General features: G+C 59.9%; 130 protein-coding genes, 2 tRNA genes and 1 pseudogene (2 of these 133 only partly in view). 52 read left to right on the top strand and 81 right to left on the bottom strand.

The genetic code is table 11. The annotated features are described in order from the left end of the window. The 3 genes in view from AKG12_RS03590 to AKG12_RS03580 are tightly spaced (at most 3 nt apart) and all read right to left on the bottom strand, a layout consistent with a single transcriptional unit that may run on beyond the window. A protein-coding gene (locus AKG12_RS03590) for a phage portal protein (protein WP_052817765.1) crosses the window boundary here: on the bottom strand, nucleotides 1–461 show its beginning. The gene continues 1,408 nt to the left of window position 1, outside the view; the window shows 461 of its 1,869 coding nt (coding positions 1–461); the start codon lies at nucleotides 459–461; the stop codon falls past the left edge of the window. After that, nucleotides 461–1,795 carry a phage terminase large subunit gene (locus tag AKG12_RS03585; RefSeq protein WP_052817763.1) on the bottom strand — a complete coding sequence of 445 codons (1,335 nt, stop codon included), beginning with the start codon at nucleotides 1,793–1,795 and terminating at the stop codon, nucleotides 461–463. The genes AKG12_RS03590 and AKG12_RS03585 overlap by 1 nt, the downstream gene beginning before the upstream one ends. A 3-nt stretch (nucleotides 1,796–1,798) precedes the next feature. After that, nucleotides 1,799–2,095: a hypothetical protein gene (locus tag AKG12_RS03580; protein WP_052817761.1), complete on the bottom strand. Its 297-nt coding sequence runs from the start codon at nucleotides 2,093–2,095 to the stop codon at nucleotides 1,799–1,801. A 717-nt stretch (nucleotides 2,096–2,812) separates the two neighbouring features. Here AKG12_RS03580 and AKG12_RS30645 point away from each other — a divergent pair. Beyond that, nucleotides 2,813–3,064, top strand: a complete 252-nt coding sequence (locus AKG12_RS30645) for a type II toxin-antitoxin system HicB family antitoxin (protein WP_052817759.1) — start codon at nucleotides 2,813–2,815, stop codon at nucleotides 3,062–3,064. A 315-nt stretch (nucleotides 3,065–3,379) separates the two neighbouring features. Here the strand turns inward: AKG12_RS30645 and AKG12_RS30120 are convergent. The 15 genes from AKG12_RS30120 to AKG12_RS03505 form a co-directional block, all read right to left on the bottom strand. Next, nucleotides 3,380–3,457: transfer RNA gene (locus tag AKG12_RS30120), tRNA-OTHER, on the bottom strand. Nucleotides 3,458–3,693: 236 nt separating this feature from the next. Further along, nucleotides 3,694–4,338, bottom strand: a complete 645-nt coding sequence (locus AKG12_RS03570; protein ID WP_052817756.1) for a hypothetical protein — start codon at nucleotides 4,336–4,338, stop codon at nucleotides 3,694–3,696. Next, complete coding sequence (locus tag AKG12_RS03565; protein ID WP_052817754.1) at nucleotides 4,335–4,793, bottom strand: hypothetical protein; 459 nt, start codon at nucleotides 4,791–4,793, stop codon at nucleotides 4,335–4,337. The genes AKG12_RS03570 and AKG12_RS03565 overlap by 4 nt, the downstream gene beginning before the upstream one ends. After that, the gene (locus tag AKG12_RS03560) at nucleotides 4,790–5,254 is read right to left on the bottom strand and encodes a helix-turn-helix domain-containing protein (RefSeq protein WP_052817753.1); all 465 of its coding nucleotides are present in this window, start codon (nucleotides 5,252–5,254) and stop codon (nucleotides 4,790–4,792) included. Before AKG12_RS03560 ends, AKG12_RS03565 begins: the two co-directional genes overlap by 4 nt. Next, nucleotides 5,251–5,739, bottom strand: a complete 489-nt coding sequence (locus AKG12_RS03555) for a 5' nucleotidase, NT5C type (RefSeq protein WP_156316024.1) — start codon at nucleotides 5,737–5,739, stop codon at nucleotides 5,251–5,253. The genes AKG12_RS03560 and AKG12_RS03555 overlap by 4 nt, the downstream gene beginning before the upstream one ends. Beyond that, nucleotides 5,736–6,041, bottom strand: coding sequence for a hypothetical protein (locus tag AKG12_RS03550; protein ID WP_052817751.1), 306 nt, complete (start codon nucleotides 6,039–6,041; stop codon nucleotides 5,736–5,738). Before AKG12_RS03550 ends, AKG12_RS03555 begins: the two co-directional genes overlap by 4 nt. After that, nucleotides 6,038–6,625, bottom strand: coding sequence for an HNH endonuclease (locus AKG12_RS03545; protein ID WP_052817749.1), 588 nt, complete (start codon nucleotides 6,623–6,625; stop codon nucleotides 6,038–6,040). Before AKG12_RS03545 ends, AKG12_RS03550 begins: the two co-directional genes overlap by 4 nt. Nucleotides 6,626–6,707: 82 nt before the next feature. After that, a complete protein-coding gene (locus AKG12_RS03540; protein ID WP_052817747.1) occupies nucleotides 6,708–6,980 on the bottom strand; it encodes a hypothetical protein in 273 nt (90 codons plus the stop codon). Beyond that, nucleotides 6,977–7,180 carry a helix-turn-helix domain-containing protein gene (locus tag AKG12_RS03535; RefSeq protein ID WP_052817745.1) on the bottom strand — a complete coding sequence of 68 codons (204 nt, stop codon included), beginning with the start codon at nucleotides 7,178–7,180 and terminating at the stop codon, nucleotides 6,977–6,979. Before AKG12_RS03535 ends, AKG12_RS03540 begins: the two co-directional genes overlap by 4 nt. Continuing rightward, nucleotides 7,177–7,380: a helix-turn-helix transcriptional regulator gene (locus AKG12_RS03530; protein ID WP_052817744.1), complete on the bottom strand. Its 204-nt coding sequence runs from the start codon at nucleotides 7,378–7,380 to the stop codon at nucleotides 7,177–7,179. Before AKG12_RS03530 ends, AKG12_RS03535 begins: the two co-directional genes overlap by 4 nt. Continuing rightward, the gene (locus AKG12_RS30115; RefSeq protein WP_156316023.1) at nucleotides 7,373–7,864 is read right to left on the bottom strand and encodes a hypothetical protein; all 492 of its coding nucleotides are present in this window, start codon (nucleotides 7,862–7,864) and stop codon (nucleotides 7,373–7,375) included. The genes AKG12_RS03530 and AKG12_RS30115 overlap by 8 nt, the downstream gene beginning before the upstream one ends. Further along, nucleotides 7,827–8,159: an LvrA C-terminal domain-related protein gene (locus tag AKG12_RS03520; RefSeq protein ID WP_052817741.1), complete on the bottom strand. Its 333-nt coding sequence runs from the start codon at nucleotides 8,157–8,159 to the stop codon at nucleotides 7,827–7,829. The genes AKG12_RS30115 and AKG12_RS03520 overlap by 38 nt, the downstream gene beginning before the upstream one ends. Next, nucleotides 8,156–8,533, bottom strand: a complete 378-nt coding sequence (locus AKG12_RS03515) for a RusA family crossover junction endodeoxyribonuclease (protein WP_052817739.1) — start codon at nucleotides 8,531–8,533, stop codon at nucleotides 8,156–8,158. Before AKG12_RS03515 ends, AKG12_RS03520 begins: the two co-directional genes overlap by 4 nt. Further along, nucleotides 8,530–8,802 carry a DUF2312 domain-containing protein gene (locus AKG12_RS03510; RefSeq protein WP_052817728.1) on the bottom strand — a complete coding sequence of 91 codons (273 nt, stop codon included), beginning with the start codon at nucleotides 8,800–8,802 and terminating at the stop codon, nucleotides 8,530–8,532. Before AKG12_RS03510 ends, AKG12_RS03515 begins: the two co-directional genes overlap by 4 nt. An 87-nt stretch (nucleotides 8,803–8,889) precedes the next feature. Continuing rightward, on the bottom strand, nucleotides 8,890–9,228 hold the full coding sequence (locus AKG12_RS03505; protein WP_156316022.1) for a hypothetical protein: 339 nt from the start codon (nucleotides 9,226–9,228) through the stop codon (nucleotides 8,890–8,892). 44 nt (nucleotides 9,229–9,272) lie between these two features. On the opposite strand from AKG12_RS03505, the gene AKG12_RS03500 reads away from it, so the two are divergent. Then, a complete protein-coding gene (locus AKG12_RS03500; RefSeq protein WP_156316021.1) occupies nucleotides 9,273–9,467 on the top strand; it encodes a hypothetical protein in 195 nt (64 codons plus the stop codon). A gap of 234 nt (nucleotides 9,468–9,701) precedes the next feature. Here the strand turns inward: AKG12_RS03500 and AKG12_RS30110 are convergent, their stop codons facing one another. From AKG12_RS30110 to AKG12_RS03475, 6 genes are read right to left on the bottom strand one after another with little or no spacing between them, the layout of a single operon-like run. Then, nucleotides 9,702–9,872 carry a hypothetical protein gene (locus AKG12_RS30110; RefSeq protein WP_156316020.1) on the bottom strand — a complete coding sequence of 57 codons (171 nt, stop codon included), beginning with the start codon at nucleotides 9,870–9,872 and terminating at the stop codon, nucleotides 9,702–9,704. Next, nucleotides 9,869–10,297, bottom strand: coding sequence for a hypothetical protein (locus AKG12_RS03495; protein ID WP_052817725.1), 429 nt, complete (start codon nucleotides 10,295–10,297; stop codon nucleotides 9,869–9,871). Before AKG12_RS03495 ends, AKG12_RS30110 begins: the two co-directional genes overlap by 4 nt. Next, nucleotides 10,298–10,618 (bottom strand): hypothetical protein, encoded by a 321-nt coding sequence (locus tag AKG12_RS03490; protein ID WP_052817723.1) that lies wholly within the window; start codon nucleotides 10,616–10,618, stop codon nucleotides 10,298–10,300. Continuing rightward, nucleotides 10,615–11,046: a hypothetical protein gene (locus AKG12_RS03485; RefSeq protein WP_156316019.1), complete on the bottom strand. Its 432-nt coding sequence runs from the start codon at nucleotides 11,044–11,046 to the stop codon at nucleotides 10,615–10,617. Before AKG12_RS03485 ends, AKG12_RS03490 begins: the two co-directional genes overlap by 4 nt. Nucleotides 11,047–11,049: 3 nt before the next feature. Continuing rightward, nucleotides 11,050–11,706, bottom strand: a complete 657-nt coding sequence (locus AKG12_RS03480; RefSeq protein WP_052817719.1) for a hypothetical protein — start codon at nucleotides 11,704–11,706, stop codon at nucleotides 11,050–11,052. Next, entirely contained in the window at nucleotides 11,703–11,924 is a 222-nt protein-coding gene (locus AKG12_RS03475) for a helix-turn-helix domain-containing protein (RefSeq protein WP_052817718.1), read from the bottom strand. The genes AKG12_RS03480 and AKG12_RS03475 overlap by 4 nt, the downstream gene beginning before the upstream one ends. An 11-nt stretch (nucleotides 11,925–11,935) precedes the next feature. Here AKG12_RS03475 and AKG12_RS30640 point away from each other — a divergent pair, with 11 nt between their 5' ends. The 3 genes from AKG12_RS30640 (at nucleotide 11,936) to AKG12_RS03460 (ending at nucleotide 13,737) form a co-directional block, all read left to right on the top strand. Beyond that, nucleotides 11,936–12,706, top strand: coding sequence for a LexA family protein (locus AKG12_RS30640; RefSeq protein ID WP_197283294.1), 771 nt, complete (start codon nucleotides 11,936–11,938; stop codon nucleotides 12,704–12,706). Continuing rightward, complete coding sequence (locus AKG12_RS03465; protein WP_052817716.1) at nucleotides 12,703–12,897, top strand: hypothetical protein; 195 nt, start codon at nucleotides 12,703–12,705, stop codon at nucleotides 12,895–12,897. The genes AKG12_RS30640 and AKG12_RS03465 overlap by 4 nt, the downstream gene beginning before the upstream one ends. A gap of 342 nt (nucleotides 12,898–13,239) precedes the next feature. Then, entirely contained in the window at nucleotides 13,240–13,737 is a 498-nt protein-coding gene (locus AKG12_RS03460) for a hypothetical protein (RefSeq protein WP_156316018.1), read from the top strand. Nucleotides 13,738–13,880: 143 nt separating this feature from the next. Here the strand turns inward: AKG12_RS03460 and AKG12_RS03455 are convergent, their stop codons facing one another. Beyond that, nucleotides 13,881–14,318 carry a hypothetical protein gene (locus AKG12_RS03455; RefSeq protein WP_052817713.1) on the bottom strand — a complete coding sequence of 146 codons (438 nt, stop codon included), beginning with the start codon at nucleotides 14,316–14,318 and terminating at the stop codon, nucleotides 13,881–13,883. A 649-nt stretch (nucleotides 14,319–14,967) separates the two neighbouring features. Here AKG12_RS03455 and AKG12_RS03450 point away from each other — a divergent pair. The 20 genes from AKG12_RS03450 to AKG12_RS03355 all read left to right on the top strand — a co-directional run bounded on the left by AKG12_RS03450 (nucleotide 14,968) and on the right by AKG12_RS03355 (nucleotide 26,309). Continuing rightward, nucleotides 14,968–15,207 carry a hypothetical protein gene (locus AKG12_RS03450; RefSeq protein WP_052817711.1) on the top strand — a complete coding sequence of 80 codons (240 nt, stop codon included), beginning with the start codon at nucleotides 14,968–14,970 and terminating at the stop codon, nucleotides 15,205–15,207. Continuing rightward, nucleotides 15,183–15,602 (top strand): hypothetical protein, encoded by a 420-nt coding sequence (locus AKG12_RS03445; RefSeq protein WP_156316017.1) that lies wholly within the window; start codon nucleotides 15,183–15,185, stop codon nucleotides 15,600–15,602. Before AKG12_RS03450 ends, AKG12_RS03445 begins: the two co-directional genes overlap by 25 nt. Continuing rightward, nucleotides 15,599–15,847, top strand: coding sequence for a hypothetical protein (locus AKG12_RS03440; protein ID WP_052817708.1), 249 nt, complete (start codon nucleotides 15,599–15,601; stop codon nucleotides 15,845–15,847). Before AKG12_RS03445 ends, AKG12_RS03440 begins: the two co-directional genes overlap by 4 nt. Before the next feature lie 4 nt (nucleotides 15,848–15,851). Beyond that, a complete protein-coding gene (locus tag AKG12_RS03435) occupies nucleotides 15,852–16,184 on the top strand; it encodes a hypothetical protein (RefSeq protein WP_052817707.1) in 333 nt (110 codons plus the stop codon). After that, nucleotides 16,181–16,612: a hypothetical protein gene (locus tag AKG12_RS03430; protein WP_052817705.1), complete on the top strand. Its 432-nt coding sequence runs from the start codon at nucleotides 16,181–16,183 to the stop codon at nucleotides 16,610–16,612. The genes AKG12_RS03435 and AKG12_RS03430 overlap by 4 nt, the downstream gene beginning before the upstream one ends. A 42-nt stretch (nucleotides 16,613–16,654) precedes the next feature. Then, nucleotides 16,655–18,304, top strand: coding sequence for a DUF6745 domain-containing protein (locus AKG12_RS30105; RefSeq protein ID WP_052817703.1), 1,650 nt, complete (start codon nucleotides 16,655–16,657; stop codon nucleotides 18,302–18,304). 21 nt (nucleotides 18,305–18,325) lie between these two features. Continuing rightward, entirely contained in the window at nucleotides 18,326–18,673 is a 348-nt protein-coding gene (locus AKG12_RS03420) for a DUF8820 family protein (protein ID WP_052817701.1), read from the top strand. Nucleotides 18,674–18,765: 92 nt separating this feature from the next. Continuing rightward, nucleotides 18,766–19,092, top strand: coding sequence for a hypothetical protein (locus tag AKG12_RS03415; RefSeq protein WP_052817700.1), 327 nt, complete (start codon nucleotides 18,766–18,768; stop codon nucleotides 19,090–19,092). After that, nucleotides 19,092–19,358 (top strand): hypothetical protein, encoded by a 267-nt coding sequence (locus AKG12_RS03410; RefSeq protein WP_052817698.1) that lies wholly within the window; start codon nucleotides 19,092–19,094, stop codon nucleotides 19,356–19,358. Before AKG12_RS03415 ends, AKG12_RS03410 begins: the two co-directional genes overlap by 1 nt. Then, complete coding sequence (locus AKG12_RS03405) at nucleotides 19,349–20,335, top strand: PD-(D/E)XK nuclease-like domain-containing protein (RefSeq protein ID WP_052817697.1); 987 nt, start codon at nucleotides 19,349–19,351, stop codon at nucleotides 20,333–20,335. Before AKG12_RS03410 ends, AKG12_RS03405 begins: the two co-directional genes overlap by 10 nt. Before the next feature lie 157 nt (nucleotides 20,336–20,492). Beyond that, the gene (locus AKG12_RS03400) at nucleotides 20,493–21,626 is read left to right on the top strand and encodes a hypothetical protein (RefSeq protein ID WP_156316016.1); all 1,134 of its coding nucleotides are present in this window, start codon (nucleotides 20,493–20,495) and stop codon (nucleotides 21,624–21,626) included. Then, complete coding sequence (locus AKG12_RS03395; RefSeq protein ID WP_052817693.1) at nucleotides 21,619–21,816, top strand: hypothetical protein; 198 nt, start codon at nucleotides 21,619–21,621, stop codon at nucleotides 21,814–21,816. The genes AKG12_RS03400 and AKG12_RS03395 overlap by 8 nt, the downstream gene beginning before the upstream one ends. Further along, a complete protein-coding gene (locus AKG12_RS03390; RefSeq protein ID WP_052817691.1) occupies nucleotides 21,813–22,310 on the top strand; it encodes a hypothetical protein in 498 nt (165 codons plus the stop codon). The genes AKG12_RS03395 and AKG12_RS03390 overlap by 4 nt, the downstream gene beginning before the upstream one ends. After that, nucleotides 22,307–22,759, top strand: a complete 453-nt coding sequence (locus AKG12_RS03385; protein ID WP_052817689.1) for a hypothetical protein — start codon at nucleotides 22,307–22,309, stop codon at nucleotides 22,757–22,759. Before AKG12_RS03390 ends, AKG12_RS03385 begins: the two co-directional genes overlap by 4 nt. Continuing rightward, nucleotides 22,759–23,154 carry an HNH endonuclease gene (locus tag AKG12_RS03380; RefSeq protein ID WP_052817687.1) on the top strand — a complete coding sequence of 132 codons (396 nt, stop codon included), beginning with the start codon at nucleotides 22,759–22,761 and terminating at the stop codon, nucleotides 23,152–23,154. Before AKG12_RS03385 ends, AKG12_RS03380 begins: the two co-directional genes overlap by 1 nt. Then, nucleotides 23,151–23,822, top strand: coding sequence for an ead/Ea22-like family protein (locus AKG12_RS03375; protein ID WP_052817685.1), 672 nt, complete (start codon nucleotides 23,151–23,153; stop codon nucleotides 23,820–23,822). The genes AKG12_RS03380 and AKG12_RS03375 overlap by 4 nt, the downstream gene beginning before the upstream one ends. Next, a complete protein-coding gene (locus tag AKG12_RS03370) occupies nucleotides 23,812–24,483 on the top strand; it encodes a hypothetical protein (RefSeq protein ID WP_052817683.1) in 672 nt (223 codons plus the stop codon). The genes AKG12_RS03375 and AKG12_RS03370 overlap by 11 nt, the downstream gene beginning before the upstream one ends. Then, entirely contained in the window at nucleotides 24,480–24,773 is a 294-nt protein-coding gene (locus tag AKG12_RS03365; protein WP_052817681.1) for a hypothetical protein, read from the top strand. The genes AKG12_RS03370 and AKG12_RS03365 overlap by 4 nt, the downstream gene beginning before the upstream one ends. Beyond that, nucleotides 24,770–25,144 carry a hypothetical protein gene (locus AKG12_RS03360; protein WP_156316015.1) on the top strand — a complete coding sequence of 125 codons (375 nt, stop codon included), beginning with the start codon at nucleotides 24,770–24,772 and terminating at the stop codon, nucleotides 25,142–25,144. Before AKG12_RS03365 ends, AKG12_RS03360 begins: the two co-directional genes overlap by 4 nt. Nucleotides 25,145–25,340: 196 nt before the next feature. Beyond that, on the top strand, nucleotides 25,341–26,309 hold the full coding sequence (locus tag AKG12_RS03355) for a tyrosine-type recombinase/integrase (protein ID WP_052817678.1): 969 nt from the start codon (nucleotides 25,341–25,343) through the stop codon (nucleotides 26,307–26,309). An 80-nt stretch (nucleotides 26,310–26,389) separates the two neighbouring features. Here the strand turns inward: AKG12_RS03355 and AKG12_RS30100 are convergent. Further along, nucleotides 26,390–26,449: transfer RNA gene (locus AKG12_RS30100), tRNA-Ser, on the bottom strand. 163 nt (nucleotides 26,450–26,612) lie between these two features. Here AKG12_RS30100 and AKG12_RS03350 point away from each other — a divergent pair. Together AKG12_RS03350 and AKG12_RS30635 are read left to right on the top strand one after the other, a co-directional pair. Continuing rightward, nucleotides 26,613–26,954 carry a hypothetical protein gene (locus tag AKG12_RS03350; RefSeq protein WP_046798710.1) on the top strand — a complete coding sequence of 114 codons (342 nt, stop codon included), beginning with the start codon at nucleotides 26,613–26,615 and terminating at the stop codon, nucleotides 26,952–26,954. Nucleotides 26,955–27,049: 95 nt separating this feature from the next. Further along, nucleotides 27,050–27,226, top strand: a complete 177-nt coding sequence (locus AKG12_RS30635; RefSeq protein ID WP_167666306.1) for a hypothetical protein — start codon at nucleotides 27,050–27,052, stop codon at nucleotides 27,224–27,226. 3 nt (nucleotides 27,227–27,229) lie between these two features. Here the strand turns inward: AKG12_RS30635 and AKG12_RS03340 are convergent, their stop codons facing one another. Then, nucleotides 27,230–28,030, bottom strand: a complete 801-nt coding sequence (locus AKG12_RS03340; RefSeq protein WP_046798709.1) for an aldolase/citrate lyase family protein — start codon at nucleotides 28,028–28,030, stop codon at nucleotides 27,230–27,232. 7 nt (nucleotides 28,031–28,037) lie between these two features. Then, nucleotides 28,038–29,255 (bottom strand): NAD(P)/FAD-dependent oxidoreductase, encoded by a 1,218-nt coding sequence (locus AKG12_RS03335; protein WP_052817675.1) that lies wholly within the window; start codon nucleotides 29,253–29,255, stop codon nucleotides 28,038–28,040. 328 nt (nucleotides 29,256–29,583) lie between these two features. Between AKG12_RS03335 and AKG12_RS03330 the strand changes: the two genes are divergently transcribed. Both AKG12_RS03330 and AKG12_RS03325 read left to right on the top strand, forming a co-directional pair. Then, complete coding sequence (locus tag AKG12_RS03330; RefSeq protein ID WP_046798708.1) at nucleotides 29,584–29,931, top strand: hypothetical protein; 348 nt, start codon at nucleotides 29,584–29,586, stop codon at nucleotides 29,929–29,931. Nucleotides 29,932–30,057: 126 nt separating this feature from the next. After that, nucleotides 30,058–31,170 (top strand): pyridoxal phosphate-dependent aminotransferase, encoded by a 1,113-nt coding sequence (locus tag AKG12_RS03325; RefSeq protein ID WP_052817673.1) that lies wholly within the window; start codon nucleotides 30,058–30,060, stop codon nucleotides 31,168–31,170. Between the two features lie 392 nt (nucleotides 31,171–31,562). Here AKG12_RS03325 and AKG12_RS03320 read toward each other — a convergent pair whose 3' ends face one another. Continuing rightward, complete coding sequence (locus AKG12_RS03320; protein WP_046798706.1) at nucleotides 31,563–31,829, bottom strand: SEL1-like repeat protein; 267 nt, start codon at nucleotides 31,827–31,829, stop codon at nucleotides 31,563–31,565. A 588-nt stretch (nucleotides 31,830–32,417) separates the two neighbouring features. Here AKG12_RS03320 and AKG12_RS03315 point away from each other — a divergent pair. From AKG12_RS03315 to AKG12_RS03295, 6 genes are all read left to right on the top strand, one after another. Next, a complete protein-coding gene (locus tag AKG12_RS03315; protein WP_052817917.1) occupies nucleotides 32,418–32,756 on the top strand; it encodes a DUF2147 domain-containing protein in 339 nt (112 codons plus the stop codon). Nucleotides 32,757–32,909: 153 nt separating this feature from the next. After that, nucleotides 32,910–33,506 (top strand): AAA family ATPase, encoded by a 597-nt coding sequence (locus AKG12_RS03310; RefSeq protein ID WP_052817671.1) that lies wholly within the window; start codon nucleotides 32,910–32,912, stop codon nucleotides 33,504–33,506. 159 nt (nucleotides 33,507–33,665) lie between these two features. Next, on the top strand, nucleotides 33,666–33,848 hold the full coding sequence (locus AKG12_RS30630; RefSeq protein ID WP_046798704.1) for a hypothetical protein: 183 nt from the start codon (nucleotides 33,666–33,668) through the stop codon (nucleotides 33,846–33,848). A 10-nt stretch (nucleotides 33,849–33,858) separates the two neighbouring features. After that, nucleotides 33,859–34,032, top strand: coding sequence for a hypothetical protein (locus tag AKG12_RS30625; RefSeq protein ID WP_197283293.1), 174 nt, complete (start codon nucleotides 33,859–33,861; stop codon nucleotides 34,030–34,032). Nucleotides 34,033–34,135: 103 nt separating this feature from the next. After that, nucleotides 34,136–35,641, top strand: coding sequence for an AMP nucleosidase (amn, locus tag AKG12_RS03300; protein ID WP_046798703.1), 1,506 nt, complete (start codon nucleotides 34,136–34,138; stop codon nucleotides 35,639–35,641). Nucleotides 35,642–35,700: 59 nt separating this feature from the next. Further along, nucleotides 35,701–35,892: a type II toxin-antitoxin system VapB family antitoxin gene (locus tag AKG12_RS03295; RefSeq protein ID WP_052817670.1), complete on the top strand. Its 192-nt coding sequence runs from the start codon at nucleotides 35,701–35,703 to the stop codon at nucleotides 35,890–35,892. A 375-nt stretch (nucleotides 35,893–36,267) separates the two neighbouring features. Here AKG12_RS03295 and AKG12_RS03290 read toward each other — a convergent pair whose 3' ends face one another. From AKG12_RS03290 to AKG12_RS03280, 3 genes are all read right to left on the bottom strand, one after another. Next, nucleotides 36,268–36,738: an OsmC family protein gene (locus AKG12_RS03290; protein WP_052817915.1), complete on the bottom strand. Its 471-nt coding sequence runs from the start codon at nucleotides 36,736–36,738 to the stop codon at nucleotides 36,268–36,270. A gap of 62 nt (nucleotides 36,739–36,800) precedes the next feature. Continuing rightward, entirely contained in the window at nucleotides 36,801–38,174 is a 1,374-nt protein-coding gene (locus AKG12_RS03285; RefSeq protein ID WP_052817913.1) for an aspartate aminotransferase family protein, read from the bottom strand. A gap of 289 nt (nucleotides 38,175–38,463) precedes the next feature. Continuing rightward, the gene (locus tag AKG12_RS03280; RefSeq protein WP_052817668.1) at nucleotides 38,464–39,372 is read right to left on the bottom strand and encodes a diacylglycerol/lipid kinase family protein; all 909 of its coding nucleotides are present in this window, start codon (nucleotides 39,370–39,372) and stop codon (nucleotides 38,464–38,466) included. A 237-nt stretch (nucleotides 39,373–39,609) separates the two neighbouring features. Between AKG12_RS03280 and AKG12_RS03275 the strand changes: the two genes are divergently transcribed. After that, complete coding sequence (locus AKG12_RS03275) at nucleotides 39,610–40,854, top strand: MFS transporter (RefSeq protein WP_046798700.1); 1,245 nt, start codon at nucleotides 39,610–39,612, stop codon at nucleotides 40,852–40,854. A 248-nt stretch (nucleotides 40,855–41,102) separates the two neighbouring features. Continuing rightward, on the top strand, nucleotides 41,103–42,476 hold the full coding sequence (gene mgtE, locus AKG12_RS03270; RefSeq protein ID WP_052817666.1) for a magnesium transporter: 1,374 nt from the start codon (nucleotides 41,103–41,105) through the stop codon (nucleotides 42,474–42,476). Nucleotides 42,477–42,544: 68 nt separating this feature from the next. On the opposite strand, the gene AKG12_RS03265 is transcribed toward mgtE, so the two are convergent. Both AKG12_RS03265 and AKG12_RS03260 read right to left on the bottom strand, forming a co-directional pair. Next, on the bottom strand, nucleotides 42,545–43,384 hold the full coding sequence (locus tag AKG12_RS03265) for an undecaprenyl-diphosphate phosphatase (protein WP_046798698.1): 840 nt from the start codon (nucleotides 43,382–43,384) through the stop codon (nucleotides 42,545–42,547). A gap of 120 nt (nucleotides 43,385–43,504) precedes the next feature. Continuing rightward, nucleotides 43,505–43,894, bottom strand: coding sequence for a winged helix-turn-helix transcriptional regulator (locus tag AKG12_RS03260; protein ID WP_046798697.1), 390 nt, complete (start codon nucleotides 43,892–43,894; stop codon nucleotides 43,505–43,507). 103 nt (nucleotides 43,895–43,997) lie between these two features. Between AKG12_RS03260 and AKG12_RS03255 the strand changes: the two genes are divergently transcribed. Further along, nucleotides 43,998–45,014, top strand: coding sequence for a zinc-binding alcohol dehydrogenase family protein (locus AKG12_RS03255; RefSeq protein ID WP_052817664.1), 1,017 nt, complete (start codon nucleotides 43,998–44,000; stop codon nucleotides 45,012–45,014). A 90-nt stretch (nucleotides 45,015–45,104) separates the two neighbouring features. Here AKG12_RS03255 and AKG12_RS03250 read toward each other — a convergent pair whose 3' ends face one another. Together AKG12_RS03250 and AKG12_RS03245 are read right to left on the bottom strand one after the other, a co-directional pair. Next, on the bottom strand, nucleotides 45,105–45,845 hold the full coding sequence (locus AKG12_RS03250; RefSeq protein WP_046798695.1) for a pentapeptide repeat-containing protein: 741 nt from the start codon (nucleotides 45,843–45,845) through the stop codon (nucleotides 45,105–45,107). A gap of 346 nt (nucleotides 45,846–46,191) precedes the next feature. Then, a complete protein-coding gene (locus AKG12_RS03245) occupies nucleotides 46,192–47,856 on the bottom strand; it encodes an electron transfer flavoprotein-ubiquinone oxidoreductase (protein ID WP_052817662.1) in 1,665 nt (554 codons plus the stop codon). Between the two features lie 387 nt (nucleotides 47,857–48,243). Between AKG12_RS03245 and AKG12_RS03240 the strand changes: the two genes are divergently transcribed. Beyond that, complete coding sequence (locus AKG12_RS03240) at nucleotides 48,244–48,855, top strand: 3'-5' exonuclease (RefSeq protein ID WP_046798693.1); 612 nt, start codon at nucleotides 48,244–48,246, stop codon at nucleotides 48,853–48,855. Between the two features lie 36 nt (nucleotides 48,856–48,891). Here the strand turns inward: AKG12_RS03240 and AKG12_RS03235 are convergent, their stop codons facing one another. From AKG12_RS03235 to AKG12_RS03220, 4 genes are all read right to left on the bottom strand, one after another. Then, on the bottom strand, nucleotides 48,892–49,467 hold the full coding sequence (locus AKG12_RS03235) for a GNAT family N-acetyltransferase (protein ID WP_052817660.1): 576 nt from the start codon (nucleotides 49,465–49,467) through the stop codon (nucleotides 48,892–48,894). Between the two features lie 70 nt (nucleotides 49,468–49,537). Then, entirely contained in the window at nucleotides 49,538–49,726 is a 189-nt protein-coding gene (locus AKG12_RS31270) for a PLP-dependent transferase (RefSeq protein WP_052817659.1), read from the bottom strand. A 10-nt stretch (nucleotides 49,727–49,736) separates the two neighbouring features. After that, nucleotides 49,737–50,501 (bottom strand): isocitrate lyase/PEP mutase family protein, encoded by a 765-nt coding sequence (locus tag AKG12_RS03225; RefSeq protein ID WP_052817657.1) that lies wholly within the window; start codon nucleotides 50,499–50,501, stop codon nucleotides 49,737–49,739. A 180-nt stretch (nucleotides 50,502–50,681) separates the two neighbouring features. Beyond that, on the bottom strand, nucleotides 50,682–51,602 hold the full coding sequence (locus tag AKG12_RS03220; protein ID WP_046798690.1) for a cation diffusion facilitator family transporter: 921 nt from the start codon (nucleotides 51,600–51,602) through the stop codon (nucleotides 50,682–50,684). Nucleotides 51,603–51,682: 80 nt separating this feature from the next. Here AKG12_RS03220 and AKG12_RS03215 point away from each other — a divergent pair, with 80 nt between their 5' ends. Next, the gene (locus AKG12_RS03215) at nucleotides 51,683–52,471 is read left to right on the top strand and encodes an SDR family oxidoreductase (RefSeq protein ID WP_052817655.1); all 789 of its coding nucleotides are present in this window, start codon (nucleotides 51,683–51,685) and stop codon (nucleotides 52,469–52,471) included. Between the two features lie 20 nt (nucleotides 52,472–52,491). Here the strand turns inward: AKG12_RS03215 and AKG12_RS03210 are convergent, their stop codons facing one another. After that, entirely contained in the window at nucleotides 52,492–53,469 is a 978-nt protein-coding gene (locus AKG12_RS03210; protein WP_052817653.1) for a GGDEF domain-containing protein, read from the bottom strand. A 301-nt stretch (nucleotides 53,470–53,770) separates the two neighbouring features. Between AKG12_RS03210 and AKG12_RS03205 the strand changes: the two genes are divergently transcribed. The 3 genes from AKG12_RS03205 (at nucleotide 53,771) to AKG12_RS03195 (ending at nucleotide 56,370) form a co-directional block, all read left to right on the top strand. Further along, a complete protein-coding gene (locus AKG12_RS03205) occupies nucleotides 53,771–55,069 on the top strand; it encodes an Hsp70 family protein (RefSeq protein ID WP_052817912.1) in 1,299 nt (432 codons plus the stop codon). A gap of 43 nt (nucleotides 55,070–55,112) precedes the next feature. Beyond that, a complete protein-coding gene (locus tag AKG12_RS03200; RefSeq protein WP_052817651.1) occupies nucleotides 55,113–56,027 on the top strand; it encodes a uracil-DNA glycosylase in 915 nt (304 codons plus the stop codon). A 151-nt stretch (nucleotides 56,028–56,178) separates the two neighbouring features. After that, nucleotides 56,179–56,370 carry a hypothetical protein gene (locus AKG12_RS03195; protein ID WP_003509784.1) on the top strand — a complete coding sequence of 64 codons (192 nt, stop codon included), beginning with the start codon at nucleotides 56,179–56,181 and terminating at the stop codon, nucleotides 56,368–56,370. A 414-nt stretch (nucleotides 56,371–56,784) separates the two neighbouring features. On the opposite strand, the gene AKG12_RS03190 is transcribed toward AKG12_RS03195, so the two are convergent. Together AKG12_RS03190 and AKG12_RS03185 are read right to left on the bottom strand one after the other, a co-directional pair. Further along, on the bottom strand, nucleotides 56,785–57,723 hold the full coding sequence (locus tag AKG12_RS03190; RefSeq protein ID WP_046798686.1) for a DMT family transporter: 939 nt from the start codon (nucleotides 57,721–57,723) through the stop codon (nucleotides 56,785–56,787). 185 nt (nucleotides 57,724–57,908) lie between these two features. Then, nucleotides 57,909–58,313 (bottom strand): energy transducer TonB, encoded by a 405-nt coding sequence (locus tag AKG12_RS03185; RefSeq protein WP_052817650.1) that lies wholly within the window; start codon nucleotides 58,311–58,313, stop codon nucleotides 57,909–57,911. A 349-nt stretch (nucleotides 58,314–58,662) separates the two neighbouring features. On the opposite strand from AKG12_RS03185, the gene pepN reads away from it, so the two are divergent. The 3 genes from pepN to AKG12_RS03170 all read left to right on the top strand — a co-directional run bounded on the left by pepN (nucleotide 58,663) and on the right by AKG12_RS03170 (nucleotide 64,341). Then, nucleotides 58,663–61,311: an aminopeptidase N gene (gene pepN / locus AKG12_RS03180; RefSeq protein ID WP_052817648.1), complete on the top strand. Its 2,649-nt coding sequence runs from the start codon at nucleotides 58,663–58,665 to the stop codon at nucleotides 61,309–61,311. Between the two features lie 134 nt (nucleotides 61,312–61,445). Continuing rightward, nucleotides 61,446–61,766 carry a carboxymuconolactone decarboxylase family protein gene (locus AKG12_RS03175; RefSeq protein ID WP_046798684.1) on the top strand — a complete coding sequence of 107 codons (321 nt, stop codon included), beginning with the start codon at nucleotides 61,446–61,448 and terminating at the stop codon, nucleotides 61,764–61,766. Nucleotides 61,767–62,004: 238 nt separating this feature from the next. Beyond that, nucleotides 62,005–64,341, top strand: coding sequence for a PAS domain-containing sensor histidine kinase (locus tag AKG12_RS03170; protein ID WP_052817646.1), 2,337 nt, complete (start codon nucleotides 62,005–62,007; stop codon nucleotides 64,339–64,341). A 192-nt stretch (nucleotides 64,342–64,533) separates the two neighbouring features. Here AKG12_RS03170 and AKG12_RS03165 read toward each other — a convergent pair whose 3' ends face one another. Then, nucleotides 64,534–67,503, bottom strand: a complete 2,970-nt coding sequence (locus AKG12_RS03165) for a bifunctional [glutamine synthetase] adenylyltransferase/[glutamine synthetase]-adenylyl-L-tyrosine phosphorylase (RefSeq protein ID WP_052817644.1) — start codon at nucleotides 67,501–67,503, stop codon at nucleotides 64,534–64,536. A 321-nt stretch (nucleotides 67,504–67,824) separates the two neighbouring features. On the opposite strand from AKG12_RS03165, the gene AKG12_RS03160 reads away from it, so the two are divergent. Next, the gene (locus AKG12_RS03160) at nucleotides 67,825–68,688 is read left to right on the top strand and encodes a MipA/OmpV family protein (RefSeq protein WP_052817642.1); all 864 of its coding nucleotides are present in this window, start codon (nucleotides 67,825–67,827) and stop codon (nucleotides 68,686–68,688) included. 61 nt (nucleotides 68,689–68,749) lie between these two features. Here AKG12_RS03160 and AKG12_RS03155 read toward each other — a convergent pair whose 3' ends face one another. From AKG12_RS03155 to AKG12_RS03050, 22 genes are all read right to left on the bottom strand, one after another. Then, nucleotides 68,750–70,471, bottom strand: a complete 1,722-nt coding sequence (locus AKG12_RS03155) for a saccharopine dehydrogenase family protein (protein ID WP_052817641.1) — start codon at nucleotides 70,469–70,471, stop codon at nucleotides 68,750–68,752. A gap of 70 nt (nucleotides 70,472–70,541) precedes the next feature. Beyond that, nucleotides 70,542–70,967 (bottom strand): thiol-disulfide oxidoreductase DCC family protein, encoded by a 426-nt coding sequence (locus AKG12_RS03150; protein WP_052817639.1) that lies wholly within the window; start codon nucleotides 70,965–70,967, stop codon nucleotides 70,542–70,544. A gap of 226 nt (nucleotides 70,968–71,193) precedes the next feature. Beyond that, nucleotides 71,194–72,603: a sensor histidine kinase gene (locus tag AKG12_RS03145; protein ID WP_052817637.1), complete on the bottom strand. Its 1,410-nt coding sequence runs from the start codon at nucleotides 72,601–72,603 to the stop codon at nucleotides 71,194–71,196. A 9-nt stretch (nucleotides 72,604–72,612) separates the two neighbouring features. After that, nucleotides 72,613–73,371 (bottom strand): response regulator transcription factor, encoded by a 759-nt coding sequence (locus AKG12_RS03140; protein WP_035218197.1) that lies wholly within the window; start codon nucleotides 73,369–73,371, stop codon nucleotides 72,613–72,615. Between the two features lie 270 nt (nucleotides 73,372–73,641). Then, nucleotides 73,642–75,195 carry a Do family serine endopeptidase gene (locus tag AKG12_RS03135; protein WP_046798679.1) on the bottom strand — a complete coding sequence of 518 codons (1,554 nt, stop codon included), beginning with the start codon at nucleotides 75,193–75,195 and terminating at the stop codon, nucleotides 73,642–73,644. A 155-nt stretch (nucleotides 75,196–75,350) separates the two neighbouring features. After that, entirely contained in the window at nucleotides 75,351–75,818 is a 468-nt protein-coding gene (locus AKG12_RS03130) for a cytochrome c-type biogenesis protein (protein ID WP_046798678.1), read from the bottom strand. A 125-nt stretch (nucleotides 75,819–75,943) separates the two neighbouring features. Continuing rightward, nucleotides 75,944–77,935 (bottom strand): heme lyase CcmF/NrfE family subunit, encoded by a 1,992-nt coding sequence (locus AKG12_RS03125; RefSeq protein ID WP_052817636.1) that lies wholly within the window; start codon nucleotides 77,933–77,935, stop codon nucleotides 75,944–75,946. Continuing rightward, nucleotides 77,932–78,444 carry a cytochrome c maturation protein CcmE gene (gene ccmE / locus AKG12_RS03120; protein ID WP_052817634.1) on the bottom strand — a complete coding sequence of 171 codons (513 nt, stop codon included), beginning with the start codon at nucleotides 78,442–78,444 and terminating at the stop codon, nucleotides 77,932–77,934. Before ccmE ends, AKG12_RS03125 begins: the two co-directional genes overlap by 4 nt. Next, nucleotides 78,441–79,604 carry a c-type cytochrome biogenesis protein CcmI gene (gene ccmI, locus AKG12_RS03115; protein WP_052817632.1) on the bottom strand — a complete coding sequence of 388 codons (1,164 nt, stop codon included), beginning with the start codon at nucleotides 79,602–79,604 and terminating at the stop codon, nucleotides 78,441–78,443. Before ccmI ends, ccmE begins: the two co-directional genes overlap by 4 nt. 160 nt (nucleotides 79,605–79,764) lie before the next feature. Beyond that, a complete protein-coding gene (locus AKG12_RS03110; protein WP_046798949.1) occupies nucleotides 79,765–80,193 on the bottom strand; it encodes an RT0821/Lpp0805 family surface protein in 429 nt (142 codons plus the stop codon). A 163-nt stretch (nucleotides 80,194–80,356) separates the two neighbouring features. Further along, nucleotides 80,357–81,757, bottom strand: a complete 1,401-nt coding sequence (locus tag AKG12_RS03105; protein ID WP_046798674.1) for an ATP-binding protein — start codon at nucleotides 81,755–81,757, stop codon at nucleotides 80,357–80,359. Next, nucleotides 81,747–82,418, bottom strand: coding sequence for a response regulator transcription factor (locus AKG12_RS03100; protein ID WP_003509815.1), 672 nt, complete (start codon nucleotides 82,416–82,418; stop codon nucleotides 81,747–81,749). The genes AKG12_RS03105 and AKG12_RS03100 overlap by 11 nt, the downstream gene beginning before the upstream one ends. 91 nt (nucleotides 82,419–82,509) lie before the next feature. Then, nucleotides 82,510–82,764: a hypothetical protein gene (locus tag AKG12_RS03095; protein WP_003497070.1), complete on the bottom strand. Its 255-nt coding sequence runs from the start codon at nucleotides 82,762–82,764 to the stop codon at nucleotides 82,510–82,512. Between the two features lie 136 nt (nucleotides 82,765–82,900). Continuing rightward, on the bottom strand, nucleotides 82,901–83,107 hold the full coding sequence (locus tag AKG12_RS03090; RefSeq protein ID WP_046798673.1) for a hypothetical protein: 207 nt from the start codon (nucleotides 83,105–83,107) through the stop codon (nucleotides 82,901–82,903). Between the two features lie 34 nt (nucleotides 83,108–83,141). Beyond that, on the bottom strand, nucleotides 83,142–86,942 hold the full coding sequence (locus AKG12_RS03085) for a baseplate multidomain protein megatron (protein WP_052817630.1): 3,801 nt from the start codon (nucleotides 86,940–86,942) through the stop codon (nucleotides 83,142–83,144). Nucleotides 86,943–86,959: 17 nt separating this feature from the next. After that, entirely contained in the window at nucleotides 86,960–87,394 is a 435-nt protein-coding gene (locus AKG12_RS03080; protein WP_052817629.1) for a C40 family peptidase, read from the bottom strand. Next, nucleotides 87,391–88,275, bottom strand: a complete 885-nt coding sequence (locus AKG12_RS03075; protein ID WP_052817627.1) for a phage/gene transfer agent baseplate hub protein — start codon at nucleotides 88,273–88,275, stop codon at nucleotides 87,391–87,393. The genes AKG12_RS03080 and AKG12_RS03075 overlap by 4 nt, the downstream gene beginning before the upstream one ends. Next, nucleotides 88,272–88,910 carry a TIGR02217 family protein gene (locus AKG12_RS03070; RefSeq protein WP_052817625.1) on the bottom strand — a complete coding sequence of 213 codons (639 nt, stop codon included), beginning with the start codon at nucleotides 88,908–88,910 and terminating at the stop codon, nucleotides 88,272–88,274. Before AKG12_RS03070 ends, AKG12_RS03075 begins: the two co-directional genes overlap by 4 nt. 44 nt (nucleotides 88,911–88,954) lie before the next feature. After that, nucleotides 88,955–89,536 carry a phage tail tape measure protein gene (locus AKG12_RS03065; protein WP_052817623.1) on the bottom strand — a complete coding sequence of 194 codons (582 nt, stop codon included), beginning with the start codon at nucleotides 89,534–89,536 and terminating at the stop codon, nucleotides 88,955–88,957. A gap of 100 nt (nucleotides 89,537–89,636) precedes the next feature. Beyond that, entirely contained in the window at nucleotides 89,637–89,849 is a 213-nt protein-coding gene (locus AKG12_RS03060; RefSeq protein ID WP_046798666.1) for a rcc01693 family protein, read from the bottom strand. After that, the gene (locus AKG12_RS03055; RefSeq protein WP_052817621.1) at nucleotides 89,846–90,205 is read right to left on the bottom strand and encodes a gene transfer agent family protein; all 360 of its coding nucleotides are present in this window, start codon (nucleotides 90,203–90,205) and stop codon (nucleotides 89,846–89,848) included. The genes AKG12_RS03060 and AKG12_RS03055 overlap by 4 nt, the downstream gene beginning before the upstream one ends. Next, nucleotides 90,205–90,612 (bottom strand): phage major tail protein, TP901-1 family, encoded by a 408-nt coding sequence (locus AKG12_RS03050; protein WP_052817619.1) that lies wholly within the window; start codon nucleotides 90,610–90,612, stop codon nucleotides 90,205–90,207. Before AKG12_RS03050 ends, AKG12_RS03055 begins: the two co-directional genes overlap by 1 nt. A 94-nt stretch (nucleotides 90,613–90,706) precedes the next feature. Here AKG12_RS03050 and AKG12_RS03045 point away from each other — a divergent pair, with 94 nt between their 5' ends. Beyond that, nucleotides 90,707–91,906, top strand: a complete 1,200-nt coding sequence (locus tag AKG12_RS03045) for an MFS transporter (protein ID WP_052817617.1) — start codon at nucleotides 90,707–90,709, stop codon at nucleotides 91,904–91,906. A gap of 7 nt (nucleotides 91,907–91,913) precedes the next feature. On the opposite strand, the gene AKG12_RS03040 is transcribed toward AKG12_RS03045, so the two are convergent. The 12 genes and pseudogenes from AKG12_RS03040 to AKG12_RS31265 all read right to left on the bottom strand — a co-directional run bounded on the left by AKG12_RS03040 (nucleotide 91,914) and on the right by AKG12_RS31265 (nucleotide 100,528). Beyond that, nucleotides 91,914–92,309 (bottom strand): DUF3168 domain-containing protein, encoded by a 396-nt coding sequence (locus AKG12_RS03040; protein WP_052817615.1) that lies wholly within the window; start codon nucleotides 92,307–92,309, stop codon nucleotides 91,914–91,916. Then, nucleotides 92,306–92,641, bottom strand: coding sequence for a phage head closure protein (locus AKG12_RS03035; protein ID WP_052817614.1), 336 nt, complete (start codon nucleotides 92,639–92,641; stop codon nucleotides 92,306–92,308). Before AKG12_RS03035 ends, AKG12_RS03040 begins: the two co-directional genes overlap by 4 nt. 3 nt (nucleotides 92,642–92,644) lie before the next feature. After that, complete coding sequence (locus AKG12_RS03030) at nucleotides 92,645–93,214, bottom strand: head-tail connector protein (RefSeq protein ID WP_052817612.1); 570 nt, start codon at nucleotides 93,212–93,214, stop codon at nucleotides 92,645–92,647. Nucleotides 93,215–93,314: 100 nt separating this feature from the next. Then, on the bottom strand, nucleotides 93,315–94,583 hold the full coding sequence (locus AKG12_RS03025) for a phage major capsid protein (protein ID WP_052817610.1): 1,269 nt from the start codon (nucleotides 94,581–94,583) through the stop codon (nucleotides 93,315–93,317). 36 nt (nucleotides 94,584–94,619) lie between these two features. Beyond that, nucleotides 94,620–95,192, bottom strand: coding sequence for an HK97 family phage prohead protease (locus tag AKG12_RS03020; protein WP_052817609.1), 573 nt, complete (start codon nucleotides 95,190–95,192; stop codon nucleotides 94,620–94,622). Between the two features lie 29 nt (nucleotides 95,193–95,221). Continuing rightward, a complete protein-coding gene (locus AKG12_RS03015) occupies nucleotides 95,222–95,542 on the bottom strand; it encodes a DUF6107 family protein (RefSeq protein ID WP_052817607.1) in 321 nt (106 codons plus the stop codon). A gap of 195 nt (nucleotides 95,543–95,737) precedes the next feature. Continuing rightward, nucleotides 95,738–96,904: a phage portal protein gene (locus AKG12_RS03010; RefSeq protein ID WP_052817605.1), complete on the bottom strand. Its 1,167-nt coding sequence runs from the start codon at nucleotides 96,902–96,904 to the stop codon at nucleotides 95,738–95,740. A gap of 267 nt (nucleotides 96,905–97,171) precedes the next feature. Further along, the gene (locus tag AKG12_RS03005; RefSeq protein WP_052817911.1) at nucleotides 97,172–97,480 is read right to left on the bottom strand and encodes a Dabb family protein; all 309 of its coding nucleotides are present in this window, start codon (nucleotides 97,478–97,480) and stop codon (nucleotides 97,172–97,174) included. Nucleotides 97,481–97,537: 57 nt separating this feature from the next. Next, nucleotides 97,538–97,859 (bottom strand): annotated as a pseudogene (locus AKG12_RS03000) (hypothetical protein). A gap of 538 nt (nucleotides 97,860–98,397) precedes the next feature. Further along, nucleotides 98,398–99,657 carry a DNA-packaging protein gene (locus AKG12_RS02995; protein WP_052817602.1) on the bottom strand — a complete coding sequence of 420 codons (1,260 nt, stop codon included), beginning with the start codon at nucleotides 99,655–99,657 and terminating at the stop codon, nucleotides 98,398–98,400. Beyond that, a complete protein-coding gene (locus AKG12_RS02990) occupies nucleotides 99,654–100,181 on the bottom strand; it encodes a hypothetical protein (RefSeq protein ID WP_052817910.1) in 528 nt (175 codons plus the stop codon). The genes AKG12_RS02995 and AKG12_RS02990 overlap by 4 nt, the downstream gene beginning before the upstream one ends. A 257-nt stretch (nucleotides 100,182–100,438) precedes the next feature. Beyond that, nucleotides 100,439–100,528, bottom strand: a complete 90-nt coding sequence (locus tag AKG12_RS31265; RefSeq protein WP_502688803.1) for a hypothetical protein — start codon at nucleotides 100,526–100,528, stop codon at nucleotides 100,439–100,441. A gap of 65 nt (nucleotides 100,529–100,593) precedes the next feature. Between AKG12_RS31265 and AKG12_RS02985 the strand changes: the two genes are divergently transcribed. After that, the gene (locus AKG12_RS02985) at nucleotides 100,594–102,234 is read left to right on the top strand and encodes an alpha/beta hydrolase (RefSeq protein WP_052817908.1); all 1,641 of its coding nucleotides are present in this window, start codon (nucleotides 100,594–100,596) and stop codon (nucleotides 102,232–102,234) included. A gap of 27 nt (nucleotides 102,235–102,261) precedes the next feature. On the opposite strand, the gene AKG12_RS02980 is transcribed toward AKG12_RS02985, so the two are convergent. Then, the gene (locus tag AKG12_RS02980; RefSeq protein WP_052817600.1) at nucleotides 102,262–103,101 is read right to left on the bottom strand and encodes an SDR family oxidoreductase; all 840 of its coding nucleotides are present in this window, start codon (nucleotides 103,099–103,101) and stop codon (nucleotides 102,262–102,264) included. 142 nt (nucleotides 103,102–103,243) lie between these two features. Between AKG12_RS02980 and AKG12_RS02975 the strand changes: the two genes are divergently transcribed. Further along, the gene (locus tag AKG12_RS02975; RefSeq protein WP_052817898.1) at nucleotides 103,244–103,612 is read left to right on the top strand and encodes a winged helix-turn-helix transcriptional regulator; all 369 of its coding nucleotides are present in this window, start codon (nucleotides 103,244–103,246) and stop codon (nucleotides 103,610–103,612) included. A 232-nt stretch (nucleotides 103,613–103,844) separates the two neighbouring features. On the opposite strand, the gene AKG12_RS02970 is transcribed toward AKG12_RS02975, so the two are convergent. Beyond that, entirely contained in the window at nucleotides 103,845–104,276 is a 432-nt protein-coding gene (locus AKG12_RS02970; protein WP_052817598.1) for an Lrp/AsnC family transcriptional regulator, read from the bottom strand. A 147-nt stretch (nucleotides 104,277–104,423) separates the two neighbouring features. Between AKG12_RS02970 and AKG12_RS02965 the strand changes: the two genes are divergently transcribed. Both AKG12_RS02965 and AKG12_RS02960 read left to right on the top strand, forming a co-directional pair. Continuing rightward, on the top strand, nucleotides 104,424–105,524 hold the full coding sequence (locus AKG12_RS02965; RefSeq protein ID WP_046798649.1) for a saccharopine dehydrogenase family protein: 1,101 nt from the start codon (nucleotides 104,424–104,426) through the stop codon (nucleotides 105,522–105,524). A 156-nt stretch (nucleotides 105,525–105,680) separates the two neighbouring features. After that, on the top strand, nucleotides 105,681–105,992 hold the full coding sequence (locus AKG12_RS02960) for a GIY-YIG nuclease family protein (RefSeq protein ID WP_082178666.1): 312 nt from the start codon (nucleotides 105,681–105,683) through the stop codon (nucleotides 105,990–105,992). Between the two features lie 61 nt (nucleotides 105,993–106,053). Here the strand turns inward: AKG12_RS02960 and AKG12_RS02955 are convergent, their stop codons facing one another. Continuing rightward, nucleotides 106,054–106,610, bottom strand: the final stretch of a protein-coding gene (locus tag AKG12_RS02955) for a protein adenylyltransferase SelO (RefSeq protein ID WP_052817894.1). The gene runs 904 nt beyond the window's last position; the window shows 557 of its 1,461 coding nt (coding positions 905–1,461); its start codon lies off the right edge, out of view; the stop codon is at nucleotides 106,054–106,056.

The following is a 106,610-nucleotide window of genomic DNA, read 5'->3' as shown; positions in this document are numbered from 1 at the left end:
CCATAGAACGGCGACGTGATGTCCCGGTTGATGTCGGTGTAGCTGACCTGATCCCGACCTAGAACGTGAACGTATTTCAGCGACCCGATCTTGACGCGGTCAAAGGCGAGTTCTTCATTCGGCAGCCCAGCGCCTTCAATGCCCAGCACAAGCACAGCGCCGCCACGAAGGCGGGCAAGCTGCATGGCCTCATTGACTTTGGCCTGGATGTTGATCTGCGGCGCGCGCTCTGTCCGCTCGATTGCCTCGACAACGGATTCGTCAGCCTGCCACTCGCGCCATTCTCGGGTCATGTCATCTGGGATGATGTCCACGACCTTACGCGCCATCCAGTCAGACCGGTGCATCGCGTTAAGCTGCTGTGCGTCAATGAGATTAAACCCATAGACGTTGGCAGACTTCTTGTCCTTCGAGGTGCCAAGGCCGCTCACGAAGTTCGATAGGCGGTCAAGTAGCATCATCAGACAACATCCAACATTCCATAGTGATAACCGCCAAGCATCAGCTCAGTGATGGCCCATACGAGGGCGTCTGCACGGTCCGGCGAACCTTCGCCGACGTAACCGGACGACGTGAAATTGCACATCTGGTCTTCGAGATCGGGGAACTCCCCAACGTGATGAACGCGGCCTTGTTCATAAAGGGCACTGATCGGCTCTGCTCGGACCGCTTTGCCGCGGCTGGCAACCACCTCTTTGAACGATGCTCGGTTATCTGCAGTCGATACCGTGAACCGGACCATGTCACCGCCGAAGTTGCGTTCGCCGATTATCCGATCGGCTTGATGCCTGTGGTACAGATCAACTGCCCGTCTGCCCCAACCTTCCGGTGACATCTGGCAAGTACCGTCTTCAAGAATGTACCCATGGCCATCAACGCCAAGACCAGCAACGATGATACCGATGTCATCGCCTGTCCCGTCGCCTCGTGTGCCGGATGGGTCAACCGAAACCACTATGCGCTGCATCTCTGGGGCTTCTGTGACGCGCAGGCTATCGATCCCCGGCATCACCTTGCCATCAGGTGCCTTGCGGTCTTCCTGCGCCCACAGAGCACCGTTGACTTCGCTTGCCCACTCGCCAGCTTCGAACCTGAGCCGCTTGGCCGCAGACATTGATGCGAGAACGTCGAAGTATTCCGCCGGCAGGTTGTCTGCGTTGTCGGCAGGGTTCACCTGCATCTCAACGTAGTCTTCTGGCTTCGCCAGTTTCTCTTTCGTGCCGGGCTTCATCTTCGCGCGGAATAGCTGATAGCTCCAATGCAGCTTTGATGGCGGGTTGCAGTCGAAGTACGCCTTGAGCGGCAGATTTTTCCGACCAGTCGCCGCGTATATCTCGGGGCTCACTTCACAGAGCTGCGCGAGACGCGACATGGCAGTTTCGACCGACGCCCACGGTATCTGACTGCTCTCGTTGAAATAGAGCGTCACATACTCTTGCCCGAGGATCTTCTCGACCCGCTCCTTGTCATCTAGGCCCGCGATCCAGACCTGAGAGCCGTTCGGCAGTTCGATATAGAAGTCCGTCTTGTCCGTCTTCACCCGAAGCGCGGGGAAGCATAGCGAGAGAACCTTGGGGATCGTGTCCGACCATACCGATGTCTTGGCGTGGTTGAACCGGAACCTGAATATGACATGCCGAGAACCAGGAGCGTTGATAGCCCGCTGGATGACGGCTCTGACGAGCAAGAACGTCTTTCCGGATCGAGACCCGCCGCGCAGCATGATATTGCGCGCAGGGCTGGCCAATAGCCGATTAGCCTGCCTTTGTTTCTCCGTCAGCGTTGCTATTGCCATGCGTCACAGTTCGGCGTCCTCTGGAGCGATCACGATACGAACGGCGCCACCGCCCTCGCCGGAAATCTGCATGGGCAGAACCTTTCCCAGCAATTGCGCGAACGCCTTGGGTTCTTCCTTCGCAAGGAAGGTGCAGTAGCCGATCAGCCCGTTTTTGCCGTTCTGGTCTTCGCCGGCAGCTTCTGCGGCGCGAATGATTGCGTCTTTCAGCAGCGCAGTCGTCTTGTTTGGCGTGCCTTTCACCCTGCCCTTACCGGCGGCAGGTGGTTTTTCAGCACTTTTCACTTGTTTGCTGGTCATGATGAGCGCCTTTCGGCAAAATTATTCCTTCCGCCCGGTGGCGACTTGGCATTTCGCGATAATGGTTTTCTACGCCGGCAGGTAATACTGCCACCAGAAATCAGATCCGCCGTGCAGATACTGATGCTTTTGGATGCACCGGCGTCTTACCCACCGAAGCCATGCAAAGCGCTGATCGTATGTGCGGACCGGGAACCATGCGAAATGATCGTGCCAGCCACTTACCGGATCGCCAAACATCATCTGCGGGTTTGGCTCCCGCTCTTGCTCGGTGGTGGTCATGGGGTGGAGACACTGATCAGTTGATGAGAACCGTCGGGTTCATGGCGCAAGAGAGTTTCAACGCTGTAATCGCCTGTCCCGTAATCCATGCCTATGATCCGCGGCTTCATTCGAGAGCGGCCTTTGTGCGCCGACATGCAATCTGGCGAGCAATATCGCCCGGTCAGCTCACGGCCTCGGGCTGTCGTTTCCGAACCGCAGTTCTCACAGCGCTTCATCGCTCTCTCCATGTGGGCGGGGGAATGGGGCAAACGGTCGCATCCGGCGCAAAATCGGAACAATACCGCGCTCCGACGGTTCTCCAGCTCTGGACAAGCAAGAAAAACTACTATTTTGCTTACCCAAAGTTAATACGAACGGCGGATTGTCAAAGAGTACGATGATCGCTACGTTTAAAGCGGACTTAACCCGTCCACTAATAAGGAGTACGAACTCATGGCTGAGCAAATCCGCGTAATCGTTCTCAAGGACGAAGACGTGTACGTCGCGCAGTGCCTTGAGATTGACATCGCCGCTCAAGGCAAAACTGCAGACGAAGCAATGGCACGTCTGAGAGTAGCTTTCAGAGCTGAACTCGCTGACGCTATGGAATGCGGTCGGTCTATCAAAGACATTGGCCCAGCACCAGACGCGTTCGCGATGATGTACGATTCCGATGTTGTTGAACGAACCGCATTGGTAGCCTGACACACATATGACCACCCTCGGACATTACAGACATTGGCTCAATAGCGTGGGTGGTCACTGTTCCAGCGGGATCCAATCGGATCCCGTTATTGGTATGGTGCCGGTCACTAAGCTGATTTCCCCAGAGGGAAAACGCGTCATTTTTCCAGGCGACCAAAGTGAAGTCCTGTCTCCCATGTCGATTGATTACCTCGACCGACGCTTGGGCGTCCTTTCCCCATTCAAGTCTCAACCACACTCTTAAATGCCCCACCTTGTTACGGGCGGGGCTGGTGAACGGCCTTGAAGCCGGAGTTTGTATATGCCCCAGAGGCAGGCTCCCGACGGGATTTGAACCCGCGACCTGTGAACCGCATCGCGGCCCAGCGCTCTATCCAGCTGAGCTACGGGAGCCTGTCTATCCTCTGAGGTCTTGAGGACCAAGCCGAAGCTGGTCAACTTAATTACGGGATTTTCCCGTAATTGGCGTCAGGAAGGCCGCTGGCTGGGCGGCGGGCGATGGACGCCAAGTCAGGCCGGAGGCTTGCCGATTGCCGAAGCACAAGGCGAAGCGCAACGCTGCTGCCGTTTCTCCCTGATTTGCTGCGAGAGGCCGAGGCCTCGCACGCATACGCGCTCCCGAGTGTTGGTTATGCCGCCTCGCGCTTTCGAGCATCACGCTGGCGACGGATTTCGTTTCTGCGATCTGCCCAAGAAAAATCCCTGAGTTCGTTGTCAAAGTCACACGCCATCGGTCTTGCGTTTTTATCCATCCAACTCGTCGGCGCGTCTTCTGCGATGTTGATGCTTTTATCGCCGATTTCAGGGGTGTCAGGCAACAGGGTAAACAGGTCGTTTTCGTTATGCTGCAATGGCTTGCGGGAAAAAGCTAACAAAATACGCAAGATAGCCCGCTCTTTTCTGCGTCTGCCTGTCTCCGGGTGGATACCTTGATGCTTGCACCAGTCCTTGAAGATGGCGTTGAGAGCCATGCAGCGTGCCCATGAAATCAGCGCAGTCCGCTCATCCTCATTCGGCACTAGAGAGAGCCATCCCTGCGTTTCCTCCGCCTCGGTAATCTCCCATGGCCTTGGTGCGCGGTTGATGGAATTCCAGAATGCTCTGCGCTCGTCTGCCAGCCTTTCCGATCCCCAACCATTCTTGTCTGCTTGGGTGTACGGCACAGCTACCCACGCGCTGCCGCCACGTCCGGGGCCAACGTGATACAGCTTCTCGATGATCTGCACCGAGCGGATGAAACGTTCTCCGATCTCTCGTCCTGTCATTTCAATCATGCCGATCTCCTGTCATCCAAAAGGTCTGGTTGCTTCGCCATAGCGCCGAACGTCCGCTTCATTCTCTCGTATAACATGCCCACCAAGGCGTGTCGTTTGGATACCACCCCGTCTAGGTCCAAAGCCCAGAACTGTAGCCAGCCCAGCGGGAGAGTGTCGAAGAACGAAAACCAGGCGGTGACGTTATTTGTAACCAGATCCGGGAAGTTCTTCTCGGCCGCCCGGATCATGTCGGAAACGACCCACAGAGACGTCTCGTCAATGAAGCCTTTGTTGTTGGCCGTCTCTGCCAGCGTCATGACCACGAAGCGCGCGTGGTCCTCTCCATGGCGGTTTATGATGCGTTCCAGCGTGACGATTGCCCGTGTCTGCCCGACGGCCGGCATTACATGCGCCGGCACAACTGCAATGCCATGCTCTGCAAATATTGCTTCGGCTGTCGGGTGGCTGGTCATAGATCGTCCCACTCCTTCTTTGCCTTACGCCGCTCGATGCAGCGCACGGCCGATAGGATTGTCGTATGATCCCTGCCCCCGAGGAAACGGCCTATCTGCGGGTAACTCAGGTCTGGGCGTTCCCGCTTTATCGCGTCGATCACAGCGAACCTTGCCTTCACCAGATAATCGTTGCGGCGAGGCCCTTTAATCTCATCCAGCGAAAAGTCGGGATAGCGTTGCAGCACCTGCCGCGCGATCTCGACCATAGCCCGCCTTCTAGGGCGGGTGATGGAGCCTCCCGCATACGGGGTGTATTCACCTTCCCACGTCACAGTGATTTCGGCGTTCGTCGTCACGCTGGACACGCGCAGCAACATGTATTTGCTAGCCTTGCGCGCCGCCGGGGTCGTTCGGGCAATCTTTGGCATCGGCCAGATACCGTTTATGTCCTTGTAGGAGATTGTCACCATCTGGTTCATGCTGCTGCACTCCTCACCATTTCACGCTCCAGCAGATCGCGAGAAGTCGCAAAGTCTGCGTGAAGGATGCCGAACCCGCCCTCGTCGCGCCATGCCTTGATGTTGCGCTCGAAGTCATCGATGAGGATGTCACCACGCGAGTGCATGAACAGAGGCTTGTTGCGGCCGCCCATGACCGGGAGGATGTGGCAGGTGCTGGACAGGTGTTCCCTCACCCATTCGCGCTTCTGGCGCGCTACGTGGGCATAGTTGGACTTGGGGCAAGCCGTCAGGATGATCGGGTTCAGCCAAGATATCCGGTCGAAGAATTCTTTGGCGCCGGGGCACTGCGGCATGTCTCGGAAGTATGAGGGGTGGGCATTGATTGTCTCCCACATGTCGTCATCAAGCATCGTGCGGTGATCGACACCGAACAGGGCCGGGAAATGAGCGTCGAAGTCAGCCATGACGCCATCAAGGTCGAGGTATACGTTTGGTCGCTTCATGCCGGAATCCTTTCAACGCTGATCTCTTTGCCCTTGCTGAAAATCCGCTCTGCCTGGGCTCGGCGTACCTGCTTGATGCTGGCGCCTTCATCGAAACGCTCCCCGCGGATCTCGCGGCCATTCATGAATGCGACGATGTGCTTCAAGCACTCCTCGGCGGCTTCGCCCTTCGTCTGGAACACCTTCGGCTTGTCTCCGGCATCCATGACCGGAGACGGGTGAGCATCACGGCATAGGCGGATCATTGCCCAGAATCCGAAGCCGCCGGGGATGCGATGGGGGTAAGCTGAGTAGCGGTTCATGCGCTTCTTCCGTGGTTCTTGTGAAATCCGAGGATCTTTTCAGCGGCTCGACGGGCCGTGATGGCGTCTTCCTTGGTTGAGTAGAGGCCAAGATGATAGCCTTTGCCGCCGACGTGGATTTGCGCTCGCCACTTGCCGTTATGTCTTTGCGAGACGCCCATCGTGCCGCTGGTGTTATGGGTGGGAATCTTCATATTGCGCTGATTTTCCGCCCGGGTAGCTTCGCGCAGATTGATCCAGCGATTGTCAGTTCGATCTCCACTCACATGATCGATGAATTCTGCAAACCTGCCTTCCACGATGGCAAAGATGATCTGATGTGCCAGGTACCCGCGATCGAATATCCGCCCAACCTTGTAACCTTGGTTGTTCGTGGCCGTGAACGCTTCCTTCCCCGCGAATGCAGCGTTCCAATTCTGAACCAGCGCTTCACTGATCTTCTTATCGCCCGGGTAGAGGTCAATCGTGCGAAGCAGCCAGAAGAGCTTACCAGTATCCGGATCGTACCGGAGCAGTTTGCGTAAAAGATCAGGGTGCATTAGCTGGCCGCCGCGCTGGACTGCGTAACCGGAAAATTCGTTCATCGCGGAAACAACTCCCTGCTATTCTGCGCTCTGGCATACTCCGGTCCAAAGCTGGTGCTTGAGCCGTTCCATTGGATGGGGTTCATGCCGACGCTCCAATCTTGCCTTGAAGCATCGCGAGTATCTCGCAGCTATCGCTATTCATCGTGGCCGAGTGGTAGACGTACCATTTGTCCCACGCCTCCACCCCTTCCGAGCCATCAAACTTGAGCCAGTAGAAATGGCTTTCGTCACGGTTCAACATGAGCGCGTAACCCTCCGGCATAGACCGAATGCCAAGAGATTTGTCCCGGCGCGTCGATCCCAACGCTTCGTGCTCGGAAACCTGAGCCTCTAATCGTTCCTGAATGGTCATTGGATCCATCCGTTTCTCATGGCGATTGCGACCAGTTCAGCCGTTGTTTTCGCGCTTGTTTTCAGACGCGCTCTCTCAAGGAGCCTGTTGAACAGATTGATCGATGTATCGAGCTTGAACGATGCCTGCTTGGCAGTCAGCCCATTGGCAATAGCCTGAACGCATTCGATCTCTCGATCTGTGGGGATTCTTTCAATCATTCGAGCCATCCTTTACGCAGAACGAAGGCGACGAGGCCGTGCATGTTGTGGGTGCCGGTTTTGTCTTTGGCGGCGCTGATATGGCGGTTAACCGTTATGCGCTTGCGATCGATGATGGCGGCTATTTCCTCGCCATCCTTCCCATCAGCCAGCCAGCGAACAATACTGAGTTCGAGTTCGGAGAGCGGGCAATCACACATGCGGCGGCTCCCATACTTCGAGAAGCGATGCGAACCAGCGAGACCCGACACCGCGCTCTTTCTTCTTCCACATATTGATCGACATGATGTGGTCCACATCCTTGGCGATGCAGCGATACCCTTGCTTGGCCAGCTCGTCTGTCACCTGTCGCTGTTTGACGGCGTGGATGAGGTAATCTCTGGGCTTTGGCTGATACGGGATTGATTTTGGCCGATTGGCTGCGTCAAGCCTCGCCTGCTCAGTCCGAACCATGACGGCAAGCTCTGGAGCCTTGGGGCAAAAGCTCTTGCTGGCTTCCTCAATCTTGCCGGCGCGCAGGTTGTTGACGGTATTGAAAACCGCTTCCGCCGAGCAGTCTGCCAGGGCGAAGCAGTAATCCTCCATTGTCCCTCGCTCGTCTGTCACGCCACGCGGCGGCAGAGCGCGCCACAGTACCGTAAGAGCTTCAATGACTGGTGGTCGGAAGTGCGTCTGTGCGTTCATAGTACTTCTCCATCACTTCTCGTCCGAAGTCGGCCATATTGCCGCGCTGGCGCTCTCGCGTCGGCTGCGGATCGTCTGCCCATCGCTCTTGGTTGAGCCATGTTGTCGGATGCGGGATGAATTGTTGCTCTCGGCTCTGGTAATAAGGGATCTGACGATGAAGGCCGGTCATGACCTCTTCAAAGCTGGCGAGCTTAAGGGCTTTTTCGAAGGCCTTACGCGCTGCACCCTTGCCGATCCGGCGGGGGTAGGATTTCCAGAACTGCTCGAATTGCTCGATTTGATTAGGCGTCATTCTGCCACCTCGCTCGCGTCTTCCCATGACAGCGAAACCTTCACCATGCCGTTCTTCTCGACCGGCCCGTGAGGCGTGGCGCTGATGATGAATTTGCTGTCGTCTATGCCTATTGCGTCGGAGATGCCGTCCAGCGCCGCCTTATGGGACGCTATGAGGTTGTCGGCGTCGTAGTGCCGCTTGCTCGGCGGATAGAACGACAGCTTCACGTTGACGGCTGTGGCGTTGATTTTGCCGATACCCGCTTCCATCACGAGGTAATGGGCGGTCCGCTTCGCTGCCTTCTTGGCGCGCGCGACCTGTGCCCAATGGTGTCGAGCGTTTGGCGAAAGGCGATGGTCCGGCCACGGGAGAAAGATTTCTGCTGTTTTCATCCGAACAAATCCCCCTGCATACCTAGGGCAGACATGTACGAGTGAAGAATGGTTTCTTCCTCGATACGCTCGTTGGCGTCCTTCTTGCGCAGGCGGATGATGGTACGGATCGCCTTGGTGTCCCATCCTCGACCCTTGGCCTCGCCGATAACATCCTTGATGTCACCGCTGATAGACGCTTTCTCCTCCTCCAAGCGCTCTATACGTTCGATAATTGAGCGCAGCTCCGCTGCGGCGACCGTCTCTGTATTGTGTCCGATATCAGTCATCGCTGCGCCTTCCTCTTCTCAAACCTCAGACGAATCCATTCCCAAGCCCGCCTGAGCAGGCTTTTCGTCAGCCGTTTCATGATTGCCTCATCGTTTCAGGCGATCGGCCTTGTACCGATCCGCCGCGTCCTCATTTCTCTGGCAAAGGTCTTCGTATTTCTGGATGCCAAGCATGAGGGCTCGATAGAGCGCACCGCGCACATCTTTCTTGCCACTGGACTTGTATTGAAGGTCGAACAGCCACGTCTCAGGGACACCGATGTTATCGGCTACTCGCCCACGGGCAGACTTTTCACGATCGCCACGGCCCCTAAATTCCAAGGCCATAAGCTTGTCGTACCAGTCTTTTGCTTCGACTAACGCAGTACTAGACATTTCATCCTCTGAAACAAAATTTACGTTTCGTGAAAACCTATTGTCAGACATTCTTCATCCTTTGTGCGAGGTTGGCGGCGTCAACGGAGGCCAACATGCACAAAGGCTTTGAAACTGATGGAGACGGCGGCACAGATGCCAATCAAACCGCCGCCTCCAGGCCCGCCGCACTCGTCGGGTTCGAACCACTTGCCGTCCCCCTCGCCGCAGTCATCGCAAGGCTGCGGGGGAGGACGCTGGTAAGGGTGCTGGCCGCCAACAGGGAGGTTGATGAAGGCGACCAGCGCTGAGCGTCAGGGGGACGTGCCGCTCAGTTTGTTGAAGGTTACTTCCGCCCCGATACCGTGAAGTGCGCCAGGATGACGAGGACAGTAACAGCCGCTAGAAACGCCGCACCGCCGATGAAAATGGTCGTGTCGGTCATGCAGCCACCCGTTCATCGTTGATGCGGGCAACCTCAGCCATCAGTTCAGCCTCAAAGGCCTTCATATCGATGACGATCGGCTTCTGCTTGGTGACCTTCTTCATGACGATTTCCCCTCACGAATTTCGACCGGCCGCTTTTTGCATCGGTCGCAGAAGTGTTCGATCTGCTCTGCAATCGACAGGACGTGATCGCACTCTTCACAGCGCACTGCCGGTCGGAACTCTGCGCGGCGCGATTGCGTGGCTGCTTCGAGACGGGCGGAGGTCATGCGTTGGCCTCCTCGGCGTCTATTTCGGCCTGACGCTTGCGATGATCTTCAATGTCAAGATCAATCCACTTATCGAACGAGCCATACGCCTCTGCCGGAGTGGACTGCTGGAATTCCCAGCCAATCGACCACTCGGCTGGCTGCTCATGCGTCATTGCGGCGTGATAAGAGCAATGGCCCTTGAGATACTGATATCTGTCGGAATCCTTCTTGGCGCCTTCCACCAAATCGTAGATCGTGCGGCCTTCAAGCTGCTCGTATGTCGGGTTGCCGAGTATTTCCCAAATCTTGGAAATTACGGCGTGGGCATCGGCGTTGAGATTTTTCAGATGCTCAATCTCGCGCTCGTCATCAAGCTGGCGCTCTTGTTCGGACGTGATGTCGTAATGACCGGAAGTGATGAGGTGGTCGCCATAAGCACTCATTTACGCACCTCCCCCAACGTCATCGAGGATGAAATGAGTTGCCGTCTCTCCGGCTGTCACCGCTTGTGGTCCCATCTGTGCGGTTGCAGGAAGGCCGACCACTGGCCTCTCGGACGCCGTTTCCGGCGAATGGGTTATGAATGGGTGTTCCGGCCACAGCATGAATGCCACCGGCTCGTTTTTGTGGCTCAGCATGCACCAGTGCGCCGGTTCGCCCTTCGGCTCGCACCAGTAGGAACGCAGCGTCGTCTTGTTCGGCATCGCCAGAATGACGTGGCTGCCGTCGCGCGGGGCTTCGGATATGTTGTGGTTCCAGATCATGCTGCTTCTCGCCCCCGCGCCGAAATGTATTGCCGGATCTCGCGAGCATGAGCGCGGCAACCCTTGGCCATCTCGTCAAGCTGATTGGCGCGCGCCAGAAGCTCTTCATCCGTGCAAAGGGTGACTGGAACGATGGCGACTTCGCCGTCCCGCATCATTGGGTATGCCTTGCAGAGGTGCTGGAAGCCGGGGAGCAGCAGTTGCGATGTAGTCTCGTCGTCGGCACGGAATTTTCCGACAACACGCTTTGCAATCTGCATCAGCCGGTCAAACGTGTGAACACGATAGAACTCGGCATCATCACCGAGAATGGCTTGACGCTTGTCGAGCATTTTAGCGCCGATGTGGCTCGGCAGAGCGATCACGCCAGCGTCAAGCTTCTCATCCATCATCTCATGCATTTCAGTGGCTACTTTTGCCTCATCCATTGGTCAGATCCTTGTGATGATACGGTCATGAACGGCATCGATTGCCGCTATTGCCTTCCGCACTCTCGCGCGCTCCGTTTCGACAAGGCCGGGGAGAATGGCTTCGATGTCGATCTTCTCGATTGCGCGCTGGTAATCTTCGAACTCAGCAACGAAATGCAGGGAGCGATTGAACTCGCCGGGATCGCGGCCCTTGAGATCGACAACTGCTCTAGGCGCTGGCTTAGTGCCTTGCTGCGCGAGCTTGGTCACGGTCGGCGGCTTCTCGCTTTCGACCTGACGTTCAAAATCTTCGGCTGGGACATTGGCGACACGGACTGCTTGCACCTGCTGGTGCTTAGACATCCCAGCTTGTTCAGCGACTTCTCTTTGCGAGAGGTTGGTATGGGTGCCCACACCATGCTGGTTATTCCCAGTACCGTCTATTTGCTTGAGCAATTCACCTGCCCGACGAATGGCGCGATCCCGGATGCGGGTGGCCATCTTCATCAGTTCGTCGTCTTTGGACTGCTTGGCGTAGGAAGCCAGCGCCTCCATCTTGTCGCCCCAAGTCATGCATTCATCGAGCGAAACGCAGTTGGCCAAAGCCGTTTTCGCGTTCTCGTAACTGGCCGGAAGTTTGGCGCTCGAAGGGGTGATCGTGGATGGCAGCATGTTCATTCCGCCGCCTCGCTCATCTCCGGGCACAGGGCGTCGGCGTTCCCAACTTTGGCCGCTGCAGCCAATGTTTCGAGGAGGCGCTTCACCGGCCCGCGAACGGGACGGCCATTTTCCATGTGGGCAACGCTGGAGCGATCAACTCCCAGGAAACGCGCAAGACGGTCCTGTTTCCAGTTGATGCTCTGCCGCAGGGCTTTGATGTCGAGTTCGTTTTCCATGGGGGCATTATGTGCATAACGCACACCGCTTCGTCAAGTCGAAACGCACACCAATTTCGTGCTTTTTGCACATCATGACATTTGATGATCGCCCAGAGCCTGCAAAACGGCTCGAAGAAGCCAGAATTGCGAGAGGGTTTAAGGAGGCGAAAGCCGCCGCGAACTATTTCGGCTGGAAGTACGACAGCTATGCTCAGCATGAAAACGGCACCAGAGGTATAACGCGCGCGGCAGCTCGTTACGCAAAGGCGTACCGTGTCAGTGAGGGCTGGCTACTGACTGGCGAGGGGGCCGGTCCCAAAGGCAAAGTGGAGAGTGAGGAGCTTGTTCCAGTTTCAACGCCCATTGGATCCGTCAAAGTTTCCGGAAAGGTGGCCGCGAATAGCTGGATGAGCGTTGACGATATGGACTTCGGATATGAAGACGAGGAATTCGTACCGAGCGTGGGCGGATATCCTGTCGAGTGGCAATTTGCTCTCAAGATTGAGGGAAACTGCCTGAACAAGATTGCCGCCCATGGCGATCGGCTCGTCTGCCTCAACGTCATCATGGCGCGTGTCGACATCATGCCGGACGATCTGGTCGTTGTGGAAAGAAGCCGATTCGAGGGGCAGATGATTGAGCGAACAGCAAAGCGTGTTCGTCAGGCCGCTTCCGGCTTTGAGCTATGGCCAGAAAGCACTGATCCAGCCCATCAAGAGCCAATCATTCTCAACGAGAAGAACCTTGGCGAAAGCATCCGTGTAATCGGAAAGGTTCTCTGGATATTGAGGAAGCCATGAAGCGCCCCCAGCCTCCCCGCGAACGAGCAGCGCGCGCCCTTTGCCGCCTTAGCGACGTGCCGGAAAACACGAGGTTCAATGATAGGCCGATGTGGGAGAGCTTCTTGCCAGAGGTGGATGCAGTGATCGAGGCGGCGCTGGGCGCAGAAGAGCTTGAGCTGATGAAACGGGACGAGGTGAAGAAGCAGTGAGCAACCATCCATACCCTTGGCTAACGCCTCAGGTTTTTCATGAGTTTGCGACGGATACCGGGCTGACTTACGTTTGCATGAAATGCAACACTCTCCCGAAAATGCCGTATATTGACGTTGGAGACGAGGGTTTCATTCCGCGGTCGAGTTCGTACACTTCTACCCCTGAGGGGTTGGTGAATATGAGCCAGAGCCGCCACATTCCATGCGTTCGTGTATTATGCACACACTGCGGCCATATCGACCTCTATTCCATGTTCTCGATAGATCAGTGGTGGCAGAGAAGAGCGAGGATGCAACAGCCCCAATTAGGTGGCTTATTTGGGCTAGGGGGTCCACAGAATGGCGGCTGAGATCCACAATCTACATGGGGATGCCGGTCAGATATCTCCGCCCTTGCAACAAGGTGGTGGAGGTGGCACATTTGAGGGTATGGAAGTTGTAGACGCCAAAATCGCTGCCGCCGAAGCTAGGACCGATACGAAGTTTGCAGAACTTCTCGGCGAACTGAAGCTTATCAATCAGCGAATGGAGCATGTCGAGCGATCAACCTCTGGGATGAGGTCAACCGTCATAGGGACCGGCATAGGTGTGGTGGCCGTTGTGATCGCGATCATGGCTTACGGCGCCCAGTGGTTTGGTTTGGGCATGGATGCCCAACAAGTTGCTGAACGAGCCGCCCAGTCATCCTCTCAGCGTATTCAGCCGCAAATCGACGGGCTGTCATCAAGCAACACCGAGTTGAATGCAAAGATCGACACGCTTCTACGCGCGCTGAACGACCGAATGATGGGAAGCGGCAGAGAAGCACCTGCTCCATACAAAAACCCGAATAACTGAGACCCGCTCCGGCGGGTTTCCCGTTAACCCGACCTTAACCGCAGTGCCGCACTATGAACCCACGCAGCCCCAGAAACCTGCGTGTACGACTGTGTATCGCGTATCGTGAAGGGACCCGCCGCTAATGGCGGGTTTCTTTTTGCTCACGCGCTGCCAGATATCGAATACTCATAGTTTGCGGTAAGCTTCCGTCGCCAGCCATTCGGCGGTGGCCAGGACACGCCCCACTTTGCAAGCTGCGCCGCTTTCCACGCGCCTTTCGGGGTCTTGGCTGCTTCGATTTCCTCGTTTGAGACAGCGGCCGTGATCGTATCCAGTGGTGAGGCCGTCATCTTCATTTTCTTTGATGCTTTTGCTCTGTCTTTGGAATGGTATTCCAAGAATTCTTCCATCCGCTTCAAAAGTGCTGGCCCCTTCATGACGTGGAAGTTTATTCCGCCGAATTTCTTCAGCGCCTTTTCAGAGAAGCTTTCAGCGACACAGAGCGCCAGCCAGTATTCGTTCATTCCGCTTTCGTCAGGCTTCCCGCGCATGGCTTTCAGGTATGCAGCGCATCGCGGCGTCTTGCTCAGATCCATCATGGGTACGTATCCTTCTACCTATCCACATTCTCTGTAATTCCTTTGTTTCTCCGGTCTTCCAGCCGGTTCAGACCTTAGGAAACGCACAGAAATCCCTAGCCGACCGAGCAAACCTCGACCGCCGGGTTCCTGTGCATTGGACTTCCATCTCGGACGAGCCTTGAGGTATCCACACATCCACGGCACGCCATATGTCGGCGCGTTGCCTGTCCGCTTCATGCTGCATTTTTATTGGCTCAGGAGCCTCATGCGCCGGGGTGCAGTCCCATGTCGTTGCGCCTTCCCTCTGGATTTTTCATTGGATGCCCAGACACCCTATGCGGTCCCTACCTACGACTTGACCCAACGAGACGGCACCACCGCAACCCTACTGCACGAACTCTCCAGACGTATCCGGCAAGCCGTGAGGCCATCCCTATTCGGGGTAGGCTCCCGTGAGTGTGAGAGCGAGGAATTGCACCCGGTCGCCCATCACTTGGCGACAGTCATAACTCCACGATTCGGTTTCCGTCAATCAAAATGTGCTTTTTGCACTTTTACTGTTGACAACTCAGTGTGCGTATTGCACATTCATTTCCAACAGCAGCGACGAAGAAGCACCAACACCCGCCGATCTCGCTGCCACCACAAGAACCGGAGATGAGACGCCATGCACAAGTACCGCAACCCTTGCCACAAGCAGCATGACGCTTCCTACGGCCCTGAGTTCTACGAAACTGACGTGAAGCCGACCGAATACAAGGGCTTCAAGATCTACCACGTCCACCACATGCGGTTTGACTGCGTGCTTGAAGAGGTCGGCGGCCCCGTCTGCAAAATGCAGATGGCCGGGATCAATGGCGCCAAGCGCTACATCGACAGCTTTTGGGAAAAGCAGAACGCCGCCTGATCTCCAATTCGATCTCAACCACTGAGGATGAGCAAATGAGCCACTCAATCGAAAGCCACCTGAACGCATTGAAGGCCGCATCTGATCGCGCATCCGGCACGATGAGGCAGCAGGCATCGGCAGAAACAAACCGTGAAGCTTATCGCGCTCTCATGGCTGATTGTTTCGCGACGTTTGAGGCGCTTGCTTATGAGCTTGGCGGCGACGGCGCTTACATCAGCGACGAATACACCGGCGCGACTGGCAAGGGCGGATGCGTCGACAGCGTGTTCCTTGATTTGGTCGAGGCTGAGAACGGCAAGCCCGCTCCAGTCGTCTACAGCGCCCGCCGTCCTTCCGAAGGCAACATCACCCACGCCGCTCAAGGCCTTTATGTTCAAGGAGCAACGCTGTGAGCAAGTCCATCCAAGAGCGCATGGAAGAGTTTCGCTCGCGCCCACGCCAGACAAAGCAGCAGATCATGCAGGAACTGCTCGATGCTGGCGTAGTCCGCCCTGAGTGCGTGGATGAATTCAAACGTCAGATTGCTCTTGCAGCCGACGACAATCTCTCCGTCCAAGTCGCCTACAACGCGATGCGCAACAGCTTCAACCCCATCGTCCACGGCGCCGTCATCGGTCGTCTGGAAGCGGCGGAGTAAGACGATGAGCAAGAAATACCACGCGAAACAATCCGTATACCTTACCGCTGACTACGGCCCAGAGGTCGAGCTGACAATGACGGTAGATTTCACCGTCACTGATTACCTGCCGCAGACCATGACAGACCCAGAAGAACTGCCCACGGTCGAGGACATCAACATCAAGTTGTTCCATGGCGAGAACGAGCTGTCCGTCCCGAGCTGGATGGATGAAGGGTACAGCGACAGCCTGGAATTCAAGGATTGGCTTGTTGGCGAAGCCGCTGAGCAACACATCGCCGCCGAGGAAGATGCCGCGGACCATCGCCGCGAGATGATGCAGGAGGATCGCCTGTGACCGAGGCCAAGGAATACCTCATCAAGAAGGGCTCCTATTTCTACCGGCCCAACAGCAAAGGGTACACGAGCTTCAAGTTTGATGCCGGTCGTTACACCAAGGCCGACGCAGAGAAGGAAGCGGCAATTGAGCCGTGGCACATGCAGGCGATCCATCAGGACGATGTTCCAGAGGAAACCGCCCCAGACAAAGAATTCGCGAAAATGAAGAAGGCACTCGCCAACTGGCGGGATGAGGTCGGCAAGCTGCATTCGCAGATCGACCGCAAGGACGCGCAGATCGTCGTCCTGACCGAGCGCCTGCAAGCAATCATCGACTGGTGCGACATCGCAATGAAGAACGCCGACGAGTTCGATAGCCACGGCGTCCGTAATCTCGATGGACCTGTTTTTGATGCGGCTCGGAACGTTCTCGCAGCCGCCGAATAGCCGCCCCGCATAGGGCTTCAGACAAGGGATAGGGAAATGAGCATGTTGAAAATAGTTCGCACGAAAACAAGAGCAGAAGGCGGTATCACGCCGGAAGAAAAAGCGCGCATGGACGAACATGCAAAACTCTGGATTTCCAGAGCGATGCGAACTTCGCCAATCGAGCCGGATAAGATCGTCCCGGCGATCAAGGGCATCTACGCCGCATCAGGGCTGAAAGAACCGCGAGTTGTCATCGTTCCGTCGCCAATGGCTATGGCATTCTCTTACGGAGCGTCTGCCGCGATCTGGTATGATCGGAAGAAGGGAGCCTACGCCGCCACCGACGCCGCCACCCGCGCCGCCACCCGCGCCGCCACCTACGCCGCCACCTACGCCGCCACCGACGCCGCCACCCGCGCCGCCACCCGCGCCGCCACCCGCGCCGCCACCGACGCCGCCACCGACGCCGCCACCTACGCCGCCACCTACGCCGCCACCTACGCCGCCACCGACGACGCCACCTACGCCGCCACCTACGCCGCCACCTACGCCGCCACCGACGCCGCCACCGACGCCGCCACCGACGCCGCCACCTACGCCGCCACCCGCGCCGCCACCCGCGCCGCCACCGACGCCGCCACCGACGCCGCCACCCACGCCGCCACCGACGCCGCCACCGACGCCGCCACCGACGCCGCCACCTACGCCGCCACCCGCGCCGCCACCCGCGCCGCCACCTACGCCGCCACCGACGCCGCCACCGACGCCGCCACCGACGCCGCCACCGACGCCGCCACCGACGCCGCCACCTACGCCGCCACCCGCGCCGCCACCCGCGCCGCCACCTACGCCGCCACCGACGCCGCCACCGACGCCGCCACCTACGCCGCCACCTACGCCGCCACCGACGCCGCCACCCGCGCCGCCACCCGCGCCGCCACCTACGCCGCCACCGACGCCGCCACCCGCGCCGCCAAGTTGTCTCGGGAGCAAATTGAAGCGAAGGCATGCGCTTCTATGGCGGGTAAGCTCGGGCTTGAATGCTCAAAGCGCTGGTGCAATTCGTATCAGGGCGGGAACATGTGGGCAGGATACGATGGGTATCTGACGGCGTGCCGCGATATTCTCGGCCTAGAGCTTACCAACCATGCAGCATACGCGCATTGGGAACAGGCCGCGATCCATGGCGGTTTCCGAGTGATGCATGAAGAATTTTGCATCGTCTCCGACTTCCCAGAAGCCATCAAGGTTGATGAGCAGAACAGGCCGCATTGCGAGAATGGACCTTCGCACCTCTGGCGAGATGGCTGGGTGCTTTACCACTGGCACGGCGTCAAGGTTCCGGCCCACTGGATAGAAAACCGGGAAACGCTTGATCCCAACGAAGTCATTCGTGCTGAGAATGTTGAACAGCGCGCGGCTGGCGCAGCAATAATCGGATGGCCGAGAATGCTGTCTGTTCTCAAGGCCAAGGTCATCAACGACAGCGGCAATGGCGATATCGGCCAGCTTATCGAACTGACGCTCCCCGGTCTTCCTGAGCCTGGCCGCTTCCTGAAAGCCGAGTGCCCAAGAAACGGCATCATCGTAGAGGGCGTCCCTCGCATCTCTGACATCGACGGGTTGCCAATCGATACCGCTCTTGCCGCACAGGCTTGGCGGATTGGCGACCCGCAATCCGAATACATGCATCCGCCGCGCAGAACTTAACCAGCAAGAGGAAATACGACAATGAAACAAGTAGTAGGACAGCAGGGCGAAGTTCGTATCATCAAGATTGATGCACTCCCCGAAGGCATGCAGACGAAACCCGCACAGCGCGTTACCAAGGGCTTTGTCATCTCCCACAGCGAAAGCGGCCACCATCATTGTGTGACAGGCGGCGATGTCATGGAGCGCATCGATAACGTGCCGGCCGGTATGCAGAAGTTCTATGCGATCATCGAAAATCCTGAGGAATTCGTTCAGGACGCCTCCAATCCCCACGGTGGCTACAAGCTCGATCCCGGTATCTACGAGTTCCGGGTGTCGCGTGAATTCGACCCGTTCTCCGAAATGGCCCGCCGCGTTGCGGACTGATCGCTTCGGTTTCCGCACCTCCGGGTGCGGTTTCCCAAACGATCAATCACTCCGGCTTTGTCAGAGTAACCCGAGATATAAAGGGGCAGGAAATGGCAGGAATAATTACAAAATCTCAAGTCGTTGCCGACGTCCCTGATACATGGGCGCGCCAGTACGACGCCAGAGTTTACCGTGTTCCGGAAGAGCACAAAGAAATCACCGCTAAGCTTCGTGGCCTTCCAAAAGGTTTCACTGCTGAGCAGGTGGAAGAGATTATCGGCAATAAAAGCTGGACGCGAATCCTCTGCGAGGAATGCGAAGAAGAAGTCGATGCGGTAGCTGAGTTCAAGTCGGGCGAACGATTTGTTCACGTCTGCGAAGTGTGCATCCGCAAGGCTGGCATTGCAATCCGCGCCGCCCGAAAGGCTGGTGCGTGATGCCCTCCGCTTTCTCCACCACCAACACACAAGAAGCGGATGACGCGGAGATTGTTCTGCTTGGCCAGGCGAAGACCGCAACGCGCCGGGCGACCGAGATCAACGTGTCTCTGCAACGGAATTTCACGAAGCTCCGCATCGGCATTCAAGGCGCCATACTCATTCACGGGCTGCTTTTCATGGCGACCGGAGCGGCGATGATCAAGGCCAACGAATATTACAAGCGCGAGGCGCTAATCTCTCAGGAGAATGTCGCATGGAAGTAATTGGCGATATCGTCTCCCGCATCGTCGCCCAGACCGGCGAGAAAGCAGGATTCACGAAGCATCCCGACGGCATCTACTTCGGCATGAGCGATGCTGTGTACCACGCAGATACTGCTCTTGGTTCGACCAGCATCAAGAAGCTTATCGGGAATGCCCCGGATTTTTGGTGGGAGAGCCACCTGAACCCCGCTCGCCCGGATGACGACGACACACCGGCAAAGGTATTCGGCCGCCAGTTGCACCAGTGCGTTCTTGAGGGTGAGGAGAAATTCAAGTCCCACCACGCCCCGCAGATGCTCGCCGGCAACACGAAAGAAGGCCGCGCCGAGATCGAGAAGATCAAGGCTGCTGGCAAAGTGCCGGTGAAGTTCAAGGACTGGACGAAGATCCTTGCTGCTTCGGCATTCATCAAGGCCAACAAGACTCTCGCAAACGCCTTTGAGAACGGCGAGCCGGAAGTGTCCGTGTTCTGGACGGTAGATGGCGTCCGGTTCAAGTGCCGGTTCGACTTTCTCAAGCTCAACGCCATCACCGACTTGAAGTCTCTCGCTAATGCCAGGGGCAAGGAGTTCGACAAGGCGTGCCGGGACGCTGTTGCCAGTTACGACTACATCGTCTCAGCGGAGCATTACAGCGAAGGCCGTCGGCAGATGCGCCGGCTGCTTTCCGAGGGCAAGGTGTTCGGTCCTCACATCGAGGAGTGGCTGCACCGGGTCGCCATGAACGAGGTTTTCGCCTTCGTCTTCGTCTTTTGGCAGAAGGAAGGCGCGCCGATCTCGCACGGCATCAAGCTTTCGCCGGGTAACCCGCTGTTCGGTTATGCCCGCAACCTCATCACCAAAGCGATCGACAACTACAGCCGCTACATGTCCGATTTCGGCACGTCGGCCGCTTGGGTTCCATCCACACCACTTGAAGAGCTGGAAGAGACGGACCTGCCGGTCTGGTACCAGCAACGCCTTATGACGGGAGCCTGACATGAACCAAGAAATCATTACGAACGACGGTGAAGTCATTGAGGGCTTTGGCCAAGGGTCAAGCGTTGCAGTGCAGCTTCAAAAGGCTGAGATCGATCAGCTCATTACGACGGCGCGGGCCTTTCCGCGGTCGATGAAGCGCGTCCAGACTGCGATCATGACCATGGCGACATTGGATGAGGAAAGTGCCGAGGAATGCATGTACGCCCTTCCTCGTGGCGGCAAACCCATCAAAGGTCCGTCGATCCGGTTTGCTGAAATCCTCAAGCAGTCTTTCGGTAACTGCCGCGCTGGCGCCCGTGTGGTCGACGTCGATCGCGTCGAAATGTTTGTCGAGGCGGAAGGTGTATTCCACGATCTGGAAACCAATGCATCTACGACCGCGCGCGTCCGTCGGCGCATCAGCGACAAGAATGGCCGGATCTTCAAAGACGACATGATCATCGTCACTGGCAATGCCGCGTGCTCGATCGCGATGAGAAATGCGATCCTTGCCGGCGTCCCGAAGCCGCTCTGGCGCAAGGCATACGATTCCGTGCAGGCGACGATCACCGGGGATATCACCACGCTTTCCGAAAACCGGGAGAAGGCCCTCAAAGCGCTGGCAGCTTTCGGCGTGAAGCCCGAGCAGATTTTTGCATCACTTGGCAGGGAAGGTCTCGAAGACATCAACGTCGAGGATATCGCCACATTGCGTGGCATGTATTCAGCTCTGAAAAACGGAGAGGCCACGGTCGAGGAAATGTTCTTCGGCACGGTCAAAACCGCTTCTGCTCACGAGAAGATTGCCGATCCTCTTTCCGACGAGCCGTCAGCCGCACAGCAGCCCACCAGCAACGTTCAGTCTAAATCTGCGGATGAAGGCAATGGAGAGCCAGAAACAGCTCTCCCAGGAGAGATAATCGACAACACCAATTCCGGCGACGAATCCCCTGCCCCGTCGTCGGATAACGCTGGCACTTCGCCAGTAAATGAGGCCGGAGCGGATGATGTCCCCGCCTCCGATGCTCCGGCCTCGACCGATCCAGAGCGCGATATCCTGATCCGGTTCGCCGCCGAAATGCTGCCGATGGCGGCAACCGCGCCGACTGAGGCATGGAAGGAAGTCGAAAAGGGTTGGTCCGAGGGCGAGATGAAAACTCTGTCTGACGCCAGCAAGGCCAAGGCGAAGTCCATCAGCCAGTCGATCCGGGCGATTGCCAACAATCAGACGAGCCTGGAATCCGCCGCCGAGTTTCACGCGGAAGGCTTGGGTTGCAAGGCTTCTGATCTGGGAGGCGTCGATGGCTGAAACACGCACCAAGAAGCAGATCGAGGCAAACCGGATCGACATGGAGATTTACCGCGTCATCGGCATGCTCGATGCCTTTGCGGAAGCATATCAAGATTCCGAAGCGGCTTATCTTTCCCGGGTCATGTTCAGCAGCCGCGGAGAAATTCGCCAGCACATGCACATCGATGATCGGAGGGCGACAGTATGACCTATCGCACCTGCACAGGCTGCATATTTGGCGGGTCGTTCTGCAACGTCCGCGAAGAAGTTAAAGCACAGGTCAAGGGGCTTGGCGTCACATCGCTGAAGTGGACGTGCAAATGGAAGCGCTTGGCATTCCGCCCGGGTGAAGCGGTTTTGGTAGAGACACTTGCCTTCGACCCGGAGGGTGATGAGGAATTCTATGTCCGCACCTATCCTGGCATTGCGATCCAGAACAAGGGATCGAAGCTGATTTGCTTCATCGAACCCGGCGCCAGCGAACATGGCGACGAGAACCTTTACCCATTCGAGCCGAAGGGCAGCGGGGAAGGCTTCGTCAAGGTGCCGCTAAAGCGCGTCTCCAAGCGCGATGGAGTGCGCGAGACTGTTTGCCATTATTGCCGGAAGATCACGCGCCTGCAAGGCCATGAGGAGCATTGCCCGACACAGCCAAACGTCTTTTACGGCTCTGTCTCGCCCATGAAGGGAGCAGAGTCATGAACACCGAGGAACTCACCACCGTTTTCAAGATGCACACAGTCGGCCAGACGACGTTCACCAGACGCATGGCGATCATGATGGCCGATTGGTTCAACGATACGCCCAAGGGCATCACGCTCAAGCTGGAGGCCGCCAAGCTCATACCGGAAGGTTCATGGGATTGGTTCTTGGCAAACGGCGGCATCACCGTTGATCACGTCAGGCAGGTCCGCGAGGCGACACGCGCGCTGGCGAAACGATACGAAGGATTACAAAGGCGGCCAGATCGCAACCTGTATCAATGGTGGCTATGTCTGCTTTACACTCTCGTCGGCGTTTTCGCATTCTTCTTTGCCACTGGCATGATTGTGTCAGCGGTAGGGGCTGTCAGAGACGAGAAGACCCTTTGGCTGTTTAGCTTTGCGTGCGGTTTTATCGCTCTGCTGCTGTCTCGCTGGGGAGGCATCTGATGGCCCGGACCGAGTTTACCCGCAAGACGAAGCAGGAAGCATTACAGCGATCAGGCTTGCGCTGTGAGGCCGCAGGCACCCGCTACGGCTTTGAGGAAGGCCAGCGTTGCAATTGCAGCCTATCCCTTGGCGTGCAGTACGATCACGCTGTGCCGGATGCTCTGGGTGGCGATAACAGCCTGGAGAACTGCCTTGCGATTTGTGTCCAGTGTCACCGCTTCAAAACGAAGAACGACGTGAAGCAGATCGCGAAATCGAATCGTCAGAGGGACAAGGCGTCGGGCATCATCCGGCCGGCTGGCAAAATTAAGTCTCCCGGCTTCCCCAAATCCGAAAAGCCCAAAAAGGCCGTCGTCTACCGGCCCGTCACGTTCTATCGCGAGGAAACGCCATGACCGCATTGGAAGAGATCAAGAAGGCGCTGGAAGGCGTAACGCCGGGACCGTGGTTCGAGGGCGATAAGTGGGTATTTGTCAGCCCGCGCTCAGGATTAATGGATGAAGCACTTGAGAACGTGCTTCGCAATGATGAAGCACAGGCCAACGCCCGATACATCGCCGCCGTCAACCCTGCGGCCATATCCGATCTCCTCTCCACCCTCAAAAGCTTGCAGCGCGAGAACGAGCGCCTTGAACGGGAGAGAGCGAAGCAATGGCGTCGCGCTCGTAGGGCTGATGCTAGCCGTGACACATACAGCGCGCTGGCAAAAACATTCGAAGCCGAAGCCAACCAGCTGCGCGAAGTCGCGACAGCCAACCGCCAGCGCGCCGAGGCCGCAGAGGCCGAGGTCAAGCGTCTGCGTGATCGATATGAAAGATGGATGCCGGTCACGGATACGCCACCCGAAGCCTTGAACCCGGTCTCTTTGCTCTGCTTCTATTGCGTTGAAGACACTCCGGTTGATCCAGAGAACCCTTCCTATTGGAGCACCGGCACTTGGGATGAAAAGCCATCCGACGCAGTTTATTGGTGCGCCATCATGTCTCCCGACGGTCCCCATGAAAGAACCTTTATCGCCCGCCAAGCCCTCGCCAGCACAGGAGGCGAACACAATGGTAACTGATGAGATGGTCGAGAAGGCAATTGATAAAGCTGTCGCATCGTTGATCGATGAGCATCCCATGGGTCATTGGCGCGGCGATCAGGTCAAGGAGGTCGCAAGACGTGCAATTGCCGAAGCCGCCCTGTCCGCTGCGGAGCCGGTGGCGTGGCAACCGCGATATAAGCAAGAAGTCATCGACCATCACAAGAGCATAGGCAGCGACCTATGGGAATATGCCATGACGGTTTACCCGACAAAGGAACAGGCTCAGGGCTATGGTTACGGTGGCCATGAATGCCGCGCACTATACGCCGCCCCTCCCGCGCCATCCGTGGCCGTGAAGCTGGACAGCATTGCGCACCGAGTTCATGCGCTGGCGAGAATGGTCGGAACATCATTTTTCGAAGATGTTGAAAAGGACTTGCGCGACTTGTCTGCCGCCCTCTCCGCACAGGTGCAGGACGTGGCGGGGTGGCAGTCGAAAGAAGTAGGCACATGGAAAGAACAGCAAGCCTTTGAGGCGTGGGCGCAGGGCGAGCGGTACGAAATGCATCAGCACCCGCTGCACTATCTGTTCTTGGACCCAAAAACAAACGCCGCAAGGCAGGGTTGGAAAGCGGCGCTACAGTTCGTCCTCAACAGGCTCGCCGCAGCACCCGCAAAGCAGGAGGGTGACAAATGAGCAGGGCAAAAGCTATTGCAATTATCAACGAGACAATGACGGCCTGCCTTCCCAAAAGCGCACCGCTCTCATTCTCAGAAATCGTCTATGCCTCTTTCCAAGGCAAAAACCGCATAGTCGCCCACGTCATAATGTTTGATGGACTTCCGGCAGTGCTTCATCTCAACCGCTGGGCCTATGGGTGGTCGCATGGATGGGGCAGCATGTCGGGAGGTGATTGCTACCTTGATGATGGAACGTGGAAGCGCGTAACCGCGCAGCAAGATATGTTCGAAAGCGAGGCAGCATGAGCGAACTCCGCAGATATGAAGCCACGCTCGTGCACAAGTGCGGTGAAAATCCGTACATGGTCATGGCATCGGCAGATGACGGCGATTATTGCGAATATCAGCAAGCCGCAGACGAAATCACCCGCCTCCGCCAACTCCTATCCGAAGCAGAGAAGCGCGAGAGGGAGGCTAGATCACCGTTCGAAATTGTGGCCGACTGGCACGACAAGCAGGCCAGGACATTCAAAGAAATGTCTGAAGATTCGCGATCTGGCGAACAAGGAATGGCAAAGGCTGCCGACGCTGCAATTCATCATGCTGGTAGTGCTGCTGCTTTGAGACTTCACGCCATCAATAAACGACGAGCGGCGCTTGAAAGGAGCGAGGGATGACGAGCCTGTTTGACCAAGCCATATCGCCATCGGCCGCCGTTGAGAAAATGGCGGCTTGCGGTATCCACCTTTCGGAACGAACATTGAGAGAGAGGGCCAGACAGCTTGGCGCCTGCCGCGTCATTGGCAAAGCCATGTTCCTCATGCCGTCCGATATCGAGACAATCATCAATTCCGCACGACCGGAGCCCAACGAATGCCCAACCTCAAAAAGCGCGGAGACATCTGGCACTACAGTTTCACGGTGGACGGAAAGAGATACCGAGAAACTTCTGGAACGGGTGACAAGCGGCTCGCGGAAGACATCGCGATCAAACACGAAGACCGGGTCCGTCGTGCCGCTGTCCACGGCCAGGAGGCAATCCTAACCTTCCCAGAGGCGGTTGCCGAATATCTGAATGATGGCAAGGATGGGCGGTTCACAGCACCGCTCATTCGTCATTTCAGGAAGTGGAAAGTCAAGGACATCACTGGACCGGAAATCCGCAAGGCCGCCAAGCTCCTATATCCCGATGCCCAGCCAGCGACATGGAACCGGCAGGTAATTACGCCCATGCGCGCCATTATCAATCATGTGGCTGAGGCCAAGCGCCTGCCCAAGATATCGGTGAAAAGGTTCAAGGAAGAAAAGAAGCGGCGGCCGGCAGGAAGTTCCGATTGGCTGAACGTATTCAGCAAGACCGCCAAGAAGCTTGATATGCCGGAAACTGCCGCAATGGCTCGGTTCATGTTTGAAACCGCCACCCGCGTCTCTGAGGCTTGCCGCCTGACATGGGATGACGTGAACCTACAGCTTGGTGTGGCCTACCTCGCCAAAACCAAGACAGAACCCAGGAAGGTGTTTCTGACGCGCTCGATGGTTATCGAACTGGCGAATATCAGGAACTTGTACCCGATCCTGGTCTTTGGCGCGGCCAACCGATCGACGGCAAAGAAGCGCTTTGACAAGGTGATTGAGAAGGCTGGTTTGAACCGCCTCACAAGCCACGAAATTGGACGCCATGGGTTTGCTACGGAGATGATCCGCCGCAATGGCGTTGATGTGGCGACGACGGCAGACCACGGCGGATGGAAGTCACGCAGATTGCTGATGGAAACGTATGTTGAGGGGGATGCCGACCGGGAAGTTATCGACCGGGTTTTTGGCAAGAAAGAACGTCGTTGACACACGGTTGGCACACGACGATTTTTATAAAAAAGTTATTGACCGAAATAAATAACGAAATCAATTGATTAGGAGGTTGCTGGTGGAGAATGAAAACTCCCTTAGCAGGGGAGCGCCTTCGACCACTCGGCCACCTCTCCGGTGCGGCCTGATTATTGCGTAAAAAAAATGAATGCAAGGCTTTTTCGCCAAGAAGCCGAAAAACCTGTTGGCTGAACAGCCGCGCGCGAAACTTTGCGGCCAATTCGGGAACTTCTTTAGTGTCGGCACGTTCTCGCTTCGGTAACAAAAGAGGTGTTTCTAATGGCTCAGACCAAACTGAATGTTGTCGAAGACACGATCGAAAACCAGATTGCCGAGCTGCGCTCGCAAATCGCGTCGCTCTCCAAGTCCGTTTCCGCCCGTGCGGAAGGCGTGAGTGAGGATGCATCCGAATTTCTGGATGAGGCACGCGGTCGCGTTCGCAAGGCTGCGAGCAATGTCCGTGCGCAGGGCCAGAATGTGGTGGAAGCGGTCAAGGAAAATCCCGGTACGGCAACCTCGCTGCTGACGATCGTCGGCGCACTCGGTTTCGCAATCGGTTATGCGGTTGGTGCGGGTACGCAGCAGAACTCGTCGAACAGCAGCCTTTATCGCTGGCGCTGATGACGGCATGAGAGTTAGAGTTAGGGCAAGGCGGCAAAGTCCCGCCTTGCCTTTTTTGCATTGATTTCAAGACAACCGATATGGGGGGACCGGAAATGCTGTTCAGCAACGATCTTGAAGAGGCATTGGCGGACTTTGCCAGAGATCACGGCATCGACAGGGACGAAGCCATCCACCGCATCGTCCGCGCCGCCCTTATCAACAGCGGCTACCTTGCATCCGGCGAAGAAGGCATTCCGCCGGAAAAGCTGAATGCCAGCAACGACGATTGAGACTTAGTAGCCCGATCTCGACGGCGCCGGTGCTGCCCCGCCCTTGTAGCGACCGGACAGGGTGCGCAGGGCGTTGGCGAATTCAGTGACATCGGCGCCGACAGCCACGAAGGACGCGCCGAGTTCGAGATAACGGCGATTATAGGTCTCGTTAAAGGTGAGAATACCGGCAGCCTTGCCGGCCGCGACAATCTTGACGATCGCCGCTTCGATCACCGCCTGCACTTCAGGCTCATCGATCCTTCCGAGATAACCCATGTCGGCAGCGAGATCCGCCGGGCCTATGAAGACGCCATCCACACCCTCCACCGCAAGGATATTGTCGAGATCGTTGATCGCGGCGCGCGTTTCGGCCTGCACCAGCAGGCAGACGCTATCGGAGGCGCTGTCGGCGTAGTCGGTTATGGTGTTGAAAGCCGACGCGCGGGCCACAGCTGCCCCCATGCCGCGAATGCCGCGCGGCGGATAATGCATGGCGCTGACCAAACCTTCCGCCTGCGCCGCCGAATCGACCATCGGCACGAGAAGCGTGCGTGCGCCTGCATCCAGAAGCTGCTTGATCATCCAGCTTTCGCCCACCGGCACGCGCACGACCGGCTCGGCGGGCGACGTGGCAAGTGCGCGCAGCTGATCGATGATGCTGCGCAGATCGTTCGGCCCGTGCTCACCATCGATTACCAGCCAGTCGAAACCCGACGTTCCGGCGATTTCCGCCGTAATGGCCTCACCCATGTCAAGCCAGAGACCGATCTGCGGCTTGCCGGCATGGATGGCGGATTTGAAGCGATTTTCGGGAGCAGGCATGATGTCCTCAGGAAAGCAATAATTTCAGATCGGCGGAGGCATCCGCCAGGATGGCCCGATCCGGTTCAGCACCGGTATCGAGCAATTTTTTGCCCGCGACATAGGCCTTGGCATCATTGACGGCATCCACCGCCACGAAACGCCCTTCGCGGAAATACCAGACCGACCAGCTGCCTTCACGCGCGCCGGGCCGCAGTACCGTCTCGTCATAACCGAGATTGAAGCCGGCGATCTGCAGCTTCACCTCATATTGATCCGACCAGAACCAGGGTTTCGCCTCATAGGCGGTTTCACTGCCGGCAAGCACGGCAGCGGTCGTCTCGGCCTGATCGACGGCATTCTGTACCGATTCGAGACGCACAGGCTGGCCGCGCCATGGCAGCAGGGCGCAATCGCCCACCGCATGAATGTCCCGATCGGACGTGCGGGTATAATTATCCACCACAATGCCGTTGCCGACCTCGAGGCCCGATTCGCGGGCAAGCCGGTCATTCGGCGTTACGCCGATGCCGACGATGACGAAATCCACATCGAGCATCGCACCATCGGACAGTTCGGCGGCGGCCACCCGGCCATCCATGCCGACAAGGCGCACGAGGCCGGTCTTTTCGCGAATGGAAACGCCGTTCGCCTGATGAATGTCGCGCATGATATCGGCGGTTTCTTTCGCCGCCACGCGCTGGAGAATACGGTCGGCCATTTCGATCAGCGTCACATCGAGGCCGAGCTTGCGGGCAACCGCCGCCGCTTCAAGGCCGATATAACCGCCGCCGATCACCAGCAGCCTGCGGCCCGGCTTCATCTCTTCCATCAACCGGTCAGCGTCGCGCTTGTCGCGAACGGTCAAGACCCCTTCCAGATCGCCACCGATGCTGGCGGGCAGCAGACGGGGTGCGGCCCCGGTCGCCAGCACCAGCTTGTCATAGGCAAGCGTGCTGCCATCCTGCATACGCACCGTTTTGGCCTTGCGGTCGATATCTTCCGCCCAGGTGGACAGCCGGATATCGACATTATTGTCCGCGTACCACTCCTCCGGGCGGAACATCAGCCGGTCAAAACTCATCTCGCCGAGAAGGTATTTTTTGGAGAGCGGCGGCCGCTGGTAGGGATAGACATCTTCAGAGCCGATGATGGTGATGGGACGCTCATCCTTCAGCGCCCGGAGCTTTGCCGCCAGCGCGAAAGCGGCCTGCCCCGCCCCGACGATTACCAGCCTTCCCGTCACGTTCCACTCCCAGACACGAATCGCGATCGGCCAACCCTGCCATGCTCACGAAGCCATATTGCCGGATCAGGCGTAACGCCAAGTACGGCCCGCGTCAACAGCGCAGCCACGCCAGCCCGGTGCAAGCATGACACATTATCAGCACAGGCTGCGACACGCCTGCAACCGGACCGAGCCAAGCGCATTCTATCAAGGGAAACATCGGCTTGCGAAACGAAGATTGGCCCATGTCGAGACGGACAACAGACAATTGCGCGGATTTCCTTCATGACCTGGCAAGGAAGCCGCGTTAAAATCAGCATCAGGAGAGGCAATCCGGGAGGTTGTCATGGCTTTGCATATGGATCCCCGTCAGAACGTCCCCCAGGACGAGAAGTACGAGAAATTTCAGATCGACCGGCCCGGCAAGATCACCTTCATCGGGCATCATCTCAGCGCCAAGGACACCATGCGCTGCCTGGTGCGCACCATTTCCCTTTATGGCGCGGAAATCGAAGTCGGTCCGCATCTGGAAATGCCCGCCAATTTCTATCTGGAAATCCTCGGCATCCGCGATGAGATTGGCTGCACGCTGATCCGCCGCGAAGAGGAAAAGGTCACCATCGGTTTCAACATGCTGATCGATGCCGAATTCCTGCACCATGTGCGCCGGCTGAGTTTCGAGACCAGCGCCTGAGGCGGCACGGCGGCGGAAAAAACTGTTCCAAAACAGTCACTGGATAACCGGGCGCGGCTTGCGTCCGGTTTTTTTGCACCTATTGTGAGCCGGGTTTTCAAACACAGCTACCGGAACTTTCAGCCAATGTCCGCTTTCTCACGCCTTACGCCGCTTGCCGTCTCGCTCCCTTCAACCGTTCCTTTCGTTGGCCCGGAAGCCATCGAACGGAACCGCGGCCCGAAGGTGGAAGCGCGGATCGGCGCCAATGAAAGCGGCTTTGGCCCCGCCCCTTCAGTGCTTCTGGCCCTGCGTGACGCTGCGGCAGACACCTGGATGTATAGCGACCCGGAAAATTTCGAATTGAAGGAAGCGCTTGCCATCCATCACGGCGTTGCACGCGGCAATATCGCCATCGGCAGCGGCGTGGACGGATTGCTGGGTGAGATCGCCCGGCTGATTATCGAGCCCGGCACGCCTGTTGTCACCTCGTTTGGCGGTTATCCCACCTTCAATTACCATGTGAACGGTTTTGGCGGGAAACTCGTGACCACACCCTATGTGGACGATCACGAAGACCTTGATGGCCTTCTCGATCTCGTCATTCGGGAAAATGCGCCGCTCGTCTATTTCGCCAATCCTGACAATCCGATGGGAAGCTGGTGGGAGGCGAGCGAGGTCGTTGCCTTTGCGCGCGCGCTGCCGGAAACCTGCCTGCTCATTCTGGACGAGGCCTATTGCGAAACCGCGCCCGCCAGTGCCGTGCCGGCCATCGATGCGCTGATCGGCCAACCGAACATTCTGCGCATGCGCACCTTCTCAAAGGCCTATGGGCTCGCCGGCGCACGTGTCGGTTATGCCATTGGCACGCTCGGCAATGTCGAAGCCTTCGACAAGATCCGTAACCATTTCGGCATGGCGCGCATTTCGGTCGCCGGCGCTTTGGCAGCGTTGAAGGATCAGGCCTATCTGCATGAAGTCGTTGGTAAAATTTCCGACGCCCGTGAGCGTGTTTCCGAGATTGCCCGAAATAACGGCCTTTCGCCCCTGCCCTCGGCCACCAATTTCGTCACCATCGATTGCCACCGTGACGGGGCTTACGCCCGCGCCATCGTCGATGGGCTGATGGAACATGGCGTCTTCATCCGCATGCCGGGTGTGGCCCCGCTCAACCGCTGCATTCGCGTGAGCGTGGGGCCGAATGACAAGCTCGATCTTTTCGAGCAGGCATTGCCGAAGGTCCTCAAGGCGATCGGGTAAGCTCCCAACCCACCCTCATTCCTGTGCTCGTCACAGGAATCCAGTCAGCCCAAGTCCTTGGGCTGGAGGGACTCTTTTCGCCGCGCAGACGCGCGTCGGCTGGATTCCCGTGACAAGCACAGGAATGAGGGTTGGAAAGTGCCGCGCGTTGCACGCATCGATTCAACATCCTCCCGCAAGCCCCTGCCCGCGAATCGTTTTCCGGCGAAGAGACATCGCCAAACATAAGAAAACCGCGCCGGCCTTGTTCCTGCCGGTCGCGGTTTGATGTGTCAGCGCAAAAGCTTTTTTTAAAGCCCTCGCCGCGTTCCCCTTCGGGTTTACTTTCGTTTGCACCGGTCATCGGGACTGGAGGGAACCGGACCGGAAATCTCACTGATAGTCTGGATGGATCAGTGCATCGTCATCCAGTCACGGGCAGCACGCAGCGCTTCGGCCAGTTCCGCCTTGGTCATGTTCCGGGCAAGATCTGCGCGCAAAGAAGCGGCTCTTTCCGATCCGCGGATGGCGGCGATGTTGAGCCATTTGTGGGCCGCGACCAGATCCACCGTGCAGCCCCGGCCGGTCGCATAGACCAGGCCGAGATTGCAAAGGGTGTCGGCGCGGGTTTCGCCACCGGCAACTGCCATTTCGATATCGCGAATTTCAAAGCGTGCCATCGTTTTAATCCCTGTCTTCTGCCTGTTTCATCAATTGCCTTCTTGCCGAGGCTAACCTTCAGAACCGCCGTCTTATGCGGCTTTTTTGTTCTTTGGGCCGGCAGGTTTTCCCTGCGCTTTTGATGAGTTCACTATGCCTCAAGCCTTTCAACGGGCGCTTAAAAGGCATGATTAATGGGCCGCAAACAAACTGCAAACGATTGGTAAAATTGGGTTTTTGTTAAATATCATGAGGTGCGGAAATTAAGGACTTTCAGGCGATTTTTACGAAAAGTTTACATCTGGATTTAAACCCTTCGTTCACCACGATAAAAACATCGATTTTCAAATTCGCCCGTCTCAACTCCCTCGACCGTCGCAAATGCCTCTCCATGGCGGCAAATTTCTGTTTCCTTTTACGTTAACGTAAAATAGTATTCGCCTGCCTGTTATGAGGATGAAACAGGTAGAGGATAGCATGGCCAAAAGGGTGATCGCGTCGCAGGACGTCACACCATCGGCAATGCGGAACAGGGTTTAATGCGCATCCATTTCTTCGTGACCGATCCGGCTCAGAAGGGGTCTGCGCAAATTTCGGGAGGAGTTTTTATGAAGCGCGTAATGATGATTGCCGCTGCCCTCATGATGGGCAGCAACCTTGCTTTTGCCGCAGAAGCCATTGAGGGCAACTGGAAGACGGCAAGCGGCGAAACCGCCGTGATCGGCCCCTGCGGCGCAGCCTTTTGTGTGACGCTGAAGACCGGCAAACATGCCGGAAAACAGATCGGCAAGCTTTCCGGCAAGGGAAACAACTACTCCGGCGACATCACCGACCCAGCCAACGACAAGACCTATAGCGGCTCCGGCACCGTTTCCGGCAATTCGCTGAACATGAAGGGCTGCGTGCTGAAGATCTTGTGCAAATCGCAGACCTGGACACGGTTGTAACGGCAGGACGGCGGGCGGGCCTTCGGCTCCCCGCCAGCCAACCCGGCGCGGCATCAGGAAACCTGCCTGTGGAACCGCGAATGGATGTCGCGTGGAACACCTGTGCCCGTTGATGTATCGTGGCCACCGAGCGCACCCCAACGAGAGCCACGCATGCCCCTCCCCCTTTTGACGATCCTGATTGCCGGCACCTCGCATGTGGGCAAAAGCACCCTTGCCGGTCTGTTGAGTGAAAAGCTCGGCTGCGAAGCGATATCGACCGATAGCCTCGCCCGCCACCCCGGCCGGCCTTGGCCGGGCATACCGGCACCGGTGGAGGACTATTACACGCAGCTTTCAGCGGAAACGATCCACTGGTTTCTGAAAGTGCATCACCAGAACATCTGGCCGCTGATCCGCTCGCTGATCGACAACACATCCGGCACCGGCAATCCTGCAATTTTCGAGGGCGCGGCCCTGCGCCCGGAATTTATCTCGCCCCTGCTCGGCGGCACTGTCGCCGGAGTGTTTCTGCATGCCGGGAATGACTTTCTTCTCGAGCGGATGCGTTCTCACGCCCAATACGACGATGCAACGGCCAGCCAGCGGCGGATCATGGACGCCTTCATCGAGCGCTCGCTGCGGGAGAATATCGAGATGCTGGCGTCGGCGCAGCAACATCACGTGCCGGTTGTCGACGTCACGAAACCGCAGGCACTCGAAACCCTCGTGGCCGATCTTGCCGCGCGCGCGGCCACCTCTTCTTCGTGATCAAAAGACGGGAGATCGAGGTCTCCAGCGAGACCATTGCGGCATTAATCTGTCCTGTCACCACCCGTTAACATCCCTGAACACCATATGAACCGGGGTCTCAGGGTCCGTTCAGTCCGAGTATGGCAAAACTCTGTCCATCAACTCCAATAAAGGGGAATGGACATGGCAAAGTTGATCAGCCGGTTGGCAATCTTCGCGTTTCTCATGGCGATCTTCGCCATGTCCTTCGCTTCGCTCGTCGTTAATCCCAACCGCAGTTTTCAGCGGGTGAATGCCGGCGCGGCAATTGCCTGCCAGCACAGCCCGGCGCCCGGCGCCAATTGCCCCGTCGTACTTTGAGGACCGGCCGATGACAAACAGCTTCTCCAACGGCCTGTTTTCCGCTCTTCGGCTGGTGCTGATGGCCTCGATCTTTCTCGGCCCGGTGGCGGGACTTGCAGTTTACAAGGCAGATCCTCGCCCGGCCTCCAAGGGCGCCGGTTTCGTACTCTTGATGAGCCTGCAGCGCGGCGCGCTCGGCTGATATCTCGCACACCCTTTATCGATCCGGCCGCATTTTCCGTTTCTTTTCAGTTTCTTCGTATTTCTGTCGCTTGCCTGTCGAAATTGCCCCCTTATAATGGGCCATGACAATAGCAAAACGAACGATTCCGCCCTTCACCTTCATCAGCCCCGAGCCTTTCGCACCGCAGTCCTTTACGGACCCGAAAGAAGCAGTCGAGGCTTTGACCGCGCTTTACGAACGCAATACGGCGTTCCTGATCAACTCCTTCACCGACCTTGCCAAGGGCGCGCCGATTGCCGGCCGTTACCGCGCCTGCTATCCGCAGGTCAGCCTTGAGACCGCAACCTTCGGCCATGTCGACTCGCGCCTCTCCTATGGTCACGTCACCGCGCCCGGCGTCTACACGACGACGATCACCCGGCCAGAGCTTTTCCGCCATTATCTCAAGGAACAGCTGGGGCTTCTGATGAAGAACCACGGCGTTCCGGTCACGGTGTCGGAATCGGCCACGCCCATTCCGTTGCATTTCGCTTTTGGCGAGGGCGCTTATGTCGAGGCGGCTGCCGCTTCCTCGCTGTCCGACGTGCCGCTGCGCGATCTGTTCGATACGCCCGATCTCAACAATACCGACGACCTCATCGCCAATGGCGAATATGACCAGGTGCCGGGCGAACCCGCGCCGCTTGCGCCGTTTACCGCGCAGCGCATCGACTATTCGCTGGCGCGTCTCAGCCATTATACGGCGACCAGCGCCAGCCATTTCCAGAACTTCGTGCTGTTCACCAACTACCAGTTCTATATCGACGAATTCGCCGCATGGGCGCGCCAGATGATGAAGAATGGCGGCGAGGGTTACACCGCCTTCGTGGAGCCGGGCAACATCATCACCCCCGCCGGCTCCGACAGGCCGGAAACGGACGCCGTGCTTGGCCGCCTGCCACAGATGCCCGCCTATCACCTGAAGAAAAAGGGCCATGCGGGCATTACGCTGGTCAATATTGGCGTCGGCCCTTCCAACGCCAAGACGATCACCGACCATATCGCCGTGCTGCGCCCGCACGCCTGGCTGATGGTCGGTCATTGCGCCGGCCTGCGTAACAGCCAGCGGCTGGGCGATTATGTTCTGGCGCATGCCTATGTGCGTGAGGACCACGTTCTCGATGACGACCTGCCGGTCTGGGTGCCGATCCCGGCTCTCGCCGAAGTGCAGCTGGCGCTGGAAGGCGCGGTGGCGGAAGTCACCGGATACGAGGGCTTCGAGCTGAAGCGCATCATGCGCACCGGCACAGTCGCCACCATAGACAACCGCAACTGGGAGCTTCGCGACCAGGCCGGTCCGGTCAAGCGCCTGTCGCAATCCCGCGCCATAGCACTCGACATGGAATCGGCCACCATCGCCGCCAACGGCTTCCGTTTCCGCGTGCCCTACGGCACGTTGCTCTGTGTCTCCGACAAGCCGCTGCATGGCGAATTGAAGCTGCCAGGCATGGCGACGGAATTCTATCGCACCCAGGTCGCCCAGCATCTGCAAATCGGCATCCGCGCCGTGCAGAAGCTCGCCGCCATGCCGACGGAAACGCTGCATTCGCGCAAGCTTCGAAGCTTTTACGAGACGGCGTTCCAGTAAGATTGTGCATCTTCGCCCTCAAGGTGCTGATGTTGGCTCATACACCTTGAGGCGTCGAAATGCGTGTGACGATCGACCTCGATGACGAGCTGATCGCAGAGGTCATGGAAATTACCGGTCTCTCCAGCGCTGAGGCGGCGGTTGAAGAGGCATTGAGAAAATTTATCCGGAGACACCGGGAGCTACGAGGCGTCGGCCGGGAAGGCAATCTCAGTGGAGTCCGCGATAGCTGGAGAACGGATGAGTCCTAATCGACGCACTCAATGCTCTCATTGCCATCAAAGAACATAACCTCCGTCATTCCGGCCTTGAGCCGGAATCCAGCCGACGCGAGTCTGCGCGGCGAGAAGAGTCTTTTCAGCCCAAGGACTTGGGCTGACTGGATTCCGGCTCAAGGCCGGAATGACGGAGAGAAAACAGCACGACCACAGCAAAATAGCGCATTTAGCGGACAGGAACGATTATACCTGGGCCTATAGTGCTTCAGGCAAAAACGAGATCTTTGGAAGCGCTCTATCTCTTTATTTTTACGCATCTCCAGTAAGACCGATACGCATTTTTACTGGAGACGCTCTTGCGAAGTCGCCGGTCGCGGTCCGCTCGCGCGGATCGCGCGCCACATCCGCTCAAACCACCTTCACCGTCCCCTCCACGCGGATGGGAAAATTCACCGACCGCGCAATGAAGCACTTATCATGCGCATCATGGTGCAGCTCATCCGCCCGGGCGGCATCGCCTTTCGAGATGGTGATGACCGGTTTCAGCACCACTTCGCTGAATTGCCCGGCACCGTCCTTTTCCATCACCAGCGTGCCTTCGGCATTGTCGACATAGTCTTCAACGATGATGCCGTTGACCGAGCAGAAATGCAGGTACCAGAGCTTGTGGCAGGCCGAGAGCGAGGCGACCAGCAGGTCTTCCGGGTTCCAGCGGGAGGGATCGCCACGGAAGGCCGGGTCGGACGAACCGGCAATGTCCGCTTTTCCCGCCGTGGAAATCGTGTAGTCGCGTTCATAGTCGCGATAACCCGACGTGCCCTTGCCGCGATTGCCGGTCCATTTCACCTGCACGGCGTAATGATGTTCCTGTCCTGCCATTGTCATTTCTCCCTTGGAATCTTTTTTCGCATTTCCTGACGGAAAACCGGTGTCCATTTTTCCTAGAAATGCTCGCGCGTATCGCGCAGGTGATCGAGCCCCTTACGCAACGTCTCGATGATTTGGTCGACTTCCGACCGGCTGATCGTCAGCGCCGGCGAGGCCAGCATTCGGTCGCCAGTCGCGCGCATCACAAGCCCGTTTGCCAGGCAATGGTTGCGCACTTCGGTTCCGATGTCGTCCGGTTTGGCGAAACGTCTGCGGGTCGCCTTGTCGGCGGTTATCTGCAGGCCGCCCATCAGGCCGACATTCACCGCCTCACCCACCAGTTCGTGGTCATCGAGGCTTTTCCAGCCTTGCGAAAAATAAGGGCCGATATCGTCGCGCACCCGCTCCACCAAACCCTCATTTTCGATGATGCGAAGATTTTCAAGCGCTGCGGCAGCGCAGACGGGATGGCCGGAATAGGTGAAGCCATGGTTGAAGTCACCGACCTCAGACAACATCACCTCCGCCACACGATCTGAGACGATGACGCCGCCGATCGGCAGATAACCGGATGACAGGCCCTTGGCGACAGGCGCAAAATCCGGCTCGACGCCAAAATGCTGATAGCCGAACCAGGAGCCAAGCCGGCCGAAACCGCAAATCACCTCATCCGACACCAGAAGGATATTACGCGCCTTGCAGATGCGGGCGATTTCCGGCCAGTAGGTCTCCGGCGGCACGATGACGCCGCCTGCCCCCTGAATGGGTTCGGCCACGAAAGCGGCGACGTTTTCCTCGCCGAGTTCATCGATCTTCGCTTCCAGTTCACGGGCGACCTTCAGGCCGAATTCGGCGGGCGAGAGATCGCCGCCTTCAGCATACCAGTAGGGCTGGCCGATATGGGCGACGCCTTCGATCGGCAGGTTGCCCTGCTCATGCATCCATTTCATGCCGCCGAGTGAAGCGCCTGCCACGGTCGAGCCGTGATAGCCGTTACGCCTTGCGATCACCCTGGTCTTCGCCGGATGGCCGAGCGCCTTCCAGTAAACACGCGCCATGCGGAACCAGGTGTCGGTCGCTTCCGAACCGGAATTGGTGAAGAAGACATGGTTCATCTTCGGCCCGGCACGAGAGGCGATCTTCTGCGCCAGAAGCGTGGCCGGCGGCGTGGTGGTGCCGAAAAAGGCGTTGTAATAGGGCAGCTCGTTCATCTGGCGCTGAACGACATCGGCGATCTCGCGGCGTCCATAACCAATATTCACGCACCAGAGGCCGGCAAAGGCGTCGAGATATTTCTTGCCGGTGCTGTCATAGATGAAAACCCCTTCGGCCCGTTCGATGATGCGGGTGCCGGCGGCATTCAATTTTCCCATGTCGGAAAAGGGATGAAGGTGATGGGCGGCATCGATGGCGGCAAGGTTCGACATCGGCTTGGAGACTTCATTCATGACAGATCGCACTCCCATAAAGGCAGCGGCGCTCACGCCACCGCGCGCACCGAACATGGCCGGGCGGCTTTGATTTGGCAAGGCTGGTGATTTTCAGGGGGTATTGGGTGAGCGGAGGCTGACTGTTTCTTCTCCCCAGGGGGAGAAGGTGGCCCGAAGGGTCGGATGAGGGGGGGCGACGCCAACGATATGCGGAGAGCTCGCCCCCTCATCCCGCTGCCGCGGACTTCTCCCCGGCGGGGAGAAGAAACAAGCGGCGCGCTCCCAATCCAAACGCACTCCGTTCGCGCTATGCGAAAAACGCCCGGCCCACCAGCACCTTCAATTCGCCGGCGTGAACCTCCAGGGCCACGTCCCGTTCCATCGGCAGCAATTCGCCGTCGATGACGCAGCGCACATCATGACGCTTCTTCGGGAAATGCAACTCCACATCCGTCACGGTCATGGCCGTTACGGCGGCGTTTTCCTTCAACCTGCCACGCAGAATGTCGAAAACGAGCTTTGCGACACCAGAGGGAGGCAGCGGATCGGTGAGGTAAAAACCGAGATGGCCGCCGGAGACATTATCCGCCACCAGCAGCGAGTTCTGGCCGAACTCATTGTTGGAGACGGAAATGGCAGAGACCTTGCGGTGCTGGGTTTCGCCATTGACGGTATATTCCACCTCGAAGACGGGCGGATTGAGGATGACGCTGATGGCGGCGCGGATGCTTGCCTTGATCTTGCCGAGGCGCGAGGCGAAAGCGAGATTGTTGCGATAGCGCACCATGCGCGAATGCAGACCGGCGGAAAACTGGTGAACGAAAAGCCGGCCATTGGCGCTGGCTATATCCACACTGGCAATCTCGCCATTCGCCAGTGTTTCCAGCGCCAGGCGGATGTCGAGCGGCAGTTTCAGCGAGCGGGCAAACAGGTTCATGGTGCCGGCCGGCACGATGCCAAGTGCTATGCCCTGTTTCCAGGCAATGCCGGCGGCGGCCGAAATGGTGCCATCGCCACCACCGGCAATGATGCCTTCAATATCAGGCTCATCGGCAGCGCGTTGCATTTCCTCGACAATGTCCTTTCCAGAAACCAGACGGCATTCGATCTGGTGCCCAGCCCGGGAAAAGACTTGGCGGGCGTGGTCGCAATAGGCATCCATATCAGTGGTGCGAAAGGTGCCGCCGTCACGATTGAAAATTGCAATGAGCTTCATGTCCAACCCGGTCCCGTAACGTTCGCAGCCGCGCGTAAATGCCTGGCTTCATCTAGAGTTCCGAACACCATCGCGTGAAGATGCTCTTTTACCGAGAATCGCTCTACCGCAACGCATCATTTCATGTTAGGGATCACTTAAGGTCATTTTCATGACCGCGCATCTCCAGTCAGGGCAGACCGCTCCCATACGGTCTTGCCCTTTTTTCTGTGGGGTCCTCCCCCTTCTCAGGTCATCATGAGCCAGTCGAAAATTTCCGAAGCCCATCCCGCAGCGGAGAATGAAACCGTTTACACGGGGGCTCCGGCCGTGGCGCTCTCGCCGCTTGCCATCGCGCTGATCGAACTGGCGCTGGCCGCCGGCGGCTTCGGCATCGGCACCGGCGAATTCGCCATCATGGGCCTGTTGCCTGACGTCGCCACGACCTATGGCGTTACGGTGCCACAGGCGGGTTATGTGATCACGGCCTATGCGCTCGGCGTCGTCATCGGTGCGCCGATCATCGCCATCCTTGCCGCGCGCATGACGCGGCGCGCTTTGCTCCTCGGCCTGATGGGGCTTTTTGCAGCCGGCAATATCTTAAGCGCCATCGCACCTGACTTCCTGAGCTTTACCGTGCTGCGCTTCATCACCGGCCTGCCGCATGGGGCCTATTTCGGCGTTGCGGCGCTGGTGGCGGCCTCCATGGCGCCGATCCATAAACGGGCCCGCGCCGTCGGCCGCGTGATGCTCGGCCTCACCATCGCCACGCTGCTCGGCACGCCGCTTGCCACCTTTTTCGGCCAGCTGCTGTCCTGGCGCGCCGCCTTCATGCTGGTTGGCGGCATAGCGCTCCTGACCGTTGCCCTGCTGTGGCTGTTCCAGCCGCGTGACCGGGTGGAGGAAGGCGCAAGCGTCTGGCGCGAACTCGGCGCTTTCCGCCGCGTGCAGGTGTGGCTGACGCTTGCCATCGCGTCCGTCGGTTTCGGCGGCATGTTCTCGGTCTTCAGCTATATCGCCAAGACCACCACTGACGTGGCGATGATGCCGGTTTCCACCGTCTCCATGGTGCTGGCGCTGTTCGGCATCGGCATGAATGTCGGCAATGTTGTCGGTTCGCGGCTGGCCGATATCTCGCTCAACGGCACGATTGGCGGCATGCTCGCCTTCAACGTGCTGGTCATGGTCGTGTTCGGCATGACCGCGCATGATCCGTTCATGCTGTGCCTCTGCGTCTTCCTGATCGGCTGCGGTTTTGCCGCCTGTCCGGCGGTACAGACGCGGCTGATGGATGTGGCGCAGGATGCCCAGACGCTGGCCGCCGCCTCCAACCACTCCGCCTTCAACATCGCCAATGCGCTCGGCGCCTGGCTCGGCGGACTGGTTATCGCCATGGGCTACGGCTATGCCTCGACAGGTTATGTCGGCGCGGTTCTGTCCCTTCTCGGACTTGGCGTTTTCCTTGTTTCCGTCACCGTCGAGCGGCGCGAAAAGGCAGCCTGAGCCGGCCATATCGCAGCTTACGGAAATTTCACAATCGGCCGCTTGACTCTTTTCGGTTTCAGGCGCAACACGACCTTACGCGCATGCCTTGCGGCACGGCGCGGATTTCAACGGAGCATCATTAGATGTCTAGCGACAGTAGCAGTCGATTGCCTTTGCCGAGACCGGCGAACGTGAACTGATCCGACCGCTGTCGGCTCACCACCGCGTTCGCCGTTATCGGCGAATCGACGGAAAGGTGAGCAATCATGAACTTCCACAACCTCTCCCAGAGGGCCAGCAAGGCCGCACGTCTTCTTCGTAGCGGAAATGCCGGCTCCACCACCATTGCCGAACGCGTCGAGCACCTCAACACGCTCGATGTCGGCGATGCTGCAACCGCCCTGCTCGCCATGCCGCAGGCAAAGGCCGTCGCCATTCTCGACCGGCCGGAACTGCATGGCGCAGCCGCCATCATCGCGCATATTCCTGTCGAACAGGCCGCCCGCTTCGTCAACCTGATGTCTGACGACCGCGTGGCCGACGTCATGGCGGAAATGGAAGAAGAGCCGCGGGCAAAGCTGTTTTCCCGGCTGGACCGGACGACGGCGCTCTCCATCAAACATCTGATGGGTTATCCGCCGCGCACCGCCGGCTCGATCATGACCACGGAATTCGTCAGCGTGCCTGATGACTGGACGGTGGAACAGACCCTTTCGCACATCCGCGTCGTCGAGCGGTCGCGTGAAACGGTCTATGCCATCTATGTGCTGGCTCAGGACGGAACGCTTTCCACCGTTGTGACGCTGCGCCGCCTGCTGACCGGCGAAGCCGGCGCCTCCATTCTGTCAGTCGCATCGAAGGAAGGCATCGTCTGCGCCAGCCCATTGATGTCGCAGGAGGATGTCGCCCGGCTGATCCGCAAGCACGACCTTCTGGCGCTGCCCGTCGTCGATGACCGTTCACATATTCTCGGCATCGTCACCGTCGACGACGTGATCGACACCATGATCGCCGACACAACGGAAGACGCCCACAAGTTCGGTGGTATGGAGGCGTTGGGCAAGCCCTACATGACGATCGGCTTTCCGGACATGATCCGCAAGCGCGCAGGCTGGCTTGCAGCGCTGTTCCTCGGTGAAATGCTGACGGCCAGCGCCATGCAGCATTTCGAGGGTGAGCTGGAAAAGGCCGTGGTGCTGACGCTGTTCATTCCGCTCATCATGTCGTCGGGCGGCAATTCCGGTTCGCAGGCAACCTCGCTCATCATCCGGGCGCTGGCTCTCGGCGAACTCAAGCTTTCCGACTGGTGGCGGGTGCTGCTGCGGGAAATCCCGACGGGCCTGACGCTCGGCTGCATTCTAGGCGCCATCGGCTTCCTGCGTCTGACGGTCTGGCAGCAGGCCGGGTTTTATGACTATGGCGAGCACTGGCTGCTGGTCGGCGCAACGGTCTTTGCAGCGCTTGTCGGCATCGTCACCTTCGGCTCGCTCGCCGGCTCCATGCTGCCCTTCGTGCTGCAGCGCCTGCGGCTCGACCCCGCAAGCGCATCGGCCCCCTTCGTCGCCACGCTGGTGGATGTCAGCGGCCTCGTCATCTACTTCTCGGTGGCGCTGGTGATCCTCAGCGGCACATTGCTTTGAAAGACAAAAGGCCCGCTCGGAAGAGCGGGCCTTTTCATTTGCGGAATGTGCCTGCGCGCAACAGCCCATCAGCCGCCGGCGCTGATGACGCCCGTTCCGAGCAGCCCAAGCAGGATAAAGCCGATGACCACGCGGTACCAGACGAAGGGCATGTAGCTCTTGGTGGAGACCAGCTTGAGGAAGACGACAATCACCGCATAACCGACGATGAAGGCGATCAGGGTGGCAAGTCCCGTCTGGCCCCAGCCGACCGGGTTATCCTCACCGATGCTCTTGAAAAGCTGGTAGAAGCCGGAGCCGAAAACGGCGGGAACGGCGAGCAGGAAGGAATAACGCGCCGCCGCCTCGCGGGTATAGCCGAGCAGCAGGCCGGCGCTGATGGTGCCGCCCGAACGCGAGACGCCGGGGATGAGCGCCATGGCCTGCGCGAAACCGAAGAGTATACCGTCGCGCCAGATCAGCTGGTTCAGCTTGTAACGCTTCTCACCGATCCTGTCGGCGATGCCGAGAACGATGCCGAAGACGATGAGCATGACGGCGGTGATATAGAGGTTGCGCAGCGAATGCTCGATGGCGTCCTTGAAGAACAGGCCGAGAAACACGATTGGCACCGAACCGACGATGATCAGCCAGCCGAGCCGGGCATCGGCCTTGTCATAGGGGCCGCCGAGGCGAAGGTTCTGCCGCAGCCACGCCGTGGCGATCCGCATGATGTCGGACCAGAAATAGACCAGCACCGCCATTTCCGTGCCGATCTGCGTAATCGCGGTGAAGGCAGCCCCGGGATCCGCGCCTGATGGCAGGAACTCCCCGGCTATCCTCAGATGCGCGCTTGAAGAAATCGGAAGAAATTCCGTAAGTCCTTGCAAAAGACCGAGAAATCCGGCCTCCATCCAACCCATGCTCATGTGCTTTGATGTCCCTGCTGCGAATCACGATGGCAGCATTATGCATTAATCGGGGCAAATGCATGTTGCATTGCACCATCCCGAGCATTGAGAGCGTCACGTGGTTTTACCCGTGATTTTTCAGGCCGCCTTCTCCGCGGCCTGCGGCAGCTGGGTGTATTTCGCGCCGTTCTTGCAGACGACATGGGCATCGCCCCAGACTTTCAGCGCCGAAATCACCGGCTTCATGGTGTCGCCAAGCGGTGTCAGCGCGTAGTCCACGCGTGGCGGCACCACCGGGAAGACAGTGCGCGAAATCAGGCCCGCCTCTTCCAGTTCGCGCAGCTGCTTGGTCAGCATGCGCTGGGTGACGCTTGGGATGTGGCGACGCAGCTCGTTGAAGCGCAACGTGCCCTCGTTGATGAGGTGATAAAGGATCACACCCTTCCATTTTCCATCGAGGAAACTTAAGGCCGATTCCACCGGGCAGCCGGGAAAATTGCCGGTGAGCTTGGCGCGCGGTCGCGACATCACAGTATCCTTTTTGTATGTATCATCACAAAATGTGCATTCTTGCGATTGGTGTTCATATGTATCAAGTAAGAGGCACGCAAACAAGCAAAGGAGACTGTTCATGCGCGCCATCGGTTACAGGACAAGCCAGCCCATCACCGCCAAGGATGCGCTTGTCGATATCGACCTGCCGCAGCCGGAGGCGAAGGGGCACGACATTCTGGTGGAGGTGAAGGCCGTTTCGGTCAACCCCGTTGACACCAAGGTGCGCCGCAACCAGTCGCCGGAAAATGGTGCTACCCGCGTGCTCGGCTTCGACGCTTCGGGCGTGGTGAAGGCCGTTGGTGACAAGGTTTCGCTGTTCAAGCCCGGCGACGAGGTGTTTTATGCCGGCGTTATCAACCGTCCGGGTTCCAACAGCGAATTCCACCTGGTCGATGAACGCATTGTTGGTGCAAAGCCGAAATCGCTGAATTTCGAGGAAGCCGCAGCCCTGCCGCTGACGGCGATCACCGCTTACGAGACACTGTTCGACCGGCTGCGGGTGAAGGACCCGGTTCCGGGCGCGGCCAACGCCGTTCTGGTCATCGGTGGCGCCGGTGGCGTCGGCTCCATCGCCATCCAGCTTCTGAGGGCGCTGACGGACCTTACCGTCATCGCCACCGCCTCGCGGCCGGAAACCATGGCCTGGGCGACGGAACTGGGTGCGCATCACGTAGTCGATCACAGCAAGCCGATCGCGCCGCAGGTGGAGGCGCTTGGTCTTGGCGCGCCGGGCTTCGTCTTCTCGACCACCCATAGCGACATTCACGCCGCCGACAGTGTCGCAACCATCGCCCCGCAGGGCCGTTTCGCGCTGATCGACGATCCGGCCGGCGGTTTCGACGTCATGGCCTTCAAGCGCAAATGCATCTCGATCCATTGGGAAATGATGTTCGCCCGCGCCGTCTTTGAGACGCCTGACATGATCGAGCAGCACAAGCTGCTCAACCACGTCGCGCAACTGGTGGATACCGGCAAGATCAAGACGACGCTGACCGAGGTTTTCGGCACCATCAATGCCGCCAATCTCATCAAGGCGCATGCGCTGATCGAAAGCAACAAGGCCAAGGGCAAGATCGTGCTTTCAGGCTTCTGACCGACGCGACGGCGCGTCCGCATGTGCGGGCGCGCCAATTCCGCCCCATGCCTCTGCCACGCGCGAAAAATCTCGCGTGGCTTTTTCTTGTCAATCCTCGTCCGGATCTTCCGGGCACGGCCATGATGCAGGCGTGGTCAGGCCGCTCGGCAATTTTGTTTTGGCATCGCCGCAGGCAATATCGACCTGCCTTTGCTCCAGCCCCGTCGCCGTGGAAAGATCGAGCCCCTCGATGCGCGTCAGGAGCAGGAAGGCACTGGTGAAATCCACCGGCCCGGCGAGCTTTGCACCGCCAAAGCGGGCACGTGACAGGTTGGTCAGGGAGAATTTCGAGCCGTTTAGCGTCGCACCCTCGAAATCGGCGCGGCCGAGTTCGGCCTTGGTGAAATCCGTGCCGTCGAGCTTGGTTTTTTCGAACTTGGTGCGCTGCATTTCGGCGTTGATAAATTTCGCGTTGGTGGCGTCGGCAGCGCTAAAGTCGCTGCGATAGGCTTCCACCTTGGTCAGATTGGCGCCCTGCAGGTTCGCCTCCCCCAGCGCCGTGCGGATGAGCTTCGCCTTCTCGAGATTGGCGCCCTTCATCGAGGAGCCGCGCAGGTCGGTATAGGTGAAGTCCGTGCCGTAAAGCATCGCCGAATCGAGATTGCTGCCGCCCAGCATCAGAAGTCGCTTGTTGCATTCGCGCCAGTCTATGCCGGCCATGGCATCCGTGCGGCAGCTGGCAGCCACCAGCGGGCCGCCGCTGAGCGAAACGGCCACAACCACGCCCGCCGCCAAAGCGGCGCCAAACCTTGTCTTCCGCACGATATTCAGCCTTTGAAAGCCGGACATTCTCTTAACTCCCTGTCGTCGGGCGACGACACCTAGGACCATAGGCACGTTCAGGGCGTTACCGCATCGCTGAACCACAATCCACTGGCCACGCGACCATGCAACACCCCAACATCCTATATGTAAGAAATCGAAGAGCAATCCACAAATAGGCAGGGGGCAAAGAACGCTTTCGCCTTCGTCATTCCGGCCTTGAGCCGGCATCCAGCCACGGCGCGTCTGCGCCGTGAAAAGGCCTTCTCGCCGCGCAGACGCGCGTCGGCTGGATTCCGGCTCAAGGCCGGAATGACGGAAACGGGATAGGCCCGAATACAACGACGGAGGGGAATTCACCCCTTAGCCACCATCACATATTGGCGTAAACCGGCCCCTCGCCGCCCTGCGGCGGCACCCAGTTGATGTTCTGGTTGGGGTCCTTGATGTCGCAGGTCTTGCAGTGCACGCAGTTCTGGGCGTTGATGACGTAGACCTCTTCGCCGTCCTTCTCCACCCATTCGTAGACACCGGCCGGACAATAACGTGTCGAAGGCCCGGCATAGACGTCGTGCTCGGAGCGCTTCTGCAACTCCATGTCCTTCACCTGAAGATGCACCGGCTGATCCTCCTCATGGTTGGTTGAGGACAGGAACACCGAGGACAGGCGGTCGAAGGTCAGCACGCCATCGGGTTTCGGATAGGCGATCGGCTTGTGCTTCGAAGCCGGTTCGAGGCTTTGCGCATCCGTCTTGCCATGCTTCAGCGTGCCGAAGACCGAGAAGCCGAACAGCTGGTTCGTCCACATGTCGAGACCGCCAAGGCCGACGCCAACAAGCGTGCCGAACTTCGACCAGAGCGGCTTGACGTTCCTGACCCGCTTCAGGTCCTTGCCGATATCGCCGTCGCGCCATTCGGCCTCGATCTCCACAACCTCGTCATGGGCACGGCCGGCCGCAATCGCCGCGGCGATCTTTTCCGCCGCCAGCATGCCTGACAAGACCGCATTGTGGCTACCCTTGATACGCGGCACGTTGACGAAACCGGCGGAACAGCCGATCAGCGCGCCGCCCGGGAAAGTGAGCTTCGGCACCGACTGGTAACCGCCTTCGGTGATGGCGCGCGCGCCATAGGAGATGCGCTTACCACCTTCGAATGTATCGCGGATGGCCGGATGCGTCTTGAAGCGCTGGAATTCCTCGAAAGGATAAAGATAGGGGTTCTTGTAATTGAGATGCACCACGAAGCCGACGGCGACGAGATTATCCTCGAGGTGATAAAGGAACGAACCGCCACCGGTCTTGAAGCCAAGCGGCCAGCCGAAGGAATGCTGTACGAGGCCCTGTTTGTGGTGTTCCGGCTTGACCTGCCACAGTTCCTTGATGCCGATGCCGAATTTCTGCGGCTCGCGATCCTTCGACAGGTCATATTTCGCGATCAACTGCTTGGCGAGCGAACCACGCACACCCTCTCCAACAAGCACATATTTGCCGTGCAATTCCATGCCGCGGGTAAAGGCGGGGCCGGGTTCGCCGTTCTTTTCAACGCCCATGTCGCCAGTGGCGACACCAATGACCGCGCCTTCGTCATTGTAAAGCACTTCGGTGGCGGCAAAGCCCGGATAGATCTCGACGCCGAGCGCTTCCGCCTTTTCCGCCAGCCAGCGACAGACCAGCCCGAGCGAGACGATGTAATTGCCGTGATTGTTCATCAAGGGCGGCATCATGAAATTCGGCAGGCGGATGGAGCCGGCCGGGCCTAAAAACATGAACTGGTCGTCCTTGACCTCGGTCTTGAAGGGATGCCCCTCCTCCTCGCGCCAGCCGGGCAGAAGACGGTCGATACCGATCGGATCGACCACCGCGCCGGAAAGAATATGCGCGCCGACTTCGGCACCCTTTTCCAGAACGACAACCGAAAGCTCCGGCTCCACCTGCTTCAGCCGGATCGCCGCGCTGAGACCCGCAGGACCCGCGCCAACGATCACAACGTCGAATTCCATCGCTTCGCGTTCGGGCAGTTCCATCGCTTCCGTCATCTCATCCTCTCAGATCGCCGGTCCCATCCGGCTGTTATTATATCCGCTTTCCACCATCGGCAGGGCATTGCCGGTGTAAGGCAAAAAGCCCGTGCGCAACAAGGAGTTCGCCTCCCCCTGTCTTCGCAAAGCAAGACGCCTTTGTCGAGCTTCTATAGCGGCAAAACATGTCGCACGCCACTTTATTGTCAGACAACCTGACGACTATTTTATTACTTTTACGTTCACGTAATATGAAGAATAGGGGTGACATGTTTAGGCGTCAAGAGCCGTTACCGTTTGGCCAGCGCCGATTACTCCCGGGCAAGGCGCTGGCGGCCGCCATTGCCATTCTGGTGATCGGGACTACCGTAGCAAGACGAGCGATCCGAGTGGGGGGCACGGCACATGAAAACAGCTATCGTCTTCGACTGTGAATTTCTCTGCATTCAGGGGTCGCAAAGCCGGTTCTGGTGTGCGGCAATCGATCCTGATCCCGTTATCGCCCAGATCGGCGCGGTGAGGATCGGCCTTGAAGCCGATTTCCCTGTTCTGGAGACCTTCAAATCCTATGTCACGCCTGTTGACCGGCATGGCGACAGATATGCGCTCGATCCATATTTTACAAACCTCACCGGAATTACCGAAGAACAGATCGACGAGAAGGGCACAAGCCTTCACAAGGCACTGGCGGATGTGGAGACGTTCTCACAAGGAGCGAAATTGTGGTCCTGGGGGAAAGACGAGCTGAATATGATGGCGATCAGTTGCTATATTGCCGGTATAAGCCCGCCAATTCCCGCATCCCGGTTCGATAACGCCGTCAAGCTGCTGCTTGCCGCCGGAATGCCCGTGGAGGACCTTGCCCGAACACCGAGCAACAGACTTGCGGACTATTATGGTGTCGATCACCCCGTTCTCAAAGGACATGATGCGCTGGATGATGCCCTGTCGGTTACCTACACGCTTCAGTATCTTCTGCGGTCCGGGAAACTTCTGCCCTCGGCGTTTGACCGTTAGGGCCCGATAGCTGATACCAACCCTCACTCCGGGGCGTTATTCTGGCGAGGCCTGCGACAGGGTTTTCCACTCGTCATTCAAAACGGCATAGATGAACTCGTCACCCCACGTGCCATTGAAGCGGTCATTCTGAATGAGATGTGCTTCCCGGCGCATTTTGAGACGTTCGACGATCCCGATCGAGCCGCGGTTCAGGGTGTCCAGCCGGGCAAAAATCCGGTGAAATCCAAATACGTCGAAACCCAGCCCAATCATCGCCCGCACGGCCTCGGTGGCGTAACCCTTTCCAGAGAAGGACGGATTAAAGATATAACCGACTTCAGCCTGCAGCGCTTCCCGGCTGGCGATTTTCAGAAGTACCTCGCCAATCAGCGCGTCATCATCGCGCCGGATCACCGCAAGCCGCAGCGTATCGCCATCCTCTGTGAACGAACCCGCCACTATCTCGGCGAACTGGGCCGCGAGCGCCGTCTTCCCGGGCGGTGAGGCGTATAGAAATCTGTAGACGTCGCTGCGACTGTGATAGTCGGCATAAGACGGGAAATCCTCATCCCGGAACGCGCGGAGGATCAGACGTGCCGTCTGTAGCGACGAAAAACTTGACTTGTCCATGAATACCTATTGCCGATAACCCCGCCCATATAGGTTTCGAGTGGACAGATGCAAGCCGGCTCAGGGCGAGTTACGCCCTGCCGGGATCGCGCAAATGTGGTCCGGCCGGCCACAGGATGGTTGTTCCCGTGGCCATTTTCACCTTGCCGGACTGTCCGTCTCCGAAGCCGTCAGACCTGTCCAGCGAAAGGGCAAGGTCGGCGATAAGATCGTCGGGATGTTCGATACCGATTGACAGCCGGATTGTTGAGTCAAGCACGCGCCTCTTTTCAGGCAAAAATACGCGCGCTACTTTCCAGTTCGCGACTGACCCTTGCGTAGGGAGCGGGTCCGAAGCTGATGCGCCCCACCCCGAGCTTCGCCAATGCGCGAACCTCTTCCATGTCCCCCGATGTCATGACGTTGATCGGCAGCGTCGTCTGCCGGCATATTTTTTCGATGAGCTTTTTATCCTTCAGCCCCGGTACGAAGAAGCCATCCGCGCCTGCTGCGGCATAGGCGGCCTCGCGGGCGAATACTTCGTCCAGCAGGGACGCGTGATCCACCCCTTCCGCTGCCTTGAGAAAAACATCCGTTCGCGCATTGATGAAAACCGGAATACCGGCATCGATTGCCGCGCTGCGGACCGCCCGAAGCCGATCCGACTGGTGGCCGATGTCATGCAGACCCTTGCCGTGCACCACCTGATCCTCGAAGTTCAATCCGATGACACCGAGGGCAAACAGGCGGCCTACATTTTGCCTGACAGCGGTGGGATCATCTGCGTAACCGCCTTCAAAATCCACGGTGAGAGGCAGATCAACACATTTCGTTATGCGCGCGACGACCGACAACGCGTCATCCAGCGGCATTTCCTCGCCATCCGAATAACCCTGTGCCGCAGCGACGGACCAGCTTCCGGTCGCAATAGCCTTCGCCCCGCCACGCGCAACGGCCACCGCACTCCCCGCATCCCAGATGTTATAGAGGACGATGGGATCGCCCGGAATGTGCAAGCTGCGGAATATTTCCGCACGTTCGATTTGACTGTTCATCGCGGTCTCTCCTTTGATCGATATTGCTGAGCTTTCGCTCATCCAATCAGTCGTTACGGGCGCCCGAAGCCGCCGCAACAATTCGGAAACTGCTAACACCGGCCGCGCGTTGCGACCGCCGATTTTCGGGCGTCGATTTCCTTATTTGCAAACATCGCGTGACAGTCTCAGGCGTCTCGCTCAGATCGCCCATTCCTCATCCGTCGTGAAAACAATCGTCAACCAACGATCCGCCCCCTCACCGCCAAGCGCATCGCCGATCTCGTCGCGGATCGCATCCCATTCCTCAAGCCGTCGGGCCGGCCAGTTCTTCGGCACAATGAAGAAAAGCTCGATCTGTCGGCCACGGCCGACGCGGGCGACATAGGAATAATGCGAGGCGAAGCCGAATTTTTCGACAGTCTCCGTCGCCACCCGATCCACATGCTGCTTGAATTCCAGCGGCGTGACCAGAAGGATATCGGCGAGCGCCTGTTTCACATTACCGAGCGGCATGGGAATGATGACGAGGCAGACCAGCGCCAGCACGGCCGGATCGATATAGGGAGAGAGCCATGCCTGCGATGTTCCGGTCAGCCCGTAACCGATGGCAAAGGCGACGAACAGCGCCATGCTCAAAAGCGCGCTCATCAACCAGCTTTTGGCGTCCAGCGCCACGAAGGCGGATTTCAGCCTGCGGTTCTGTCTTTTGACGAACCATGCCATGGCGAGAGAGACGGCGAAGCTGAAGAAGGTGACGATGATGGCATAATCGAACTCGATCGAGCGCCCGCCATCCATCAGGCTGTCGATGGCATTGATCAGCGCATAGATCGCCGCGCCCATCAGAAGCGTGCCGTTAAGGCCGAGCACCATCGGTTCCAGATGCCAGAAACCCATGGTGAAACGCTCCACCAGCCGGCCACCCGGTCTTGGTGCCGCGGAGGCCGCGATAAGTCGCGCCACGAGCAGCGCCAGCACCGTCATGAAAGCATCGGTAAGCGCATAAACGCCATCAAAAACCACGGCGAAGGAGCCGGAGAACAAACCCGCGCTGACGCCGAACAGTGCCAAAAGGACCGTGACGGCGATGGAGAATTTAAGCAGAGATTGTTCTGTCATGACGTGTATTTGACCTTCAAAAGCGGACGCCACCTTCCTATAAACAGCACAGACACTACTCACAAGACAGGACAAACCCCATGGATTTCGGCATTTCCGGCAAACGCGCCCTCGTTCTCGCCTCTTCTCGCGGCCTTGGGCTGGGCATTGCCACGGCGCTCGCCAAGGAAGGCGCAAACGTTCTTCTCGTCGGCAGAAGCGGCGAAAAACTGGACGCGAATTGCAAGACCATCAACGCGCTCGGCAAAGGCAAGGCCGACTGGGTGTGGGGTGATCTTGCCGATGACAATTTCGTCGACGCCATGGTTGAAGCCGTCAAGGACAAGCTCGGCGGCATCGATATTCTCGTCAACAATACCGGGGGACCGACGCCTGGTCTCGCACAGGAAATGACGACCGAGAAGCTCGACACCTTCTTCCAGTCGATGGTGCTGCGCGTCATCACGCTTACCAATGCGCTGTTGCCGCAGATGAAGGAACAGGGTTTTGGCCGCATCCTGACCGTCGCCTCATCAGGCGTGTTCGAACCCATTGCCAATCTGGCGCTCTCCAACACCCTGCGCGGCGCACTGGTGGGCTGGAGCAAGACGCTGTCCAGTGAAGTGGCCGGTTTCGGCATCACCTCCAACCTGCTTCTGCCCGGCCGCATCCACACCGACCGCATCGACGAGCTGGATGGCGCCAACGCCAAGCGCCTGGGCAAAAGCGTCGAGGAAATCCGCGAAGCTTCGGTCAAGAGCATTCCGGCCGGTCGCCTCGGCACGGTGGAAGAATTTGCCGCCGCCGGCGCTTTCCTCTGCTCGGTGCCGGCAAGCTATATCACCGGCACGATGTTGCGGGTGGATGGCGGCGCGGCGAAGTCGAACTGACAGCTGCCACGCACAAACCGTCAGGAGACCGCTTCGTAGATCACGAAGCGGTTTCGGCCGGTATTCTTGGCTTCATAAAGAGCCGTGTCGGCGCGGCGCAGTACGTCGCTGGCGCTCTCGCCGGGATTGGCAAAGGCGATGCCAGCCGAACAGCTATAACGGAAATCCGGCATATCCCCGAGCGGTGACGCATCAGCCAGCGTCGACAGCAGCCGCTGCATGACGGCCTCGGCGATATGCATCCGCGAACCGCTGAGGACGAGCAGGAACTCTTCTCCGCCGATCCGGCCGACGAGATCGTCGCGCCCGACGCTCGCGGAAAGCCGCGCGGCGAAATCCTTAAGAACCAGATCGCCACAGGCATGTCCGAAACGATCATTCACCGACTTGAAGTGATCGATATCCATGATGATGACGGCAAGCGCCTGCGCCTTGCTGGGACCGAGCATGTGATTGAGGCTATCCATGGCGTAACGGCGGTTGCCGAGACCGGTTAGTTCGTCGCTCAGCGCCGACTTCAGCGCCCTGTCGCGCTGCTGCCGCAGATCGCGCAACTCGATGCCGAGTTCGGAAACATCGGTGACGACACACAACATCCAGCCGCCCGGCAACGTCGTTTCAGTCGTCAGCATCCAGCGCCCGTCATTCAGGCTGGTCTCGATGGTGCGAAAGGGCAGCTTGCCGCGCCTCGTCCTGGTGGAGCGCAGCCACAGTTCAAAATCGGAGGTTTCGATGGCGGTGCCGGTGGAACTGCTGTAACCGCTGCGCATCAACTCCACCCAACTCGGGAAGTCATCCTGCCCCATGCCCAGCGCCTCGCGGAACACGGTGTTGGCAAAACGCAGCTCGTCGCCACCGTCGAAAAGGGCATAGCCCTGCTGCGACGCTTCCATAAGTTCCATGAGATGGCGATTGAAGCTTTCCGCATCACCGCGAACAAGGGGCGGCCGCTCTGACGGTGCTTCTTGACGAGCGGAAAGGGCCAGCTTTCGGGACATCGAGGCTTCCGTTTAAAAACGCAACAGATAAAAAATAAATCTACACTTCAGCACTATATTTCTATCTTATACTCTCTGCATGCAAAAAAATATTTAATAAGGGCAGGAAAGTCCAGCCCCGAATGCGACGGTTGCTTCATACAAATGTCACAATAAACGTGGGAGCAACGCTTGCCATTCCGTCGAGCTTATGCAATCAACCGCCCTCCTCTGACATCGGGACGCCAAAGGCATCCCTTATTTTCACGCCGGGCCACCCAAGGGCCGGGCGAATATTTCTTTCGACGACAAGGATATGGCGATGACGCAAAAACGGGCACTTGGCCTCGATTTCGGCACGACCAACACGGTCATGGCTCTTTCCAACGGCGATGGCGACAGCCGTTCCATGCGTTTCACCAGCAACGCCGGCACGGATGACAGCATGCGCACGGCGCTCTCCTTCATGAAGGATGCCGGCCTCGGTGCTGCGGCGCTGCATGTGGAAGCGGGCCATGCCGCCATCCGGCAATTCATCGACAATGCGGGCGATTGCCGATTCCTGCAGTCGATCAAGACCTTTGCGGCCTCGCCGCTGTTTCAGGGCACGCTGATCTTCGCCAAGCGCCAGAGCTTCGAGGATCTGATGGAGGTGTTCCTGCGCAAGCTGAAAACCTATGCGGGTGATGAATGGCCGGGCGACGTCTCAACCGTCATCGCCGGCCGGCCGGTGCGTTTCGCCGGCAGCAATCCGGACGAGGCACTGGCGCTTGCCCGTTACAACGAGGCGCTGACGCGCGCCGGTTTTCCGGAAATCCACTATGTCTATGAGCCGGTGGCTGCGGCTTATTATTTCGCCCAGAGCCTGAAAAAGGACGCCAACGTGCTGGTGGCGGATTTCGGCGGCGGCACAACCGACTATTCACTGATCCGTTTCGAGACCCATGCCGGCAAGCTTTCCGCCACCCCCATCGGCCATTCGGGCGTCGGCGTGGCGGGTGACCATTTCGACTTCCGGATGATCGACAATCTGGTCTCGCCTGAGATCGGCAAAGGCAGCAAGTTCAAGAGCTTCGACAAGGTGCTGGATGTGCCCTCGGGGTATTACGTGAATTTCGGCCGCTGGAACCAGCTGTCGATCTTCAAGACCTCGAAGGAATTCACCGCGCTCAAATCGCTGGTGCGTTCGGCGCTGGAGCCGGAAAAGCTCGAACTCTTCATCGATCTCGTCGACCATGATGAGGGTTACCCGCTCTATCAGGCGATTTCCGCCACCAAGATGGCGCTTTCTTCGGCGGAAGAAGCGGAATTCAACTTCACGCCGCTCGGCAAGGCCGGGCGCAAGATGGTGAAACGCAGCGACTTCAACGGCTGGATCGCCGACGATCTCGCCAAGATCGAAGGCGCACTGGACGAGATTCTGGAAAAAACGCAAGTGGCGCCTGATGCCATCGACAAGGTGTTCCTGACCGGCGGCACCTCCTTCGTGCCGGCGGTGCGGGAGCTTTTCACCCGCCGTTTCAATGCCGACCGGATCGAAAGCGGCGGCGAACTGCTATCGATTGCCCATGGTCTGGCCATGATCGGCGAAAGCGGTGACATTCAGCGCTGGACAGCGTGATTTACGGGTTCCCCGGGCGGGGAACATGGGATAATTTCCTACCATGATCGCCGCCCACGACCTTTCCCCGGCCGAACTTGCCGCCCTCCTGCATTTCCATGCGGATGCGGGTGTCGACTGGCTGCTGGAAGACCAGCCGCTCGACCGTTTCGCCGAATTTGCCGCCGCCCGTCCTGCCCGGCCGATGCAGGGACAGGAGACCGGCGCAGCCGCGCGCCAGTCCGGCCAGCAGCCGATGGAACGCGCCGGCGACGCCCCCCATCAACAGCGCCCGCAGCAGCAGCCGAAACGCCAGACGCCGGCGCGTGCCACGCCAGCAGCCCCCGCGGTTCAGCAGAATGTTGCCATGCCGGACGAACAGGCCGTGGCGGCAGCGCGTTTTGCGGCTGAAAGCGCAAGGTCGCTCGCCGAGCTGAAAACCGCGCTTGAGGGTTTCAGCGGCTGCAATCTCAAGAACAGCGCCCGCAGCACGATCTTCACCGAAGGCGATCCCTCATCCGCCATCATGGTCATCGGCCCGATGCCGGATGCCGATGACGACCGCGAAGGCCTGCCCTTTGCCGGCAAGACCGGGCTTTTGCTTGACCGTATGCTTTCGGCAATCGGCCTTGAACGCGGCACCATCATGCTCGGCAATGTCGTGCCCTGGCGGCCACCCGGCAACCGCCCGCCGACCCAGGCGGAAATGGATATCTGCCGCCCCTTCATCGAGCGTCAGATCGCGCTGGCGGAGCCGAAACACCTGTTGCTTCTTGGCAACTTCACCGCACGTTTCTTCTTCGGCGGCACGGGAACGATCCATACGCTGCGCGGACAGTGGCGTGATGTCGCAGCCGGACATCTTGTTTTGCCGGCGCTGGCCAGCCTGCATCCGCAGGAACTTTTGAACGCTCCGGCCTCCAAGTCATTGGCATGGCAGGATTTATTGGCGTTTCAGGCCAAGGTTACGCAGGGCTGATTGCCTTATTATTGCTCAGTGTAAACGAATTATGAAAAAAGCCATGCGCAATTCGCATAACAGCGACGCATTTGGCCAGCTTGCCGAATCCATGCTGCGCTGCGATATACCACAGTGTCTTGGGAGGAATTCGGTTTAAGGAACCAAGGCAATGACCACTCGCTTCCGTCCGGTACATTCCGGCTTTGAAACGCTCCGTCTGGCGGGCCTCGGCCCACGCTCCAGTCAGGGCTACCATCGTTTCGGCGCTGCCGCTAACGAACAGATGACCGCACGCGCTGCCATGCAGCAGGTCCGCGTGACGCGTCCTTCAGCTGTCTTTGCGGATTTCCGCGAGCGCTGAGAGCATTCAGGCCAGTATAAAGCTGGTCCATATATATGATTGCGCGCTGGCGTCTTTCTTCGGGAAGGCGCCTTTTGCTTTTGCGCGTTTTTCAAAAGAGTCGGACAAGTTCCAGAGGGTTTTCGCGGCATGGTGACAGGCACTACCCGTCCCTTCAGCCGCTTCCACATTCAGTTGCCCTCTCACCCCCCGCAGGCACTGCGAGCTTCCACCTCGTCATTCCGGCCTTGAGCCGGAATCCAGCCGACGTGCGTCTGCGCGGCGAAAAGAGCCCTTCCAGCCCAAGGACTTGGGCTGACTGGATTCCGGCTCAAGGCCGGAATGACGGAAGTGGAAGCATTTTTTGAGTCCGGCGGACGAAACTGCCGCTCGATACATTATGAAAAAGAGACCATTTGTGAAGGTGATGTTCCCTCACCCCTGCGGCGTCGAAGCCTTGCGCGCCGCCCGTCTCGCCAGCCCCAATTGATGCTCGCGGAAAATGATGAAGATGCCGGCGAGGATAACGATCGCCGTGCCGATCAGCATGGTGAGCGTGGGGATATCTCCGAACAGGACGTAGGAAACCGCGATCCCGAAGACGATGGAGCTATATTCGAAGGGTGCGATGACCGAGACTTCCGCATGGCGGTAGCTCTCGGTCAGGAAGATTTGCGCAACGCCGCCGCAGATGCCGCTGGTGATCAACAGCATGGCCTGCGTCATGCTCAGCGCGCTCCAGCCGAAGGGCACGCTGACCAGCGACAGCAGGGTGGCGGTGAGCGAAAAATAGAGCACGATGGTCGGCGTTTTTTCGGTATCGACCAATTGCCGCACCTGGATCATCGCTAGGCCGCCCAGCGCCGCGCCGAACAGCACGGCAATCGCCCCCAGCCCTTCACCGGCGGCAAAGCCGCCTTCCCGCAAAAGCGTCATCTTCGGCCATAAAATCACCAGCACGCCCATCATGCCGACAAAAACCGCGCTCCAGCGATAAACGCGCACCTTCTCATGCAGGATGAAGGCGGCAAAGACGACGGCCAGAAGCGGCGACGCATAACCGATGGCGATGAATTCCGGCAGCGGCAGCATGGTCAGCCCGTAAAAACCACATGCCATGGACAGGATGCCGAGAAAACCGCGCTTGAAATGGCCAAGAAGATTATTGGTGTGCAGCGCGCTTGTCAGCGCATGCAGCCAGGCGAGATAAACGACAATTGGGATGATGGCGAAAGCGGAGCGGAAGAACGTGATCTGACCGGCCGGCACATCCGGACCGGCGGCCTTGATACAGGTCTGCATGACAAGAAAAAAGCCAACCGAAACCAGCTTCATGCTGATCCCGCGGAAGGGATTGGTCGGTTCGGCGTTCATTGGCAGTTACTCATATCGGCTGCGCAAACACGCCATCTGGGGATTTTTCATGCGGGGAGGACGACGCAGGGGAATTGGATTTGCGCAAGGCTAGAACATTCCTCCAGCCCTTTACATCAAAAAATGTTATTCACCCATGAATTCGGTTGATTGTTGTGCTGCTTCGCTCCCGACATGCCCGTCGATCAATATTCGTAGAGGACGGGGAAAACGATATTAACCGATTGCCGCTTTTCAGTTTTTGGTAGCGGCCTGAGATTTGGTATGCGCTTAACGGCGATCATAAGCCGTCTTTTTATGGACGGCGTTCCCTCGGCAGAACGAATTTTTCGATGCGAGATCGATCCATCGGCTTTCACCGTCAATTCAATAATGGCTTCCCCCTGCTGTTGCGGCTCACTGCTACCCGCCATCGATGTGAAAATGTTTTTGCGTTGCCTACCAAGGTCTCGATGTACGTTACGCATCCACTCTGCCATTTCAGCAGAGGTTCGAGAACGATGGGTTATAGCCGCGTCAGCGAAGGCTGGCGCCGAAGCCAAAATCGACAATGACAACATCACAATAAAAAAAAGCAGCCGCGCCATCATTTAAAGCCCTTAAAAATCTGTGTCAGCCAGTCGGCGACACAACTACTAAAAAAATTGTAACTAGATATCAATTTCGCCGCTGTGCTGCGGGGAAATAGTTTTGGCGGATCGATCGACATAAGTTTTTCATAAAATTAGAAACACTTCAGCAATCGTTCAACATTTGCTGCGATGGTCGATGGGTCCGGCAGCGGGGGAGGATCGTCTGCATGGCCGGTAAAGCCTTTATGGCGGGACAGAATGTCCTCCGATGCGCACATGAACGTGACGAATACTCCACCTATTTTACATCCCGGCCTTATGACGACATGATGGCGGGAAGACCACGCTAAGTTATTCAGGAACAGTCATGCGAACAGACACGGGCCAGATCGTTCACCTGGCAGATTACCGCCCCACCGATTTCGTTCTGGAGCGGGTGGATCTCACCTTCGAACTCGACCCCAAGAATACCAAGGTCGAAGCCCGTCTGATCTTTCACCGACGCGAAGGCGTCGATCCACAGGCACCGCTGGTTCTCGATGGTGACGAGCTGACGCTTTCGGGCCTGCTGCTCGATCAGGTCGAGATTCCCGCCAGCCAATATGACGCTACGCCTGACAGCCTGACCATCCGTGATCTGCCGGCGGAAACGCCCTTCGAGATTTGCGTCACCAATTACATCAATCCGCAGGTCAATACGCAGCTGATGGGGCTTTATCGCACCAATGGCGTTTATTGCACCCAATGCGAGGCGGAAGGTTTCCGCCGCATCACCTATTTCCCCGACCGCCCGGATGTTCTGGCGCCCTATACGGTGACGATCATCGCGGCGAAGGAAGGCAATCCGCTGCTGCTGTCGAACGGCAATTTCCTCGGCGGCGGCAATTACGATGAAGGCCGGCACTTTGCCGCCTGGTTCGATCCGCACCCGAAACCCAGCTATCTCTTCGCGCTCGTCGCCGGTGATCTCGGCGTGGTGGAAGACACGTTTACTACCGTCTCCGGTCGTGAAGTGGCGCTGAAAATCTATGTCGAGCACGGCAAGGAGCCGCGTGCGGCCTATGCCATGGACGCGCTGAAGCGTTCAATGAAATGGGATGAAGAGCGTTTCGGCCGCGAATACGATCTCGATATCTTCATGATCGTCGCCGTATCCGATTTCAACATGGGGGCGATGGAGAACAAGGGTCTCAACGTCTTCAACGACAAATTCGTGCTGGCCGACCCGGAAACCGCTTCCGACGCTGATTACGCCAATATCGAGCGCATCATCGCGCATGAATATTTCCACAACTGGACCGGCAACCGCATCACCTGCCGCGACTGGTTCCAGCTCTGCCTGAAGGAAGGCCTGACGGTCTATCGCGATCAGGAATTTTCCGCCGACATGCGCTCGCGCCCGGTCAAGCGCATTGCCGATGTACGCCATCTGAAATCGGAGCAGTTTCCCGAGGATTCCGGTCCGCTGGCACATCCGCCGCGCCCCGATACCTATCGTGAAATCAACAATTTCTACACGACGACCGTTTATGAAAAGGGCGCCGAAGTCACCCGCATGATCGCCACGATCCTTGGTGCTGATGATTTCAAGAAGGGCATGGACCTTTATTTCGAACGCCATGACGGCGAAGCGGCGACGGTTGAGGATTTCGTCAAGAGCTTTGCCGATGCCAGCGGCCGCGATCTTTCGCAGTTTTCGCTGTGGTATACCGAGGCGGGCACGCCGCTGGTCTCCGTCTCCTCCGCTTATGATGCCGGCAAGGCCACTTTCAGTTTGACGCTGGAACAGACCGTGGCGCCGACACCCGGCCAGCCGGTAAAACAGCCACGGCACATTCCGCTGTCGCTGGCGCTGATCCTCGACAATGGTCAGATCGCCGAGCCGCAGGCAGTCGCCGGCGGCGAATACCGCGATGGCGTGCTGCACCTGACCGGGCGCAACCAGACCTTCTCCTTCTCCGGCATTTCGTCGCGGCCGGTGCTGTCGATCAACCGTAGCTTCTCGGCGCCGGTCAATCTGCATTTCGAGCAGAATGCCGCCGATCTGGTGCAGATCGCCCGGCACGAGACGAATATGTTTGCCCGTTTTCAGGCGCTGACCGATCTTGCCCTGCCGGCATTGATTGCCGCCACCAAAGCCGTGCAGAATGGCGGCGAGGTGCGCACGGACGCCGAACTCATCGCAACGCTTATTGAAATCGTCGGCGATTCTTCGCTCGAACCCGCTTTCCGCGCACAGGCGCTGTCGCTGCCCAGCGAAACGGATATTGCCCGTGAACTGGGTGGCAATACCGATCCGGACGCCATTCACAAGGCGCGCAACGCCACCATAAAGGCGATAGCAACGGCCGGGCTTGAAACGCTGCGACAGCTTGCCGACGGTACGGGCGGCAGCGAAGCCTACAGCCCGGATGCCGACAGCGCCGGACGCCGCTCGCTCCGCAATGGCGCTTTGACCTTTCTCGCTTTTGCCGAGGGAACCCCGGAACGCGCCGCGAAAGCCTATGCCGACGCCACCAATATGACCGATCTTGCCCATGCACTCAGCGTGCTGACGCAACGTTTCCCTGACAGCGCCGAGACGAAAGAAGCGCTGGCCGCCTTCGAAACGCGTTTCGCCGACAATGCGCTTGTTCTCGACAAGTGGTTTTCGCTGCAGGCCGCCATTCCCGGTGATGGGGCGCTCGAGCGCATCAAGGCACTGATGAAATCGAGACATTTCATCGCCACCAATCCGAACCGGGTGCGTTCGCTGGTCGGCACGCTGGCCTTCGCCAACCCCACCGGCTTCCACCGCGCAGACGGCGCCGCCTATCGGTTCCTGGCGGAACAGATCATCGCCATCGACAAGCGCAACCCGCAGCTTGCCGCGCGCATTCTCACCTCCATGCGTTCTTGGCGGTCTCTGGAGGCAAGCCGCGCCGAACACGCCCGGGCGGCACTGTCGACGATCGCCGACGCAAAGGGCCTGTCCACGGATGTGAGCGACATTGTCGGGCGTATCCTGAAAGGCTAAGCCAAGCTTCCGCTTTGCCACCATTTCGAACATGCCGATACGCCGTCTTGATATCCATCAAGGCGGCGTAACGCATTGCGCAACATGATGGTCACAAGGGGCCAAACCGGCCCGGCAGCAGAAAGGAATTGCAGATGACCGACATGTCCAAGGCCAGCGCTTCGTTTCAGCGCTTCATGACGGACGCTCCCGCCCACAGTGCGGCATGGCTTCAGGCCGTGCAGAAACTTGGTGTGGCATCCACGCTTGATGTGAAGACCCAGAGCCTGATCTATATCGGCATTCTGGCCGCCCTGCGCCTTGAAAGCGGCATCGCCTTTCATGTCATGGAAGCGAAGGCGCGTGGCGCAAGCCGTGAGGATATCATCAGCGCGGTGCTGGCTGGTCTGCCTGCTGCCGGAAACGGCGTCGTCAACGCGCTCCACCCTGCTCTCGACGCGTTCGACGGCGTCTGAAACACGCTTCCACCCGCGCTCACCGACAACCGGCATTACACTGCCGGCTCACTGATTTCGCTCATTATTCCCGGGTTTGGCAGAGCGGAAACAAACCGTCCCGAAAAAATACGGAGTCGGTTCAAGGGGTTAAAATTCTTTTAACTTTTGCCTCTGGACAGGGCGAATCGCATTTGATTCACTAGCCATATTCGAGCGGCGGCGCTTCGAATCATGGGGACATCACAAAGGCGGGACAATGACGAACGTGCGGCGGGCGACTGCGGGCGATGAGCGGCCGTATGCCAAATTTTCTGATCTTGCGGCCTGGGGCGAGAAGCTCTCCAGCGACCTGATGGGTTTGATGAATGGCTCCGACCGCCCGGCGCCGCAGGTCGAAACCCTGCTGAAGCGGCTCATCCCCATTCTCATCCTCGCCTTTCTGGTCGTCGTCGCGGCCTCGCGCATGCTCGGCATCGTCGCGGAATATAGCCGCATGGAAGAGGCCGCCCGCCATTCCACGGCGCTGACGGCGCTGACCGCCAAGGCAGCACTTATCAACAACGGCACCGTCTTTCCCGCGCAGGACCGTGCCCGCGCGGAAGCAAGCCTCGTTTCGGCGCTGCCATCGGGCAGCCTTGCCGATGGCACCATGGTGCTGCTCTCTGGCAGCAATGGCCGGATTTTTGCAGGCGCCGGCAAGGAGGCGATGCTCTATATCGGTACGTCGCTTCCCGCTTTGCTTCCCGAAATCGCCATCGTGCAGCGTTTTCCCGGCGCACCCGGCACCATCGAGACCAATATAGACGGCCAGCAGCATTATGCGACGATGATCCCCTTCGGCGATGACGGCGCGATGGTCATCGCGGCGCGTTCGCTGCAACCGATACGCTCCTTCTGGCGCAGCGAAATCGCCATGAACGTCACGCTGTTTGCCGGCATTTCCTCGATCCTGCTCGTCGTGCTCTACGCCTATTACATGCAGGTGAAGCGCGCCCGCGATGCTGACGACATCTTCGCTGAATCCAATCTGCGGGTGGAAACGGCGCTGTCGCGCGGCCGCTGCGGATTGTGGGATTTCGATCTTTCCTCGCGCCGCATGTTCTGGTCCGGTTCGCTTTATGAAATTCTTGGGCTTCCGCCAAAGGCCGCACCGCTTTCCTTCTCCGACGCGGCCCGGATGATGCATTCCGAAGACGGCAATCTCTATGAACTGGCTCGCGCCGTCGGTTGCGGCAATCTGCGCCAGATCGACCAGATTTTCCGCATGCGCCACGCCAAGGGCCATTATGTCTGGCTGCGCGCCCGCGCCCAGGTCATCCGCACCAATAACGGCCCGCGCGTCATCGGCATCGCCATGGACGTCACCGAACAGCACCGTCTCGCCCAACGTTACGCCGAGGCCGACCAGCGCCTTGCCGACGCCATCGAATCGACCTCCGAGGCCTTCGTCCTGTGGGACAAAAATGACCGTCTGGTGATGTGCAACACCCACTATCAGAAAGCCTATGGCCTGCCTGACAGCGTGCTGGTGGCCGGCACCGAAAAAAGCACCGTGCATGCGGCCGCGGCCCGCCCCGTGGTGGAGCGTCGCGTTGCCGATGCCGACCAGTCCGGTCTGTCGCGCACCACGGAAGTGCAGCTGGCCGACGAGCGCTGGCTGCAGATCAACGAGCGCCGCACCCATGATGGCGGCCTCGTCTCCGTCGGCACCGATATCACGCTGCTCAAGCGTCATCAGGAACGGCTGCGCGATTCCGAGCGCCGGCTGATGGCGACCATCGGCGATCTCTCCGCCTCACAGCACAAGCTGGAGCGGCAGAAGACGGAACTTTCCGACGCCAATGCCAATTACCTTGCCGAAAAAGAGCGTGCCCAGGCTGCCAACCGGGCGAAATCCGAATTCCTTGCCAATATGAGCCATGAGCTGCGCACGCCGCTTAACGCCATTCTGGGCTTTTCCGAAATCCTGCAAAACGAGATGTTCGGGCCGGTCGGTTCGCCGAAATATTCCGAATATGCCCGCGACATCCATGACAGCGGCAAGCACCTGCTGAACGTCATCAACGATATTCTCGACATGTCGAAGATCGAGGCAGGCCATATGCGCATCAACCGCGAGACCATCGATCTCGCACCGCTGATCGAGGAAACGCTGCGTCTGACCGCCATTCAGGCCGAACAGAAGAACATCACCGTGCAACAGAAGGTCTGCGCCGGTCTGACGATGCAGGGCGACCGCCGCGCCATGAAGCAGATCATGCTCAACCTGCTGTCAAACGCCGTGAAATTCACCGGCGATGGCGGCCGCATCGCGCTGCGCACCCATGTGCATGAGGCCGCCATGATCCTCACCATCGCCGATACCGGCATTGGCATTCCCACCCAGGCCTTGGAAAAGATCGGTCAGCCCTTTGAACAGGTGCAGAGCCAATATGCCAAGAGCCAGGGCGGCTCCGGCCTCGGGCTCGCCATCTCCCGCTCGCTCGTGAAGCTGCATGGGGGGACGATGAAGATACGGTCCTGTGAGGGCCGCGGCACGGTGGTGACGATCATTATTCCGCATACGGCGGGGCATTGCGGGACGGTGCATTGAGTATTGGCAGTCCGGGCTTACCCCCCTCTGCCCTGCCGGGCATCTCCCCCTCAAGGGGGGAGATCGATATGCGGCACTCTTCAACCCAACTCTAACGTTGCGAATGAGCGCGCGCTGTCTCCCAGCCGATCTCCCTCCTTGAGGGGGAGACGCCCGGCAGGGCAGAGGGGGGTAAAGCCACACCCGCCAACCCTAACCCCCATTCTTCACCGTCCCCACAAAAACCTTCCGCACCGCTTTCGCCAGCCGCTTCACCTCGCCCTCAAGCGTTGCAATATCCGGGCAATCCCCCGCCCGGCACACAAGATCGGTCAAACCGGCCGGCGCTTCCTTCGGATTGAAGGCGCCGTCAATGCATAGCCGCACAATCTGCGAGATTTCGGTATAGAGCCCGATCGCCGCCATGCAGTCATCGAATGCCTGCGGCTCCATGACGGGCGCGGCCAGCACCTGCAGCGCCTCGGCCGTGTTGCGGCCCGGTTCATGCGGGGCAAGGCCCTTTATGGGGCCGACCAGCGCCAGATATTGGGTGATGAATTCCAGATCGACCAAACCGCCATTGATAAGCTTGAAGTCCCAGATGTTCTCCGGTGGCTTCTCCTGTTCGATGAGGTTTCGCATCTCCAGCACATCGGCGGAAACCTTGGCCACGTCGCGCTTCTGCGAAAGGATGGAGGCGATGATGCGGCGCGCATCTTCCATCAGCGAGGCTTCGCCGCAGATCAGCCGGGCGCGGGAAAGCGCCATGTGCTCCCAGGTCCAGGCTTCCTCGCGCTGATATTTCTCGAAAGCGGAAATACGCGTCGCCACCGGCCCCTTGTTGCCGGAGGGACGCAGCCGCATATCCACCTCGTAAAGCACGCCTTCCGCCGTTGGCGCGGAAAGCGCCGCGATCAGCCTCTGGGTGACGCGGGTGAAATACCGCACCACATCGAGCGGTTTTGCGCCGGTGGATTCATGGGCGGTGTCGTCATAATCATAAAGCAGGATGAGATCGACATCCGAACCGGCGGTGAGTTCGAAGGAGCCGAGTTTGCCCATGCCCATGACGGCGACACGCCCGCCGGGATAAGGCCCATGCGCCGCTTCCATTTCCGCCAGAACGGCATTCAGCGCTGCCTCTATCACCAGATCGGCGAGATGGGTGAAAGCGCGGGCGGCGACCTCACCACGGATCGCGCCGGTCAGAAGCCGAACGCCGATCAGGAACCGCTGTTCGGCGGCGAAGATGCGCAGCCGGTCGAGAATATCCTCGTAATGGCGGGCGTTGGAGAGGAAATTCCCCATGCGGTGGGCGAGATATTCGCGCGTCGGCACGTCGCTCATCAGCGCCGGATCCAGCATGCCGTCAAAGACATGCGGGCGGGCGGCGATGATTTCAGCCAGACGCGGGGCCGAAGACATGATCGTTACCAGGAGCGACAGAAGCGCCGGGTTGTTGCCGAGCAGCGAAAACAGCTGGATGCCGGCCGGCAGGCCGGAGAGGAAATTGTCGAAGCGCAGCAGCGCCTCGTCCGCCCGCTTGCTTTCACCGAAGGCCCGCAGCAGGTCCGGCGTCAGCTCCGTCAGCCGTTCGCGCGCCTCCACCGATTGCGTCGCCCGGTAGCGGCCATTGTGCCAGGTGCGGATGACGCGGGAAATATCCTCCGGCCGCATGAAGCCCAGCGTAGAGAGCGTCTTTAACGTATCGGGATCATCCTTCTGGCCGGTAAAGACCAGATTGCCGGCCTCGCCCGACAGTTTCGTCTCCTGCTCGAACAGCGCCGAATAACGCCGCTCCACCAGCCGCAGCACCTCTTCCAGCTTTTCCGAAAAAGCCTTGGTATCGGCAAAACCCAGCATGAAGGCGATGCGCTTCAATTCCGTTTCAGTGTCCGGCAGCACATGGGTCTGCTCGTCGCGCACCATCTGGATGCGATGCTCGACCTCACGCAGGAACCAGTAGGCCTCCGTCAGGCTGTCACGCGTTTCGGCATCGATCCATTTCGCCTCCGTCAGCGCCGCAAGCGCCTCCTCCGTCGCCCGCACCCGCAGCGGTGGCATACGGCCGCCGGCGATGAGCTGCTGCGTCTGCGCGAAAAATTCGATCTCGCGGATACCGCCGCGCCCGAGCTTGACGTTATGGCCCTTCACCGCAATGGCGCCATGGCCCTTATGCGCGTGGATCTGCCGCTTGATGGAATGGATATCGGCAATCGCCGCATAATCGAGGTACTTGCGGAAAATGAAAGGGGTCAGTTCACGCAGGAAGTTCTCACCCGCCTTGATGTCTCCGGCCACCGGTCGCGCCTTGATATAGGCCGCGCGCTCCCAGTTCTGGCCCCTGCCCTCGTAATAAAGCAGCGCGGCTTCCACCGGGATGGCGAGCGGCGTCGAGCCAGGGTCGGGACGCAGCCTGAGATCGGTGCGGAAAACATATCCATCGGCCGTGCGCTCCTGCATGATGCGCACGAGACGGCGCATCATGCGGCCGAAATTCTCCGTTGCATCATAAGGGTCGTCCATGATGCCCGCCGAGGGTTCGAAGAACACCACGGCGTCGATATCCGAGGAATAGTTGAGTTCGCGCGCGCCGAGCTTGCCCATGCCGAGCACGATGAGGCCGGAACCTTCGCTCGGTGCGGCAATGGTCTTCAGCTTCAGCTTGCCGCTCTCATGGGCGGAAAGCAGCAGGTAATCGATGGCGGCGGAAAGCGATGCATCCGCCATCTCGCTCAGCCAGCGCGTCGTATCGCGGGCGGTGAAGATGCGCGCAAGATCGGCAAGCGCCGCAACGAAGGAAAGCCGCCGCTTGGCAACCCTCAGCCGCGACATCACCTCATTTTCGACGGGTACGCCGCCCTCTTGCCCGGGCTTCCAGCAATCGCGCGCGTCACGGACGAGATCGGTGAGCAACGGCGTTAGCGGCTTCGAAATCGCCAGTGTCAGCAGTCCCTCATCCGCCGCCGCCATGTCGCGCAAATAAGGCGACAGGGTAAAAGCCGCGGCGATAAAATCCTTCAGCGGGCTTTCGTCCGCCAGCAGCGCGGCCACCGCCGGTTCAACCTTGCCGATGTCCTTCAGCGTCGAAAGAACGGATTTCAGCTCCGTCTGCGTATAGGGGCGGATCACGCCCGGCAGAACCTCGCTCAGCCGCCTTTCGGCGTTTTGGGGTTTCGTCACTGTCTCTCTCCCTCTTGCCGCTTTCGCATCCGCACTCTTCTGCCTGCAGCATTTTCTGGGACGGGCCGCTCCCCGCAAACCGTCCTGCCGCCGTCCTCTGCCGAAGCGTTCGGACGCATAGACTTGGCGTTGTAACAAATGCGCGGCGCTTTGCGATGAGGAAAACCGTTTTTGGCGATGTTTTACGCGGCCGCGTCGCGGTTTTTCACTCCGAAGCGCAACTACCCACAACACGTAATGTCTCCGCAATTGTGCCCACGTAGCGTCATCCTCAACGAAACCCGACTCCCCGGTTTTCTAACGCTAGATGCTGCAACGGATATGATGATGAGACAGATTTTTACGGTGAAATGGCAAAAGAACCTGCGTGCGATGGCGTTATGCCTGGCAACGCTGCCCTTGGCGCAGGCCGTCTGCACACCGGTTCTTGCCGCCGATATCGGCAAATCGGACAGGCTGGCCGATCCGCAGGGCAATTTCGACAATGCCCGCTACAGCAATTCCAGCGACTGGAAAATCACGCTCGGCGTCGGTGCGGCTTACGCCCCCAAATATGAGGGCTCCGACAAGCTGGAAGCAGGAGCCGTTCCGCTGGTTTCCGTGCAATATGGCGATACGCTGAGCATCGATTTCAGCGGTGCCACCGTCAATCTCCTGAACCAGAACGGTTTCAGACTGGGTATCAAGGGCGGCTGGGAAGCCGGGCGCAAGGAGAAGGACGACAAGAAGAACCTGCGTGGGCTGGGTGACATCAAGGCCGGCGGTGTGGTCGGCGGCGTCATCGCCTACGGCATGGACCCCTTCGAAATCTATGCCAAGGTGGACAAGACCATCGGCGGCAGCGAAGGCCTGACCGCCACCATCGGCGCCAGCGTCTCACACAAGGTCGACCAGTTCATCCTCGGCGCAGACCTCTCCGCCACCTGGGCGGACGACAACCACATGAAATCCTATTTCGGCGTCACCTCAGCCCAATCCGCCCGCTCCGGTTTGCGTCGCTATGACGCCAAAGCCGGCTTCAAGCGCATCGACGCCAGCGCCTCGGTCTCCTACATGATGACGGAAAACTGGACGATCACCGGAACCGGCGGCGTCGGCTTCCTCTTGGGCGACGCAAAAGACAGCCCGGTGGTGAAAAAGGACATACAGCCGTTTGCGATGGTGGGCGTGGCTTATACGTTCTAAGTTGGGGCGGAATTATCTGGCGGGACTGCGCAGCATCGTCCGCGAGCCCGCCTCCCATTTATCATGACGAAAGACGTTCGGGCGTTTGCGTCCCTTCCGGTGAAGCGCGAAATGTCGCTTCACCACGGCCGTCAGGTTCCAGACTGCCCTTGTAGGCAACAACCAACCCTACCAATGGCAGGGAAATCTCCACATCGAAGTAGAACCGGCCCTCCGCCTCGGACTCGAAGCTCACGCCTTTCGGCAAAAGCAACCCTGGCAAAGGCATGCCCAAAACACGCCATCGCCGGGGGATGAGAGCCAGCCGGTCGCCATCCAACACCAGCGCCAAGGCGACCGTGACGATACCAAACCGCTCCGCCAGCAGATATTGATCCTTGCCCGTTCCGGCCGACAGCGTGGACGAGAAACTCCTGCCGCCAAAATTCCGTGTCCAGCGCTCCTTACCCTTTTCCAGCGTAAAGGTGACATTGACAGGTACCTGCCTTCCCGCCTTCGGAAAGCCGAGAACAGCGGAAATCATGCGGGCCAGCACGCCCTCCCCGCGCCGTATATCGGCAACGCCGCGCCATTCCCGCGCATGCCCGCTGCCGTGTAGTTCCAGCAGGCGTGGCGGCAGCTCGTCGAAGGCGGGGCCAAGGAGCTTGCGAAACAATGGAGCGTCGGGCTCATCTCGACGGAAACCCGTAAAGATCGTTTTGCTGCGGAAAAGCCGTTCATAGTCCGCCAGTTCCAGCGCAGTGGTGCCAGCGCGTGCGCCGGCAAGCGGGCGCTCGCCGTTCAGCATCTTGCGGATAAGAGCCTCGATCGCCATGGAGGGAATATAGGGGCCGTCATCACCTTCGGCCAGCAGGTGCCAACTCATCTCCATTGGTTTGCCCGCTGCAAGGCCCCCTGCCCGAACAAACATGCCGCCGCGATGTTCGCCAAAACGCAACCGGTTCAATACCGCATGAAACAGTGGCGACAACGGTGCGAATGAGGGAAGGGCAAACCGCGCACGCGCTTTCGCAAGAACATTCAACATGCGGTGCAGAAACTCCGGCACCGGACCGGCGCCCATCCATATATCCGTCATGGATGGGTGATCGGGGGGGATCACCCGCAAATCAGGCACATCGACCAGCGAAAAATGAATGTTTCGCAGCGGCAGCCTGCCGGGGACCGCAACGGTGAAGCGCCTGCTTTCCGCTAGACCGATGCCCTGGGAGAGTTTGCCATGCCGGAAGAGTTTGACCGGCGCACCGGCATACCCCACGATCGCACGCATGACGTTAAGACCAATCCCGGCATAGGGAGACGGCGCAATGCCGCCCTCGACGGTGACAATCTCCATGTCTTTGGCCATCTCGCGCAAGACCGCCGCCGTCAATACCGGAAAACTGCTGACGCCGGCCAGCACGAAAATACCAGCGGCTTTTGCCCGCTCATCGAACTGGCTGACGCCGAACACGAAATCGGCGGCATCGGCGAAATCGAGATAGTCGATGCCAGCATCGATGCAGGCCGTTATGACTGCGTAGCACTCATTACCGTAGTTCTGAAACGGCCCAGAGGCGTCAACGACGAGATCGGGCTTATGGACGCGCAATGCTTGGACGATATCGCGACGATCGAGCATGAGGGCGCGCAGTTGCGCTTGTCCGCGCCAACTCTCACAGAAGGTCTGCGCCCGCGCGAGGCTTCGGCCGCAGACAAGAATTTCAATGCTGGAAATATCGGCAAGCAACTCCGCCAGCCGGCCGCCGAACACGCCATAACCACCGAGGATCAGTATCTTCATCGAACCGCCGATCGCATCTGCCCCGGCGCCGGGATTACTGCATGTCGCGGGTGGAGAGTCTTCACCATCTTCAAAGGATCCTGTCCCTGTATTCCGGCGGCGCTACCCAGCATCGCTCACGTTTTCCAAACCAACGGTAGCGATTACGTGCGACGAAGCGATAAACGGGATCGCGTAAGAATGCGGGGATGACGCGAACTATCGCAACAAGCCGCCACGGCATGCCAAGCGCCTCATAGATGCTCAGCACCGCGTCGCTGTCCTGCCGCACCCTGTCGCCTTCGACGACCAGCATGCTTGCCGGATTGGTGGGGTCCATGCCGTGACGCCGATAGATTTCCGCACCGACATCTCCCTGCATCGACGCCAGCCGGAAGTACCCTGCCTTATCATGCCGCAGCACAAATTGCGCATTCACGGAACACAGCACACATTCGGCATCGAACAGAATGATCGGGCCATGCCGGTCGCCGGCTGCGGGAGTGGTGTCTGCCATCTGTGGCCAAGTCCTTTTGTCGATCGCCATCAGACCGACGCATAAAGTGCAGCAATCATCCCTATCAATATTCTTCCGATCATCTTTCAATTCAATCTCGGGCGACAGCTATTTTTCGACCGGGAAAGAATATCTGCGCAAATTTCGGTGACCCGCCGAACCGTTATCCGCGCTGACACAAGGCAACGTCATCGCTTGCAATGACGAGATCGTCCGACGGCTCAGCCTATGGCTTTGAAACGGGAAACACCATCGAAACGGTCAGTCCCGGGCAGGCGGTATTCGACGCATCGGTGTCCGATAGCAGCAGCGAACCGCCATGCAGTTCCATCACGGCCTCCACCAGTGAGAGGCCGAGGCCAGTGCCCGGTTTGGAACGGCTTTCATCCAGCCGCACGAAACGTTTCAGCACCTCGCCGCGCTTGTCGGCGGGAATGCCGGGGCCACTATCGGCGACGGAAAGCACGATTGCTTCTTCTTCTCTCGCCATACGAACGACGAGCTTTTTGTCGCCTTCGCTTTCGCAGGCATATTTCATGGCGTTGTCGATGAGGTTCGATAGTGCCTGGCCGATCAGTTCGCGGTTGCCCTGCACGGTAAGTCCGGGCTCTATCTGGGTTTCCAGCAAAAGGCCGGCATCCTCGGCCACCGGCTCGTAAAGCTCGGCGCTGTCTGCGGCGATTGCCGAGACGTCCACATCGGTCATTTCGGCGGCGATCGAACCGGCCTCGACTCGGGAGATCATCAACAGCGCATTGAAGGTGCGGATGAGCTGATCGGACTCGGCGATGATGCCCTCAAGCGCTGAACGCCTTTTGGTCTCGTCATCGTCGTCAAGTGCTGCGGCGGCCTTGTTGCGGAGCCGGGTCAGCGGTGTCTTCAGGTCGTGGGCAATATTGTCGGAGACCTGCCGCAAACCCTCGTTCAGTTTTTCGATGCGGCCGAGCATGGCGTTGAGCGAGCCGGACAGTCGGTCGAACTCATCTCCCGAGCGGCCTTGCGGCAGGCGCTGGGAAAGATCGCCGGCCATGATCTTCTTGGTGGCCGCCGACATGCGGTCGATGCGTTTCAGCGCATTGCGGCCGATGCCGAACCAGATGAGCAGCGCACCGCCACTCATGATCGCAAGCGCCACCATCAGCGCATTGCGCACCAGCGCCCGGAACTTGGTCGGCTCGCCAAGGTCGCGGCCGATCAGGATGCGCAGGCCATTGTCCAGCAGGAATATATTGGCGGTGGCGAGATGCTGCACGCTGTCGCCGCTTTCGGAATAACGCTCATAACGGAAGGGGAAACCTGTCCAGCCTTCCTTGTCGAAGACACCAGGCTGCACGGAGGCAACGTTACCGGCAAGGATTTCACCATTCGGACCGGCAATGACATAAAGGCTCGCGCCCGGCTGACGCGCGCGCCGCTCCATCATCCTGAGCAGCGGGTTGATGCCGCCGCGATTATAGATGCGCTGCACATCCGAGACTTCCTGCAGCACCGCATCACGCGTCTGCTGGTTCAGCAGTTTTTCGGAAAGCGCGGTGACGTAGAAGACCAGAAAGGCGGCGCAGAGCGCGAATAAAAGGATATAGAGCGCCGAGAGGCGCACCGCGGTCGACCGGAACAATATTCTGAGGCGGGCCATTTTCGCCAATCAGCCCTCGTCCTTCATCATGTAACCGGCGCCGCGAATGGTCTTCAGCAGCGGCTTCTCGAAGTCCTTCTCAATCTTCGAGCGCAGGCGGGAGACATGCACGTCGATGACATTGGTCTGCGGATCGAAGTGATAATCCCAGACGTTTTCGAGAAGCATGGTGCGGGTGACAACCTGACCGGCATTCTTCATCAGATATTCCAGCAGGCGGAATTCGCGCGGCTGCAGCAGGATTTCCTTGCCGCCGCGACGGACATCATGCGACAGGCGGTCAAGTTCGAGATCACCGACCCGGTAGACCATGTCCTGCTCGGGCTTGCCCTTGCGGCGGCCGAGCACCTCGATACGGGCGAGCAATTCGGAAAAGGCGTAGGGTTTCGGCAGATAATCGTCGCCGCCGGCGCGCAGGCCGGTGACGCGGTCATCCACCTGCCCCAGCGCGGAGAGGATCAGAACCGGCGTCTCTATGCCGCGGCGGCGCAGCTCGCTGATGACGGAAAGCCCGTCGCGGCGCGGCAGCATGCGGTCGATCACCATGACGTCGTAAGCGTTCTCGCAGCCCATGAACAGGCCGCTCTCACCGTCGCTCGCGTGGTCGGCAACGATCCCGGCTTCGCGGAACGCCTTGGTCATATAGGCCGCAGCCTCTAGGTCGTCTTCAATGACAAGAATCTTCATGTGCGGGACAATAGCGCCCTCGCCCTTTTCCGCACAACCGGAAAGAGATGCGACAGACATTTCCTGAACCTTGTTTTCCATGAGATTTCCTCCGCGATACTGCCTGGACCGGCGTTGCGGGTCCTTTCTTCTCCCCGCCGGGGAGAAGGTGGCCCGAAGGGTCGGATGAGGGGGCAACCTCGCGATCTATCGCTGACGTCGCCCCCTCATCCCGCTGCCGCGACCTTCTCCCCCTCGGGGAGAAGAAACAAGTGGCACGCGCTCGCTCCATATTCTTTGTCCCACCTTGAGGCGAGACACATTCCGTGGCGATGCCGGGTCCCAAAAGAACCGGCATCGTCATTCAAATCATCAGCCCTGGTCGATATCCAGAGCGATGAAGCGGCTGCCATCGTCCGTCTGGATCTGGAACAGCGCCTTGGAGCGTCCGTCCTTCTTGGCCTGTTCGAGGATCTTCTCGATATCGGCGGCGGAAGCGACCTGCTGGTTGTTGACGGAGGTGATCTTCTCACCCGTCTTCAGGCCACGGGCGGCGGCGTCGCTGTCCGGATCGACATCGGTGATGGCAAGGCCGTTGCCGTCATCGGCGGGCGAAACCGTCAGGCCGAGGCTGGACAGCACCTTCTCGCTGGAAGACTGGCTGCCCTTGTCGTCGTTCTGGGCAGGCGTTGCCTTGGAGGCGTCGTCGCTTGCCAGATCGCCAAGCGTCACGGTTACCGACTGCGATTTACCACCGCGCCAGAGCGAGATTTCAACCTTGGCATTGGGGGCCATGCCACCGATGCGGCGCGACAGGTCGCGGGCATCCTTGACCGGCTCGCCATTGACGGCGGTGATGATATCACCCTGCTTGATGCCGGCCTTGTCGCCCGGCGAACCGGACTGCGGCGAGACAACGAGCGCACCGCTTGCTTCGGAAAGACCGAGAGATTCGGCGATATCCTTGCTGACGGGCTGGATCTGCACACCGAGCCAGCCGCGTTCGACCTTGCCGTCCTTCTGCAGGTCGGCAATCACGTCCTTGGCCACCGATGCGGGGATGGCGAAGGCGATGCCGACATTGCCGCCGGAGGGCGAGAAGATCGCGGTGTTGATGCCGACGACTTCACCGTTGAGGTTGAAGGCGGGGCCACCCGAGTTACCACGGTTCACGGCAGCGTCGATCTGCAGGTAGTCGTCATAGGGGCCGGAGCCGATATCGCGGCCGCGGGCGGAGATGATGCCCGATGTCACCGTGCCGCCGAGACCGAAGGGGTTGCCGACGGCGACGACCCAGTCACCGACGCGGATCTTGCTGTCATCTGCGAACTTCACATAGGTGAACTTGCGGTTCACATCGACCTTCAGCAGCGCCAGATCGGTGCGCGGATCACGGCCAACGAGCTTGGCATCGAGTTCGGTGCCGTCATTCATCACGACCGTATAGGCGGAACCGTCATCGACAACGTGATTGTTGGTGACGACGTAACCGTCTTCGGAGATGAAGAAGCCCGACCCCTGAGCGACCGGGCGCAGCGGGCCTTTGCCGTCACGGTGGCGGTTCGGGCCACGCTCTGAACGGTCCTGATTGGGGCCGCCAAATTCCTTGAAGAAGCGCTTCAGCGGATGATCGTCCGGCAGCTGGTCGAGACCACGGCCGCCGAAATTGAAGGAGAAGTTGCTGGAATCATCGGAAGCGGGCTGCACATTCGACTGGACGCGAACGGAGACGACGGCGGGCGAAACCGCATCAACCACATTGGCAAAGCTCGGAACCTGCGGCGCAGTCACTTCGACGGGTGCTGCAAGCGAATGAGCGATCGGTGCGGCGATGCCGGTCGAAAGCATCAGCGCGGCAAGGCCGCCGACGGTCGTGGCCTTCAGAGCCGTTTTCAGCGAGGAGCGTCCGTTTTGAGAGTGAGACATTGGTACCTTCTTTCTTCATTCAGACTGGAGCCCGTTTGACCGGGGGAGAAGCGGTGGATGATGAAGATATAGGAGGCAACACCTTACGGCGAAGTGTCTGACGAATGAAAAATCCGTAATGTTGAAAAAGAACCGAGGGCCGACATGGAAACCGGTTATTTTTCAATGAGATTACGAATTCTCTCTTCTTCGTCCGCGCTCAGTTTTTGCGGCCTCTCCTGCGTTGCCCGGCGGCGCGAAAAGACGAAAACAGCGAAAATGCCCACAAGTGTAAGACCGACGGGCGCGCCCCACAAAAGCACGGTGCGAAGGCTGAGGCGCGGTTTCAAGAGCACGAACTCGCCATAACGCGACACGACATAATCGATGACGGCCTTGTCGCTATCGCCCTGAACCAGCCTCTCACGCACCAGGACGCGCAGGTCACGCGCAAGCTCGGCGTTGCTGTCATCGATAGACTGGTTCTGGCAGACCATGCAGCGCAGCTGAGACGTCAGGTTGCGGGCGCGCTGTTCCAGCACGGGGTCTTTCAGTACCTCGTCGGGGTTGAAGGCGAAGGCCGGTGAGGCTGCAGCGAAGATGAGGGTGAAAAGAAGCCCGAGCGCCACCACACACTCCCTCATTCCTGTGCCCGTCACAGGAATCCAGCGAGCCCAAGTCCTTGGGCTGGAAGGTCTCTCTCGCCGCGCAGACGCGCGTCGGCTGGATTCCTGTGACAAGCACAGGAATGAGGGTAGCAAGGCCACACTCATTCCGCCGCCTCCGGCATCGCAGCCCGTACAGGCTTCGCCTTGCGATTGGGTGCCCCCACCCTCAAACGCCGGTCGGAGAGCGAGATGAAGCCGCCCACCATCATGAACAGCGTGCCGCCCCAGATGCACAGGATGAAGGGTTTCCACCAGATGCGCACCACCATGCCGCCATCGGCCATGGGGTCGCCCAGCGAGACATAAAGCTGGCTGAGGCCGAAGGTCAGGATGCCGGCTTCCGTCGTCGGCATGCGCCGCGCGGTATAGAGCCGCTTGGACGACCAGACGTCACCCACCTCGACCCCCGCCTTGCGCACGGTGAAATGGCCGCGATCCTCGGTGAAGTTGGGGCCGACGGCGTGGCGGATACCATCAAAGGTGAGGCTGTAACCGCCCGCTTCCGCCACCATGCCCTGTTTCATTTCCAGAACGGTTTCGGTCTCGTAGGTGGTGACGATGACGATGCCAAGCACGGTAATGCCGACGCCCATATGCGCGAGCGCGGTGCCGAAGGCAGAGCGCGGCAGGCCCTTTAAACGGCGGAATGCAATGCCGAAGGCCAGTTTGCCGAAATTGGCGCGATACCAGAGATCGGCAAACGCACCGAAAATCAGCCAGAAACCGGCGGCGATGCCGAGTGCCGCCAGCACCGGGCCGCCATTTTCCACGTACCAGAGCGCCAGCCCGGCAAGGGCTGCAATGGCGGCGGCCACATAAAGCCGCTGGAATGCACCGAGAAGATCGCCGCGCTTCCACGCCAGCATCGGCCCGAACGGCGTGACGATCAGGATCGGGATCATCAGCAGGCCGAAGGTGAGGTTGAAGAACGGCGCGCCGACCGAGATTTTTTCACCCGTCAGGGTTTCCAGAATGAGCGGATAGAGCGTGCCGATCAGCACCGTGGCGGTCGAGACCGTGAGAATGAGATTGTTGAGGACGAGTGCCCCTTCGCGCGAGATCGGCGCAAACAGTCCGCCGACCTTCAGCGACGGCGCGCGCCATGCAAAGAGCGCGAAAGCTCCACCGATGAAGATTGTCAAAATGCCGAGGATGAATATGCCGCGGCTCGGATCGGTGGCGAAGGCATGCACCGAGGTCAAGACGCCGGAGCGGACGAGGAAGGTGCCGAGCAGCGACAGCGAAAAGGTCATGATCGCCAGAAGCACGGTCCAGATTTTCAGCGCCTCGCGCTTTTCCATGACGAGCGCCGAATGCAAAAGCGCCGTTCCGGCAAGCCAGGGCATGAAGGAAGCGTTTTCCACCGGATCCCAGAACCACCAGCCGCCCCAGCCGAGTTCATAATAGGCCCAGTAGGAACCCATGGAGATGCCGGCGGTCAGGAAGGTCCAGGCGGCAAGCGTCCACGGCCTTACCCAGCGCGCCCAGGCGGCGTCGATCCGGCCTTCCAAAAGCGCCGCAACGGCGAAGGAAAAACAGACGGAAAAGCCGACATAACCGAGGTAAAGCAGCGGCGGATGGATGGCGAGACCGAAATCCTGAAGGATGGGGTTCAGGTCCTGCCCCTCGGCCGGCACCGGTGACAGTCTCAGAAACGGATTGGAGGTGAGCAGGATGAACAGCAGGAAGGCGACGGAAATCCAGGCCTGTACGGCCAGCACATTCGCTTTGAGCGTTTCCGGCAGGTTGCGGCCGAAGGCGGCGACCAGCGCGCTGAAGAACACCAGAATGAGCAGCCACAGCAGCATGGAGCCTTCATGGTTGCCCCACACGCCGGTCAGCTTGTAAAGCATCGGCATCAGCGAATGGGAGTTTTCCCAGACGTTGCGCACGGAAAAATCCGAGACCGCGTAGGCCCGCGTCAGCGCCGCGAAGGAAAAGCCCACCAGCAGGAACATCATGACGGAGCCGAGCGAGGCGACATCCATCAGCGCCCGATCGTTGCGGCGCGCACCGATGACAGGCAGCGTCGAGACAATCAGCCCCACACCGAGCGCCAGAACCAGAACATAGTGGCCGATCTCGTTGATCATTTTGTCGCTCCGGTCTTGTCAGTGGAGACGGCAGCGGCTGATGGCGTTGCAGCGGCGGGCTCCTCGCCGTCACCGCCATGCTGCCACAGGCCCTTGTCCTTCAGCCGGTCGGCCACTTCCTTCGGCATGTAATTCTCGTCGTGCTTGGCCAGCACGCTGTCGGCCACGAAGCCACGCGTCGCGACATCGAACACGCCCTCGGTCACGACGCCCTGCCCTTCGCGGAAAAGATCGGGAAGGATGCCGGTGTAGCTGACGGGCACATTGGCCTCGCCATCCGTCACGGTGAAGCTCACCGTGCGGCCCTCGCCGCGCTTGATCGAACCTTCCGCCACCAGACCACCGAGACGGATGCGGGTGCCGGGATTAACGGGTGTCTTTTCCAGATCGGCAGGCATGTAGAAATAGGCGATGGACTGGCCGAAGGCGAACATGACGAGCAACACGGCAGCAACGATGAAGCTCATGCCGCCGCCGATGATTGCCAGACGTTTCTGTTTGCGGGTCATTGCGTCACTCCCTGCGGCGCGGCATCCTGTTGCCCGTTCGTGCGGATCGGTCCGGCGGAAACGCCCAGTTCCTTCGCCAGCGCCAGCAGCTGCCTGCCCTGCTCACCCTCCGGCGGGAAAGCCTTCAGCCCCGCCCGCAGAGCCTCTCCGGCCTTGGCTTCATTCTTCAGCACCGAATAGGCGCGCACAAGCCGCACCCATCCTTCAAAATCGGCCGGGTTTTCCTTCAGCTTGGCGTCGAGGCTTGCCACCATGCCCTCGATCATCGCCTGCCTGTCGGTGGCCGTCATGTCATTCGCAGCCGCCATATCCTGCGCGGTCGGACCGGGCGTGGCTGGGGCCGTCTCGCCGCCGGTGCGGGCGATATGTTCGCGAACCAGCGGCAGCCAGGGTGCGCCAGCCGGCGCATCGGCCTCCAGCGCCGCAAAGGCCGCACGTGCCTCGTCCGCCTTGCCCGCCTGTTCCAGCGACAGCGCCAGATAGAAGCGGGCACGCGGATTGCCTGACTTCAGCTTCTCGGCCTCAGCAAAGGCGTCACGTGCTGCCTCGATGACGATGCCGTCATTGCCGGCCACCAGCGTTTCGCCAAGGCCCGTCAGCCGTTCGGCGCTGGGTCCCAGAATACGAAGCGCATTTCGATAGGCAAGCTCGGCATCGCCAAGCCGCAGCGTCTTGAAATAGATCGGGGCCAGAATATCCCAGCCGGCGCCGTCATCCGGGTTCTGCGCCAGATGCCTCTCGGCGCGGGCGACCAGCAGGTTCATGTCATTGCCGGGCTTTTCAAGACGTGCCTCGAGCGGCATGTCCGGCACTTCCGGACTGCCGTTCCAGACGTAAAGACAGAGCCCGAGTGCAGGCAAAAGAACGGTGATGAGGCTTGCCGCGAGATTGTGCCGGCGCGGCCGGTCCTGCTTGCCCTGCTGCTCCTCCGTCTCGGCGGCGGCAAGCAGGCGGCGACCGATTTCGGCGCGGGCATAGTCCGCCTCGGTTTCGCCGATCAGACCAGCCGCACGCTCGCGGTCCAGTTCGGCCAGCTGGTCGCGGTAAACGGCAACCTCACCGTCGCGGCGCGTCTCAGGCGCCTCGGTCTTCCGCATCAGCGGGTACATCAGGACGACGGCGACAGCCGCCGTCAATATCGCAACGACAATCCAGAACATAAGGCTCAATTACTCGAATGCGCGGCACATGGAAACATGAAGCGCGGGGATGACGTGAATTTGAGACATCACGCCGCACCGCAAGCCCTGTTTCGGCTGTTCCGCCGTGCCTTTTCTTGTCATCGGCAGAGGTCGGTGACCTTGATTTACGTCAAACTCGTCAGGTCAAAGGCGACCAGCTGCCATCGGCATTGCGGCAGGCCGCGCCGCGCACCTTGGTTTCGCGTCCATCCATGGTGAGAGTGTGCGAATATTGCCGGCAGTTCTGATTGCCCACCTGATAGGGCGCATTGGCAACCACCTGGCCCTTGGCATCATCGCCGTTCCAGGCAACGGGCGTGCCGACAGGCGCCGTTTCCAGCGCCTTGTATTCCGCCTCCAGCGCCTTGGTCTGATCGCCCCTGTCGAGCTGCACGCCGCTTCGCCCGACGATGCCGCCCTCAAGATTGGCAAGGAAAGGCGTCGAAGGCTGCGCCGAGCGACCGAACAGGCCGCCGCCCGCCGGGCGGGTGCCCGTGGTGGTGCAGGCGCTCAGCATCGAAACGCACAGGATCGAGAGAAGTGCCGGGCGTGACACCAGCGAACGCATCGTCACGGAGCGACAGCCATCATACACGTCAACCAAACCCTGTCCTCTTTCCTACCGCATTGCACCTAGAGCGTTTTCGCATTTCCGGACGGAAAACCGGGATCCACTTTTCCTGGAAATGCTCTAATATGGCACCATTGAATTTCTTGCCTTTTTTCTTGCCTCACGCAAGCTCTTTCGAAAGGCCCGGCAAAATCAGATCGGCTTTCAGCCCGCCGATGGCGCTGCGCGACAGCGAAAAGCGGCCATGGTACTCTGACACCACCTCGGAAACGATCGACAAGCCGAGCCCGGTGCCCGGACGGCTCTCATCAAGCCTGCGGCCACGCTTCATCGCCTCGCTGATCTGTTCCGGCTCCAGCCCCGGCCCGTCATCCTCAACCGTCAGCTCCACCCATGAACGGCGGCCGATTTCGGCATCGGAGGAAGGGTGCGTGCCGGTGGCAAGCGTGACGACCACTCTGGTCTGCGCAAAACGTGCGGCATTTTCCAGAAGGTTGCCGACGACCTCTTCCAGATCCTGCTGCTCCATGCCGAGTACCGCGCCCGGTTGCTCGAAATTCAGCACGAACTGTTTTTCGGGGTTCAGGCGGCGCATCACACGCACCAGCCGTTCCAGCGCCGGTTCGGCTTCCACGCGAGCAAGGATCGAGCCGCGCTGGGCGGCGATGCGGGCGCGGGAAAGGTAGGATTGCACCTGCGCCTGCATGGCGTCGGCCTGCGCACGCACCAGATCGCCATGCTGCGGCTCCAACGTGCGGGCCTCGTTCAAAAGAACGGCAATCGGTGTTTTCAGCGAATGCGCGAGATTGCCGACCTGCATGCGGGCACGCTCCACAAGCCGGCGGTTGCTGTCGATCAGCGCATTGACTTCATTGGCCAGCGGCTGGATTTCACGCGGGAATTCACCTTCGAGGCTCTCTGCCTCCCCGCCTCTTATCTTGCCGAGCGCGACGCGGGCCTGATCGAGCGGCCGCAGACTGTAGAGAATGGCAAGGCCGTTGACGACGAGACTGCCGACACCAAAGACGGCCAGCGCCAGATAGAGGCTGTTGGAGAAATCGCGCACATCGTCTTCCACGACGTTCAGATTGCCGGAAACGCGGAAACGCGCCGCCCGCCCCTCACCGTCAAGCACCACTTCCGTTTCCGCCACGCGCACCTTGTTGCCGGCCTCGTCCGTGACGGCATAAAAGCGCTCGTATCTGTTGTCGAAGGGTGCGTCGAGAATGCTCGGCACCGGCAGCGTCGACACGCCGAGCGAGGAAGAAACCAGCGGCGCGGTCTGGAAATTGCCGAGTGGCTCGACAACCCAGTACCAGCCGGTATCGGGCTGCGAAAACCGGAGATCGCCGAGCTGCGGGCTGCCGGCCAGCGTATTCTCGTTGGAAATCGTCACGGAGTTGATGACGTTATAAAGCTGGGCCCGCAGAAGGTCGGTGAAGCTGCGCTCCACCCCCTGCCGGTAAAGCGTCGAAATCACGACGGCGATCACCACCAGCGCCAGAGCCGACCAGGCAGACGCGAGCAAAAGAACGCGGGCGGTGAGAGAATTACTTCGCATCTGCCGGCGCTTGCATCCGGTAACCGAGACCACGGATCGTCTCGATCAGATCAACCCCGAGCTTCTTGCGCAAACGTCCGACAAACACCTCGATCGTGTTGGAATCGCGGTCGAAATCCTGATCGTACATATGTTCGACCAGTTCCGTGCGCGAGACGACCTCGCCCATGTGATGCATGAGATAGGACAGCAGGCGGAACTCGTGCGAGGTGAGCTTCAGCGTCGTGCCGTTGACAGTCGCCTTGGAGGATTTGGTGTCGAGCCTGACCGGACCGCAGACCAGTTCGGAGGAAGCGTGGCCGGCGGCGCGGCGGATGAGCGCGCGCACGCGGGCAAGCACTTCTTCCACATGGAAAGGCTTCGTGACGTAATCGTCGGCGCCGGCATCGATGCCTGCTACCTTGTCGCTCCAGCGATCGCGGGCGGTGAGGATGAGCACAGGCATGGCCTTGCCGGCCGCACGCCATTTTTCAACGACAGTGATACCATCCAGCTGCGGCAGGCCGATATCGAGGACGATGGCGTCATAGGGTTCGGTATCGCCGAGATAATGCCCTTCCTCGCCGTCAAATGCCTGATCGACAACATAACCGGCCTCTTTCAGCGCATCGGTCAGCTGACGATTGAGATTGGCATCATCCTCAACCACGAGAATACGCATTGTCCGCCCTTTCCTGTGTCCCGGCCCGCCTGCGTTCCGGTCATGCTAAGTGTCTCGGTTTGTTTTCCGATATTTCGGCGATGCGGGCAAGCTACATCGGCACGCGCATCGTTACCTTGCGCGGTCGCTCACCATTGCCCTGGACGAGAACGGTGACGACACAGGACTGACCGTCACCGGAAGGATAGACCGAAAGAAGCTGGCCACCGGTTTCGCGCACAACGCGGGCGACGGCTGCGCCGCAATCGCTGGCGGCCAGAATGTAGTGGCCCTGCAGATCAGCCTCGGGCGCCGTGAAACCGGAAAGCCCGGCTGCAAGCGTCGCGATGATGAGAGGTGATGCCATTCTACAAACTTCCAAAAACCGGGTGCGTCTCGAACCTTATTGTGACCGAATATGTAGCGCAAAGCGTCTGAATGGCAAATGAATGCTACCCCCGCCGCCAGGAGCTGCGGCGGGGGCTCTGCTGCTGCGGTTATCGTCAGCGGATGGCGCGGGTTGCCGAAAGACGGCCATAAAGTGCGATCAGGCCGCCAATTCCGCCCGCAACCGTTACCAGCCCTTCGGCCAGCTCGCCGTGCAGGCCGGCCGGCAGATCGAGGCCGGCAATGCTGAAAAGCGGCGCAAAAACCGCAATCAGCGCCCCCCAGATCGTGCGTGATTGATACCATGCCTTGGTGCTGTCCATTCTCTCATCCTTTTCGTTGTTTTTCAGGCAGTTGTCAGAGCGGGAGAAAGGCTTGCGCCGCCACTCCCAGAGGCACCGCGCGGCCGAGCTGGCGGACACGCACGGAAATGTGATCCCGCAGGACCGGGAAATCTGTGCGTTCGGCCGCGACAGGGTAAAACCAAAGGGGTTCGGAGACCTCCGCCACTCGTTTGACGGCCTCGCCTTCCAGCACCTCGACACGATATCGCTCGAAAGGCTCGTCCAGCGGGATGTCGCTCGCATCCCAGCCATCGGCCTCCATCCGACCCCGGCGTTTCCATTGGACAAGAACGCCATCCTTTTTCCGCTCGCCGGAAAGATGCACAGGGGAAAGCGGCATCTGCGCCCGCAATCCACCCTCGAAGGCGAAAGGCCCGGCCGAAGCGCCCGCCTTTCCTGCCGCCTCGACGATCCAGTTCAACCGCCGCCCACGCTCGCTCGCGGCAAGGCCGAGTGGCTGTACCGCCGCGTCCAGCATCACCGCCGGTGCGCCTGCGGGCGCGCTGGCAGCCGACCCATCTTCCGTGCCCGCCAGCCCGCGCAGGAGGACGGAGAGCCGCCAGCGCTTGGGCGCAATTTCTTCGGCCTTTGCGAAAGCGACGATCTCCCAGACGCCGTTTGCGGCCTTGATTGCGATGCGGTTCTCGCCGTTCAGCACCGACAGTTCGTTTGCCGAGCCGAGCCCACCGAAAGGCAGGTCGATCAGGACGGTATTCTTCCGGTCGAAACGGCCCGAGGGGCCGGGCAAGAGCGGCATCGCCAGTGCCCCGATCATGGCCGGCTGATCGAGCACGGCGCGTTGCCGATAACCTTCCGTGCCCGAGGATGCGGAAACGACGATTGGCCGCCATGGCTTTGCGAAGGCTGCGATCCGCGCCGAACGCTCCGGCGCGACTCCATCATGGTACGGCAGGTCGAGAAACAGCACTTCCGGGGCAAAACCCTCAGCACCGCTTGCACTGCCGGCGCGCCGCTCATCCACCACGCCGGCAAAAGCCGAAACAGCTGCGGAAAAGGCGCGTGCCTCCACCTGCCGCACCGCGCCATCCTCGATGCGGCTGACCAGAAACCGGCCTGGCGGAGCCTGCGGAAAGATGTTCTCCGGCAGGCGGATGCAATCGCCGGGTTCGAGGGTTATATCGGCCGGCGGCAAGGCAAAACGCACGGTGCGCCGCGCCTGACGGTTGTCTCGCAGCACCGCTTCGACGGCGACTTGCGCCGTTTCCGCCGGCAAGGCGGCGTTGAGGTCGAGCCGCATCACCCGGCTGCCGGCATTGTCGATGCGGCGGGACCGCGCGCTCGCCTGTTCGTAGTCCAGCGTCGGATTGAACGAGGTCAGCACGGCTTCAGCGGCGAAATCGCTGTCATGACCGCGATTTTCCGACCAGAGCGGCTCGTCATCGAGATCGGCAAGCACGGAAATATCTCTGACGGGCAAAACTGCCGTATTGCGTGAACGGAAGCGCAGGGTGCCGCCGTCCTCCGCCACATCCAGCTGAAACGCCGCCATCAGCGGCTCCAGCAGGTTGCGGGCCGAGGTCACGTCGCCCTGCACGTACCCGGTCATGTCGCCGCTGACGGCGGAGACGTCGAAAGCGGAAAAGCCGTGATCGGTGAGGATGGCGGCGATGGTATCGGCAAGCGTCGCCGTTCCCAGCCGGCCATTCAACCAGTGGCCGGTGCGCCAGTTGCCGCCATCACTCCACACAGCGCCATTCTGCGGAAAGGCGGGAAAGGGTCGCGCATCCCAGGTCCAGAGATAGACCCGGTTTTTATCCACCATCGCCGCATCGCCTTGATCCCAATGGTCGAGATGCGCTTCCAGAAACCGCCGCTGCTGGCTGTCTGCCCGGTTCCGGCGGGAGAAATAGGGAAAGGCGTTTTCCACCGATTTTGGATCGGGAAAGACATTCGGGCGCGCAGCACTCTTGTCCACCGCCGGGCAGCCGAGTTCGGTGAACCAGATCGGCTTCGAGCCGGGCACCCATGCGGTGGGCGTCGATTTCTCCACACCCCGCACCCGGTCGTAATGGAGGTTTTCCCACCAGTTCCCGATGTCCTTGTAGCGAAAGACCCATGGCTTTTTGCTCAGCCCGTCGGTGATGGGCGTGCGTCGCCGCGCTGCGCGGTCGGCATCGCTGGCATAATACCAGTCGAAACCCTCACCCGCCGTGATGGCGCGGCGGAAGGCGCTGGCATCATCAGCACCGGCCATGCCATCCGGATTGCCGTTTGCGACGTCCTCGTCGCGCCAGTCGGAGAGCGGCATGTAGTTGTCGATGCCGATGGCGTCGATATCATGGCTCGCCCAGAGCGGATCGAGATGGAAAAACACATCACCCGAGCCATCCGCCGGCTGATGGCCGAAATATTCGCTCCAGTCCGCCGCATAGGTCAGCTTCACCGCCGGTCCCATGACGGCGCGTACATCGCCCGCCAGCCGCACCAGTTCCTCGACAAAGGGGAAGGCATCGTTCTCATCGCGCAGGCGCGTCAGACCACGCAGCTCGGAGCCGATCAGGAAAGCATCCACCCCGCCCGCCTTGGCTGTCAGGGCCGCATAATGCAGCACCATGCGGCGGTAACCCTCTTCGCGGTGGCAAAACCGCTCAACCTCCCTGCGCGCCGCAGCATTGCGGTCGGGAGAGCCGGGCCTGCCGGGTGCCGGAAAACAGGTGATGCGCCCGCGCCAGCCATAAGCGTCCTGTTCGCCCTTGCCATAGGGATCCGGCAGACCATTGCCGGCGGGCACATCCATCATCACGAAGGGATAAAGGCAAACCTTCAATCCACGAGACTTGAGGTCGGCTATCGCCTGCAGCACGCTTTCATCATCAGGCGTGCCGCCATAGGCCGGGCCGCCGCCATGAGGGCTGACCGGATGCGCCTCACCGCGCGAAAGGCCGCCAACCGACCATGGCGCCGTTTCGCCATCGCGGGCCGCCACTTCCACGCCGGGCAGAATGCGGCATTCGCCCGCCCGCATATCCGTGCCGAACCAGCTCACCACCAGCGCCACGCTTTGCAGATTGGGGCAAAGCGCCTGCAATTCGTCGATGGCCGCCTGCCAGTCCGTGGCTGCGGTCAAGCCGTTGCGGTTCATGATGCGGCTTTGCCCCATGCCGGTGCGCTCGGAAACCGGCACCGTTGCGTAACAATGTTCGGTTGCCCCAGGAATGACGGTGATGGCGCGGATCGATTTTTCCAGCCGCCCGACCGGCCGCACCACCTCGAACTGCATCAGCGGAATACGATTGCCATAGCCGTCGAGCGGCAGGCGCTCGAACACCACATAGGCCAGCCCGCGAAAGGCCGGGGCATTGCCGCTCCCCTGTTTTGCCTCGATCAGCGGATCAGGCAATTGCGTTTCGCTGCCGGGATAAAAGCGCATCTCGATGCCGGTGAGATCAACTTCGCGTCCATCGGCCCAGATGCGCCGCACCATGGCCGCCTCGCCTTCGCAAAGGCCAATGGCGAGATTGGCGAAATAACGATAGGTCTCAACCTTCGGGCCGCGATTGCCCTTGCCGCCGCGCCGCTCCACCTCGATGCTTTCTTCAAACCGCGTCGCCCAGATCAGCGTGCCGCCGATCCTCGCCGTGCCGTAAAGCCGGTTGACCGCCGCCCCTTCGTCCGCGCCCGGAATACGCGCCGTCGAAAGCCGTGCGCCCGAGACGGTACGCCCGCTGGACAGCAATGCGCGGTCGACGGCATTGCCCGCCAGTGCACCCGCCGCCTGGCCAATGATGGCGCCCACGGGGCCGAAAATACCGCCGAGCGCCGCACCCGCCGCCTGAAAAACTATGGTCGCCATGGTCGCCTCGAGACGTTTCAGAGATCGGGAAAACGGAAGGTGCCGGCGATGCGCCGTTTCCAGCCCGGCACCAGCGCGGAACACACCACCGCCGCCTGTTCATAGGCATGGATGAAATGCTGAGGCCCGGCGAGGATGCCGAGATGTTTCGCCGGCGCATCGGCCCGCCAGCGAAACAGCAGCAGGTCGCCCGGCTGCGCCTGTTCCATGCCCGGCAGCGGAACAAAGTGGCGCTTTGCCGCGCCCATCAGCCGGTCTTCACCGGCGCGCTCGGCCCAATCAGGCGCATAGGGCGGCAGCAATTCCGGCTCCGCGCCGTAAAGTTCACGCCAGATGCCACGGACGAGGCCGAGGCAATCGCAGCCGACATCCTTTAACGAGGCCTGATGCCGGTAGGGCGTGCCGATCCAGCCCTGCGCCACCGCCAGCACTTTTCCTCCGGTGTCATTCATGGAAACAGTGCCGTTCCATCATGGGTCTGGCCGCCGCTCGCGTAAGAATAGGCGAAATCCGCCCCCGGCAGGTGCGGAAAGCCCCTGAAATTCAGGTGATTGGCGAATTTTGCCCTGCACGTGGCGAAACTCTTGTCGCAGCCGGCGGTGATGGAAAAGCCGTCTCCCGGCAATGGCATCCGTTCCGGCGAAAGCCAGAAGGACAGAAGCGTACCGCCGTCGCGCCGCGCGTGGACGTCGAGATCAAAACCTTTGCCGGCGAGTGTACCGCTTTGAAACCGCAACTTTCCCCGACTGAAAAAACCGTCAGTGAAAGCGTCAAGCCCCAAGACCAGCAGATTGCCCGCCGCATCCACCGCCGCCACGCTGCCATTGCCGGTAAACCGCGAAAGATTGACGCCGCAGCGCCGGTCACCAAGTGCGGCATCGCAACCCCGCCCATAAACCCGGCCCTGCGGCTGGCCGAGGCGATGGGCAAGGCTGCGCAGTTCGGCGCGAAACGCCCCGCCGGCCCGCATCACTTCGCCGATTTCGCGGATGGACAGCAGCACATGCTCATCCGGCACCTGCCAGTTGACGAGAAAAAGCTCCACTCTCGCGCCATCGAAACGGCCTGTGGCGAGATCATCTTCCGAAATCGCCTCGCTGGAAAAACCGCCGGCCACCTCGCCGGTGCTCGCGCCCAGCCCGGTTTCGCTGTCGCTGTCGCTCGCCCCGAAACCGCTGGCGGCCAGATAGGCCGTTCCGGCAAAGGAGAGCGTCTCGTCGTGGTCGGTAAAGCCGATCACGACGCCATCCTTCAGTGTCACCTTCCAGCAATGGCAGGTGGTGGTGGCATCGCCCAGCAGATGCGTGGCAAAGGCGGGAGGAACGGTCTTCATGGCAGGATTTCCATCAATGGAATGGAGGGAATGCGGCCCGCCTCGAAGGCGGTGAGATTGACGTCGATGCGATCGATCGCAAAGCGCACCGGGACGTCGAATTCGAAACCAGCACGAATCGCCGCACCGGCAGATGGAAGCTTGCCGGCGCGAAACGTCACCGTGCCAGCTACATGATCCACCGACACATCCGATGGCGGAACACGCACCCCCTCGACCGAAACGAGGACAGACCCTTCGACCGGCTTTTCCACCCGCCTGATGAAGGCGCCGCCGGCATCGGCATAGGTTTTCACCAGCTGAAACTGCGCCGTCGCGCCGTCACCACTGCCGATCCTCTGATCTGTGGCGGCAGGCGTCCCGCCTGGCGGGCAGGATTTGCAATCGACGGGGTCACGAAAGCGGAAACCATAAAGCTCACCGCGCCGCGCCTCAAAAAAGGCGAGCACCTCGTAAAGATCGGCCACCGAACGGATGCCGGACCCGGCGTCATAAGCGCGCCGCGCATTCTTCCAGCGCTGGTTGCGGCTCTCCCGGCCATTGGAAAGATTGACGATATCGGTCCGCCGCACCGGCCCACCGCTCACACCGAGCGCCAGCCTCAGCGGAAACCGCACTTCATGAAATGCCGCCATGTCGTTGTTCCACGAATCTTTTTGCTGTGTTGAAAGGTGGATGGTCACAAACCGCGCTGGCCGCGCCCGACGCTGCGCGCCAGCATGGCGGCGATCTGGCCTTCGCTTTTTCTAAAACTCACCGCATCGGTGGCCGTCACGTTGAAGACGATCTGCGCACCGCCACCGCCCGCCGGAGCCGCCACGCCCAGCGCGCCGTCCGAACCACGCTTCAGCGGCAGGATCGCCTCCGCTCCCGCCTCACCCATCAGGCCGAGCCCACCGCCCATCGGAAAAAAGGCAGGGCTGGACACCACGCCGCCATCGGCAAAAGGCGTGATGCTGCGCCCCGGCACCCCGCCATCGGCAAAGGCAAACAAGGAGCCGCCACCGTTCAAAAGCCCGCCAACCGCATTGCCGATCACATTCTCCAGCGGCTTCAAACCGGCCGAAAGCGCCATGCCGGACAGGCGTTCGCCGAGCCCGCGCAACACATCATCCAGCCCCTTGCCACCCATCGTGGCCGCCTGCAGGGCGCTGGTCAAAGCCGCCCCGAACCGCTCGGAGCGCTTTTCTAGATCGCCCATCACATCAGCAAGCGCCTCAGCCTCCTCGCGGTTCTCCGCAATCGATCTTTCGCCTGCCATCGCGCTTGCCTTTCTGATTCAAATCGGAACGATAGGTTTTTGAATTGTCTGGCCGTTTTCACAAAAAAAAGCCCCGCTTCCGCAACGAGACAAGTCCACCTCACCCGTCCGGAAACAGCCGCATCATCGCCTCCATCGCCTGACGATCGGGGCTGCGGGAGATGGCGCGTGCGCCACCCGTCATCGCGAAAAACTCCCTTGGTGTCAGCCGCCAGAAGGTTTCAGAAGAAAGCCGCAGCAGGCAGAAGCCGGCATGAATGACCGCCTCCCAGGGAAAAGGGCGCGGTCTCGCTTCGCCTGCTGCGGCGCTCAAGGGTCCGGCTGTGTTTCTCCTTTCGGGCCGCCGAAGGTGGCGGTCAGAAGATCGGCGACCATCGCGGCATGGCCGGCAATGCCACCCTCGGCGGTCGCCATCGCCACGTCCTCATCGGAAAACGTGTTGCCGGCGCCACGCAGCCCCGCACCGATGACCCGGATCATGTCGGCGGCCTTCATGCGCCCGGTCGCGAAGCGTTCAGCGAGTGCGGTCAGATCATCAGCCTGAAAGGCAGTTTCCAGTTCGGCGAGAGCGCCCAGCGTCAGGCAGAGAATGCGCCTTTCGCCGTCGATCAGCGCCTCGATCTCGCCGCGATGGCGGTTCGCCCGCCCATAACGTAAACCCTGCGGCATCACAGCGCTCCGAATGTGAGAGAACCGGCAGATTCCAGCGCGATCTCAAATTGCACCTCGCCATCATGGCGGCCGGAATATTCAAGCGCGACGATCTGGAACGGTCCGGTTACGGTACCAAAATCGGGGATGACGATCTGCCAGCCCGGAATGGCGCCGGTGAAAAACGCACTGCGTACCAGCGCGTCACTCCCTCCGTCCTTGAAGATGCCGGAGGCCGTCAGCGACGCCCGCTGCACGCCGGCGCCGCCCAGAAGCTCGCGCCAGCGCCCGGCGCTTTCGCCATCGGTTATGTCCACGGCCTGCGCGTTGAAGGCCAGCCGCTTTGTTCTCAGTCCTGCCACGGTCACATAGGAACCGGCATTGTTGATCTTCAGCAGCAGGTCCTTGCCCTTCTGCGCCACCATGGGTGTTCTCCTTATGGTTTGGATTGATGTTGCCGGGTCGCAATCGGCCTGATACCAATTATTTCCTCCGCATCTCGCACCCGCGATTTTCATCATGTCCGAAGCCGCCCCCTTCCCGTCCCGCGCGCGCCTTATCGGCGTGCTTGCGGTTGGGCAGATCATCAGCTGGGGCAGCGGGTTCGACATGCTGGCCGTGCTCGGCCCACGGATTGGACGCGATCTCGCCATCGCCAACGAGGTGGTTTTCGCCGGCCTCACCGTGATGATGACAATCAGCGCGCTCTGCGGCCCGCTTCTGGGAAGAACGCTGGTGCGCCACGGCGCGGCACCCGTGCTCGTGGCGGGTTCATTGCTGTTTGCCGCCGGTTTTGCCGTGCTCGCCTTTGCGGGCGGTGTGGCGAGCTATCTGCTCGGCTGGGCCGTGATCGGTTTTGCCGCCACCTGTGGTTTGACGACGGCGGCCCATGCCGCGGTGGTGGAGCGTGTCGGTGCAGAAAGCGGCCGGTTGCTGACGCTGCTGATGCTGTTTACCGGGCTTTCGGCAGCGGTTTTCCTGCCGGTCACCGCGCTTGCCGACCAGCATCTCGGCTGGCGCGGCACGCTTGTCGCCTATGCCTGTCTACAGCTCCTGGTGCTTCTGCCTCTCTATGTCTTCGTTCTTCCCGGGCGGCCGGCCCGCAAGGCCACGGGTTCGCGGGAGGTGGCCGGGGCTTTGCCCCCGCCCGTCGATACACGCCGCGCCTTCGTGCTTCTGGCCGCGATGACAACGATCAGCGCGTTTACGACCTTTGGCCTGTCACCGCTCCTGCCATTGCTGCTGGTGCAGGCGGGGGCAACGCAATCGCTGGCCGTGCAGCTGGCATCAGCGCGCAGCGTGCTTGCGATCACCGCGCGCGGACTGGATTTCCTGCTTGGCAAACACGGCAACCCGTTCGTCACCGCCATGATCGGCTTCTGTCTGCTGCTCCTGTCGCTCATGCTGTTGCTGGCCTTTGCGCCGGCCATGCCGGCTTTCATCGGCTTCATCGTATTCTTCGGTTTTGGCGCAGGCGTACTCACCGTCAGCCGGGCCGTGTTGCCGCTGGCGGTGTTCTCGCCGGAAGAGTACGGCCTTCAGGCCGCGCGTATCTCCCTGCCGCAAAACCTTGCCATCGCCTTTGCGCCTGTTATCTTCACGCTGGCGCTGGATCGCGGCGGGGTCTCGGCCATGCTGACCATCGCCTCCGTGCTGATCGGCATTTCGTTTGTGCTGCTGATCGTACTTTGGAAAACCATGCGCAGGCAGGCTTCCTGAAACGGCGCTATTCCGTTACCGCGCGGAAACGCATGTCCGCGATGAAATTCCGCGACTTCGGTTCGCGCCGCGAGCGGCAGGAGCGCAGTTGCAGGTTGACCAGCGAGACATTGGCGAGCGGAAGGGCGGCATCATCGAGCAGGGTTTTCACCCTTTCAGCGATTTCGCCCGCCTGTTTACGGCCCGCGGCATCGCTGCAGATTTCCAGCGACAGGAAATGCTCCTCGGCTTTTTCCGTCGCGGTGGAATAATCCCGGCTTTCAAGTTCGCCGATGACGATGCAGGGCATAAGCGCGCGCGGCAAAAGCCGGTCGACGATGCCGCCCGATGTCAGCGCCATGAGCACCGCATCGCCCGTCAACCTTGCAAAAACCGCCTTCAGAAGTGCGTTTGCAGCGCTCACGGACTTTCCTCCTCGCAGCGGCAGACGATGAAGCGGCGGGTCTCGTCCGGATCCATCACCGTGCGGATGCCCAAAATGCGCCGGCCCTTGCGAAAGCGCATGCCGGCCGCGATATCGCTGCGCCAGGTGAGCCAGACGCGGTGGGTGATCGTCACGCCCTCGGCCGAGGCCCGCTCATGGGACGCCTCCGAAACCGGTTCGATCGCCGCCCAGAGCGAGCGCAGGACATCCCAGCTTTCCAGCGCACCGCCCTGCCCGTCTGGCGCATCGGTCCGCATTTCCAGCTCCAGCCGCGCCGTCAGCTTGCCGGGATCGAGAAAAACGAGGTTCATGGCTCAAAGCCCCATGCGGCAGAAGGGCGAAACCAGCCGCTCGTAACCGGCCGGAACCGCTGCCGGCTGATTTTCCAGGGCGACGGCGCCGCGAAAGGCAAACATCTGGGCCACATGCATCAGCATTGCGCGTTTCAGCGTATCCGGCACATCCGTCCCGGCCTCGCCGTAGCCGGCGATGAAGTCGATCTCGATACCGTTCATCACCCGTCCGGGGGCCGGCGGATCGCGCAGCCACAGCCTTGCCGGACGGGCTGCGCCATCCAGCAATTTATCAGCGGCGGTGATATTGGTCTCGCGCCCGTCACTGCCAAAAACCAGAATCGTTTCGATGGTTTGCACCGGTCCCTTGCCAATCAGAATCACACCCGTCTGCGGCCATCGGTCGAGATAAAGCCGCCATGTCTGGCGCAGCAGGCAAAGGCCGGTCACCCGCTCCAGATGCTCGCGGGCGGTGCGGATGAGCGCGGCAAGAAGCACATCTTCGTCGCCGTTATCGAGGCGCAGATGCGCCTTGACCTCGGCAAGCGTCAACGGCTCCGCCTGCGGCGGATGAATGAGGGCATAGGTCATGGGATCTCCGGGATGACGCAATTGCGGGCTGGATGAGCGAGCGGGTGCAACAAGTTTCTTCTCCCTATGGGGGAGAAGAAACGAGCGGCACCGTCGAGGGTCAATTCACCCCGAATTTCACCAGCTTGATCGCCTCGAAATTCTGTACGCCGCCGCCCACGCGCTTGGTGGTGTAGAACAGCACATAGGGTTTGGCCGAATAGGGATCGCGCAGGATGCGCACACCGGTACGATCGACGACGAGATAACCGGAGCGGAAATCGCCAAAGGCGATGGCGAAGCTGTTGGCCGCGACATTCGGCATGTCTTCCGCCTCCGTCACCGGAAAGCCCATCAGTGATGCGGGCTGGCCGGCGGCGGCGGGCGGGTGCCACAGGTAAGCGCCGGTCGTATCCTTGAAGCGGCGCAGCGTCGATTGCGTCTTGCGGTTCATCAGGAACGCGCCGTTCTGGCGGTGGCCCGCCTTCAGGCCATAGATGGCATCGAGCAGCACATCCATCGGCCCTGCGGAAGCGAAACCGGCCGAAACACCGGTTGCGACATAACCGATATTGCCCCAACTCCAGCTGTCATTGGCAACGGATGTATAGGAGAGAAAACCTTTCGGTTTGTTGACGCCGTCACCGGCAATGAAAGCGGCCGCCTCCTGTTCGGCAAAGGCGATATCCACCTCCGAGGCGATCCACGCTTCGACATCGACAGCCGCGTCATCCAGCAGCCCCTGGGTCGCGGCCGGCATGGCATAAAGTTCCATGGTCGGGAAAGAAAGCTCCGACAACTTGGGTGTCGCCGTTTCAGGACGGGCCGCGGTTTCGGAGACCCAGCCGGTGGCCAGTCCGCCAGCGGCGAAGGGTTTCTTCAGCACGGCCGTGGACACCTGCCGCACGGTGGCGAGCGCCCGGATCGGCGAAATCGCCGTCATGCGCCGACCAATCTCACCATCCGTCTCGGTCGGCAGGAGAAAGCCGCCATCCGTGCCGCTCGATCCCGCAAAGGCCTTGGCCTCCAGATCGCGCAGCGCACCCTCCTCACCCCGGCGGATATAGGCCTCGAAGGCAGCCTTATGTTCTTCGGCATCATGCGAGGGCGCATCCCTGCGGCCAAGCGCAGGCCGCGCCTTCTTGAGCGCCAGATCGTCCATGACCCTCCTGTTATCGTCGAGCGCCCTGTCGATACGGTCGAGCTTGTCGCGGGTCACGATATCCGCACCCATCTTGCGTTCGATGTCATTGAGCCGCTGGTCGTTGGTTTCGCGGAAAGCCTCGAAGGCCTCCATGAACTCGTCGAAGGCCGCCGTCATCGTGTCGGGCACGGCCTTTACCTGCGGAGCGATGCTCATCGTCGCCGCTTTCGTCATCTGGTCTGTCATGTCGCCATCCTTGTTTCGGAAATACGTGTCGGGAAGTCAGCGTTTGAAGGCGGTGTCGAACAGCGAGCGGGCGGCGCGGCGCATGCTGCGCGCCAGTTCGGTCTCGCGGTCACGGAAGAAGCGGGCATGTTTGACGTCGGACACCCGCGCCGAAGGCAGCATCGGAAAGGTCACGACCGAGATTTCCCAGAGATCGGCTTCCAGAATGCGTCGCACACCGGAGCGTTCGGCCTTGCCCGAGCGAACGGTGCGGAAACCGATCGACAGCCCGTCCAGCGCGCCGGTCTTCATCAACGAATGCACCTCGCAGGAGCGGGCGACGCCGGGGGCCAGAACGCCCTCGACATAAAGCCCGCGCTCGTCCTCGCGGATGGTGCGCCAGGCGCCGATCGGCTCGGCCGGATCGTGCTGGTAGAGCATGCGGATACCGGCCGCTCCCCGTTCCTCGATGGAGCGGCGGAAAGCGCCGCGCTCGATCACGTCGCGGCCGAGATCGACCTCGCCGAAGACGCTGGCATAACCGGAAAACGTGCCGTCGCCGGCGATGCCGCGCAGTTCCAGACTGGCGAATTTGCGCGTGGCGGGGCGCGGCCCGCGATAGGCGTGCATGGGTAACTCCTGCGATTTAAAGAGAAATATCAGGCGCGCGGGCGTGTGCCGTAGCGGCTGGCCACCCGCACCATCACGCCCAGCCCCCACCAGGCCATCATGCTGGCGGCGGCGGAGCCCGCCACCATGATTTCCCGGCCGGAAAGCGCGCCGGCAATGTCGAGCTGCTGCACGATCCACAGGCCGATCGGCCCGCCGAAGATCATGCCGCAGGACACCCCGGTGATGAAACGGCTCGCGGCTTCACGTTTGCTTTTCGGCAGCAGATAGACAAGCGACACGCCGGCACCCGCGACGGCGCCGGTGATGCGGGCGGCCCAGATACCGGCCTCATTGGCGAATTCAGACATGGGTAATCATTCCGGTTTAGGATGTTGCTATCGGGCGAACGCACCGCGTCGCCTGCAGGCGCTGTTTGCGCGCCTGCGATGGGTGATTTCACGAATCTTCGGAAAAGCTTGGGCGGAACACCTCACAAAAAGAATCCGCCACTTCAGAAAATGGTTCAGCAGAAACAGACGGATGCGAGAGCGCGGTTTCCCCGCTCAGTAACCGACGGCTTCGCGTTTTTCCTCGTCGCTCAGAAACGAGGCCGTACCGATGCGGCTCCAGAGCGCATCCCGCTCGCCGGCAAGCCCGGCGATCTTGTCGAGGTCCGGTTCCAGACGCAGCCCCGCGCCGAAGACCGGCGTGAGCCAGCCGCACAGCCTTGCCGCCGTGCGGTTGACGAGCGGCAGTACGGTGAGGCGATAAAAGGCGCGGTTCGCCTCCTGGTAATTGGCATAGGTGTTGTCGCCGGGAATGCCGATCAGCATCGGCGGCACGCCAAGCGCCAGCGCGATATCGCGGGCAGCTCCGTTGCGCGCTTCCAGAAAATCCATGTCACGCGGTGAAAGGCCCATGGCCTTCCAGTCCAGCCCGCCTTCCAGAAGCAGCGGCCGGCCGGCATTCATCGCACCCTGATACCCTTCTTCCAGTTCGCGTTTCAGCCGTTCATATTGCTCGGTGGACAGATTGCCGCCTTCCTTCGGCTGATAGACCAGCGCGCCCGAAGGCCGGGCGGAATTGTCCAGCAGGCGCTTGTTCCACTGACTTGCGGCATTGTGCAGATCAAGCGCGGCGCCTGCGGAGGCCAGCGGCGCAAAACCCGCCCGGTCATCCAGCGGATGGAAAAGTTTCAGATGCAGCAGGCCCAGCCCGTCGCGCTCGGCGGCGATGCGCCGTGACGCGCGACCTTCGGCGCGATAATCATAAGCCACCGGCCAGCCATCCGCTCCCTCGACGATACTGACCCGATCCGGCCGCAGCAGATGCAATTCCCGCAAACGCCCGCCGACCGTCAGCGGTTCGACATAGGCGTTTCCCGCCAGCATCAGGTGGCCATAAAGCGCCTCGAAAAAATCCGGCCCGCCCATATGGACGGCCGGCTTTGTCAAGAGCGCCAGCAACGGATGATCGGCGATTTCCTCGCCGCCATCATAAAGCAGCCAGTTCACCGATGCAGCCGCTTCTGCCACCATGCGGGCGGCCCGGTGCGCCACGGGATTCTTCATGAAGCCTTCGCGGGCAAGCGCGGCATAGGAACGGCCCGACCAGAAGGCCTGTCCGCCCTGCACCGCCACCGCCATGAAGCCGCCCGCCGTCATTTTGCTTTCGGGCACGGCTCTGCCATCCGCCGGGCGCAGCCACGGCAGGGAAAAGGGAAATCGCATGGAATTGTCCTTGTTTTGATGGCGTGCGGCGGCGTGGCCTGCGGCGGCGCCCGTGTGGGGTTTTCACCGACGGGGTAGACCCTGAAATTTCTGACGGCGTCCTGAAAGCTCTTTCGTCATGCTCGGGCCTGTCCCGAGCATCTGCAACGTCTCGATTTTATTGGACGTGATCAGATCCTTGGGACAAGCCCAAGGATGACGTCGCGCGTGAGGCACCCTGTCCGCACAGCGGCAATATCTCGCGCCGACTTCCGCGAAAGGGGACGTTTACCGGATCGGCGCCTTCACCGCAGTGTTGCTATTGAAATCAGCGGCGACACGGGTTTCGCGTAGCGGCTTCACCGTGCGGGTCGAAAGATCATAGGCGGGGTCGGCCTTGTAGGCCGCCAGCGCCGCCTCGTTTTCAAACTCGCCGTAAACGATGAAATCGACCGAGTTGCCCCATTGGTCCTTCTTCACGTTCTCGCCGATTTCCAGCGTCAGCGCATGCGGGATCGCGGTGAGGCCGGAAAGCCCCTTGCGCACGGCGTCGCGGTTTTCCTCGGGAACGGTGAAAAAAACGATATGGCGGATCACGGTGTCACCTGTCATGCAGAATTCGAAGGCGGCCTTCTCGGCGCGCATAAGGGGTTATCACCTGACCCGCGCCGGTTCAATCCGCGCCGCGACAAGGGCGCGATGAAATGCGCGTGCGTGGCCAGCCCCAAGCCGCGCCCGGTCGCTGCCATTGATGATGGCGCGTACGCCCTCCCAGTCCTCCCGCTGCGCGCCGAAGAAATCGGCAAGTCGGCGGTCGGTGAAGCGGCCGGTGAAGCTGCCGGCGATCGCCTTGCGGCAGGGCCTTTCCGCATCCGGCAAGTATCGTCCTGGTCCCGGCAAGTTGCGCGGCACGCAGGCGGCCACCAAAGATCGAAACCCGCACCGACGCGAAGAATCGCGCCTCGTCATAGGCCATAGCCGGCTCCTGAAAATGATGGGCGATATGACACCCGGTTTTTCCACATGACGGCCGTCAGGACTAAATCGATTTGAAAAAACCTTAATCGATTTTAATCCGCAGGCCGCGGTTTTGGGGTAAAAAATTCCTTGAATTCCGGAACCTTGGCGCGCTAACTCCATTCACCGCGCAATCCAGCAGCGTTAACAATTCAAGGAGGAATGCCACCATGACAGCGACAATCCCCCAGACCGTTTATGACCGTCTCGAAAACGAGTGGCGCCAGATGCGCGAAACCGGCTCGCAGCCGAAACCGGCGCAATCTCCGAAGAAATAAGACTTGTTAGGCGCCCGAGTTGACGGTGCGTCGTTTTTCTTCTCCCCGCCGGGGAGAAGATGGCCCGAAGGGTCAGATGAGGGGTAACCTCTCCGAATATCTCTACCGTAGCCCCCTCATCCCGCTGCCGCGACCTTCTCCCCGACGGGGAGAAGAACGAAAGACGCGCCCATTTGCCCATCATACCCGTGACGCCGGAACGTAGGCCAACATCCCACCTCACATCCCCCGCACCCTCGGCTCATTCACCACCATCGTCGTCAGCGCCGTTATCGCCCAGACGAGTGCATCCAGCCTGTCGGGCGAACGACCGGATGACAGGCCATCCGGCCCGAAATCCGTCATCTGGTCTTCCAGCTTCTCGAACCGAGCAGCGTGGCGCACCCTGCCCTGCTCATAAAGGGCGGCTACCGGCTCGGCTCGGGTGAATTTTCCTCGGCTGGCCCGCACCAAAGTCAGAGGCAGGTTCGCGTCGACGCTCTGCAGCATCGCACGGACCATTTCTCCACCCTGATTGACCTCGGCCACCACCCGGTCGGCCTCGTGGCGGCGGAAGGCGGCGACCACGGCGCGCGCCCAGCCAGCCGGCGTTTCGCCTTCCACCGAACAATCCGCAAGCACCACCAGTTTGCCTGATATGCCAAGCCCCGTAACGACGATGCCGCAGCAGGAGTTTTCACCCGCACCAGCAGGCGGATCGACCGCCACCACGATCCGCGAAAGCGGCTCATGCGCCGCCTCGATAATCGCGTCCAGATCGGTACGTTTCCACAGCGCGCCTTCGCGCTCGTCGATCAGTTCACCGCCGATTTCCTGACGTCCCAGCCGTGTGCCGCCGTAACGGTCCTGCATGACCTGCAGGAAACCGGGAGACAGGTTCTGCGCATTCATGGCGGTCGGCATCCGCGCAACCCGGGTCGAAGGATCGGCCAGCAGCGCCTTCAACAGAGGAATAGGCCGTGGCGTCGTCGTCACCAGTTGCCGGGGCGCATCGCCTAGACGCAGGCCGAATTGCAGCATGTCCCAGGTTTCCTGCGGATATTTCCATTTTCCCAGCTCATCCGCCCAGGCCATGTGGAATTGCGGGCCGCGCAGGCTTTCGGGGTCTTCCGAGGAGAACACCTGCGCCATCGCACCGTTCGGCCACAGGAGCCTGCGGCGCGACACCTCGAAAGCGGGACGGCGGCGACGGGCGATACGGCAGATACCGGAAATGCCGTCGATCATCACCTCGCGGGCGTCACCCAGCGTTTCCGCAACCAGCGCAATGCGCAAATCCGATTGTTTGCCGGCGGAAGCAATGCCGTGCACCCACTCGGCACCGGCTCGCGTCTTGCCGGAACCGCGCCCGCCGATCAAAAGCCATGTCCGCCAGTCGCCCTCCGGCGGCTGCTGCGGCAGGTTACCGATGAAACGCCAGTCGCGCAAAAAGGCAAAGACCTGCTCCTGCGGGCGGGGATCGGATGAAGGCTGCTTCATGTATCAGCCTCCGCCAATGCGCCGGCGGCGACACCGGCCTCCAGCCTCGCACGGCATTTCTGTTCAGCCAGTTCGTCGATGCGTTTGAGGAAATGCGCCACTGCGGCTTCATAGTCCTCGACACCCGTTTCGTCCCCGGAGGCAAGCGCTTCCCTCTCTTCCGCCAGCACCCGTTGCAGGGCGTCGATGCGCTCCAGCGTGCGCACGATCAGCGAAAGCTGATCCGTCGCGGCCTTCACGTCGGCGCGGGCCTGTTTGCCGGGAGCGTCATCCGCAGCCCCCAACAGGGCCGCCTCGCTCGCCTGCCGCAGGGTGCGATACAGATGAAACTGATCACGCATCTCTTCCGTCATCTCGTTCAGCATCTGCCTTAGCTCGCCGTTACGCGCCGCATCCTCGGCAGCCAGCTTGTCGGCCCGCGACTTTGTCTCAGGCGCGGTATCCGGCATGTCGTCACCGACATAGGCAGGCCGCTCCGGCCACGCGCTGTAAAGCACCGGGTCGCAAGTGTCAGAATTCGTCATGGGATCGGCCTGCCGGATCAATAATAGTGCTTGCGAAGAGGCTACACTGGGCGAATACCACGCCCAACACTCCGACGTCATCCTCGGGCCTGTCCCGAGGATCTGCAACGTCTTGATTTTATTTACGTGTTTAGATCCTTGGGACAAGCCCAAGGATGACGCCGAATATGCAAAGAGGCTCGTCATCAAACCCGAACGCAACCCTTCGAACCGGCCTCTGCCGTCAGCCGCAAATCTCCGACCGTAGCCAAACACTATCAAACCACCGTCACGGTGTAAAGGATTATTTTCCTATTTTGGTGATTTTTATCCTGCCAACAGGATTTGCACCCTCGCCCGCCGCATATTACACTCCGCGCCAGGCAGTGAGCAGAAGGAACAGGTCAAGTTGGTGAAACAATGGGTTGGGCGGCTGTTTGCGGGTCTTTCGGCAACCGGCATCGTCTTCGGCACGGTCCTGTTCTGCGCTTCACTCACACCGTCGCTTTTGCCGCGCACATGGCTGATGCAGGGGGTTCTCTGCGGGTTTTCCTTTGCCATCGGTTATTTGATCGGTGTCGCCATGCACGCCGTCTGGGCCTATCTGGAACTGCCTGAACCCTCGCGACACAACGCGCGAGGCATTCGTTTTCTTATCGCGCTTGCCGCCGCCATCACGGCCATTGCGTTTTTGTGGCAGGCGAAGGACTGGCAGAATTCCATCCGCGTCCTGATGGAACTCGACCCGCTGCCCAGCGCCCATCCCACCAAGACCGGCGGTATCGCTGTACTGGTCGCCGCCATCCTGATTGGCGCCGGTCGGCTTTTCCAGCTAATCCGCCGGTTCTTTGCCGCGCGCAGCCGTCATTTCCTGCCGCGCCGGCTGGCCAATGTGCTTGGCATCGCTGCCGCCATCGTGCTGTCATGGATGCTGCTCAATGGCCTGATCTTCGATATCGGCCTGAAATTTGCCGATTCCTCGCTGAAACAGGTGGATTCGCTAATCGAGCCTGACGTGCCGCGGCCTTCCGACGCGCTTAAAACCGGCAGCAGCGCTTCGCTGATGACATGGGAATCGCTTGGCCGTCGTGGGCGCGAATTCGTGGCCGGCGGGCCGAAGGCGCAGGAAATCACCGCCTTCACCCATCGTCCGGCCAGCGAACCGCTGAGGGTCTATGCGGGGCTGAATTCGGCCTCGACCCCCGAAGAGCGCGCCGCCCTTGCGCTGGAGGAACTGAAGCGGGTCGGCGGTTTCGAGCGCAAGGTCCTGCTGGTGGTCATTCCCACCGGCACCGGCTGGATCGATCCGGAAGCGCTCGATACGGTCGAATATCTGCATGATGGCAATGTCGCGAGCGTGGCTGTGCAATATTCCTATCTGTCCAGCTGGATAGCGCTTCTGACCGAACCGGATTACGGCGTGGAAACGGCGCGCGCACTGTTCCAGGCGGTCTACGGCTACTGGACGACCTTGCCGAAAGAGACGCGGCCGAAGCTTTACCTGCATGGCTTGAGCCTCGGTTCGCTCAATTCGCAGAAATCCTCCGATCTCTACGATGTGCTCTCCGATCCGTTCCAGGGCGCGCTGTGGAGCGGCCCGCCCTTTTCCAGCCCCACATGGCGCATGGCCACCAATGGCCGGGTTGCGGGCACGCCGGAATGGCTGCCGCGTTTCCGCGATTCCTCCGTCATCCGTTTTGCCAACCAATATACCACCGCCCATATGCCCGATGCGACCTGGGGGCCGATGCGGATCGTCTATCTGCAATATGCGAGCGACCCGATCACCTTCTTCGAAACCGCTTCGCTCTACCGGCGTCCAGAGTGGATGGCACATCACGGGCCGGATGTTTCCACGTCCTTCCGCTGGTTCCCGGTGGTGACGCTGCTGCAGCTCGGTCTCGATGTCGCCGCCGCCACCACCGCGCCGATCGGTTACGGCCATGTCTATGCGCCGGAACATTATATCGATGCATGGACCGAGGTGACGGAGCCGCAGGGCTGGAACGCCGAGGAGATCCAGCGGCTGAAAATGTTCTTCAAGGCCCGCCGCGGCTCCACCGATCCGGCGTGAGCGCGACGGGCGTGTTGTTTGCCGGCATCAGCCCTTCAGCATATCCAAATGGTCGGCCACATAGGTTTCCAGCGAACGCGGTGCGTGGCCGGTCAGGGTCTCGACATCACCGGTCACCACCGCTGTCCAGCCTTCGCGCACGGGATAAAAGATCGAGGCGAGGAAAGAGGCGTAATCCTTCGGCACACCCGCACCGGTGAGGATGCCGATGAAGACCTCGTCCGAAACGGCAGCATAAGAAACCGGCTTGCCGATCGCCTGCGAAATCACTGCGGCGGCCTCGCCGTAACCGAAGGCCTTCGGCCCGGTCAGGTTGAAAGCCTTGCCATTAAAGGCGTCGGAGGTCAGCGCTGCGGCGGCACTGTCGGCGATATCGCGCACGTCGATAAAGCTCGACTTGCCCTCGCCGGCCGGCACGGCAATCTCACCGTGTTCAATGCCGGCCTTCCAGTAGCTGTGGAAATTATCGGCAAACCAGTTGGGGCGCAGGATGATGTATGGCGTACCGGAAGCGATGATCTTCAGTTCGATCTGGCGATAGGGAATGGAATCGTCGGCATCGACGCCAAGGACGCTGAGGAACACGATCTTCACCTTGCGCCGCGCGGCCTCCTCGACAACAGGCGTCAGCGCGTCGATGGCATCCAGACGCCCGCCCGCCAGGATCAGGAACAGCCGATCCACGCCGTCAAATGCATCGGCGTAGGTCGCCCGGTCGGTATAATCGAAGCGCACCCCTTGGGCGCCATCCGCCGCCTTGCCGCTGCGCGAGGCAGCCTTGACGCTTTCGCCCTTTGCCACGAGTGCCTTGACCAGCGGCGCGCCAATGGTGCCGGTGGAACCGACTACGAGTATCTTGCCTGTCATCTCAAATATCCCTAGTATCTAATGGAAACCATGTTTCGAAAACACAGGTACTGCGCTTTCGAAATCATGAAAAGAGAGCACTTTTCGGTTATCTGGTTTCCTTTCGGAAACCGGCATGGCCCTGAAACGACGGAACAAACCCATGGAACGTATCTATGACGTCTATGAAGACCGCTGCCCCACCCGCATGGTGCTGGACAGGATTGCCGACAAATGGGCGCTGCTGATCCTCGACAAGCTGCGGCGGGACCCCGTGCGCTTCAACCTGCTGCGACGCGAGATCAAGGGCATTTCGCAGAAGGTCCTATCGCAGACGCTGAAGAAGCTCGAGCGTGACGGGCTGATTTCCCGGCAGGCCTTTCCGACCGTGCCGGTAACTGTCGAATATTCACTGACGCCGCTGGGGCGGACACTGACCGACACGGTGGCGGCGCTCGCCCATTGGGCCGAGGGTAATATTGATGCGGTGATGGCGGCGCAGCGGGCTTATGATGAGAAGGTTGCGGCTTAGATGGCCTTCGCCCTCGCGTAGCGACAAAAGCATGGGAGAGACAAGCGCCTTTGCCGCTTCGTTTTGTAGAACATTGCTGCCGTCATACCGGCCTTGAGCCGGTATCCAGCCAGCCCAAGTCCTTGGGCTGAAAAGACTCTATTCGCCGCGCAGACGCGCTGCTGCTGGATGCCGGATCAAGTCCGGCATGACGGAAGTGGGTTTTGCGTACCTTACACTTCCCAAAACATCCCTACCGCGAAATCCGCGTCGACAGAATGATCGACGACAGCGTGCGCTCCACCCCGTCAAGCGCGCCGATGCGGTCGATCAACCGGTCGAGATCGAGGATCGAAGGGGCGGCCAGAATGGCAATCAGGTCAAATGTGCCGCTCACCGAATGCAGCGTCGTCACCTCCTTGATGGCGGCAAGCGCCGCCGTCACGCCGGGCAGAGCCTTGGGTGCGATAGTGATCAGCACATGTGCGCGCACCAGCCCGGAAAGATAGCTTTCCGAAAGCCTGAGGCCATAACCGGCAATCACGCCGTCGGCCTCCAGCCGCTCGATGCGCGCCTGCACGGTGGTGCGGGAAAGGCCGAGTTTGCGCGCCAGTTCCGCCACCGGCATGCGGGCATTTTCGGAAAGCAGGGCAAGCAGCGCCCGGTCCTTGTCGGCGATCGTCATAGTGATCAATCCTGTCGTCTAATTGTTCAATAATATACCGCCATCTGCACATAGTGAAGCTGCGAATCGTCAATAAAAGCTGGCATTCTGTCTTTGAGGCGCATTCGTTGCGCAAAGACATGCGAATTTACTGCGGGGAACAAAAACATGAAAAACATTGTCGTCATCGGCGCGGGCAATATCGGTTCAGCCATCGCCTGGATGCTGGCCGCCACGGGCGATTATCGCATCACGGTTGCCGACCGCTCGGCCGACCAGCTGGCCAACGTGCCTGACCATGAGCGGGTCGATACCGAAATCGTCGACATCGCCGATCGCCCGGCGCTGGAAGCACTGCTGAAGGGCAAATTCGCCGTGCTATCCGCCGCTCCCTTTCACCTGACGGCGGGTATTGCGGAGGCAGCGGTCACTGTGGGCACGCATTATCTCGATCTTACCGAAGACGTGGAGTCCACCCGCAAGGTCAAGGCCTTGGCGGAAACGGCTGAGACCGCGCTCATTCCGCAATGCGGCCTCGCGCCCGGCTTCATTTCCATTGTCGCCGCCGATCTCGCCGCCCGCTTCGACAAGCTGGACAGCGTGCGCATGCGTGTCGGCGCGCTGCCGCAATATCCGTCCAACGCGCTCAACTACAACCTCACCTGGAGCACGGACGGGCTGATCAACGAATATATCGAGCCCTGCGAAGCCATCGTCGAAGGCCGCCTCACCGCCGTTCCGGCGCTGGAAGAGCGCGAAGAGTTTTCGCTCGACGGCGTTACCTACGAGGCCTTCAACACCTCGGGCGGCCTCGGCACCTTGTGCGCCACGCTGGAAGGCAAGGTGCGGACGATGAATTACCGCACCATTCGTTACCCCGGCCATGTGGCGATCATGAAGGCGCTTTTGAACGACCTCAACCTGCGCAACCGCCGCGACGTGCTGAAAGACCTGTTCGAAAACGCCCTGCCGGGCACCATGCAGGATGTGGTCATCGTCTTCGTCACCGTCTGCGGCACCCGCAATGGCCGCTTCCTGCAGGAAACCTATGCCAACAAGGTCTATGCCGGCCCGGTTTCCGGCCGGATGATGAGCGCCATCCAGATCACCACCGCCGCCGGCATCTGCACGGTTCTCGACCTGCTGGCCGAAGGTGCCCTGCCGCAGAAGGGCTTCGTGCGGCAGGAAGAAGTGGCTCTGCCGAAATTCCTCGAAAACCGGTTCGGCCGGTATTATGGCTCGCATGAGCCGCTGGCCCGGGTGGGGTAAGGGAAACAGCTTTTTCCGTCATGCCGGACTTGATCCGGCATCCAGCCAGCCCAAGTCCTTGGGCTGAAAAGACTCCTCTCGCCGCGCAGACGCGCGTCGGCTGGATGCCGGATCAAGTCCGGCATGACGGAAATAATTTGACCTCTTGCCAAAATAATGACCGTTGCGCATGGTCTCTCCATGCGCCAAGGTTACGTATATATTCTTGCCTCAAAAAGAAACGGTACGCTTTATACTGGCGTGACGGGCGATCTTTCTCACCGTTTATATGAACACCAGAACAACCTGACGCCCGGGTTCACAACACGCTACAACGTCAAGACGCTCGTATGGTTTGAGACTCACGATCTGGTGACGGATGCTATTTCGAGAGAAAAGGCGATCAAGAACTGGCCAAGGGCATGGAAGATCGACCTCATAGAGAACCTCAATCCGCAGTGGCAGGATATCGCCCATTATCTTCTCTGAGGCAACCTTCCCTCCTTCATGCCGGACTCGATCCGGTATGACCGTGAGGATGACGAACCCATTAAGTCCCGCAAAATGTCCTGAACACCCGCTCATGGCTCATCGGCGGCTGCATGTAGACAAAATTGTCCGGCCGTTCCTCGAAGGGCGTCGCAATTGCCGTCAGCATGGCGTGGAACGGCTCGAAATCATCCTCTTCCACCGCCGCTTCGATCAGTTCCTCGATCCGGTGGTTGCGCGGGATGACGGCCGGATTGACCGATAGCATTGCCCGTGACCTTTCGGCATCGGAAATATCTTCGCGGTCGGCGCGTTTCCGCCAGCGGGCGAGAAATTCATCCGCCCCGGCAATATCGATGAACATGCCGCGAAATGGTTCGGCATCGCCATTCGCCGCGTGGGAAAGTCGCCGGAAGGTCAGCGTGTAATCCGCCTCCGATGCCTGCATCAGCGAAAGAAGCGCCTGCACGAGATCGATGTCGCCTTCCTCTCCCAGCGTCAGGCCGAGTTTTTCGCGCATGCCGGCCAGCCAGCGCTTGGGAAAGGCGGCGGCGAAATCGGCCAGCACGGCGTTGGCGCGTTCGGCGGCCTTCTCCACCTGCGGGTCAAGCAGCGGCA

The sequence above is a fragment of the Agrobacterium sp. SUL3 genome (genome assembly GCF_001263295.1).
GTDB classification, from domain to species: Bacteria; Pseudomonadota; Alphaproteobacteria; order Rhizobiales; family Rhizobiaceae; genus Agrobacterium; species Agrobacterium tomkonis.
This window is presented reverse-complemented; position numbering and strand designations above follow the sequence as displayed.

Bases quoted from the DNA above. Each gene is read 5' to 3' on its own strand.
- AKG12_RS03585 (WP_052817763.1), bottom strand. From the start codon at position 1,795: ATGGCAATAGCAACGCTGACGGAGAAACAAAGGCAGGCTAATCGGCTA.
- AKG12_RS03580 (WP_052817761.1), bottom strand. From the start codon at position 2,095: ATGACCAGCAAACAAGTGAAAAGTGCTGAAAAACCACCTGCCGCCGGT.
- AKG12_RS30645 (WP_052817759.1), top strand. From the start codon at position 2,813: ATGGCTGAGCAAATCCGCGTAATCGTTCTCAAGGACGAAGACGTGTAC.
- AKG12_RS03570 (WP_052817756.1), bottom strand. From the start codon at position 4,338: ATGATTGAAATGACAGGACGAGAGATCGGAGAACGTTTCATCCGCTCG.
- AKG12_RS03565 (WP_052817754.1), bottom strand. From the start codon at position 4,793: ATGACCAGCCACCCGACAGCCGAAGCAATATTTGCAGAGCATGGCATT.
- AKG12_RS03560 (WP_052817753.1), bottom strand. From the start codon at position 5,254: ATGAACCAGATGGTGACAATCTCCTACAAGGACATAAACGGTATCTGG.
- AKG12_RS03555 (WP_156316024.1), bottom strand. From the start codon at position 5,739: ATGAAGCGACCAAACGTATACCTCGACCTTGATGGCGTCATGGCTGAC.
- AKG12_RS03550 (WP_052817751.1), bottom strand. From the start codon at position 6,041: ATGAACCGCTACTCAGCTTACCCCCATCGCATCCCCGGCGGCTTCGGA.
- AKG12_RS03545 (WP_052817749.1), bottom strand. From the start codon at position 6,625: ATGAACGAATTTTCCGGTTACGCAGTCCAGCGCGGCGGCCAGCTAATG.
- AKG12_RS03540 (WP_052817747.1), bottom strand. From the start codon at position 6,980: ATGACCATTCAGGAACGATTAGAGGCTCAGGTTTCCGAGCACGAAGCG.
- AKG12_RS03535 (WP_052817745.1), bottom strand. From the start codon at position 7,180: ATGATTGAAAGAATCCCCACAGATCGAGAGATCGAATGCGTTCAGGCT.
- AKG12_RS03530 (WP_052817744.1), bottom strand. From the start codon at position 7,380: ATGTGTGATTGCCCGCTCTCCGAACTCGAACTCAGTATTGTTCGCTGG.
- AKG12_RS30115 (WP_156316023.1), bottom strand. From the start codon at position 7,864: ATGAACGCACAGACGCACTTCCGACCACCAGTCATTGAAGCTCTTACG.
- AKG12_RS03520 (WP_052817741.1), bottom strand. From the start codon at position 8,159: ATGACGCCTAATCAAATCGAGCAATTCGAGCAGTTCTGGAAATCCTAC.
- AKG12_RS03515 (WP_052817739.1), bottom strand. From the start codon at position 8,533: ATGAAAACAGCAGAAATCTTTCTCCCGTGGCCGGACCATCGCCTTTCG.
- AKG12_RS03510 (WP_052817728.1), bottom strand. From the start codon at position 8,802: ATGACTGATATCGGACACAATACAGAGACGGTCGCCGCAGCGGAGCTG.
- AKG12_RS03505 (WP_156316022.1), bottom strand. From the start codon at position 9,228: ATGTCTGACAATAGGTTTTCACGAAACGTAAATTTTGTTTCAGAGGAT.
- AKG12_RS03500 (WP_156316021.1), top strand. From the start codon at position 9,273: ATGCACAAAGGCTTTGAAACTGATGGAGACGGCGGCACAGATGCCAAT.
- AKG12_RS30110 (WP_156316020.1), bottom strand. From the start codon at position 9,872: ATGACCTCCGCCCGTCTCGAAGCAGCCACGCAATCGCGCCGCGCAGAG.
- AKG12_RS03495 (WP_052817725.1), bottom strand. From the start codon at position 10,297: ATGAGTGCTTATGGCGACCACCTCATCACTTCCGGTCATTACGACATC.
- AKG12_RS03490 (WP_052817723.1), bottom strand. From the start codon at position 10,618: ATGATCTGGAACCACAACATATCCGAAGCCCCGCGCGACGGCAGCCAC.
- AKG12_RS03485 (WP_156316019.1), bottom strand. From the start codon at position 11,046: ATGGATGAGGCAAAAGTAGCCACTGAAATGCATGAGATGATGGATGAG.
- AKG12_RS03480 (WP_052817719.1), bottom strand. From the start codon at position 11,706: ATGAACATGCTGCCATCCACGATCACCCCTTCGAGCGCCAAACTTCCG.
- AKG12_RS03475 (WP_052817718.1), bottom strand. From the start codon at position 11,924: ATGGAAAACGAACTCGACATCAAAGCCCTGCGGCAGAGCATCAACTGG.
- AKG12_RS03465 (WP_052817716.1), top strand. From the start codon at position 12,703: ATGAAGCGCCCCCAGCCTCCCCGCGAACGAGCAGCGCGCGCCCTTTGC.
- AKG12_RS03460 (WP_156316018.1), top strand. From the start codon at position 13,240: ATGGCGGCTGAGATCCACAATCTACATGGGGATGCCGGTCAGATATCT.
- AKG12_RS03455 (WP_052817713.1), bottom strand. From the start codon at position 14,318: ATGATGGATCTGAGCAAGACGCCGCGATGCGCTGCATACCTGAAAGCC.
- AKG12_RS03450 (WP_052817711.1), top strand. From the start codon at position 14,968: ATGCACAAGTACCGCAACCCTTGCCACAAGCAGCATGACGCTTCCTAC.
- AKG12_RS03435 (WP_052817707.1), top strand. From the start codon at position 15,852: ATGAGCAAGAAATACCACGCGAAACAATCCGTATACCTTACCGCTGAC.
- AKG12_RS30105 (WP_052817703.1), top strand. From the start codon at position 16,655: ATGTTGAAAATAGTTCGCACGAAAACAAGAGCAGAAGGCGGTATCACG.
- AKG12_RS03420 (WP_052817701.1), top strand. From the start codon at position 18,326: ATGAAACAAGTAGTAGGACAGCAGGGCGAAGTTCGTATCATCAAGATT.
- AKG12_RS03415 (WP_052817700.1), top strand. From the start codon at position 18,766: ATGGCAGGAATAATTACAAAATCTCAAGTCGTTGCCGACGTCCCTGAT.
- AKG12_RS03410 (WP_052817698.1), top strand. From the start codon at position 19,092: ATGCCCTCCGCTTTCTCCACCACCAACACACAAGAAGCGGATGACGCG.
- AKG12_RS03405 (WP_052817697.1), top strand. From the start codon at position 19,349: ATGGAAGTAATTGGCGATATCGTCTCCCGCATCGTCGCCCAGACCGGC.
- AKG12_RS03400 (WP_156316016.1), top strand. From the start codon at position 20,493: ATGACCATGGCGACATTGGATGAGGAAAGTGCCGAGGAATGCATGTAC.
- AKG12_RS03395 (WP_052817693.1), top strand. From the start codon at position 21,619: ATGGCTGAAACACGCACCAAGAAGCAGATCGAGGCAAACCGGATCGAC.
- AKG12_RS03390 (WP_052817691.1), top strand. From the start codon at position 21,813: ATGACCTATCGCACCTGCACAGGCTGCATATTTGGCGGGTCGTTCTGC.
- AKG12_RS03385 (WP_052817689.1), top strand. From the start codon at position 22,307: ATGAACACCGAGGAACTCACCACCGTTTTCAAGATGCACACAGTCGGC.
- AKG12_RS03380 (WP_052817687.1), top strand. From the start codon at position 22,759: ATGGCCCGGACCGAGTTTACCCGCAAGACGAAGCAGGAAGCATTACAG.
- AKG12_RS03375 (WP_052817685.1), top strand. From the start codon at position 23,151: ATGACCGCATTGGAAGAGATCAAGAAGGCGCTGGAAGGCGTAACGCCG.
- AKG12_RS03370 (WP_052817683.1), top strand. From the start codon at position 23,812: ATGGTAACTGATGAGATGGTCGAGAAGGCAATTGATAAAGCTGTCGCA.
- AKG12_RS03365 (WP_052817681.1), top strand. From the start codon at position 24,480: ATGAGCAGGGCAAAAGCTATTGCAATTATCAACGAGACAATGACGGCC.
- AKG12_RS03360 (WP_156316015.1), top strand. From the start codon at position 24,770: ATGAGCGAACTCCGCAGATATGAAGCCACGCTCGTGCACAAGTGCGGT.
- AKG12_RS03355 (WP_052817678.1), top strand. From the start codon at position 25,341: ATGCCCAACCTCAAAAAGCGCGGAGACATCTGGCACTACAGTTTCACG.
- AKG12_RS03350 (WP_046798710.1), top strand. From the start codon at position 26,613: ATGGCTCAGACCAAACTGAATGTTGTCGAAGACACGATCGAAAACCAG.
- AKG12_RS30635 (WP_167666306.1), top strand. From the start codon at position 27,050: ATGCTGTTCAGCAACGATCTTGAAGAGGCATTGGCGGACTTTGCCAGA.
- AKG12_RS03340 (WP_046798709.1), bottom strand. From the start codon at position 28,030: ATGCCTGCTCCCGAAAATCGCTTCAAATCCGCCATCCATGCCGGCAAG.
- AKG12_RS03330 (WP_046798708.1), top strand. From the start codon at position 29,584: ATGGCTTTGCATATGGATCCCCGTCAGAACGTCCCCCAGGACGAGAAG.
- AKG12_RS03325 (WP_052817673.1), top strand. From the start codon at position 30,058: ATGTCCGCTTTCTCACGCCTTACGCCGCTTGCCGTCTCGCTCCCTTCA.
- AKG12_RS03320 (WP_046798706.1), bottom strand. From the start codon at position 31,829: ATGGCACGCTTTGAAATTCGCGATATCGAAATGGCAGTTGCCGGTGGC.
- AKG12_RS03315 (WP_052817917.1), top strand. From the start codon at position 32,418: ATGAAGCGCGTAATGATGATTGCCGCTGCCCTCATGATGGGCAGCAAC.
- AKG12_RS03310 (WP_052817671.1), top strand. From the start codon at position 32,910: ATGCCCCTCCCCCTTTTGACGATCCTGATTGCCGGCACCTCGCATGTG.
- AKG12_RS30630 (WP_046798704.1), top strand. From the start codon at position 33,666: ATGGACATGGCAAAGTTGATCAGCCGGTTGGCAATCTTCGCGTTTCTC.
- AKG12_RS30625 (WP_197283293.1), top strand. From the start codon at position 33,859: ATGACAAACAGCTTCTCCAACGGCCTGTTTTCCGCTCTTCGGCTGGTG.
- amn (WP_046798703.1), top strand. From the start codon at position 34,136: ATGACAATAGCAAAACGAACGATTCCGCCCTTCACCTTCATCAGCCCC.
- AKG12_RS03295 (WP_052817670.1), top strand. From the start codon at position 35,701: ATGCGTGTGACGATCGACCTCGATGACGAGCTGATCGCAGAGGTCATG.
- AKG12_RS03290 (WP_052817915.1), bottom strand. From the start codon at position 36,738: ATGGCAGGACAGGAACATCATTACGCCGTGCAGGTGAAATGGACCGGC.
- AKG12_RS03285 (WP_052817913.1), bottom strand. From the start codon at position 38,174: ATGAATGAAGTCTCCAAGCCGATGTCGAACCTTGCCGCCATCGATGCC.
- AKG12_RS03280 (WP_052817668.1), bottom strand. From the start codon at position 39,372: ATGAAGCTCATTGCAATTTTCAATCGTGACGGCGGCACCTTTCGCACC.
- AKG12_RS03275 (WP_046798700.1), top strand. From the start codon at position 39,610: ATGAGCCAGTCGAAAATTTCCGAAGCCCATCCCGCAGCGGAGAATGAA.
- mgtE (WP_052817666.1), top strand. From the start codon at position 41,103: ATGAACTTCCACAACCTCTCCCAGAGGGCCAGCAAGGCCGCACGTCTT.
- AKG12_RS03265 (WP_046798698.1), bottom strand. From the start codon at position 43,384: ATGAGCATGGGTTGGATGGAGGCCGGATTTCTCGGTCTTTTGCAAGGA.
- AKG12_RS03260 (WP_046798697.1), bottom strand. From the start codon at position 43,894: ATGTCGCGACCGCGCGCCAAGCTCACCGGCAATTTTCCCGGCTGCCCG.
- AKG12_RS03255 (WP_052817664.1), top strand. From the start codon at position 43,998: ATGCGCGCCATCGGTTACAGGACAAGCCAGCCCATCACCGCCAAGGAT.
- AKG12_RS03250 (WP_046798695.1), bottom strand. From the start codon at position 45,845: ATGTCCGGCTTTCAAAGGCTGAATATCGTGCGGAAGACAAGGTTTGGC.
- AKG12_RS03245 (WP_052817662.1), bottom strand. From the start codon at position 47,856: ATGACGGAAGCGATGGAACTGCCCGAACGCGAAGCGATGGAATTCGAC.
- AKG12_RS03240 (WP_046798693.1), top strand. From the start codon at position 48,244: ATGAAAACAGCTATCGTCTTCGACTGTGAATTTCTCTGCATTCAGGGG.
- AKG12_RS03235 (WP_052817660.1), bottom strand. From the start codon at position 49,467: ATGGACAAGTCAAGTTTTTCGTCGCTACAGACGGCACGTCTGATCCTC.
- AKG12_RS03225 (WP_052817657.1), bottom strand. From the start codon at position 50,501: ATGAACAGTCAAATCGAACGTGCGGAAATATTCCGCAGCTTGCACATT.
- AKG12_RS03220 (WP_046798690.1), bottom strand. From the start codon at position 51,602: ATGACAGAACAATCTCTGCTTAAATTCTCCATCGCCGTCACGGTCCTT.
- AKG12_RS03215 (WP_052817655.1), top strand. From the start codon at position 51,683: ATGGATTTCGGCATTTCCGGCAAACGCGCCCTCGTTCTCGCCTCTTCT.
- AKG12_RS03210 (WP_052817653.1), bottom strand. From the start codon at position 53,469: ATGTCCCGAAAGCTGGCCCTTTCCGCTCGTCAAGAAGCACCGTCAGAG.
- AKG12_RS03205 (WP_052817912.1), top strand. From the start codon at position 53,771: ATGACGCAAAAACGGGCACTTGGCCTCGATTTCGGCACGACCAACACG.
- AKG12_RS03200 (WP_052817651.1), top strand. From the start codon at position 55,113: ATGATCGCCGCCCACGACCTTTCCCCGGCCGAACTTGCCGCCCTCCTG.
- AKG12_RS03195 (WP_003509784.1), top strand. From the start codon at position 56,179: ATGACCACTCGCTTCCGTCCGGTACATTCCGGCTTTGAAACGCTCCGT.
- AKG12_RS03190 (WP_046798686.1), bottom strand. From the start codon at position 57,723: ATGAACGCCGAACCGACCAATCCCTTCCGCGGGATCAGCATGAAGCTG.
- AKG12_RS03185 (WP_052817650.1), bottom strand. From the start codon at position 58,313: ATGATGGCGCGGCTGCTTTTTTTTATTGTGATGTTGTCATTGTCGATT.
- pepN (WP_052817648.1), top strand. From the start codon at position 58,663: ATGCGAACAGACACGGGCCAGATCGTTCACCTGGCAGATTACCGCCCC.
- AKG12_RS03175 (WP_046798684.1), top strand. From the start codon at position 61,446: ATGACCGACATGTCCAAGGCCAGCGCTTCGTTTCAGCGCTTCATGACG.
- AKG12_RS03170 (WP_052817646.1), top strand. From the start codon at position 62,005: ATGACGAACGTGCGGCGGGCGACTGCGGGCGATGAGCGGCCGTATGCC.
- AKG12_RS03160 (WP_052817642.1), top strand. From the start codon at position 67,825: ATGATGATGAGACAGATTTTTACGGTGAAATGGCAAAAGAACCTGCGT.
- AKG12_RS03155 (WP_052817641.1), bottom strand. From the start codon at position 70,471: ATGAAGATACTGATCCTCGGTGGTTATGGCGTGTTCGGCGGCCGGCTG.
- AKG12_RS03150 (WP_052817639.1), bottom strand. From the start codon at position 70,967: ATGGCAGACACCACTCCCGCAGCCGGCGACCGGCATGGCCCGATCATT.
- AKG12_RS03145 (WP_052817637.1), bottom strand. From the start codon at position 72,603: ATGGCCCGCCTCAGAATATTGTTCCGGTCGACCGCGGTGCGCCTCTCG.
- AKG12_RS03140 (WP_035218197.1), bottom strand. From the start codon at position 73,371: ATGGAAAACAAGGTTCAGGAAATGTCTGTCGCATCTCTTTCCGGTTGT.
- AKG12_RS03135 (WP_046798679.1), bottom strand. From the start codon at position 75,195: ATGTCTCACTCTCAAAACGGACGCTCCTCGCTGAAAACGGCTCTGAAG.
- AKG12_RS03130 (WP_046798678.1), bottom strand. From the start codon at position 75,818: ATGAGGGAGTGTGTGGTGGCGCTCGGGCTTCTTTTCACCCTCATCTTC.
- AKG12_RS03125 (WP_052817636.1), bottom strand. From the start codon at position 77,935: ATGATCAACGAGATCGGCCACTATGTTCTGGTTCTGGCGCTCGGTGTG.
- ccmE (WP_052817634.1), bottom strand. From the start codon at position 78,444: ATGACCCGCAAACAGAAACGTCTGGCAATCATCGGCGGCGGCATGAGC.
- ccmI (WP_052817632.1), bottom strand. From the start codon at position 79,604: ATGTTCTGGATTGTCGTTGCGATATTGACGGCGGCTGTCGCCGTCGTC.
- AKG12_RS03110 (WP_046798949.1), bottom strand. From the start codon at position 80,193: ATGCGTTCGCTGGTGTCACGCCCGGCACTTCTCTCGATCCTGTGCGTT.
- AKG12_RS03105 (WP_046798674.1), bottom strand. From the start codon at position 81,757: ATGCGAAGTAATTCTCTCACCGCCCGCGTTCTTTTGCTCGCGTCTGCC.
- AKG12_RS03100 (WP_003509815.1), bottom strand. From the start codon at position 82,418: ATGCGTATTCTCGTGGTTGAGGATGATGCCAATCTCAATCGTCAGCTG.
- AKG12_RS03095 (WP_003497070.1), bottom strand. From the start codon at position 82,764: ATGGCATCACCTCTCATCATCGCGACGCTTGCAGCCGGGCTTTCCGGT.
- AKG12_RS03090 (WP_046798673.1), bottom strand. From the start codon at position 83,107: ATGGACAGCACCAAGGCATGGTATCAATCACGCACGATCTGGGGGGCG.
- AKG12_RS03085 (WP_052817630.1), bottom strand. From the start codon at position 86,942: ATGGCGACCATAGTTTTTCAGGCGGCGGGTGCGGCGCTCGGCGGTATT.
- AKG12_RS03080 (WP_052817629.1), bottom strand. From the start codon at position 87,394: ATGAATGACACCGGAGGAAAAGTGCTGGCGGTGGCGCAGGGCTGGATC.
- AKG12_RS03075 (WP_052817627.1), bottom strand. From the start codon at position 88,275: ATGAAGACCGTTCCTCCCGCCTTTGCCACGCATCTGCTGGGCGATGCC.
- AKG12_RS03070 (WP_052817625.1), bottom strand. From the start codon at position 88,910: ATGGCGGCATTTCATGAAGTGCGGTTTCCGCTGAGGCTGGCGCTCGGT.
- AKG12_RS03065 (WP_052817623.1), bottom strand. From the start codon at position 89,536: ATGGCAGGCGAAAGATCGATTGCGGAGAACCGCGAGGAGGCTGAGGCG.
- AKG12_RS03055 (WP_052817621.1), bottom strand. From the start codon at position 90,205: ATGCCGCAGGGTTTACGTTATGGGCGGGCGAACCGCCATCGCGGCGAG.
- AKG12_RS03050 (WP_052817619.1), bottom strand. From the start codon at position 90,612: ATGGTGGCGCAGAAGGGCAAGGACCTGCTGCTGAAGATCAACAATGCC.
- AKG12_RS03045 (WP_052817617.1), top strand. From the start codon at position 90,707: ATGTCCGAAGCCGCCCCCTTCCCGTCCCGCGCGCGCCTTATCGGCGTG.
- AKG12_RS03035 (WP_052817614.1), bottom strand. From the start codon at position 92,641: ATGAACCTCGTTTTTCTCGATCCCGGCAAGCTGACGGCGCGGCTGGAG.
- AKG12_RS03030 (WP_052817612.1), bottom strand. From the start codon at position 93,214: ATGACCTATGCCCTCATTCATCCGCCGCAGGCGGAGCCGTTGACGCTT.
- AKG12_RS03025 (WP_052817610.1), bottom strand. From the start codon at position 94,583: ATGACAGACCAGATGACGAAAGCGGCGACGATGAGCATCGCTCCGCAG.
- AKG12_RS03020 (WP_052817609.1), bottom strand. From the start codon at position 95,192: ATGCACGCCTATCGCGGGCCGCGCCCCGCCACGCGCAAATTCGCCAGT.
- AKG12_RS03015 (WP_052817607.1), bottom strand. From the start codon at position 95,542: ATGTCTGAATTCGCCAATGAGGCCGGTATCTGGGCCGCCCGCATCACC.
- AKG12_RS03010 (WP_052817605.1), bottom strand. From the start codon at position 96,904: ATGCGATTTCCCTTTTCCCTGCCGTGGCTGCGCCCGGCGGATGGCAGA.
- AKG12_RS02995 (WP_052817602.1), bottom strand. From the start codon at position 99,657: ATGAAGCAGCCTTCATCCGATCCCCGCCCGCAGGAGCAGGTCTTTGCC.
- AKG12_RS02990 (WP_052817910.1), bottom strand. From the start codon at position 100,181: ATGACGAATTCTGACACTTGCGACCCGGTGCTTTACAGCGCGTGGCCG.
- AKG12_RS02980 (WP_052817600.1), bottom strand. From the start codon at position 103,101: ATGACAGGCAAGATACTCGTAGTCGGTTCCACCGGCACCATTGGCGCG.
- AKG12_RS02975 (WP_052817898.1), top strand. From the start codon at position 103,244: ATGGAACGTATCTATGACGTCTATGAAGACCGCTGCCCCACCCGCATG.
- AKG12_RS02970 (WP_052817598.1), bottom strand. From the start codon at position 104,276: ATGACGATCGCCGACAAGGACCGGGCGCTGCTTGCCCTGCTTTCCGAA.
- AKG12_RS02965 (WP_046798649.1), top strand. From the start codon at position 104,424: ATGAAAAACATTGTCGTCATCGGCGCGGGCAATATCGGTTCAGCCATC.
- AKG12_RS02960 (WP_082178666.1), top strand. From the start codon at position 105,681: ATGACCGTTGCGCATGGTCTCTCCATGCGCCAAGGTTACGTATATATT.